Below are 115,343 nucleotides of genomic sequence, written 5' to 3' on the forward strand. Positions count from 1 at the left end.
GATATCGCCGCTGCCCAGCGAATCCGCATGGTCAGCCGTCAGCGTACCGCCGGTAATGGTGGTGCCGCCGGAGTAATCGTTGCCGCCGCTTAACGTCAGCTCGCCGGTACCGGTTTTCACCAGCGAACCGCTGCCGGAAAGCGTATTTTCCAGATCGCCTTCGCCCACCTTAAGCACGCCGCTGTTGTCGATATCGCCGCTGCCCAGCGAATCCGCATGGTCAGCCGTCAGCGTACCGCCGGTAATGGTGGTGCCGCCGGAGTAATTGTTATCGCCGGTCACGATCAGATCATCGCTACCGCTTTTGACAATTTGGCCCCCGCCGGTCACGTTGTTATCCAGCGTGCCCTGGCTCAGCGCAAGCGTTGCGCTTTCTGCAATCGTCACATCGCCAGTGCCGAGCGCGGCGGCGTCTTTGGCGGCCAGAATGCCGCCGTCAATTTCAGTGTCGCCGTAGTCGTTGCCGGTGTTGCTGAGGATCAGCGTGCCGTCGCCTTGTTTGGTTAGCTTGCTGCCGTTCCAGTTGGAGGTCGCCGTGGTTTCGTCCAGTTCGCTGGTGACGGTAAAGGTACTGCCTGCATCAACGGTAAAAGTGCCATGCGCAGCGCGCGCAGAATTTGCGCCCGCGTACCAACTCAAGCCCGTAGACAACTCGTAGTTGGTATTATCATTCGCATCAACGCCCGCGTTGATCGTCAGGTAATCCGGCATAGCGGAGGTGTCGGCATCCAGCGTTACGCTGTCAAAATCGGTAGTGATTGCGCTTTGCGAATCAATCAGCGTGATCGATCCAAAGTGTTCGTCGGTTTCGGGCGCGACAAAGGTGGCCGTTGAGCTAAGGTTCAGCGTCCCGCCCAGCGTGACGTTGGCGGCTTTGATAATTGGCGAGCTGTTGGCGGTATCCAGCGTCGCGTTTATCTGGCTGTCGTCCTGCAAAGTCAGGGTATTGTCCACCGTCAGCAGCGTACCTGTCGAACCGCTCGCGTTGCCCAGCGTAATATCGCCGTCGTTGGTCAGATTGCCGACGGTTGACGGGTCGGTCATGTTCCACTGGCTGGTGTCGTCGAGCGACAGCGTAGTAAACATCGCATCTACACTACCGGTTAACGTGGACCCCTGGCTTAAAGAGAGCGATGACGATGACATGTCACTCTGAGCAACGTCACCGATCAATGTCGTATTGTTGGCCTGAATTACCACCTTGCTGCCAAGCTTGATCACTTCCGGCGCTTCAAATGTGCTGTCGGTCAGCACGATAGGAGCGTTAATCGTCGTGCCAGTGTCCACATGCAGCGCAATCGTGTCTGAATTAACCTGTGCTTTGTTGACCGTCAGCGCGTTGAGATCCTCATACCCGTCGAGTTTTCTTTTGCTGGTTATAAAGATACCGTCGCCGTCGGCGTTGATGGTGGCGCCGTCGATCCTGGCGTCCGACGCCAGAATATACACGCCCGTACCGGCAGAGGTAATGTTGCCGCCTGTAATATCCAGGGTAGTGGCGTTATTGGCCTGTACCGCCGCGCCGCTGGCATTGGTATGTGTTATGGTCGCGTTGGTGAGATTAAGAGCGGCCTTATTGGTACCCTGGATGGTGCTCATCGTACCTGCAGAGCTGACCGAGCTATCAGACAGGTTCAGGGTGGAACCCTCGTCTGTCGCGGTGTTTCCGGCAACAACGTTTATCTGGCCTTGCGCCAGGGTGATTGTGCTACCGTCCAGCACGTTCAGCGTACTGCCTTGTTGCACCTGCGCGCTGCTGCTGTTAGCTGCCTCAACGATGGTACCGTCCAGCGTTGCTTCTGAACCCGTATACAACGTCATTACGCCGAAATTGCCGTCAATCGTTAGCGTACTGTCTGTTAACGTCAGTTTGCTGCCATCCGCTGCGGAAATACCCTGGGTATAAATACCCGTAGTGGTTATCTTCGCGTCGGTAAGCTCAAGGATAGCGTAATGATCCAGCGAAATGGCGTTGGAAACATACTTACCGCCATCCGGATCATCAGCCCCGCCTCCGCTTGTTTCAATGACGAGCCCCGTCCCTGTGACCGTGGTGGGCTGCCAGCCGACGGTGGCGACACCCGAGACATATAGCGCCGCGCCTTCATCGGTGCCCGAATAGCTCATCGGCGGCGTTGACGCATCCAGAACGTGGGTCTGCGCATCAGCATATGATACCTGATTGTCGGCCATGGCCAGCGGGCTGAAAAATCCGAGCGCTGCAGCCACGGCGCAAGCCAGCGCCGCGCGCGTTGCTTTTATTATTTGTCCATATTCGGACTTTTTGTTTAGGGAATGGATTTCACTCGCGCATACTTGCGCTTTAACTTTGCTGTGGCCTCGCGCCAGTTCTGAAGCCACGACATACATATTTCGCACGGCGCTCCAGACAATACTGTAAGTCCTGTTCAATTTTTAAATTTCCCTTTAATAACGTTCACGAAGCAAACTGGATTTTGATTGGGCTGCAAATAGCCTTTAAATGCTACATTATCAATGAGTTAAATAATAAATAACAAAAATACAGCTCTATGAATGGTTGCAATCACCTGAAACAATATATTATCCAAGCCAAATTATTAACTAATTTCAAGGCTTATTTCAATGCCAGGTCAATTTCTGGTTGATTTATAATTGATATAAATACATTCATCCATTTAATAAATATTTATGTTGTGAATAACATTTAATAACTTCATATATTAAAATAAATAAATGCGTGAAACAAAAAGGTGTGATTATCATGCGACACCTGGCGTTATTTTAAATATACTCGTCATACTTCAAGTTGCATGTGCTGCGGCTGCGTTCCCTCACCCCAGTCACTTACTTTAGTAAGCTCCTGGGGATTCGCTCGCTTGCCGCCTTCCTGCAACTCGAATTATTTAGAGTATATACGTAGCGCCAGATGCCGGGTTGCAGAAGGGAGACGGCGCTTTTACACACGCGCGGCAAACGGTGGTGGCGCCAATTAGCAGAACATATACTTTTCAATGAATGCTACTTTCACTTTTTCATGAAGCTCAATTGAACGTGAAAAGCAGATTATTTTCGTGCCAGACGCATAATACGTTACTCCACGCACGTCGCATAACCCGCTGAGCCTGCCGGCTTAATGGCGCAGTTTTGACTCTTAGTATTCTCATCTACGCCGCAATACATGCCGCCGCTCGAGGTTGATTTAGATAAATAGGGATAGCCCAGCGTCGGCCAGCCTAACGAGCTAATTGAATGATACAGCGTCAACAGGTCGTTATTATCCGGTGCTTTGCTAAGGCTACCGCACTGTTTGGCAATATCCCATTTCGTGTTGTCCACCGTATGCGCCATCGCCCAGTACTCGTTATTTGCATGCACTCCGTTGGTAAATACTGGCGTCACGCCTGACAGCATCTCAGCCTGAAGCCACGGACGATGCAGCGTTTTTCCGTTGACGGATGTCGTATCCGACATATTTCCCCAGAACAACGCTTTATCCGTATCCGGGCTGGTAAGTACCATAAAAATCACATCCAGCGATGCGTGAAGAGTCGTATTGTCCGTCACTTTCACCGTGAGTGGCGTTTTCAACCCCAGGCTTTTATCCTGATTAAGCGTAAACGTTGCCGTACCGTCGCTGCCGGTAGTGCCGGTAAAGACAATCCCGGTGGTGGTCATACTTTGGCTGGCGCTTGCGGGAGTCAGCTCTTTAAGCATGAGATCGTCTGCTCCGGCATCCGCTGCCACGTCGCCATCCGTTATCACCATACCTGCCCGATTTTTCGAATCGCCACGTGACAACGTAAAACCGACGTTGGCGACCGGGTTACCGCTGCTATCTTTTACCGTCACCGTTAACGGCATCGCGCTTCCCTTCGCCACTACCGCCGCATTTTTCGCGCTGTCCATCGCCGTCGAGGTCAGCGTAATACTGGCAGGAGTAGAAGTACGCGGCTCGACCAGACACACCTGAGCGCCGGTGGCAGTCGATGAACTGGCGGTGCCCTTACCGCCGCTATTCAGGTTTATAAATTGGTAATATCCGGTATTCGGCGCACGATCCGCCGCCCACCAGGATTTGTTCCCCGCCACCGGCCAGCCGTAATTTGTACCGATTGCGCCGTTAGGATTGTCGCTATACAACGTTTGCAGATCGCCCGACAACGGCTGGTATTCCGCATCACAGCCGGTTGCGCCCGCTTTTTCAGTGTTCGCTGCGGTGACTAAGGGCCATGTTTCATTGTTAACCAGGTAAGTACCGCTATTCGACGTCATCTCCGCCGCCAGCAGCGGACGCCGGAACTTCACGCCCGCGCTGTTGGTCACGGTTTCCGGCATGTGTCCCCAGTATTTGGCTTTATCGCTGTCCGGGCTGGTAATGACGGTGAAAATGACGTCCATATCGCTAACTGTCAGCGGATCGTCGACAAGCATCGCCTGTAGCGGTGTTCTCAGGCCACGGGAATCATCCTGCGTCACTTCGAGTTGCGCTTTACCATCCTCATCCGTAATGCCATACCAATAACTTGTGCACGAAGATACCGTGCAGTTAAACGTCATTGAGCCCGTAGACGGCGCAACCGATGTGAGTACCATGCCTCCGCCGGAACTGCCATCAACGACACCCGCCCGGTCTATCGAAAGCGTTCGTCCCAAACGGATAGCGGTATTGGGCTGCGGCGTGCCGGAACCATCCCTCACAGTGACGGTCAACGGCAGGCTCTCGCCCTTCTTCGCCACTGGAGCGCCTTTATCCGCATCCATGTCGCTGGAGGTGAGTTCTATCGACAAGTCCCGGCGCTTTGCCAGACAAAGCTGCGCCGTGGCGGTATTGGCTTTGGTTGTCAGCGTATTATTATCGCTGAGTCTGACATACTGAAACTGACTGTCTGAGTGCGTGGCATCCGGTACTGAGTTACCCGCCCCCCAATATTTTCCTGATGCCACCGGTAGGCCAAGCGTTGTCGTGAGTGCGCCATTGGGATAATCGGTATATAGCGTCTGTAAATCATTTACCGTCGGCAACCCCAGCCGATCGCACGGGCTGGCGGTGTCCTGATACATATTCGGATAACGGCTCCAGGTATACCAGGTCTCGTTATTTTCCGTATAACCCGACGTGTCCGCCGTTGAAGAAAGTTCAGCGCGCAGCAGCGGTCGCTTAAATTCAACCCCCTTACTGTTGATAAAGGTTTCCGGCATATGGCCCCAGTATTTGGCCTTATCGCTGTCCGGGCTGGTCACTACGGTAAAGATTGCGTCTTTGCTGTCTGTCAGGTTGCTGCCGTCCATCGTGGCGGCGCTGATAGTGGTTTTTAAACCGGCGGTACTGTCCTGCGCAAGGGTAAATGTCACCTGTCCCTGGGCATCAGTTTGCGCATACAGATATTTCGCCGACGTATCCAGCAGGTATGTCGCCAGGCCGGACGGCATCACATTACGCAGCGTAATATCGTCTGTGATGCTTGAGGACGATGTGGCGCTGTTGGCGCGATTGTACGAAGATCCGCGGCTGATTTTCACCATCACGTTTTTCATCGGCTGACCTGCGGCGTCTTTCACGTCGATGGTGGCGGCCATCTGCTCGCCCTTCTTCGCCTTTGCGCTTCCGGTGGTTTCATCCTGGCCTGCCAGCGTCAGCGTCAGGCTGGCGGCGGCGCTGCGCGGCGAGGCAAGACAGGTCTGCATGTAGTACATCGAGGTGCTGGTCGTCGTTTTGACATCATTGCCGTCGTTAAACAGGTTGACCGCCGCGTAGAGCGACTTCGTGCCGTCTGACGATATCACGTAATCCCCCGCCCACCAGTAGCGGCTGACGTTGTTGTTGCCTGAACTGGTCATCGGCCAGCCGTTACGGCTGCGCATGGCGTTATCCGGGTATGTCCCGTACAGCGTCTGGAGGTTGGCTACGGTCGGTAGCGTGTCGCGCCCACAGCCGCCACCGGTGCCGTTCCAGGCTTTATCGACGGTTATCATGCCCCAGGTTTCGCCTTTGTCGTAGTAGCCGTTGGCGATGGTCAGCGTTTTGCCGGGCGTAGCGCTAAACTCGCTGGCCAGCAGCGGACGCCTGTACGCCACGCCGCTGCTGTCGGTCAGCGTTTCCGCCATATGGCCCCAGTAGTTGGCCTTCGGCGTGTCCGGACTGGTGACCACGGTAAAGATGACTGGCAGCGGCGCGCTCGTTACGCCGTTGTGTTCTATCGCCGCCGTCAGCGGCGTTTTAAAGCCCGCGCCGCTGTCCTGGCTGATATTCAGCGTCAGCGTGCCGTCGGCGCCCGTGGCGGTGTAATAGTTAGCGCCGCTGCTACGCCCGTCGCTGTGGTTTATCTGTATATCCGCCGCCGCCGAGCTATTCACCTCCTGATTCGCGCGCCCGACGCTGTCGCCGCGCGTAAAGATAACCGGCGTGTCGGCGGCCGGGTTGCCCTGGGCATCCCGCGTGGTGATGATGACCGGGATGGTCTCGCCGACTTTCGCTTTGGCGAATCCGTCGCTGTCGTTATACACAGGCGAAGTGAGCGTTATCTGCGTCGCCGCCGGATGGGCGTTTTGCAGGCAGACAAAATAGAGTTGTTCATTCCACAATAGCGAACCGACGCCGCCGTCGCGCAGATTAATCGACTTAACGTAGCGGTTTTGCGTACTCCGGCTCAAATCGGCGGTGCTGTCCTGGTAGTTTTTACCATCCAGCGGCCAGCCCTGCTGGGTATTCATGGCGCCGCCGGGCCTGGCGTCGTACAGCGATTGCATATCGGCAAGGGTCGGCACGTATCCCGCGCCGCAGGCGTCGTTCGCCATTTCAAAATCGACGATTCCCCACGCTTCGTTGTTTTCCGTATTGTCGCCGTGGGTAACGCCGCTGGCGATTTCAGCCGATAACAGCGGGCGCTTAAACACCTCGCCGTTGGCCGCCGTCGTCGTTTCCGGCATATGGCCCCACATTTTGGCTTTGTCGCTGTCCGGGCTGGTGACCACGGTAAAAATAGTATCGATGCTGGCCGTCGCGCTGGCGTTATTGTACAGCGCCGCCGTAATCGCGACTTTCGTCCCGTGGGCATCCGGGCGGGTGACGTTGATGATTTTGCTGCCGTTTTCACCGGTCATACCGCCGATTTGGGTGGCGCTGTCGTTGAGCGAATCGCCGTCAATCACCACCGCCGAGACGATGCCGTCGCCGCTACCGGCGATATGTTTCTCCCCCTGGCGGGTATAGCCGTCGCCGCGGCTTAACACGAACGGCGCTTGCGGCAGCGGATTGCCGCTGGCGTCTTTTACCGTCACTTTAAGCTGGAGCGTATCGCCCTTTTTCACCTTCACCGCGTGTTCGCTGTTTGCGTTATACCACAATGCCGCATCCACCGGCTCAATGGTGATAGACGCCGCCGTCGGATTTTTGCTGACCAGACAGCTCACGTAGTCCGACGCATCGCCGGAAGCGGTATAGCCGCCCGCAGCCAGTGATACCGCCTGCCATGTAGCGGCGCTGGCGAAGGTGGAAGACCAGTAGTCATACGTCGTCGGCCAGCCGGATACGGTGTGGATTTTATTGCCGTCGCTGGAGGCATACAGTGCGGCAAGCTGATCGGCGCGCGGCAGATGGCCGGCCTCGCAGCCCCCGGCGTTGGGGTTATTCAGCGCGTCGGCGTGGCTGACGCGCGCCCAGGTTTCGTTATCCTGCTCCTGGGTACGGGTGGCGGCAGTCGCTTCCGCCGCCAGCTTTGGCCGCTGGAATTCCATATCACTTACGGTGAGCGTGTCCGCCATATGGCCCCACATCTGCGCCTCCGGCGTATCGGGGCTGGTGGGAACGGTAAATTTCACGCTGCGGTTGACGGGCGTGGTAATCAGTGAGTTGACCGGCAGTACGCTCAACGGCGTCAGCAAGCCCACGCCCTGCGGCTGTTCAATCACCAGCGTGGCGTTGCCCTCGGCATCGGTCATGCCCTGGTACGTCATCGACGCCTGGGAAGAGCCGAAAGGCGTTCCGCCCATCACCAGCGTTCCGTCGCTGGGATCGGTAAAGCCCGTGGTGGCGTTGTCGCGATTTTTGCCGTGCGACATGGTGACGGTAAAGCTGGCGTTGGGCACACTTAACCCGTTCAGCGCATTAACGGAATGGACGTTCATCGTGATTTGTTCGCCGACTTTGGCTACCGCATTACGTAACGACTCATCGCCATTAAAGTAAACGTCCAGACTGGTCACCAACTCATTGCCGGAGCAGGAGAGATAGTTCGGTTCGGCGCCGCTGAACATGCTGTCCGCGCCGGTCGCCAGGTTGACGTGCGCGGTGGTGGAACCATCAGTATCCGCCGCGATATAGCTGTGTTTCTGCGTCGGCCAGCCGTAGGTCGTTTCCATCGCGTTACCGGAATGGGCCTGATACAGCGTATCCAATAGCAGTTGCCCCGGCACCTGGCCGGTACCGCACTGGTTCGTCGCCGCCGTTACCGAGTTAAACGTCGCCCAGTATTCGTTATTCTCAAATTCGGAACCGGTATCCTGCGCGGCCTCTTCTGCCAGCAGCGGGCGTTTGTAGATATTGCCCGCTTCCACCACGCCCTGCATATGGCCCCACATGCGCGCCTGCGCCACGTCCGGGCTGGTGACGACGGTAAAAATCACGTTCTGCGTCGCTTCCGTGCCGTCGAACAGCACCACGCGCACCGGGGTTAATACGCCCGCACCCTTATCCTGAGTCAACACCAGCGAGAACTGACCGTTGGCGTCGGTGACGCCATGATAGTGGCCGTCGCTGCCTGCCAGATTGGTGATAATTACCGGATCATCCGTCCACTGATGCCCGCTATCAATATCGGCGTTCTTTTGATTCTGGCGATTTTGCTCGTCGCCCAGGTAGACGTTAAAGTAGCGATAAGGCAGCGGTTTATTGGTGGCGCTGTCGGTGACGGTGATCTTCATGTTGATCTCTTCGCCCACCTTCACTTTCGCCGCGTTGACCGTTGAATCAAAATTATCGGCGCTAATCACTAATTTCGGCGTGACCGCAGGCGGGGCTTTATCCACGCAGCTAACCAGCGATTGCGTGGCGTCCGGCATCTGCGTAAGGGCGCGGCTGCGCATATCAATGCTGATATGGTCAGTGGCAGTCGATCCCTGGGAGGAGGACCAGTACTCTTCGTCACCGGATGTCAGCCCTACCGGCCAGCCGAGGGTGGTGGCCAGATCGCCGCGCGCAATTTTTAACCCTTCCAGTTGGCGTGCATCCGGCAGAATATCGCAGTGCGCGTCGGCGTGGCCCCAGTTGAACTGCGCCCAGGTTTCATTGTTGATGCTGGCGGTGCGGTCTTCACCGTCGGTTTCCGCCGCCAGTTTGGGGCGGTAAAAGGTGTAGCTTGCGCCGTCCACCGTGGCGGTGGACGTCTCTGCCATATGACCGTACATGTTGGCGCTGCTGCTGTCCGGGCTGGTGAGGGTGGTAAAAATCACGTCCACGCTGGCTTTCAGCGCTGGCGCGCTCGACGGGTGCGCTATCAGCGGCGTTTTAACGCCCGGGCCGTTCGCCTGGGTGACGACCACGGTCGCCACGCCCTCGGCGTTGGTCGTACCGTGATATTCCGTGGCGGTGGTGGTCAGTTCGGTGTTGCCGACGCGCACCGGCGCGGCATTGTTTACCACGCCCTGGCGGTTTTGCGCGTCGCCGCGGGTAATCACGAAATCAACGTTGCCCTCCGGTTCGCCGCCGCAGTCTTTGGTCGTTACCGTCAGCATGATGCTTTCGCCCGCTTTGACCTTCGCGGCGTTGAGCGACTCATCCAGATGATCGGCGGCGAGCGTTACCGGGTCGCCCACGGCGGGCGCGATATCCACGGCAAACTTTTGATCAAGCACTTCGACCGCCGTGTTATAAGGCACGCCGGTGCGGGTAAGCAACCACAGCGGCGGTATGGCGGTTGAGGTATCCAGTTGCGACCAGACCACCAGATGGCGGCCCGCCAGATTCTGCGCGCAGAAACTTATATTGCTGACGGGTTGTGGATCAAGCGGCGTGTCCGGCGTGGCGGCGTCGGCCCACACCAGCGTGACGGTGGGCGCGCGTTCAGCCTGCCAGACCAGCGGCGGCACGGCGAAGATATCGCCTTCGGTGTCGTGCGGATTGGTTAAGGTCAGCGCGCTGCCAGCATCACTGGTGCTGAACTGGCTGGGCTTCGCGGAGTAGTCAACAGGATTCGCCGCATCAGAGCGCAACTGCACGCTGCCCTGATATACCGGGATCGTTACACTGTCGGCCTGAGGCGGAGTGCCATTAATAGCCGCAGTTTGCTCAGTGAGTTCCTGCCATGCGCCGCTGCTTCGCACGGCCTGCGCGAAGAAAGGCGTTAAACTGAGGGCGCATAGCAGCAGCCAGGGTAAAAAACCGACACACTTTTTCGATTTCACTGACGTACCTGAGAAAAGTCCATTTCGTTGCAGTTCATTCCATGAATACAAAAACGTAAAAATACATCGCTACCGGAACAGCGCCAGCTACAAGGGATACCCAGGTTGGGCGCCGCAAAGCGTCACCCAACATTCAAACCCGCTCCCGGCCCCATTCCCCATTCACTACGGCACCCGGCACGAGCCTAAGCCCGAGGTCGTCGCTTTTTCACGAGTACAGGTTGTCTGGCCGGTCGTTTCGTTAAATGAACAGTAGTACTTATTGCTTTGACCTTCATCTTGCGACACATAGTCCCAGGATGATGTCGTCGGCCATTGCAACGTGCCGATAACGCTCTGCAACGCTTTCAGATCGTCCAGCGAGGCTATATTTTCCTGCGATCCGCAAAGATGCGTCAACGACGTTTCCACGTGTTCGGACTGATAATAATAGTTCGTCCCCCAGATTTCATTATTAAACGGCCAGGTATCCCGGGGCGCGGCAGAGAGCTCGGCTTTCAGGTACGGGCGGCGCAGCGTAACGCCGTTTACCTGCACGGTATCCGGCATATGACCCCAGTAGGACGCATACGGCGTGTCCGGGCTGGTTTGCACCGTAAAGATCGCATCCACGCTCGCCGCCTCATCAAATTGATTCGCAAGCGCCGCCGTGACAGACGTTTTTAACCCCAGCGATTTATCCTGAGTTAACGTAAACCGCAACTTACCGTCATCGCCGGTGAAGCCAGACCATTTTGTGCTGAGGCCATTCTGGTTATTAAACGCCACTGCCGTACCCGCAGGTGCAATCGGCGTCAGCATCATATTCGCAGGCGAAGTTGTAAACGGAACCGGCTCGCCAATCACGCCTGGTTCAATGTATTGCTTATCCACCGCACCGCGCGAATAAGCGTAATCACGCGTCAACAGTACGGCCACCCCGGCCTGCGGCTGCCCGGCGTCGTTAGTCACCGTTACCGTCATCGGTATCGTTTCGCCTTTTTTCGCCATGGCCGCTGATTTATCGGCGTTCCATGCGTCGGAAGAGAGCGCGATATTCAGCCCGCTGCGCGATGTTGTCAGGCAGAGTTGTAAGTAGTAGTTACCCGGGTTTTCCGACATGCTGTAGTTTTTCCCCGTCTTGAGATCTTTATACTGCCAGTAAAGGGTTGAGCCTTTCAGCAGGCTATCCCCCGCCCACCACCGCTTCCCGACGGGCAATCCAATATCGGTCGCCACCTTGCCGCTTGGGTGATCGTTGTACAGCGCAGTGAAATCATCTATCGCAGCCATCTGGTTCATCGGACACCCGCCGTAATTGCCGGTATTAAAACTATTCACCATGATCCAGTTTTCATTGGTTTCGAAATAGGTATCCGTGTGCGCCTCCGATGAGGGCTCGCCTGCCACCAGCGGGCGCTTAAACTCCGCACCGTTGCTGGCGGTGAAGGTCTCCGGCATATGGCCGTACATGTTGGCCTTGTCGCTGTCCGGGCTGGTGAGGACGGTGAACACCACCGGCAGCGATGAGGTCGCCGTCGGCGTATCGTTCAGATTCGCGGTCAGCTGGTTTTTCAACCCTATGCCGCCGGGTTCGGCAAGCGTCAGGGCCAGCGTACCATCCGCGCCGGTGGCGCCGGTCAGAACCGATGTGGCATAGTAAAACTGTTGCTGCGCACCGGTGAGCGGCGTCACCGTCATGTTGGTGCCGTTAGTGGCTACAAATTTATTATAGTCAGGGTTGCGCGCCTTCCCGGCGTCGCGTTTAAGCGAAAAAGTCGCATAAGGCACCGGGTTGCCCATCGCATCGGTAGTGGTGATGAGTAGCGGGATCGACTCGCTGTTTTTCGCCTTCACCGCCTGAATAGCGTCATCCATCGCCTGCGGGGAGGTGAGGGTAATCTGCGTGGCCTGCGGCAGCGGCGTCGTGGCGCAAATTTGATACTGCCAGGCAGTGCTGGTCGCGCTGTTTTCTGACCGACGCGAACCATCAGCCAGATCGACTGCGTAATAGAAGTCAAGTTTTGCCCCGCTGGAAAATGACGTCGAGTTCGATCCGCTCCAGTAAGAATAGTAGACCGGCCAGCCCTGGGCGGTATTTATCGTTCGGCTCGGGTATTTGCTGTAGAGCGAATCCAGCGCCTCAACGGCAGGGTAATAGCCCGCCGCGCAACGGGCCGGATTGGCCCCTTCACTGGCTGGCCCATGAAAAACCGCCCAGGTTTCGTTGGTTTCTTGCTTAGACGCAGTATTGTCCGTACTGGACAGCTCAGCGTACAGCAGCGGGCGCTGGTACACCGCGCCATCCGCCGCCGTCAGCGATGGCGCCATATGCCCCCACATGCGGGCGACGCTGACATCCGGGCTGGTGACGACGGTAAAGATAGTGTCGATGCTGGCACTCACGGCGGCATTTTCATACAGCGTCGCGTTAATCGCGGTGCGGGTGCCGTGGGTGTCCGGGCGGGTGACGCTGATGATACGGGTGCCGTCAGTGCCGGTCTGCGACCCCATTTTGGTGGTGGTCCATGCCAGCGATTCGCCGTCGATCACCACGGGCGTCACGATGCCTTGCAGATCGTCACCGTCCTGAGCGGTATACTTTTCGCCCCGGCGATCGTAACCGTCGCCGCGGGTGAGCACAAACGGCGCTTCCGGGATCGGGTTGCCGCTGGCGTCCTTCACCGTCACCTTGAGCTGCATCGTCTCGCCCTTTTTCACTTTGACCGCGTGGACGTCGCTGCCGTCGTACCACTGCGACGGATTGACCGGTTCAATGGTGATGGACGCCGCCACCGGGTTATCGCTGGCCAGGCAGCTGGCGTAAATCGAGACGTTGCTGTTGGCAAATTCACTGCCGTTCGTCAGCGCGATCAGTTTCCAGGTGGTGGCGCTCTGGTAGGTGGACGACCAGTAGTTAAGATAGGTCGGCCAGCCCTGAATGCTGTGAATCTTGCCGCCGCTGTTGGCGTTATACAGCGCCTCAAGCTGGTCGATGCGCGGCAGGCGGTTCGCCGCGCAGCCGCCCGCATCCGGGTTGCCCACCGCGTCGCTATGGGCCACGCGCGCCCAGGTCTCATTGCTCTCGTCCTGGGTACGCAGCGGGTTGCTCACTTCACCCGCCAGTTTGGGCCGCTCAAAAGTCCAGTCGCCCACGGTAATCGTGTCGGCCATATGGCCCCACATTTTGGCCGCTGGCGTATCCGGGCTGGTGGCGACGGTAAACTTCACGCTGCGGGAAACCGGCGTGCTGATTAATGAATCGACGGGCGCAATATTTAACGGCGTCAGCAGCCCCACGCCCTTTTTCTGGGTGAGGATAATGGTCGCATCGCCGTTAGCGTCGGTGATCCCGTGATAAACCTGCCCGGCAACGTAGCCCACGTCGTCAAACTGCATCTCGCCGTTGCTGGTATCGGTAAAGCCGGTCGTCAGCCCGTCACGCCGCCTGCCGTTCGCCATGGTGATGGTGAAGTCGGTATTGCCGATCGCTATGCCGTTAAGGGCGTTGCGCGAATGGATGTTCATCTTAACCTGTTCACCCACTTTGGCGTCGGCGTTTTTGATCACCGGGTCGTCGTTGAAGTAGACGTCCAGCACCGCCACCATTTCATTGGCCGAGCAGGTCAGGTAGTTGGGCGTATCGGTAAATTTGCCGCTATCGCCGTTTTCGAGGTTGACGTGTACCGTCCCGGAGGCGTCGCTGTCGGCGGCGATGAAATAATCTTCAGTCGGCCAGCCGTGCTCGCTTTCCATCTGTCCGCCCGTATGTTCGCTGTACAAATGCGCCAGCGACGACTGATCCGGCACCTGGCCGACACCGCACTGCGCGGTGGCCGACGCCACGGAGTTAAACGTCGCCCACTCTTCGTTATTTTCGCTGAATTGGCCGTCTTTATGGCTGGCCTCCACCGCCAGCAGCGGACGTTTGTACAGGTTGCCCGCGTCCACCACGCCGCGCATATGGCCCCACATGTTGGCGCCGTCCACGTCCGGGCTGGTGACCACGGTGAAAATTACGCTAAAGGACAGCTCGACGTTGCCGCCTTCGTCGTCCGGCATCACGATGCGGATGGGCGTTTCGACGCCCAGGCCGCTGTTATGTTTTAACGTCAGGTGCGCCTGGCCGTTGACGTCAGTCACGCCGGTATAGTGCTCCGGCGACGAGGCGCTCATACCTTCGGAATCAACGGTGACCCGCAGGTTATCCCATGCGTCCTGATGTTCCCCTTTGCGGTTTTTCGCCGGGTCGATAAACAGCTCCATGTAGCGGTAAGGCAGCGGTTTTTGCGTGTCCCGGTCAACTACGGTCATCGTCAGATCAATCGACTCCCCCACCTGCGCTTTATACGGTCCTTGTGGGGAGAGAGTAATCTGCGGGTGCGCCGCAGGCTGGGCTTTATCCACACAGCTGACCAGCAGCGTGTCGCTGTCGGCGGCCCTGGCAACCGACGCGCTGTTCATATGTACGGCAGCGTGGTAGCCGCTCATCTGATCTTTGGTCGACGACCAGTATTCGGCATCGTCCGTCGCCGGCCAGCCGGTGTACGTTGCCAGCGTGCTGTGCTCATGTCGCATCTGCACCAGTTGTTCGGCGTCCGGCAGAATATTGCAATGGTTATCGGCGCCGTTCCAGTCGAACAGCGCCCAGGTTTCGTTGGTATCGACGACGCTTTTGTCAGCGCCGCTCGCTTCCGCCGCCAGCTTCGGGCGGGTAAAAGTGTAGGTTATACCGTTCAGCGTCGCGGTGGTGCTCTCTATCATGTGGCCGTACATACTGGCCTTATCGCTGTCCGGGCTGGTGATGGTGGTGAAAATGACGTCGACATTGTCGGTCAGCGTGGGATAGTTTTGCGAAGAGACGATAAGTCGCGTTTTTACCCCCGGACCGTTCTCTTGCGTTACCACCACCGTGGCGTTGCCCTGCCCGTCCGTTACACCATGATATTCTGTTTGCGCAGTCGTTAACTCGGTATTGCCAACGCGCACCGGGTTAGCGTTATTGACCACACCCTGGCGATTTATTGCATCCTCGCGACGGATCACAAACGGCGCATTGATCGCAGGTTCGCCATCACACGCTTTGGTGGTGACAGTAAGAGTAATACTTTCTCCGACCTTAACTTTCGATGCTTCAAAACTGGCATCGACATGATCGCCGCTCACAGAAACAGGGTCGCTCACCGCTGGTTTGATATTCAGCGCCACTTTCGGGCTTAACAGCGGAATGGTCGCATAATTCGGCACCCCGGTACGCGTAAAGAGCCACAGCGCGGGAACGTTGGTTTCATCTTCCACCTGCGCCCAGGCCACCAGCTGTCGCCCGGCGAGGTTTTGGGCGCAAAAGGTCAGGTTCGGAACCGGCTGCGGCGAGAGCGGCGTGTCGGGCGTGGCGGCATCGGCCCATACCAGGCCCATGGCGGGCGGCTGGCGGTTTTCCCAGGCGATGGTGGGCGGATCGCTAAAGAGATCGCCTTCGGTATCGGTGGAATTGACCGCCCGCATCGAGGTTGAGGTAGCATCCGCGCTAAAATCGCGCGGCATGGCGCTGAATTCAATATCGTGGGTTTTGCTCGGGTCAAGCAGCGTACTTCCCTGGTAAAGGGGGATAATAGCGCCGTCGGCCAGCGGCGCGGTGCCGTTAACCGCACCGGTGACTGAGTTCAGCTCTTGCCAGGTTCCGCCCTTTAATAGCGCCTGCGCAGGTGCGATCGACACTGCAAACATGATCAGTAATGTCAGTAAGAAATGTACAACTTTATTCACTTGCCGATTCCTGTCCATGAGCGATAGCCACCCGTTTTCATTCTCTGTCGTAATTCAACCCACTTTGCTTAGCGCGCGGCTAAGCAAAGTGCGCGGAAAATACCACTCCCCGCGGGGAGTGGTATGTTGAGGACAACTTATTTGCGTTTGTAGTCGATGGACAGACCAAAGCCCTGGACACCGTCGCTACCCACGGTAACGCCGCCTTCCGCACCCTCGAACGCCTCTTTCGCTTCGGCGTTGGTAAGCGGGATGACAAGGTCTTTATCGTTCCAGTTTTCGTTGACGATACCGCCGCTACCGGTACCTGCAATTTTACTGGTGCCGACGAATTTCCAGCGGTAGTCATACTGGCTGGTAACGTCTTCACCAGTATCATAGGTGCCGTTGCTGTTCTTATCGCTCCACAGCAGCACTTTATAGGTAGTGTCGGTTTTGAGCGGAGTAGAGGTACCCAGCAGGTTGGTGGTTGAGCCAGACTCATAGATAACCACATGGACGTTTTCATCCACCACCGGACCTTCCGGAATGTCGTCGCCATCCGCACCACCGCCCGCATCGGTCGACAGGTCTTTCAACAGCAGTTCGGTTGCCACGGCTGGGTCACCGGTGGTGGTGGTTGGGGTGATTTTGATACCGATATAATGGTCTGCGTCACCCGCCTGAATTTCATAGGTATCGCTGCCTTTGGTGCCAATCTCTTCGGGATTGCTACCATTCTGGTCGCTGTATCTCATCCACTGCACCGTCAGTTTCGTGGCGGCGTTGTCGACATCCAGGTCGCCTTCCGTATCGCCAATCGCCCAGTTGACCGTGACCTTATCGCCAACGTGGAACTGCTTATCGCCTTCGGTCACAATTTTACGATCGCCGCGATCGATAGTTACCGTTACGTGATCTTTGTCGGTATCCGCAGTTTTATCCGCCGCACGGGTAATCCACGGCACCGTACCCTGAATGGTGCCCGTCTGTTCAGAGACAATCTGCCACTGCCCCGATTTCAGATTACCGTTTGCCGCCACCGCTGGCGCGGCGCAATACCCGGCAACTACTAATGCTAAAGCGACCTTCGTCAGCCGCCGTTTTACTGTTGCTTGCATTCAGACTCTCCTTTTTCTCAAAATTCAGCGGCTGGCTGGTCAGCCACAACGCTGACGCTATTTCTGACTATACGTAACGCGTATGCCGTAACCCTGAACGCCATCTTCCACATTGGCGGCAAACTTCTGCGCCGCCTCTTTATTGGTTACTGGCAGGACAAGATCTTCATTCATGGTGTTGGCCAGCGCGCCGGTATGTCCGTTTGTACTCTGCCCGGTAAACTCCCACTGGTAGTCGTACAGCGCCATCTCTTCTTCCGTGAGCTGCTCGGACATCTGGAATACGCCGTCTTTATTTTTGTCGCGCCACAGCAGGAAACGGTAAGCATTATTGACCGTAGGGTGCCTATCTTCTTTGCCGATAAGGTTGACAGGGTTGGCGGCTTTGACCTGATAAATCACCGCATTCAGCGCGCTCAGGTTGTCGCCGATAAAAGTGACATCAACGTAGTTACTGTCGCCATAGGCGTCTGCTTTCGCCTTCCAGCGGAAAGTCCCCGGCAGGGTGCTGGAAAGCGTCACCGTCCCCGCTTCTTTGTCACGACTGGCAATAAACACGCAGGGGGTTTCCGTGGTGCAGGGCGTCTGGGCCAGGGTGACTTTTTTATCATTGCTGTCGTACAACACGGGCGTCATGGCATCGTCCACCAGTTCGTTACCATTGCGATCCGTGGAGTCGCCAAAGGAATCGGTGATCAGCAGATCCATCACCACGCCGTCTTCGCCATCGGCCAGCGCGCTGGCTTCATGGCTGTGATCGCTGCGATCGGTATCGGCAATGTTGTTGACGATCAGCTCAATTTTGCGATCCTGCTGGACGGTGATTTCCACCACGCCGGAGTTCTGCTTATTGCCCTTTTCATCTTCCAGCGTCATGCGTACTTTCCAGGTGTTCAGGGCGGTGCGCTGCTCTTCGGTATCGGCATTAACCCAGGCAGGAAGCACCAGATTCCAGCTGTTATTGTTGCCTTCGGTTAACGCATTAGCTTTTACCACCGGCATCACCAGCGTACGGGCGGCGTTGTTTTTCGCCTGCCAGGAGGCAGAAATAATTTTGTAATGGTGGTTAATCAGCGCGTTGACAGTCCACTTACATTTCTCCAGCCCCACCGCGGCCTCAGGCGTATCTTCAATCACGCATTCCGGGTGTTCATTGGTGGCGTCAGCCTTCAGCCACAACGTGACGTCCAGCGGATCTTTCTCGCGATATTCGAGAATGATGAAATTGTTACGATCGACAAAATCGGTGCGGCTGCCCATTAAGGAGTGCTGAATTTTAACGTTTTCCGGATCGAGCTGCGCCGCCAGCGGCGTGCCTATCTGGTAGTTCACGGTCGCGTTAACGCTAAAGTCGTTACTATCGCCAGTACCGGCTTTGTAATCCGTACCAACCGTGACCAGCGGTACCGGCGTATATTCCAGCCCCAAAGTGACGGCATGAGGATCTTTTTGCAGATTATCGGTGCCAAACAGCGCTACTTCATCGCCGTAGTACTGTTCGTAAACTAATTTAGCGCCAAGCTGCGGATAAAACGGCAGCCAGCTTTCCATGCGGATATCCCAGCCGCGCGCGGGTCGTTCTTCATAAAAGTCGAAATCTTCGGAGTCTTTCCAGTCAGAAAGAGGATGGTAATAGTTGCCGGAGAATTTCAGGTAATCCGTCCAGGCTTCGGTTCCCAGACCTAATCGACGGTGACCGCGCGTAAAATCGTAGTCATAGAATGCGTTGCCGCCAAGCAGCCAGTTGCCGACGTTCTGGCGAACGCCAAGCCCAAAGTTACCAATGGTGCGGTCTTCCTTACGCTGAGCCGAAATCTGGCTAAAGAAAAGCGTGCTCTGGTTGTCATACCAGGGAATAAAATAATCCAGCGAACTGCCGTCCAGATCGCCGCCTTCGCCCACGGACAGGCTGGTACGGATCTTGCCATAAGGTGACATTACACCTTCAAGATATGACTGTGCTGAGGAAGTGATTTGGTTTTGCAAATAGCTACGCGCCTGGGATTCCAGCGCTTCCGGGGTGAGATTATCAAAGCCCTGGGTGGCGGAATTAATAAAGTAGTCAGCGCCCTGTTCTTTAAAGGACTTTCCTTTATTTTCCTGTTCTTCTTTTTTCGCGGATTCGCTGGCTAAATCAGGCAGGGAGGAGTGGCTTTCATCATTTGCAGATGCAGAGTTATCTGCGCCAGAAGCCGCAACTGAGACTCCAGACACTAATAGCAAAACCAGAATGCGAATCCTTCGCACCATATGATATCCCTGTCGTTAAATAAACACGCCTCTATGAAAAGATATTATATGGATGATTCAGATGGAATCATAACTAACAGGCCTAAATATATTCCTAAAAAGAAAAGTTTAATATGAAACAGATTTATAATATTGATATAATAAATAAAAAGAAAGCTGTTATTTATTTCTAATATTAATTTTCGGGAATAATATTCCCTATAAATAGTTGAATCAATAAAAAGAATAAAATAACCGCCGGGCAGGATACTATGCTGATATTACGGGAGTATCGAATAACGCTTTTGCCCTTAGCCGGATAAGACGTCGGCGCCTCTGCTCTGCGGCGCAACGTCGACAGCGGTTTTATTGATCGGAAATGACGAAATTAACCCGTTTTTTTGAAATTAAACCATGACCGTTCTGGCAAAAATAGTCCACTGCGCCGCAGGCTTTCAAAACCTGTAACGGCTGGCGGCAGTCAGGACAAAGTGCCTGTAACGAGAAATCTTTAGCGCATGTCTCGCAATGCGCTGTATCGCCATTGCGCTCCAGCGCGTGATGGCAAACGGGGCAGGTTATTTCCATAACATTCTCCTCAGGCGCGTGACTCACTTTTACTTGAAAGGCCTGATAGCGCAGCGCTTGTCAGGCCTGGAATATTACTGAAAAAGCATTACTTGCTTTTCTTGATATGTTTCATCAGACGCTTACGTTTGCGCATTTGCGTTGGCGTCAGTGTGTTACGCTTGTTCGCATACGGGTTCTCCCCTTCTTTAAACTGAATGCGAATCGGCGTCCCCATCACTTCCAACGACTTGCGGAAGTAGTTCATCAGATAGCGCTTATAGGAGTCTGGCAGATCTTTTACCTGGTTGCCGTGAATCACCACAATCGGCGGGTTATAGCCGCCAGCGTGGGCATATTTCAGTTTTACACGGCGACCGCGCACCAGCGGCGGCTGATGATCTTCCACCGCCATCGTCATGATACGGGTCAGCATCGCAGTGCTCACCCGGCGAGTGGAACTGTCGTAAGCCTCGCGTACGGACTCAAACAGGTTGCCGACACCGCTGCCGTGTAGCGCAGAGATAAAATGAACGCGGGCAAAATCAATAAAGCCCAGACGGAAATCCAGCGTCTCTTTCACCTGCTCTTTGACTTCCTGGCTCAGGCCATCCCATTTGTTGACTACGATAACGAGTGAGCGCCCACTATTGAGGATAAAGCCCAGCAGAGACAAATCCTGGTCGGAGATCCCCTCGCGCGCATCGATAACCAACAGTACGACGTTAGCGTCTTCAATCGCCTGCAACGTTTTAATCACCGAGAACTTTTCTACCGCATCGGTGATTTTTCCGCGCTTACGCACCCCTGCCGTGTCAATCAGCACATATTCCCGTTCGTCGCGTTCCATCGGGATATAAATGCTGTCGCGAGTGGTGCCCGGCATGTCGTATACCACCACGCGCTCTTCGCCGAGAATACGGTTAGTGAGTGTGGACTTACCTACGTTCGGGCGACCGACAATCGCCAGCTTTATCGGCAGGCTTTGCGGGTCAAAATCATCTTCCGGCGCTTCTTCGCCATTTTGTTCCGCCTCGAACTGCGCCCAGTATTCCGCGTCTTCATCCACCTCTTCCTGCGGCGCGACATCATCCATCCACGGCAGAAGCACATGTTCCAGCAGGCTCAATACGCCGCGACCATGTGAGGCGGCGATAGGGTAAATTTCGCCTAATCCCAGCGAGTAGAAATCGACAACCGCCTGATCGGGGTCGAGACCATCCGTTTTATTCGCCACCAGGAAGGTCGGTTTTTCACGGGAACGTAGATGTTTGGCAATCGCTTCATCCGCCGGCATCAGGCCAGCGCGCGCATCTACCATGAATAACACCACATCCGCTTCTTCAATCGCCAGCAGCGACTGCTCCGCCATCCGCGTTTCGACGCCATCTTCGGTGCCGTCAATACCGCCGGTGTCGATACAGATAAACTCGCGGCCTTCAACTTCCGCACGACCGTACTTACGGTCACGAGTCAGACCCGGGAAATCCGCAACCAGCGCATCTCGGGTGCGGGTCAGACGGTTAAATAGCGTGGATTTTCCGACGTTAGGGCGCCCGACAAGCGCGACCACAGGTACCATGTTTAAAGCCTCATTAAAAAAATCATCAGACAACGCGCGTCATTTTTACGCCGTTGTTAAAAACAGGAAAACGGCCCCTACACCAGGAGCCGTTTTTTAAAACACACAACCGTGACGATTAACGCGTAATCGCGTAGACCGTACCGTCTTTGGCCTGGATGAGCAGTTTACCATCCGCCACCGTCGGTTCGGTCAGAAAACCGGAACTGTCTACTTTTTGTTGGGCCACAAAACGCCCGTCATCAACATTAATCCAGTGCAGATAACCTTCGCTATCGCCGACGACTAAATCACCATTATACAGCACCGGGGAGGTCAGCAAACGGTGCAGCAGATCGCTTTGCGTCCACAGCGTTACGCCGCCGTCAGTGGTCAGCGCCAGCACGCGATCGTTCTGATCGACCAGGTAGATACGGTCGCCGTCGACGATAAAGTCATTGACCGACCCCAGCTCGCGTTTCCACATAATCTGACCACTGCGCAGATCCAGCGCCGTTAAGTTACCATTATACGCCAACGCATAAACGACGCCGTTTACCACAACCGGCGTGGTATCGACGTCGCTCAGACGGTCAATTTCCGTTGGGCCAGTGGCCTGGGAGATACGCTGCTGCCAAATCATCTGGCCTTGTTGCATCAACACGGCGCTGACGCGGCCATTATCACCACCAACGATAGCCGCGCCGAACGCGGTTGCCGGCGCAGATTCGCCGCGCAGCGACAGCGAAGGCATATCCAGGTTCACCGTCCATTTAATGGCGCCATCCGCCTGATTTAGCGCCTGCAACTGACCGTTGCTGGTATGGATAAGGACGATTCCATCACTGACAACCGGGCGAGACAACGCTTCGCCTGCGACCTTCGTCTGCCATGCTGTGGTACCGTCGCTGGTATTCAGCGCATAAACCTCGGCCTTTTCACTGCCGATATAGACGTGACCGCCCGCAACAGTGACGCCGCCGGACAACAGCGCGGACGAACGAGAGAACCAGCCGTCTTTCTCGCCCAGATTCACAGACCAGATCTCTTTGCCATCATCCGCATTGAGCGCTTTTACCACGCCCGCGCGATCGGCTGCATAGACCACGTTATCTGCCATTACCGGATGAAGGTTAGAATAAAATTCGCCAATTCCGTTACCGACAGAGGTGCTCCAGACAGTGGTCGGGGTAAACTGGTTTTCAACCTGCGGTAATGGAGACATCTTGACGACATCTTCTTCGCCGCTAAACAGTGAACAGCCGCTGAGCAGGGTAACGGAAAGCAACCCTGGCAGAAGTAATTTACGCAATTGCATCGGGTCCCTCTCAGATGGACAAATTATTGATTTTCATCTGCATCATTTCGCTCAACGCCGGAGAGGCATCGCTATTGACGCCCGCTTCCCATGCGCTGCGCGCGCCTTTTTTATCACCCTTACTCAGCAACGCTTCGCCGCGCAAATCAGCGACAATGGCTGTCCATCCTTCGCCTTTAACGGCATCCAGAGTTTTCAGCGCGGCGTCGGCTTGCTTAAGCTGCAACTGAACGCGAGCGAGACGCAGATTAATCACCGCTTTGAGATTTTCATCGCTGGTGGCCGCCAACCCCTGCTGCAACTGGGCTTCGGCTTTTTTAAGTTCATTCTTATCCACAAACTGCTGCGCCAGTTCCATAGACGCCAGCGCACCATAGGTGTTTTTATTCTCAGCCGCGAATTTTTCAGCGGCGGGAATGCTATCCGGCTTATCGGCGCTTACCGCCGTCACCGCATTTTGATACGCCAGAGAAGCAGCACGCGCGGACTCCGTCTGATGGCTGCTCCAGTAACGCCAGCCAACCAGCGCGCCAACCCCTAAAATCACTCCGACAGCCAGCGCTTTGCCGTTTTCGGCAAAGAAGCGTTTAATCGCATCCACCTGGTCGTGTTCGTTCTCGTAAATTTCCACGCTGTCCTTCTCCTTAGCCCAATAAAGTGCGCAAATGCGCGGCAACGCTGTCCTGCGCCACTGCCGTTTGCTCACCGGAGCGCAAATCCTTCACTACAACAGTCCCATCGGCGACTTCAGATTCGCCAAGAACCAGTGCAATACGGGCGCCCCACTTATCGGCGCGGGCAAACTGTTTCTTAAAGTTGCCGCCGCCGTGGTTTGTCATTAGCTTCACGCCTGGCATTTCATCGCGCAGCCGCTCCGCCAGCGTCATTGCCGCAGACTGCGTTTGTGCGCCGGCAGCTACCAGGTATATATCGACAACAGGAGAGGCAATAAATTCCGGATTAACTGCCTGAACTAACAAAACAAGTCGTTCCAGGCCCATCGCAAAGCCCACTGCCGGGGTAGCGCGACCGCCCAATTGTTCCACCAGACCGTCATAACGACCACCCGCACAGACGGTGCCTTGTGACCCCAGACTGTTTGTTACCCATTCAAATACGGTGCGGTTGTAGTAGTCCAGACCGCGTACCAGCCGCTGGTTGACGGTGTAGGCAATTCCCGCCGCGTCCAGCAATTTACACAGGCCGGCAAAGTGCTCGCGTGAATCGTCATCGAGATAGTCGCCGAGAGCGGGCGCGTCGTTGAGCAGCGCCTGCACGTCCGGATTTTTTGAATCCAGCACGCGCAGCGGATTGGTATACATACGGCGTTTGCAGTCTTCGTCCAACGTCTCTTGATGCTGTTCGAGGAACGCGACCAGCGCATCGCGATAGTTCGCACGCGCCTCTAAGGAACCAATAGAGTTCAGCTCCAGGCTAACGTGTTCAGAGATGCCCAGCGCGCGCCACCAGCGTGCGGTCAGCATAATCAGTTCCGCGTCGATATCCGGGCCTTGTAAGCCAAAGACTTCGGCACCTAGCTGGTGGAACTGACGGTAGCGGCCTTTTTGCGGACGCTCATGACGGAACATCGGCCCGATATACCACAAACGCTGTTCCTGATTGTACAGGAGACCATGTTCGATGCCGGCGCGTACACAGCCCGCCGTACCTTCAGGGCGCAATGTCAGGCTATCGCCGTTGCGATCCTCAAAGGTGTACATCTCTTTTTCAACCACGTCAGTAACTTCACCGATCGCGCGTTTGAATAACGGGGTCTGCTCTACAATCGGCAAGCGGATTTCACTGTAACCGTAGCTGCCGAGCACGTTTTTGAGTGTGCCTTCAATGCGCTGCCAGATGGCGGTTTCGCCAGGCAGATAATCGTTCATGCCGCGAATGGCTTGAATGTTTTTTGCCACGTTTATTCTCTTTCTGAATATAAAAATGAACCCTCAGCGCTTCCCCGAACGAACCGGGAGCCATGCGGGTTCAATCATACACGGGAAGCGCGCCGCTTCCCATCACGTTCTTATTTTTCAACCTGCAACACGTCAATCCGACGCGCTTCATCAAGTTGACTTGCTTTCGCGCGAATACGGGATTCAAGCTGCGCGATCATATCGTCGTTATCGAGTCTGTCCTTACGCACGCCGTCTTCATACAGGCCACTTTTCTTATTGCCGCCCGTCACGCCCAGCGTCGATACCAGCGCTTCGCCCGGCCCGTTCACTACGCAACCGATGATCGAGACGTCCATCGGGGTGATGATATCTTCCAGACGCTGCTCCAGCGCGTTCACCGTGCCGATAACGTCGAACTCCTGACGAGAACAGGTCGGGCAGGCGATGAAATTGATGCCGCGCGCGCGAATGCGCAGCGACTTCAGGATATCAAAACCGACTTTGATCTCTTCCACCGGGTCGGCGGCCAACGATACGCGCAGCGTGTCGCCGATGCCTTCCGATAACAGCAGACCTAAACCGATCGCCGACTTGACCGCCCCGCTACGCGCGCCGCCCGCTTCGGTGATCCCCAGATGCAGCGGCTGATCGATCTGTTTAGCCAACAAACGATAAGACTCAACGGCAAGGAATACATCGGACGCTTTTACGCTCACTTTGAACTGATCAAAGTTGAGACGATCGAGATGATCGACATGGCGCATGGCTGATTCCAGCAACGCCTGCGGCGTCGGCTCACCGTATTTTTCCTGCAGATCTTTTTCCAGCGATCCGGCGTTTACGCCGATACGAATAGGGATGTTTTTGTCGCGCGCGCAGTCCACCACCATACGAATACGTTCTTCGTTACCGATATTGCCGGGGTTGATACGCAAGCAGTCAACGCCGTATTCCGCTACTTTCAGCGCAATGCGGTAGTCGAAGTGAATATCGGCAACCAGCGGGACGTTAACCTGCTGTTTGATAAGCTTGAACGCTTCGGCGGCGTCCATTGTCGGTACAGAAACACGAACAATATCTGCGCCAACGCGCTCCAGCGCTTTGATCTGATTAACCGTCGCTTCCACGTCAGTGGTACGCGTGTTAGTCATCGACTGGACGGCGATAGGGGCACCATCGCCAATCGGCACATTCCCAACGTAAATACGTGTCGATTTTCTACGTTGAATCGGAGCCTGGTTATGCATGAAAAACCTCCCGCGTTACCCGTCTGTTACTGCGCCGGTGTCGGTTCGGCATTAAGGGTCAGACGCGCAACCTGATTAGTTCTGATAAAGCGGCTCAGATCGACAGGTTTTCCTTGATACTGGATCTGCACCGCGGCCGGCGCGCCAATTTTAAGTTTATAAGGCGCCTGACCGGTTAGGTTTAAATTACCATCTTTACGCTGCATACCGCTAAACAGCTTCTTACCCGTGGCGTCAGTGACTTCGAGCCAACAGTCAGCGGTAAAATTCATCACCAGCGCGTTCGGATCGGCAGCAGGCGCCGCTACGCCAGCCTGACTGGTCGGCAGCGCGGACGGCGTCTCCGTTGCCGCTGGCGCGGCAGATGTCGCAGCCGTATCGACATTCGCCTGCGAAGGCGCGACTACCGTATTTTGCGTTGCCGCCGCCGTTGGCGCTGGCGTTTGCGTCGCCGCCGTCGAATCAACCGGCGTCGCAGGCGCCGGAGCCGTTTGCGCTGGCGTCGTATCCTGGCTTGTCGCGTCACGGGTGTCCAGCGGTACGCTTTGGCCGCTGTCTTTATCTGCGTTCAGTTCAGCCGTGCTTTGATCGGCCATTGTCGTGATCTCTTCCTGCTGCGCCTTGTGGTTCTGCCACCACCAGGCGCCGGTCAGCCCTACGACCACAAACAGTACCAGCCAGGTAAAAGACATTAACCAGCCGTCGCGTTTTTTACGACGCTTTCCTAATGAGAAACTCTGCATCGGGGCGACTTTAGCGGCGCGCAGCGGGGCCTGCTTTTCCAGCCCCGGCAGCAGTTCCTCTTCTGGAACATGCACCAGACGCGCATATGAGCGGATATATCCGCGCAGGAAGGTTGAAGCAAGATCGGACGGCGCCTTATCTTCTTCAATATCGCGTACCGTAGAAACCTTCAGGCAAAGTCGCTCAGCGACAGCCTGCTGGCTGAGTCCGAGTTGTTCACGGGCATTGCGCAGACGAACGCCGGTGGTTTGTGCTTCATTTTGGTCGTGCGTGGCTTCAGTATTCATTCGCTACAGCTACAGGTACGTGTAAATTAGGATTCAGGCGCCGACGAGCCGTAATGCCCGCCCACACCGCGAAACATCAGGTTAGTTAACCTTAGTCAGACAGTATAAGCCTGTCAGGCCGCAGATGACAAAACCGCTAAGACACAAGGCTAAACTCTTGTTGCACCATTACATACTGCCTTAAAGTCGACAAAAACGCACCGTTATTATTGACCAGACAAGTACAACGCCAGACATTATTCAACTGACATTGCGCCACGGTATAATGAATGCCCCGTGGCACAACTGCTATCAAATAGCCTTGATGTCAATCACCTCTCCCTGCATACGCTTACGCAGGGTACGTTTAGTACGGTCAATCACATCGCCTGCCAACTGTCCGCATGCCGCATCAATGTCATCGCCACGCGTCTTGCGTACGATGGTCGTGAAACCATAACTCATCAAAACTTTAGAAAAGCGATCGATACGGCTGTTAGAGCTGCGGCCATACGGCGCGCCAGGGAACGGGTTCCACGGAATCAGATTAATCTTACAAGGCGTCTCTTTTAGTAGCTCCGCCAGTTGATGCGCGTGTTCAGTGCCGTCGTTAACGTGGTCAAGCATTACGTATTCAATCGTCACGCGCCCCTGATTGGCGTTGGATTTCTCCAGATAGCGGCGAACCGCGCCCAGGAACGTTTCGATATTGTATTTTTTGTTGATCGGGACGATTTCGTCGCGAATAGTGTCATTCGGCGCATGTAAGGAGATAGCCAGCGCGACATCTATCATATCGCCCAGTTTATCCAGCGCAGGCACCACGCCTGACGTTGAGAGCGTGACACGACGTTTGGACAGGCCGAAACCAAAGTCATCGAGCATAATTTCCATCGCCGGTACGACATTGGTCAGGTTAAGCAATGGCTCGCCCATCCCCATCATGACCACGTTGGTGATCGGACGCTGGCCGGTGACTTTGGCCGCGCCGACGATTTTCGCCGCACGCCAGACCTGACCGATAATTTCCGATACGCGCAGGTTGCGGTTAAAGCCCTGCTGCGCAGTTGAACAAAACTTGCACTCCAGCGCGCATCCTACCTGTGAAGAGACACACAGCGTAGCGCGGTCGTCTTCCGGGATATAGACCGTTTCAACGCGCTGATCGCCGACAGCAATCGCCCACTTAATGGTGCCGTCTGAGGAACGCTGCTCTTCAACGACCTCCGGCGCGCGGATTTCCGCGACCTCTTTTAATTTGCCGCGCAACACTTTGTTGATGTCGGTCATCTCATCAAAATTATCGCAGCAATAGTGATACATCCATTTCATCACCTGATCGGCGCGGAAAGGCTTTTCACCTAAGTTTTTAAAAAACTCGCGCATCTGCTGACGGTTGAGATCCAGCAGGTTGATTTTTGTTTCGTTGTTAAGAACTACCGGGGTACTGCTTTCAGGTGTGACAATTTGTTCAGACATATGCTATTCCGGCCTCGTTATTACACGTTATGGCCCCTGGAGGGTTGAAAAAAGAAACGCCCCGGTAAGCTTACTGCTCGTCCGGGGGCGCTGCATTGTACAAATTCTGGCGTAAGGATGCCACGTCTGCACGCGGCATTAGCAAAAATAATATTTGAACCGATAATTTATCGCCAACGCATTTACAGCGTGAAAGACGAAGGAGATTAACGGGTGCGCGGGCACACTTCGCCTTCACCGAAGAAAAAGGCGATTTCGCGCTGCGCGGATTCCAGCGAATCCGAACCGTGGGTGCCGTTTTCAGTTAAGCTATCAGCGTAGTCGGCGCGCAGCGTACCCGCCAACGCGTTCGCCGGATTGGTGGCGCCAAGCAGATCGCGATGACGCTGTACCGCATTTTCACTTTCCAGCACGGATACCACGATAGGGCCAGAGGTCATGAACTCCACCAGACCGTCAAAGAACGGCTTGCCGTCGTGCTCAGCATAGAAGCCGCGCGCCTGCTCAACGGTCAGGTGCAGCATTTTAGTGCCAACAATTTTGAACCCTGCAGCTTCAAAGCGCGCAAAGATGCTGCCAATAACGTTTTTTGCCACCGCGTTGGGTTTAATGATGGAAAAAGTCCGTTCAATAGCCATGTTTACCTCTGAAATATGTTCTGTGGTTATGTCAGGCGCGGATTATAAAGAGCATCCCATCAATTGCCTATGGATGCAGGTAACATTTTTTTAAAATAAAATGAGCATTAGCAACAAAAGTTAAAGGCGCACAGCAAACTCAGGGGACTGACACAGCACGCAGTGCATGTGTTCAGGCGTGAGAGCATGGAAAGTACGTTTGCAGCTTTCGCAGGTGAGCGTATGCACCGCACTATGCCGCGTTGACGCGGGTTCCACGTCAAAACGCAGCCGCAGCGCCTGATGCGGACATACCGCCGCACAGCCGCCGCATCCCGTACAACGCGCCGCCGCTATCGTCAGGGTATTGTCGTCAAACTGGATAACGTTCTCCGGGCAGCTTCGCCAGCAGGCGCCGCACATCCTGCACTCTTGCGGACTGATTTCGGGTACGCATTCGCTGAACGCGGAAAACGCCTGTCTGAGACGCCGTTTCCCCGGCTCGACGGCGCACGGGGTAATGGCGTCGCGCGGAACATGAAACAGAGTGCGCCGCGAGGCGTTAATCTCCGCGCCGACAACGTGTTTGAAAGACCAGCCCGGCTCGCCGTAGCGGCGCAGCGCTAAATTTAGCCTCGCCAGCGCCATCAGCCACTGCGCCGATCGCTCCACCGCAATATCAATAAAGCGAATACCGTACTGGCTGTGCCAGAGAAGCAGTTCATCGACCGTTGGCGCCTGTAGCGAAAACGGCCCCACCAACGTATCCCCCTGCAAAAAGCGTTTAACCGGTTTGATACCGGTAATGGCGTCAACAGGACAGACAAACAGACAGTCGCCACAGGCTATGCAGCGCGTCGTATCTATGCTGACCTGCCCCTGCGCCAGCGAAAACGCCTGCGCCGGACAAACATCAGCGCAAGCGCGGCAGGAAGAAAAACGAAAGCGACGACGGACGCAGGCCTGCGTCACGTCTACCGCCGGATCGATCGTCAGGTTAACCATCAGCCAATACTAAAGAAGACGTAGCGCAGCATAATCTCGCCGAGAAGCAGCAATACGCTGCCCGCCACCAGAGTCCCTCTGGCGTTTCGCAGACCGCCTGCGGCAAAGCAGAGCATTCCCGCCGCTGAGACACACCAGCCGAGAAGATAGACGTCGCGCAACTGCGCCAGCGCCTGTAGCGGATGATGCGGGAAAGTGACGACCGTCGTATCCACCGCATTAATATCCGCCAGCCATAGCGGCTGCATGATCAGGCGAATCAGCACCATCAGTGCGACCACCACCACAGCGCAGCGCATTGCGGCGCCAGCGTTGCGCAGATAAGCCAGCGCAATGACTACCGAGCCGATAATGCCTGACGTGCCAAAGAACAGCGCCAGCGTGTTGCTATGCTGCCAGGTCGCCACCGAGGCATGGATATAAACCTGCGCCATGCAGAATACATCCACCAGCCCAAACGCTGCCGCCAGCGCCAGCAGCGGCTGCCAGCCTGGCTTTCGGAAAAACAGCAGCACAATCCCTAGCCCCAGCGCCGCCAGATAAAGGCTGGCAAAGACGATTTCGCGACTCAGCCACGAACTGGCGACATGACGTAACGCATTTAGCGCATTCAGGGGATAGCCCATGTGCAGCGCTGAAGCAAGCAGCCCTACGCAGGCCAGTACAAACGCCCCCGCCATCGCGGGAAGCGCGCCGTGTGCAGGCACCCGTCCCTCTACGGCGTACTGGCGGCCCAACGCCAGCCACAGAGTCACGCCCACGGACCCTTGCAAACAGAGCGTAAAAATCAGCAGCGGTAACTCATGCATGGCGTTTACCCTCTTTTTCTGCGCCCTGATGCGCTTTGACAACCAGATTAGGTTTGGTTATTGATGAATCTGGCAGCCCGTTAACGTCGCATACGCTACCGTACTTCGCGCGCAGTTCATCAATCGGGCCAAACTTGATGGCCTCAAGCGGACAGGTCGCGACACAGACGGGCGATTCACCTTTCGCCAGTAAATCAACGCACATGTCGCACTTAGACATTTGGCCGGTCTGCTCGTTAAGCTGTGGCGCGCCATAAGGGCAGGACCAGGCGCAATAGCCACAGCCGACGCATTTGTCGGTATCAACGCGCACAATGCCGTCGCCCGGGCGTTTATGCATAGCGGTAGTCGGGCAATTTTTGGTGCAGACAGGGTCCGCACAGTGGTTGCAGGAAATAGAAAGCGTATAAGCAAATACGTTATTGCTGACCCCGCCCTGCCCGGTCGGGATGAAACTTCCGCCCTTGACTTCATAGACGCGGCGGAAACGACGGCCTACTTCCAGATTGTTTTTGTCTTTGCAGGCCACCTGGCAGGCTTTACAACCGGAGCAGCGTGAGGAGTCGATGAAAAACCCCAGTTGTTTATCGCTCACCGGCGGGTAATGTGTAAACTGACTCATGCTTTAGCCACCTCCACCAGCATGGTTTGATGTGAATTTCCCTTCGCCAGGGCGGTAATACGGGCCGAGCTGAGGACGTTCGCACAGCCGCCTTTATCAATACCGTTCTCATCCGGCTGCCACCAGGCGCCGGCCTGCATCGCGACAACGCCGGGAATAATGCGCGGCGTCACTTCCGCCGGGATTTCGCAAATTCCGCGTGAGTTATGAATGCGCACCATATCGCCATGCGTAATGCCGCGCTTTTGCGCATCCTGCGGGTTGATCCACAATGTCTGCTGCTGCACTTCAATCAGCCACGGGTTAGCGTATTGCGTTGAGTTGGCGCGGTTTTTTCCTTTCCACGTAATTAACTGGAGCGGAAAATCTTTCGCCAGCGCATCCTCCGGGCCTTCATGCGCGGGAACGTAGTGCGACAACGCCGGGATTTCCGGATGCTGCATGTCGTACAGACGCTTCGAGAAGATCTCTATTTTCCCTGACGGCGTCGGGAACGGATGATTTTCCGGATCGCGAATATTGTCTTCAAAGGCGATAAATGGCGCGCTTTTGAACAGATGCTGACGGGTCTTTTGCAGCGTGGCGAAATCCGGCAGATTTTCGTCCGGCATCGCCAGGCGCGTCTGTTCCCAGATGTGTTCAATCCACGCTTTCTCATCGCGCCCCTGGCTAAATTCATTCTCAATGCCTAATTTCGCCGCCACCTCACGTAGCCAGTCGTAGTCGGAGCGACGCTCAAATTCAGGCTCGATCAGTTTTTCAGAGAGTATCAGGTAGCTTGCCGTGCCCCAGGTTTCACCGATGTTCCAGCGTTCCATAAAGCTGGTTTCCGGCAGCAGTAGATCAGCGTATTTCGCGCTCGGCGTCATAAACAGATCGCTGGCGACAATAAACTGGATCTTTGATTCATCCTCCAGTACGCGTACCGCCAGGTGCAGATCGGGGTTCTGATTCGCCAGATAGTTCCCGGCCAGCGAGAACAGAATACGGATGTTACTGTCCAGCTTATCGGCATCTTTCAGCCCCATATCCGGCGTCACTTTGCTGGCGTCGTCTGCGGCCTGCACCCAGTTCATCACCGAAATTTTGGCTTTTACCGGGTTATCCGGCATCTCCGGACCCGCGGCGAATTTACGGTTAGCGCAGCCGCCGTAACCCGCAGCCCAACCGCCTTTGATGCCGACATTACCGGTAATGGTCGCCAGTAGAGTCGAACCGCGCGCGGTGCGCTCGCCGCAGTTGTGGCGCTGTGGTCCCCACCCCTGAATCAACGCGGCGGGTTTGGTATTCGCGTAATCACGCGCTAACTGGCGAATGGTTTGCGCCGGCACATGGGTGATCTTTTCCGCCCACTCGGGGGACTTAACGACACCGTCTTTGGCGCCGGTCAGATACGCCACCAGCGATTCGTTAGCCGGTACGCCTTCCGGCATTGAGTCTTCATCAAAACCGATAGCGTAACGCGCAATAAATGCGCGATCGTGCAGATTCTCGCTGATGATGACGTACATCATCGCGTCCATCAGCGCATTGTCGGTGGTGGGCAGCAGCGGGATCCACTGATCCGCCAGCGACGAAACGGTGTCGGAATAGCGCGGATCAACCACGATAAACCGCGTACCGTTCTGCTTCATCTTCTGCAAGAAATAGTTGGTATGACCAAAAATGGTCTCCGTCGGGTTATGGCCCCACAGAATCACCAGTTTGGTGTCCAAAAGCGTATCCAGTGAACTGCCGCTGGCGGCAATGCCGTAAGTATAAGGCGTCGCGGCCGCCGTGTTGCCCATACTCACAGAATGGTAGCTTTCGAGATATCCGCCGGTCAGATTCAACAGGCGACGTGCCATTTTATCGCCGGAAAAGGTGCCGCCGGAAACGGCGGTACCAACATGAACATAGCGCGAAGCCGGGCCATATTTTTCAGTAATCGATTTTAAATTATCGGCGATTAAGGTTGTCGCTTCATCCCAGGAAATTCGCTCAAATTTTCCTTCACCGCGTTTTCCTACGCGCTTCATGGGATATTTAAGTCTGTCAGGATGATAAACAAATTTACGGTATGCGCGTCCACGAACACAGGCACGCATCACCGGCATTTGCGCATCCAGCGCATTATCCGGTCGCGTTGAAATTCGCGTCACGATACCGTCACTAACATGCGCCCGAATATCGCATTTGCCCCCGCAGTCAAAAGTGCTGCATGTCTGAACGACTTTTTCCGCAGGCCTGTTTTCAGTTGCCGTCACAGCGCGCGCCTGAGCGGTAGCTGGCGAGGAGACAAACGGTAACGCAATAAGCGCGGAGCTGGCCTGGATAAAGTGGCGGCGAGAAATAGCGGGCTGTTCGCCATTTCCCTGGCTTTTTATATTTTTCATGATCCGACTCGTCAAATAAAAACCCATTCTCACGTTTTTATGCGCTGGTTCTCTTGATATTTATCAAGCTCCCTCATTAAGGGTAATTCCGGAAAAATTAATAATTCTCATTAACTTTAAATTAAATGAAATTCATAATTTATTCTGAAGAGTTGTTAACGTATTAATTCAAAATTAACCGCTGCAACCTGACCGGACTCATCCATTACGACAAGTTGATAACGTCCAGCGATATTGAGTAATAAAGAAAGGCGATTATTTTCGCCATTAACAGGTTCGCCATTTAAAAACCACCAGCGACGCCCTTTACCGCCGGTAGTCGAGACGGGCAGCGTAACGTTTTCCTGGCCTGGCAATTGCCTGATCACCGCGCCATCCCTCACTCCTGACAGCATTAACGGCGCGGCATCATTGCCCTGTAGCGGCGGACAGTGGTCGGACGCCGCGGGCAAGCGGGCGCTACGTCTTTCCGCAGGCGGCAGCCACGGCTCCAGCGGCCGCGGCCAGACGATAAACGTATGCGCACGCGCCTGCGGACAGTCGGCAGCGACACGCCGCCCCGTATCATCCAGCCAGACCGGGAAACGAATACCGTTGATGTCTTCCTGCTCAGGTAACAGCAGCGTGGGCGGCTGGCTGTCATCGAGAAGCCATGTCGCCAGTCGGCGGCGACAGTTGCTGTCTCCGGCAGGCAGAGTCTGTCCGCCCGGCCAGCAAATGACGCCGCGGCTTACCGTCTGCGGACGCGGATCTTCCGGCAGGCGTCCCGTATGCGCCAGTAACAGATTATTGACTTGGTTAAGCAATGGCACCGCGCTGGCAAAACCAAATTGCCCCACCACAGGCGTGCCGTCGGGTCTGCCTGTCCAGATGCCGATGATATAGCGCGCGTTAACGCCAATAGCCCACGCATCGCGATAGCCGTAGCTGGTGCCGGTTTTCCACGCCAACGGCACAATGCGCGGCAGCGCGTTATCCGGCAAGGGTTGCGCTTCATCCGCCATAATCCGTCGAATGATCCACGCCGCTCCCGGCGACATTAATGGTCTTTCCGACAGCGGATCGTCCGGCTGTAACCGTAATTTCGCCGCTTTCCCATGACGAGCGAATGCGCTGTATGCCGCCGCCATCTCGTCAAGCCGCGCGCCCGCGCCGCCCAGAATCAGCGAAAGATTGGGCGCCGCGCCAGCAGGCAAATATAGCGGCAGGCCGACGTTACGCAGTTTTGCCGCAAATCGTTTCGGCCCATAGGCTTCAAGCACCTGAACGGCAGGCAGATTCAGCGAGCGTACCAGCGCGTCGCTCATGCTGACCGGGCCGTGAAATCCGCTGTCGAAGTTTCCCGGGCGGTAATCTCCGGTACGGCGCGGAACGTCCTGTAATAATGATGCGGGATGGATCAAGCCGTCATCCAGCGCCAGACCGTACACAAAGGGTTTGAGTACCGATCCCGGCGATCGGATCGCCGTTACCATGTCGACATGACCAAAACGGCTGTCGTCATTAAGGTCTACCGATCCTACCCAGCCGCGCACGCTCATATTGGTATGATCGACAACGATCATCGCCAACGAACTGCGTGCAGGCAGCCGCCCTTTCCATGCCCGCGCCAGATCTTCCAGTTGCCGCTGCAATCCGGCGTCCAGCGTGGTCACAATTTTGTCGTTCTGGCTTTTACTCAACATCATTCGGGCAAAAAGCGGCGCCAGTTGCGGCATTTGACGCGGCGCCAGCCAGACCGGCTCTTCACGCGACTCGCGTACCGTTTCGGCAGGCCAGACGCCCTGCTCCGCCATCCGATCCAGCACTTTATTCCGTGCCGCTTCGGCTCTCGCAGGCCATCGGTCGGGGCGTAACCGACTCGGCGCCTGCGGCAATACGGCCAGCAGCGCCGCGTCAGCGTAGCTCAGGCGCGCGGGCGGCTTGCCGAAGTAGGCCCAGCTTGCAGCGCCAATACCCTGTAGCGTGCCGCCGAACGGCGCGCGGTTCAGGTACAGCGTCAGGATATCGCGCTTGGACAAATGCCATTCAAGCTGGAGGGCGCGCCAAAGCTGGCGGATTTTACCGCCAAACGTGCGCGAATGCGGGTCCAGCAGTCTCGCCACCTGCATAGTCAGCGTACTGCCGCCGGAAATAACGCGCCCGGCGGTAAGATCCTGCCATGCCGCGCGCGCGACGGAGAAAGGGTTAACGCCAGGGTGCCGCCAGAACCAGCGATCTTCGTAATTGATTAAGGCCTCCAGGTAGCGGGGAGAGACCTCTTCAATCGTCACCGGATAACGCCAGATCCCCCCGGCGTCGGCAAAGCGCCACAGCGGCGTACCGTCATGGGCTACCACGACCCGCGCAGGATGGACCTCATTGAGCGGCAGCGGCCAAAGTTTATCCGCCGCCCATAACGCCAGAAGAATAAAAAGCGGCGCGCCCGCCAGCCACAGCCAGCGGCCACGTTTACCACGCCAACCGTTCATTTAAGGCGTCACAATCAGCAACCCCTCGCTCGCGCCGGTTGCCCGCCACTGAGGCGCGTACATCGATTCCACCTGCGGTTGCGCAAGCTGGTACGTCCCCGGCGTTACCGCGCGCGCCAGGTAGACCAGCGTCACGGGCTGGCCCTCATTGACAACGACGGCAGCCACAAACCGATCGTCGCGGAATTCCATATACTGAATATCCGCCTGCTGCATCTGATTAAGCAGATTTTGCACTTCGCTACCGCTCTCCGGCAGGCTGGCGCTGCTGTCAGCCAGATTCTGGTTTTCCAGCTCCAGCCCGGCCGGGAGCAGGTCCACCACCAGCGCATCCGGCACATTGCGATCGGCCACTACCGTTAACCAGACCAGCACCAGTTCGCCGCTACGCAACGAGGACAGCGATTTGCGCTGACCATCGGTCCCCAGTATTTGTCGTTCAATCTGCAAAACGTTGCTGGCAGGCTCAGGCGCAGATGAGGGATAGCCGCTGCTATCCAGACGCAGCCATAGCGGCTGGCTACCGGTGTTCGTCACCTCAAGGGCGGCTAGCTGGTCAGCATCCAGATTACGGGTCAACGCCTTGTCGCCCGACAGCGGCTGCGCCTCTAACGAGGTCTGCGCCTGCCAGGCGCCCGCGCTGGCCTGTCGCGAATGCGCGGCGAGGAACAAGGCATTGTTCTCCTGTGTAGAGAGCCAGCGCTGACCGAAGGCCTGCTCAGAAAGCGAGCTTAATAGCGCGTTTTGCGCGTCCGGTCTGAGGTTGTTCTCTTCCAGTAGCGACAACATCAGAGCGTTATCGCGCAGAGAACTGCCGTAATCCGCTATCCATTGCCGTTCGTCCTGACGCGGCGTATTCAGAGCCAGCGTAATGGCCTCTTCGCCGCGTCTGGCATCACCCATCGTGTTTAACGCGATGCCCAATTGCATCAGCGGCAGCCCTGAAGCCGCCTGACTACGGCGCTCCCAGATTTCGCGCAGCGCGCCGAGCGGCGCTTTCTGCTGACGCGCCAGTACCAGCGCGGCGTAAGCCTGAGCGGCAAAAGTACTGGCCTGGGTATTATCGCTATAACGAATCAGCATCGTGCCGGGATCCTGCAGATAGCGCAGCAGTCGCTCATTGCCCCGGTTAATGGCCTCCGGCGGGACGCTATATCCCTGCTCGCCCGCGCGAATGAGGAAATCCATTGCGTAGGCCGTTAGCCAGGGCTCTTCCGCCCCATTTTCATCCCATAGCGCAAAACCGCCGTTATCACGCTGCATCTGTAGTATCCGGGAGATGCCGATATCCACCGCGGCGCGCCGTTTTTCATCGCTATCGCCGGTAATACCGAGCGACTGCAATTGAGCGGCATTGGTATACAGCGCCGGGAATAACCCGCTGGTGGTTTGTTCCAGGCACCCGTACGGATATGCTTTCAGCTCGCGAATGTAGCGCGCCAGATTGAGCGGCGGTTTTCCGCTTAACAGCAGTTGTCCCTGTAACGTGGCTGGCGAGACGTTTGCCAGATGCTGCTCTGGTACATGCCAGCTCTCTCCCGGCGCCAGCGCAATGCCGCTATTTACCGTTTGGGCAGGCCAGGCCGGACGCACGCCGATTTGCCACTGCTTATGCTGCGCGTCGAGGGTTTCTCCCGGCAGATTCAGACCGCTAATGGTCGCCTGGATTTCGCCTTCGCCAAAACCTTCCAGCGCGCGTACCGGAACGAATAAGGTAGTGCGCACGCCCGGCGCCAGGTTGACCGGTTGCGGCTGCTGGCTAAGCAGTTCCAGTAACCCACTGGCGGCGAGCGCAATATTCAGCGTCTGCGGGCGGTCGGTCAGATTGGTGACGTCCAGCACCAGTCGCGAAACATCCCCTCCCGCCAGAAAACGCGGCATATTCAGCTCGGCAATCACTGGCGCGGCGACAACGACTTTGCTTTCGCCGCGACCAAAATCGTCCGCTGTCCATGCCTGCGCCATAACCCGCAGTTCGCCGTTAAAGTCGCCAATCGGCAGCGTTACGACCCCTTCGCCCTGCTCATTGAGCGTGATCGGCTGCGCCTGCTGCGCGATGATATTGACATGGTTTACCGGCGGTTTTCCGCCGCGCTTAAGGTCGTCGCCATCGCCGCCAAAACGCAACGCCGCCAGCCGCCCCTGCCCTTCAATGACCTGGCCGTAAATATCGTAGATATCCGCACCGTAGCGTTTTTGACCGAAGAACGCCTGCCACGGGTCCGGCGTCGCGTAATCGGTGATATTCAATACGCCGCTATCGACCGCGGAAACCAGCACGTTGATCTGTTTTGGCATTTCGCCGTGTTTAACGCTGGCTTTCACCCTGACGGTGAGCGGCTGATTCGGGCGCATTTTAGCCGGGCTTTCCAGCGCCAGATCGAGGCGGCGGTTTTCATCCCCCAGCGGTAGGTGTAGTAACCCCACGGCGCGTTTTGGCGTCGCGGAACGAGATTTATCGCCGGGACGCACCACCAGCGTACTGAGATAGAGATCGTGGCGATTCCAGGTTTTATCCACCGGAATCGTGAGCTCCAGACCTTGTGCCGGCACATCGATCGCCTGCCACCACAGCGGACCGTCGCTGGACTCCACCATCGCATAACCTTTACCAGCGACCGGCGCGGCGATATGCAATTTCATGGTATCGCCTGGACGATAACTCGCTTTATCCAGTTTGAGGGTGACGCGATCCGGACGCGCCGCGCCGCTACCGTCGCTGTTATCCTGCCAGCTATAGCCGGCCCAGAAACGAACGCTGCTGACCGTCTCATTCGGCGCTTTGACCTCCAGACGGTACGCGCCCCATTCCACCGGGAAGCTGACTTTTCCGGTTTCATCCGCGTTCAGATCCAGCGTCTGCTCGCCCTCCACCAGATCTTTTTGATCAAACTGCGACTGCCAGCCTTCGCTTTCCGACCAGTTCCAGTAATAGTCGCGACGCTCGCGAATGAGCCGCACCTGTAAACCGGACACCGCTTTTTTCTCGCCCTGCGCGTTGGCGTAAACAATATCGAATGCGGCGTTGCTGTCTTCGTCGACAATCGGTTGATTAACGGTGGTATCCGTACGGTAGTCGTATACCGCTTTGGCGGCGAACTGTGGACGAATTCCCGGTAACGTATCGGCAGGCCAAATCGCCTGCTCTACGCGACGAGTGACCGGACGACCGCCAGACTCCAGCAGGCTGGCCTGTAGAATTACCTGCAGCGGCGAATGCGCTTCTTGCCACTGGCTGGCAGCACTCACTTCACCACGTCCGCCTTTATCCAACGTCAGTTGAACTTCGTCCAGGCTGCGCGAAAGATTCTCTTCGGCAATATTGCCGAACTGGAAGCCAGGCAACGCCGCGACAGCGTCGCGCAGCGGACGCAGGAAAAGTTGCCCTTGCAGGGTATTGCCGTTAGCAGGCGCGCCATACAAGTAATAGCCGACAACGGAGAATTTCACCTCATCCGCAGGCGCCAGCGGTGTTTTTTGCGCCGTCAGGTTGAGCGCCATCCGCTCCGGCATAAAGTCTTCCACGTGGAAATCCCAACTCCGCAGCAAATTATCGCCGGTGTTGGCGCGGACATGCCACAAGCCGGTCGGCGCGTTGATATCCAGCGGATAATTCAAACGGTATAGCCCGTTTTCCGGCTGGCTGACGACGGTACGCATCACCTGTCCGTCTGGTTTTACCACTTCCAGCTTAACGGGTTGATCGGGCAGCGTTTTACCGTCGCTATCGCGCAGTAATCCGTTGAGGATAACCGTTTCGCCTGGTCGGTAGAGATCGCGCGGGCCGAACATAAAGAACTGCTTGCTGTAGCCGGGCGCGCCAGCGACATTAAATTCCGACAGATCCAGAGCCGGAAGCGTGAGATCGAGCAGCGTGGTCTGCTCCTCTTTACGCGCCAGTAATAGCGCCGCCGCTTTATCAGCTTCCAGTTGCACATGTCCCTGCGCGTCGCTCGTCGCCTGCGCCAGCGTCTGACCTTTATCATTCAGAAGAACGATCTCAATTCCCGACTGCGCCGCGCCGTTTTCCAGGCTTTGCGTAAAGATATCCAGCCGATTATGGTAACGGTGCGCGGACACGCCGATATCGCTAAGGGTAAACAACGTAGCGGCATTACTATAGTTGTAGTGTCCAGCCTGATTCATTACCGCCACATATACGCCCGCCTGTTGCAGCGGCTTAATATCGCTTAATGGCAGCAGCAGTTTCTCACGCGTATTGCGCGCCGGATTAAGATCAAAACGACCGGTATAAACCAGATCCGCCATTTTCAGCAGATGGTCGGACTCCCAGTTAGAGAGAGAACTACGGTACTCCCACTGGCTGACAAATGACGCCAACGATCCGGGCTTAACGCGGAAAAAGTTCACATCAACGTGGTTGACGTTAAGCGCCATGACCGGCAGTCCTTCCGCGATTTTCCCCGGTAGCAGCGATCCCCGGCTGGCAAAGCCGACGCTGGGCTGGACATCACGCGTGGTAATCGTTTTTTCATAAGACTTGCCGAAGGTGGCGTTATTCAGCGCTTTAACGGCGGGATCAACCGTGACCACCAGCACGCGCTCAGGTTCCAGATGACGTAACCTTAGCTCTTTTAAATTTGGCGCCAGCTCCCATGCGCCGTCAACGCTGCCGCTTTTCTTATCAACCACGTGAACCACACGGGAGAAATCCTGTTCAGGATCTAAAGGAATTGAAAACGTCAGCACCAGCGTCGCCGCGCCGTCAAGCTGCGCTTCGGAGGCGTCTAATAGCGTGAGCGCTTTGCCCTGGCTTTGCTGCGCCAGCTTTTGTAGCTGTGCCGGGTCTTGCGCGGGCGAGGGCTGCGCTACGGCTGGCGCTTCGCTTTTAGTCGTCGGGGCGGTTTTATCGTTGTTATCGCATCCCGCCAGCGCCAGCATGATCATGCAGGCCACCACGCGTAAATGTTTCATCTTTCATCCCTGGCCTTAACGGCCTGTCAGCAACGGTTGATGAGATATTATGCGCGAGAAATTTTATTGTGTAAGTCCGTATTACTGTGATGATGCGAAAATTTTACGCAGAAATGTGGTTTCGCCAGCCAAAACAGCCTCTTCTACTTGTCCCTTTTCGGGAAACGTCCGACAATTTGACCATAATCAGGTAACAATGGAGATGCCCATGACCACCGCCTTTTTTGTCGCCGCCGACTGGCTTGCCGAACATATTGATGATCCGGAAATACAGATTCTTGACGCCCGTATGGTGCCGCCAGGACAGGAACATCGTGATATGGCGGGCGAATATCGCGCCGGACATATTCCCGGCGCGCTGTTTTTTGATATTGAAGCGCTTTCCGATCGCGCATCGCCGTTGCCGCATATGATGCCGCGCCCGGAAGCGTTTGCGGTGGCCATGCGTGAACTGGGTGTTCGCCAGGATAAACACCTGGTCATATACGATGAAGGCAATCTGTTCTCCGCTCCGCGGGCGTGGTGGATGCTGCGCACGTTCGGTGCCGAGAAAGTGTCCATTCTGGCGGGCGGACTGGCGGGCTGGCAGCGCGACGAATGGCTATTGCGCGAAGGCGAGGAAGCGCATGAAGGAGGCGAGTTTGAGGCGAAATTCACGCCGCAAGCCGTGGTGCGTCTCACTGACGTATTGCTGGCAAGCCATGAAAAAACCGCGCAAATCGTTGACGCGCGTCCGGCGGCGCGTTTTAACGCTCAGGCTGATGAACCGCGTCCGGGACTGAGGCGCGGACACATTCCTGGCGCGCTAAACGTCCCGTGGACGGAACTGGTGTATGAGGGCGAATTAAAGACCACTGACGAACTGAATGAGGTTTTTTTCAGCCACGGCGTGAGTTTCGACAGACCGATTATCGCCAGTTGCGGTTCCGGTGTGACGGCCGCGGTCGTGGTGCTGGCGCTCGCCACGCTGGATGTGCCTGACGTCACGCTTTACGACGGCGCGTGGAGCGAATGGGGCGCGCGTACCGATTTACCGGTTGAACCCGCTTAATATCTGCCATGCCGGATGGCGCTCACGCTTATCCGGCCTACCGTTCAGGCTGATGTAAAACGATCTACAGACATTATTTTTATTCAGCTGTTTTCCACTGTCCTGCAAACGGGCATTATTTTCTCTTAATAAAATCCTATTTTTTATCGGTAAATACTTTACGCCGGGTATAAGGAGTATCATCACCGCTGTTTTGGTTTTCACCGGAAAATAACTCCTGTAAATATAATTTTTAAGGATGGAAAATGGATATTTCACTCGCTAATTTAATTGAGTTGGTTAAAAAGGTTAACCGTAATAAGGTACCTACTCCTATGTCTGCCGAGGAAATAAGTCGTCTGCGAGTGCGTAAGTATCGCGATCCGCAAAATACGGAAACCACTGAGTTACCAGAAAGCCTGAAGGCGCTACTGGCCTACGACCGCGATCTACTTAGCAATTATAATATGCCTGTGATTGAAACATTACAAAGATCTATTGATAAAGAGGGAGTAATACATTCTTACTCTCCTGATGAAGAGGCGTATTACGGCGCTGGCATGGATAGCTCAGGTATTGATATTGAAGATCTGATGCCTGTCTGGAGTAACGATCCCCGTCTTCCGGCATTAATTCGTATCGATCATGTCGGCGATCAGGCCATTTTTATCTATATCACAGAACGGGATGCCAACGGCGAATACCCTATTGCCCGCATGGAACGTAATGAATTCTGGCTGGCGGAGTCTTCTCTGGTGGAATATCTCTATAATATTATTTCGGGCGCTAAAGACATTGGCTTTACCGAAGAGGATTTACATCTTCCGCAATGGAAGGCACAGCAAAAAATGAATGAACAACGCGATGCCGCTTTACTTGACCTGGAGGATTATCATGAGGCGTTTTGGGCAAAACTGGACGCGCTCGTCGATTAATCGACATGATGTCGGGTGGCGCTCACGCTTATCCGGCCTACCGTTCAGGCTGATTTAAAACGAATCTACATAAATACTGTTTAAGCAGGCCACAAAAAAACCGCTCAGTTGAGCGGTTTTTTTGTGCTGGTCCGGTTCGCGGCCTTTCCAGCAGGCTTTGTTGCCATAGCAACGCAGGCACACCGTAGGGGATTAATACTCCCTTTTAAGGGAGCAAATGTCAATATAATTTATCAGGAAACTATTCAACATTTGAGGTATTATCTTTCCCGGCCCTTTCCGCCATCTCGCAAACGGGCGCTGGCTTCAGGAGAGGATAACCGATGGCCGTAAGCGCAGGCACACCGTAGTGCCTGCTATCACGGCATTATCGCCAGCGGTGCTGCCGTGATGCGGTCTTCGCAAGGACCGCAACATGAAGGTACGATACTTTTGTGTCGTGCTTCTTGTTTCTGGCACGTTGTGTCTTCACGCAGACAGAAGCCACCCAGGTAGCTCTGTTCCCGTAACGCTCAACGTCCAGAGCAGGTAAGCCAGGAGGCCGCCCTGTTGGGCGGCTTTCTTTTCTTCAGATGATGCGGTTCTGTTTAAAATCGCGCAGGAACCCGCCCCAGCGGCGCTCGTAGAACGGCGCGATATGCTCGGTGATAAAGTGGCTGATACCCTGCTCGCCCTTCCTCACCTGACAAATATCGATCGGTTCGTCACCCGGTAACGTGTCGGTCGCCACATTGCCCGCTGCGTGAATGATCTCTTCAATTTCGCCGTCAGCCTCAATGCCAATCAGCAGATTGGGTTGGGCGTCCGCATGTTCTTTAATCGCGCAGAGAAATGCGCGTTTCACCGGTTTGATGGTTTTAAACAGCGTAGTGAGGGAATCAATCATCTGCGACGGCGGCTCGGCCACTTCGGATAAAATAAGCGACTCGCCGCCTTCCAGCACTTCCTGCGTACTTAATGGGCTGCCTTCCTCAGCGAGAAGCAGGCTGATTTCACGCGGCATAAACTCTTTGCCGGTCGGCAATTTAGCGTTGAGGAATAGCGTTTCGCCAAGCGTCATTTCAAACAGCGTGCGCGCCGGCATCACCACAAATGCCTGTTCGTCTTCCACGGCCTGCTGCAGCGCCTCCAGAGAAGTAAAGAAGGGAATGACGGTCGTGCCGTCTTCTTTTTCCCAGTGCTGCAAATCCAGAGCGCTGTCTTCCACAATCGCCTCGCCTTCGGCAGCGCTGCCCGGCACCCAGACGGTGGACTCCAGTAAGGTACGGAAAAATGCCGGACGATGCGCGGGCTCAGTCGCCGCTTTCTCCAGCAAGATTTCTAATTCATTTTTAGTTTCGGACATAGGAATCACAAATTATGTATATGGGTTGTAGGCCTGATAAGACGCACGGCGTCGCCATCAGGCAAAATGCCGGGTGGCGCTTCGCTTACCCGGCCTACAAAAACACCGTTCAGGCGGTCAGCAGATTCGCGATGGTGCGCACACCCAGACCGGTTGCCCCGGCAGCCCACTGCTCAACCGGCGCTTTGCGATAAGTGGCGGAACAGTCAATGTGCAGCCAGCCTTCGCGGTAATTTTCAACAAAGTGCGACAGAAAACCTGCGGCGGTGCTTGCCCCGGCGGGATAAGCCGCGCTGCCGGTGTTGTTCAGTTCCGCAAAGTTAGACGGCAGCTGGTTACGGTGGAACTCCGCCAGCGGCAGACGCCAGAACGGTTCATTTTCTTGCGCCGCGCTGGTCAACAAGCGCCCCGCCAGCGTATCGTCAAAACTGAATAGCGCATGGTAGTCGTTACCCAGCGCTGTTTTCGCCGCGCCGGTTAACGTCGCCATATCAATGATTAGCTGCGGGTGTTGCGCGCTGGCGTCAATCAGGCCATCCGCCAGTACCAGTCGCCCCTCCGCATCGGTATTCATGACTTCGACATTCTTACCATTACGGTAGCGAATAATATCGCCCAGTTTAAACGCATTGCCGCTGATCAGATTATCGGCGCAGCACAGGAACAGTTTTACGCGTTTATTCAACCCACGGGTAATGGCGAACGCCAGCGCGCCCGTTACTGTCGCCGCGCCGCCCATATCGGATTTCATTGAGTCCATAAAAGCGCTTTGTTTGATACTGTAGCCGCCGGAGTCAAAGGTGATACCTTTACCGACCAGGCAGGCATAAACCGGCGCATCTTTGTCTCCCGTCGGGTTGTAATCCAGCGCCAGCAGCACCGGCGGACGCTCAGAACCACGGCCTACGGTATGCAACCCCATATAGTTCTGCTCGCGCAGATCTTCGCCTTTGGTGATACGGTAAGTGACGCTATCGCACGCGACGCTGCACAGCAGATCCACTGCGCGCTGCGCCAGTTGCTCCGGCCCAAGCTCTTCCGCCGGAGCATTAATGGTGTCGCGCACCCAGTCAATAATGGTCAGGCGGTTATCCAGTTCCTGACGTTGGGCATCGTCTAAATCCGGCCACATTACGGTACGGACGCCTTTTGGTCCTTTGTAACCCGCCCAGAATGCCCAACAACGCTCGATATCCCATCCCTCGCCTGTCAGCGCGACCTGTTTTATTCCCAGGCCGTCGATTTTACGCGCCGCACGCTGGATCAATCCCAGATCGTCTTTACCGTTAAGATGCAAGGTAATACCGTCGTTATTAATACTGTAAGTGGCTTTATCGCCCCAGCGCGCATCGGCAGGCTGCGTGGAAAGCGTAATTTTCATGGCTTCTGTCATTGTTATTTTCCTTATTAGCAAACGGGCCGCCGTAGGGCAGCCCGTTAGATCTTTTGCTAAATGATTCGCGTTGCAGGAAGGCGGCAAGTGAGCGAATCCCCGGGAGCATAGCAAACTATGTGACTGGGGTGAGCGAACGTAGCCAACGCACCTGCGGCGAGGATCATGACGCAAAAATTACTCTGCTTCATCCAACCAGACTAGCAGAATCGCCTCCAGAATTTTTTCATTGGATGCGTTAGGGTCGTCGTCAAAATCGTCCAGTTCGCAGATCCACTGATGCAGATCGGTGAAACGAACGGTTTTAGGATCGACATCAGGATATGCGTCGTATAACGCTTCGCCGATCTCGCGGCTATCGGTCCACTTGAGTCCCATACTACCCTCTGTTAATGCTCACGCGCATGGTTGATTGTGTAACGTGGAATTTCGATAACCAGATCGTCGTCGGTAACGCGGGCCTGGCAGCTCAGTCGACTTTCCGGCTCCAGCCCCCACGCTTTATCCAGCATATCGTCTTCTTCTTCCGAACTTTCCGGCAAGGAGTCGAAGCCTTCACGTACAATACAGTGACAGGTGGTGCAGGCGCACGATTTCTCACAGGCGTGTTCAATCTCGATGCCGTTGCGCAGCGCTACGTCAAGAATGGTTTCACCGGTCTCAGCTTCCAGAACTGCGCCATCCGGACAAAGATCCTGATGAGGCAGAATAACAATCTTCGGCATGTTAAACCTCGTCTACGGAATGGCCTTTCAACGCGCGACGAACCGACTGGTCCATGCGGCGAGCGGCAAATTCCTGGGTTTGTTTATCTACGTTTTTAATGGCTTGTTCTATGGCGTCAACATCATCGCCTTGTGCGACCGCGCTTAAATGTGCGGCGGCATCATCAATGCATTGACGTTCTGCGGCGCTTAACAGCGCGGCGTCGGCAGTTAGCGCGCCGGTCAAACTTTCCAGCACGCGCGCGGCTTCGACTTTTTGCTCCGCCAGCATACGCGCTTTCACGTCCTGCTCGGCAAAACTCATGGAATCCTTGATCATCGAGGCGATTTCGCCATCGGTCAGGCCATAGGAAGGTTTGACCTGAATGGAGGCCTCGACGCCGGTGGATTTTTCCATTGCGGTGACGCTCAACAGGCCATCGGCGTCTACCTGGAAGGTCACGCGAATATGCGCCCCGCCCGCCGGCAGCGGCGGAATCCCGCGCAGCGCAAAGCGCGCCAGCGAACGGCAGTCCTGCACCAGTTCGCGTTCGCCCTGCATCACATGGATAGACATCGCGGTCTGGCCGTCTTTGAAGGTGGTGAAATCCTGCGCGCGCGCCACCGGGATAGTGGTGTTGCGCGGAATGACTTTTTCCACCAGGCCGCCCATCGTCTCCAACCCAAGAGAGAGTGGAATCACGTCCAGCAGCAGCATTTCGCTGTCCGGCTTGTTGCCGACCAGAATATCGGCCTGAATCGCTGCGCCGATAGCGACCACTTTATCCGGGTCGATAGCGGTTAACGGCGTGCGGCCAAAAAATTCGCCCACCCGCTCACGCACCAGCGGTACACGGGTCGAACCGCCGACCATGACCACTTCCAGAACGTCCTGGGGCTCAACGCCGGCATCTTTCAATGCGCGACGGCAGGCCAATAGCGTGCGCTTAACCAGCGCGGAAATGAGATCGTTAAATTGCTCGCGAGTGATCTCCCCCTGCCAGCCCGCAACGTTAACGCGAACGGTATCGGCATCGCTTAAGGCGATTTTCGCCGCAATCGCGGCATCCAGCAGTTCGCGCTGAACGCGATTGTCGCTACGATCGGCAATTCCCGCCTGCTCACGAATATAGTCCGCCAGCAGATGGTCAAAGTCGTCGCCGCCGAGCGCAGAATCACCGCCCGTCGCCAGCACTTCAAACACCCCGCGGCTCAGGCGTAAAATAGAGATATCGAAGGTACCGCCGCCGAGATCGTAAACAGCAATAACGCCTTCTTTGCCTGAGTCCAGACCGTAGGCAATCGCCGCCGCCGTCGGTTCGTTGAGCAGGCGCAGCACATGCAGGCCTGCCAGCCGCGCGGCGTCTTTCGTTCCCTGACGTTGGGCATCATCGAAATAGGCGGGAACGGTAATCACCACGCCATCCAGCTCGCCGGAGAGCGATTCGCTAGCCCGCGCGGCCAGCGCTTTGAGAATATCAGCCGATACGCGCACCGGATTGAGCAATCCAGCCGCCGTGTCAATCATCGGCAGCCCATTAACGCTTGCCTTAAACCGGTAAGGCAGATGCGGATAGCGCGTCTGGATATCCGCCAGCGAGCGTCCCATCATGCGTTTCACAGAGCTGATAGTGTTGGCCGTATCCTGCGCGGCATTGTCACGCGCAGCGTAACCGACCGTATGGCCCTGCTGCTGATAGTGAACCACTGAAGGCAACAGGTGGCGCCCTTCGTGGTCAGGCAGAGTTTCCGCCTGGCCGCTGCGAACCGTCGCAACCAGAGAGTTGGTAGTGCCTAAGTCGATGCCCGCCGCCAGACGACGCTGATGCGGCGCGGCGCTCAGACCAGGCTCACTAATTTGTAATAAGGCCATGTTAGATTCCAGTTAAAAATCGAGCAGCTTTTCTTCGAGTTGTTCTGCGCTGCTTCGCAGTTTATCGAGAAACCGCAGTTTGCGCACCGTATCCGCCGCCGCGTCCCACGCGGCGTTGTCCAACTGTTCCACCATTTGCTGAAGACGAGCATCAAACATCTTTTGTACGCGTTTGATGAAGCTTTCCAGCCGCACGTCGTCTTTTGATTGTTCGATATCGTCCAGCTCTTCGCGAAGCGTGAGTTGTTCCATCAGAAACGCGGTGTCGCGTACCGTATGTTGCTCGCTGGCCAGATCGAACCCGTGTAAGGAAAGCAGATACTCCGCGCGCGTCAAAGGGTGACGCAGCGTTTGCCAGGCCTGGTTGATCGTGGCGGATTGCTGGACGGCGGCAAGCTGCTGCGCCTGAGTGCCGTTGGCAAATTTGTCAGGGTGATACTGGCGTTGCAGATCCTGAAAACGAAGGCTCAGCGCCTGGGTGTCAATCTGATAACGGGCTGGTAAGCCAAAGAGGGTGAAGTAATCCATAACATTCTCAGGGATAGCCTGTCAGAACAAACCCCACACGCAGGCGACCACGGTGGGGTTATACCTTCTTACTTCGCGCCGCAGATGCGTTGTCTGCGCGGGTTCCCCCAGTCATTTACTCAAGTAAGCGCCTGGGGATTCACTCGCTTGCCGCTTTTCTACAGCACGAATGCTCGGTATAACAGCGGAACACGGTTACACGTGGAAGCTTTCGCCGCAACCACACTCATCTTTCACATTCGGGTTGGAGAATTTAAACCCTTCGTTCAGACCTTCTTTTACGAAGTCCAGCTGTGTACCGTCCAGAAATTGCAGGCTCTTGCCGTCAACCACTACCTTAACGCCTTTGTCTTCAAACACGGTGTCTTCCGCCGTTGGCTCGTCAACAGATTCCAGTACATAAGCCATACCTGAGCAGCCGGAGGTTCTCACGCCCAGACGCAGACCAAACCCTTTACCACGGTTGGCCAGGAAGGTATTAACTCGCGCTGCTGCACTGTCGCTAAGTGTAATCGACATAACAAAACCTCAATGTTAACGTTCTATTTTATTTCGCTTCGCGTTTGCTTTTGTAATCCGCAATAGCGGCTTTAATCGCGTCTTCCGCCAGAATAGAGCAGTGAATTTTCACCGGCGGCAGTTCCAGTTCGTCTGCAATGTCGGTGTTTTTAATCGCCTGCGCTTCGTCCAGGGATTTCCCTTTCACCCACTCCGTTACCAGAGAACTGGAGGCGATAGCGGAACCGCAGCCGTAAGTCTTGAAGCGCGCGTCTTCAATGATACCTTCATCGTTAACTTTAATCTGCAACTTCATGACGTCGCCGCAGGCCGGCGCGCCAACCATGCCGCTTCCCACGTTATCGTCGTTGTTGTCAAACGACCCTACGTTACGCGGGTTCTCATAGTGATCGATTACTTTTTCGCTGTAAGCCATTATAAATTCTCCTGATTCCGATACCGATTAATGATGTGCCCATTCGATGCTGTTCAGATCCACACCCTGCTTGTACATTTCCCACAGTGGAGAAAGGTCACGCAGACGGCCAATGGATTTACGAACCAGATCAATGGTGTAGTCGATCTCTTCTTCAGTGGTAAAACGACCTAAAGAGAAACGGATAGAGCTATGCGCCAGCTCGTCATTCATGCCCAACGCGCGCAGCACGTAGGACGGTTCCAGACTGGCGGAGGTGCAGGCGGAACCGGAAGAGACCGCCAGGTCTTTCAGCGCCATGATCAGCGACTCGCCTTCAACGTAGTTAAAGCTCACGTTGAGAATGTTTGGCGCGCCCTGCTCAAGGTCGCCGTTCAGGTAAACTTCTTCAATATCTTTGATGCCGTTCCACAGGCGGTTACGCAGACCGCGCAGACGGGCCATTTCGGTCTCCATCTCTTCTTTCGCGATACGGTAAGCTTCGCCCATACCGACGATCTGGTGGACAGGCAGAGTACCAGAGCGCATACCGCGCTCGTGCCCGCCGCCATGCATCTGCGCTTCAATGCGAATACGCGGCTTACGACGCACATACAGCGCGCCAATGCCTTTCGGACCATAAATTTTATGACCGGAGAAGGACATCAGATCCACTTTCAGTTGGCTCAGGTCGATAGGCAGTTTGCCCACGCTCTGGGTGGCGTCAACGTGGTAGATGATACCGCGCGCGCGGCACATTTCGCCGATGGTCGCGATATCCTGCACCACGCCGATTTCGTTGTTCACGTGCATGATGGAAACCAGAATGGTGTCGTCACGCATCGCTGCTTCGAGCTCGTTGAGATCGATGATGCCGTTGCGCTGGGGCGCCAGGTAGGTCACTTCAAACCCTTCGCGCTCAAGCTGACGGCAGGTGTCCAGCACCGCTTTGTGCTCGGTCTTGCTGGTGATGATGTGCTTGCCTTTTTTCTGATAAAAGTTGGCAGCGCCTTTGATCGCCAGGTTATCGGACTCCGTCGCCCCTGAGGTAAAGACGATTTCACGCGGGTCGGCGCCGACCAGTTCAGCAATCTGGTTGCGGGCGATATCTACCGCCTCTTCAGCCTGCCAGCCGAAACGGTGTGAACGAGACGCCGGGTTCCCAAAGGTTCCGTCCAGGGTCAGAAACTGCATCATTTTCTCGGCAACACGCGGGTCCACCGGCGTGGTTGCGGAGTAGTCGAGATAAATCGGTAATTTCATTGCTCTTAAACTCCGTACATCACTCAATGCAAGGAATCAGGCAACCGGCTGGATGTACGACCGTGTTGACGGGACGTCCGCGTCCCGGCCTGATTCTGAATTCTTTTTTACGCTTCATCCTTCAGACGACCGCGGCGTTCACCGCATGAGGCCGCCAGAAGAGATGGCGTAATATTTTAATTAAGCGCGTAATTTAACGTCGATAGCGTCCTGCGCACGACCGCTGGCGCGCGGCGCGTCATGCGTGTGCTGGCGACCAGACACATCCAGAACTTCCTGGTTATTCACCAGCTCGCCTAAGGTAATATTGTTGAGAAAGCCGGTCAGGCGATCGCTTAAATCACGCCACAGCGCATGGGTCAGGCATTTATCGCCGCCCTGACAGCCGCCTTTCCCCTGGCAACGGGTCGCGTCAACGGATTCATCAACCGCGCTGATCACTTCGCCGACCGCGATACTGCCAGCATCTTTACCCAACAGATAACCGCCGCCCGGCCCGCGTACGCTGGAAACCAGACCGTTTTTACGTAAACGGGAAAATAGCTGTTCCAGATAAGAAAGGGAAATCCCCTGACGTTCAGAAATATCAGCCAACGGTACCGGGCCCGCTTCGGAGTTGAGCGCAACGTCTAACATTGCGGTCACGGCATAACGCCCTTTAGATGTCAGTCTCATGTCTTACTTAACCTCAAACTCGCCCCTGCCCGGGGTTTTTTATTGTAAAATGGAGGTATTGCATAGCAGGGACAAGTCTGACATTCCCGAGTAATTTGGTCAACTATTTACTTGAGTAAATTAGTCAGGTATTTAGCGTTCCGTGCGATATTGACGCGGTTACTTGCCTTTATTCTGCTGCTCAATAGACGCCAGAATCCCACGCAGAATATTCAACTCCTGGCTTTCCGGGCGGGCGCGGGTAAACAGACGGCGCAATTTATTCATCACCTGCCCCGGATGGTTTTCGCGAATAAAGCCAGTGGAGAGCAACGTCTGCTCCAGATGGCCGTAGAAACGTTCAAGATCGTCCACCAGCGGATACGGCGCCTCTTCATGATCTGCCGCGTCGCCGTTTTCCTGCGTCGCCAGCCAGGCCATGCGGACTTCATACGCGATGACCTGTACCGCCATCGCCAGATTCAACGAGCTGTACTCCGGGTTAGCGGCAATAGCGACGTGATAATGGCATTTTTGCAACTCATCGTTAGTCAGCCCGACACGCTCACGACCAAAAACCAGCGCAACCGGCGTATTTGCCGCTTCCGCCACGCTTTTTAAGCCGCACTCGCGCGGATCAAGCATCGGCCACGGCAGAGTGCGGGAACGGGCGCTGGTGCCGACCACCAGGCTACAGCCAGCCAACGCTTCGTCCAGCGTATCGACGATCTGCGCATTACCGATCACATCGCTGGCGCCTGCCGCCAGGGCGATGGCCTGGGAGTCCGGTTTCACCAACGGGTTTACCAGCCACAGGTTAGTTAAGCCCATGGTTTTCATAGCGCGAGCCACAGAGCCCATATTGCCGGTGTGGGAGGTTTCCACCAGCACAATTCGAATGTTTTGCAGCATTGTCTTTCTTCAGCTAAAGATTATTCTGACATCTTACCATAAAACCAAGACAGATTCCGATCTCGCTGCTATACTCTGCGCCGTTTTCCCGTTCTTTAACATCCAGTGAGAGAGACCGATGCATCCGATGCTGACCATCGCCGTGCGCGCAGCGCGCAAGGCGGGTAATGTAATTGCCAAAAACTATGAAACTCCGGACGCTGTAGAAGCGAGCCAAAAAGGCAGTAACGATTTTGTGACCAATGTAGATAAGGCCGCTGAAGCGGTGATTATCGACACCATTCGCAAATCTTACCCGCAACACACTATTATCACCGAAGAAAGCGGTGAGCACGTTGGCACAGATCAGGATGTTCAATGGGTTATCGATCCGCTGGATGGCACCACCAACTTCATCAAACGTCTGCCACACTTCGCTGTTTCCATTGCTGTACGCATTAAAGGCCGTACTGAAGTGGCTGTCGTGTACGATCCGATGCGTAACGAACTGTTCACCGCCACCCGCGGTCAGGGCGCGCAGCTGAACGGCTACCGTCTGCGCGGCAGTACCGCTCGCGATCTGGACGGCACTATCCTCGCTACTGGCTTCCCGTTCAAAGCCAAACAATACGCGACCACCTACATTAATATTATCGGCAAGCTGTTCACCGAATGCGCCGATTTCCGCCGCACCGGTTCCGCCGCGCTGGATCTGGCCTATGTGGCTGCAGGTCGTGTCGATGGTTTCTTTGAAATTGGCCTTCGTCCGTGGGATTTCGCCGCGGGCGAACTGCTGGTTCGTGAAGCGGGCGGTATCGTCAGCGATTTCACCGGCGGTCATAACTACATGATGACCGGTAATATCGTGGCGGGGAATCCGCGCGTCGTTAAAGCCATGCTGGCGAATATGCGCGACGAACTGAGCGATGCGCTGAAGCGCTAAGTCTCTTCGGCGGATGGGGCCACTCATCCGCCGTGCCTTTTCAGGCGTTTTTCCTAAACACAGCCTCATCGCTTTACTTGCCTGCATGTTTTTGTACGATCGCTCCCTGCTCCGCTATTGGCATAAAGCGGCAAGGAAGCGAACATGACCCTTCAACATACCCGACGCATCGTCAAATCCCTTTTTATTCTGTTTATCATTGTGGTCTGTATTTATCTGCTACCCCGCGTAGCGATCAATGCCTTTTATTACCCGGACAATAAAGTCTATGGGCCAACCCCTGCCGAAGCTGAATCCATTACCTTTACCGCCAAAGATGGCACGCATCTGCACGGCTGGTTTATTCCCACTGCTTTCGGCAGGCCGGAAAACGCCGTCGCGACGGTGATTCATGTCCATGGCAACGCCGGAAATATGTCGGCGCACTGGCCGTTAGTCAGTTGGCTGCCAGAACGCAACGTAAACCTGTTTATGTTTGATTACCGTGGTTTTGGCGAATCTGAGGGTACCCCATCACAAGAGGGGCTACTGGACGATACGAAAAGCGCGATAGATTATGTGCGGCATCGCGCCGACGTTAACCCCGAGCGCCTGGTACTGCTGGGGCAGAGCCTGGGCGGCAATAATGTACTGGCCGCCGTAGGCCACTGCGTAGGCTGCGCAAATATGCGCTACGCCGACCAGGCGGGCATACGTGCGATTATCCTTGACTCAACGTTTTTATCCTATTCCTCCATCGCCAACCAGATGATCCCGGGCAGCGGCTATTTGCTTGATGACCGCTATAGCGCGGATCGCAATATTGCCAGCGTCAGCCCCATTCCGGTATTGATTCTTCATGGCACGGCAGACCATGTTATTCCCTGGCAGGACAGTGAGAAATTGTATGCCCTCGCCCGGGAGCCCAAACAAAAAATCTTCATTCCTGACGGCGATCACATTGATGCTTTTTCCGGACGTTATGCAAACCTTTACCGTGATGCAATGATTAAATTTATTCAGACCGCGCTATCCGCTAAATAGCGCGACGCTGTATATATGCATATTTTATGATTAAGAATATATTTATTATACCGATAGTAAAAACCATTTTTTCCCGTTAGCGAAGGCGGTGGATTAGCGCTAGCGTAACAGCAATATTCAACTGATTTTTATAACAATTTATTTTCATTTGTTTTTCCTGAATATTACTGTGGAGTATGTGATGGCTATCAAAATTACGCCTGACGAGTTTAGTCTGCTTATCCAGCGATTAAACAAAAAATGGCGCGTGTTTGCCCCGTCCGCAGAGTTTCGCGGCGGGCGTTTTTCCGACACTGACAACATTATTTATCAACGGATTAGCGGCTGGCGCGATCTCATCTGGCACGAGAAATCGCACATGTCGCCGAATACCATTATCGCCCCTATCACCGAAACGCTCTTTTATTTCGATAAAGACACCATTCAAATTGCCGAGACAGACACCTCCCCGATAATCATCTTTGCCCGCGCCTGCGACATTAACGCCATGTCGCGGCTGGATTATATGTATTTATCAAATGGGAATAATTCCGATTACAGTTATCAACTGCTACGGGAGCATATTCGTTTCGTCCTTATTGAGTGTGAAGAAAGCTTCGAAAATTGTTTCTGCGTCTCAATGGGTACTAATAAAACTGACTGTTATAGCGCCGCCATGCGTTTTAGCGATGAGGGCGCGCTTGTCAGCATCCGCGATCCCTTTATCGAGGCGGCGATACAAGGGCTGGGGCAGGAGGCTGACTATACCCCCTCTTTCGTCAGCGAAAACCGGGAAACCGTCGTCACGCCGGACAGCGTTTGCCGCGATCCGCAAAAAATTCGCGACATTCTCACCCGCCATCCGCTATGGGACGCTTACGACAGCCGCTGCATCAGTTGTGGCCGCTGCACTACCGGGTGCCCAACCTGTACCTGCTATAGCGTCTTTGACGTCGCCTATGATGAAAATCCGCAGCGCGGCGAACGCCGTCGCCAGTGGGCAAGCTGCATGGTGCCGGGCTTTAGCGACATGGCCGGCGGTCATGGTTTTCGCGAAAAACCCGGCGAGCGTCTGCGCTACCGCGCCCTGCATAAGGTCAATGACTACAAAGCGCGCAACGGCATTGAACATATGTGCGTCGGCTGCGGCCGCTGCGACGATCGCTGCCCGCAATACATCAAATTTTCTTTGATTATCAACAAAATGACCGCTGCCGTTCGGCAGGCGCTGGCAGAGGAGGCATAACGCATGTCACATTGTTCCTGTCATGATAAACCGCAGCACAGTTTGCTGCCTGCGGCGTACCGCATCCTCAGTATTACTCGCCACACGCCGCTGGAGTGGAATTTCCGCGTGGCCGTCGATTTTCCCGCGCACTGGGGGCAATTTGTTGAGGTGTCGCTGCCGCGCGTCGGCGAAGCGCCCATCTCCGTTTCCGACTACGGCGACGGCTGGATAGATCTGCTGATTCGTAATGTCGGAAAAGTGACCAGCGCCCTCTTTACGCTGAAAGAAGGCGACAACGTGTGGCTACGCGGCTGCTATGGCAATGGCTATCCGGTCGATACGCTGCGCCATAAGCCCTTACTGGTTGTCGCAGGCGGTACGGGCGTCGCGCCGGTGAAAGGCTTAATGCGCTATTTCGTTGAGAATCCCCAGGAAATTGGTCAACTGGATATGATTCTCGGCTATAAAAATCGCGATTGCGTGCTGTACAAAGAAGAAATGGCGACGTGGCGCGGCAAACATAATCTGGTGCTCACGCTGGATGAAGGCGAGGCTGATGACCGTTACCAGATTGGCCGGGTGACCGATCGGCTTGCCGACATGACGCTTAGCGATATCGACACTATGCAGGCCATCGTCGTTGGGCCGCCAATAATGATTACCTTTACCGTAAAAATGCTGCTGCAAAAAGGGCTCAAGCCGGAGCAAATCTGGGTGGACTACGAACGCCGGATGGCCTGCTCCGTCGGGAAGTGCGGCCACTGCCGTATGGGCGAAGTGTATGTCTGCACCGACGGCCCGATATTTAACTACGCCGTCGCGCAACGTTTTGCCGATTAAGGAGAACATCATGAGCATTGATATTGATATCATTAAAGCCCGTGCGAAAAACGAATATCGCCTGTCAAAAGTGCGCGGCGAAGCCATGATCAGCGTCCGCATTCCCGGCGGTATTTTGCCCGCGCATTTGCTAACAGTGGCGCGTGACATCGCCGAAACCTGGGGCAACGGACAAATTCACCTCACTACCCGCCAGAAGCTGGCGATGCCGGGTATCCGTTACGAAGATATCGACAACGTGAACGCCGCGCTGGAGCCGTTTCTTCGCGAGATTGAAATAGAACTGTGCGACGTCCAGGTTGAGGATACCAAAGCGGGCTATCTCGCTATTGGCGGGCGAAATATTGTCGCCTGTCAGGGGAACCGCATTTGCCAGAAAGCCAACACTGACACGACCGGTCTGTCCCGTCGTCTTGAAAAACTGGTCTATCCCAGCCCTTATCATCTCAAAACGGTCATCGTCGGCTGCCCGAATGATTGCGCGAAGGCGTCAATGGCCGATCTGGGAATTATTGGCGTGGCGAAAATGCGCTTCACTGCCGATCGCTGTATCGGTTGCGGCGCCTGCGTGAAGGCCTGTAGTCACCACGCGGTAGGCTGCCTGGCGCTGAAGAACGGCAAAGCGGTCAAAGAAGAGTCCGCCTGTATCGGCTGCGGCGAGTGCGTGCTGGCCTGTCCGACGCTGGCCTGGCAACGTAAGCCGGATCAGCTCTGGCAAGTCCGTCTGGGCGGACGCACCAGTAAAAAGACGCCGCGCGTCGGCAAGCTCTTCCTCAACTGGGTGACTGAAGATGTGATAAAGCAGGTGATCGTTAACCTGTATGAATTTGAAAAAGAGATGCTCGGCGGAAAACCGATCTATCTACATATGGGCCATCTGATCGACAAAGGCGGCTATCTGCGTTTTAAAGAACGGGTACTGCGCGGCGTTCAGCTCAATCCGGAAGCGATGGTCGCCGAACGCATTTACTGGGCCGAAGACGAATCCGTCGCGCGGATGCATCTCAAACCCGCCGGACACTAATCAACCACGCCATGGCCGCAGCCCGCCCACAGGCTGCGGCACGCTAAACCACATGACCAGCGCCGCGACAAGCAGTATGACCCCTCCGGCCAGCGCCAGCGTTGACCAGCCTACCTGCCGCCATAACGCTGGCGCTTTGTTTCCACTGAGCTTCACCGCCAGAGCACGAAAAGTGTGTACCAGCAACGCCAGCGAGGTAATCGTTAGCGAGGTTCCCGCCGCCATCGCCAGTACCGACGCCATTCCCCAGCTAAAAACGCCAATCACTTTACTGAATAACAGCACCATTATCGCGCCGGAACAGGGCCGCATCCCCATAGACAGTACGATCATGAATCGCGCGCGCCAGTCATCGCCGCTATGCAATTGTTCCTGCGTCGGTAGATGCTGATGTCCGCAGCCGCATTTTTCATGGTGAACATGGCGCGGCGTAAAAGCGATAAAGACAGGTTTACGTAGCAGCGCGCGTAACCTTTTTATGGCCCGCCAGCACAGCAAAATGCCCAGCCCGCCAACTAACGCATAGCTCCCCTTTTCCAGCCAGAAGCCGCTCAGATGGAGCTGCCTGGCCGGAAGTTGCAATACGGTCAGCACGCCCACCACCAACCCGATAGCCACGAACCCCTGTAATAAGGCGGCGGCGAGGGTTAACACGATACTTGATTTCAGCTTTGAAGGATGCGTCGCCAGCCATGTCGCGATCACCACTTTGCCGTGTCCCGGCCCCAGCGCATGAAGCACGCCATACATAAAACTCAGCAGAAGCAAAGATCCGCCCGCCCGCTCAGGATGCGTCGCCACCGCATTAAGCAGCGCGCTCAACTGCTGATTTACGTCCCGCTGCCAAAGAGCGCTTTTCAACATCACCTGCGGCCAGGCCTGCCATATCCACAGACCGCCAACCAGCATCAGCAGCAGGAATAACGCCAATGGCCACAGCGAGAGCCAGCGCCGCCCCGGAGTGCGTTGAGAAAAAATTACTGACATTGCAAGGTCACCGTTTGGGCAAACTGTTTACCTAAATCCATATCCTCCGGCGGCGCGTCCTCTTTATCCAGCGACTGGGCGAAACGTAGCGTCTCTTCGCCGGGCGCAGGAGTATAAACCTGAATCCGACACTTTTCGCGCAGCGGTTCCGGCATCGTGATATCGCTGTCCTGGTCATAATGCATATCGACATAATAAGAGGGATCAAACGTTGAAAAGGTATAACTCTGTCCGCTTAACGGCTGCGGTTCAGCCAGCGGTAGCGTAAAGGTCAATACCGCCTGATGCGCGTCACGCGTCATACCGTATTCTGTCGGCCTGTTTTTAAACTTCACTTTCGCGCCATTGCGCCACACTTCTGTAAAGTAGTGCTGCCCAAGTACGTTAGCCATCACTTCCGCCGCCAACTTTTTCCATATTTCTGACCCCGGTGCCGCGTTTCCGGCGTCATACAGCAGATCTGCGGACGTCAGCGCGTCCATTGTCCAGCGCATTTTTAACGCCACAAATTGCTCATTTTCACTGACCACCTGCGTTTGCAGACGGATGAAGCTGTGCGGATGCGCCGCCGCCACGAAAGATAAAACGGCAAGAAATAGTGTTAAGGCGCTGCGTTTCACTGGCTTCATCTGTTCCTCGCGATAAAAATTCTGTGACGTTCCTCAGCATTCCTGGCCTAAAAGCACGCTTATCACATTTTTCACACGCAAACTTTAGCTATCCTTACCAGACAAACTAACGGGAGACCTGACAGATGATGCCGACAATTGCCCCACCATCTGTACTTTCCGCTCCCCAGCGCCGCTGTCAGGTATTGCTGACGCTTTTCCAGCCGGAGCCAATTGCCACGGTGGAAATCTTCAGCGCGCTTAATGGCGTTGATAATGATACTGCCCGTGAGGATATCACTGAGACAAGCCTGGAGATCCAGCGCTATCATCGCCTTGCCATCACAACATGCCAGAACGGTTGCTATCGGATCGAAGGTACAGCACTCGATCAGCGCCTTTGCCTTTTACACTGGCTCAGGCGCGGCCTGCGTTTATGCCCGACCTTCGTCACGCAACAGTTTACCCCGGCCTTAAAAAACGCGCTAAAGCAGCGCGGTATCGCGCGTCCGCTGTATGATGATATTAATCTTCACGCGCTCATCAATCTGTGCGCCCGCCGGTTGCAAAAACCATTTGAACATCGCGACGTGCAGTTCCTGCGTCTCTTTTTACAGTATTGTCTGCTACAACACCATGCCGGCATCACCCCGGAGTTCAACCCTGTACAGCAGATTTGGGCGCAGTCGTGCGCGGAATATCCACTCGCCCAGGAAATTGGTCGTCACTGGCAGCGCCACGTGATGCAGGCCGCACCGCTCAATGAAGCGCTGTTTATGGCGTTACTGTTTTCAATGATTCGCCTCCCCGACCCGATTCGCGACACGCATCAACGGGCGCAGCAACTGCGACTGGAAGTGGCGCGGCTGGTGCTGCGCTTTCGAGAAAAAGGGAACGTACGCTTCAGCGACGAACAAGGGCTTAACGATCAGCTGTATGTCCATCTCGCCCAGGCGCTGAACCGAAGTTTATTCACGATTGGCATCGATAATACGCTTCCGGAAGAGTTTAACCGTCTTTATCCGCGTCTGGTTCGCACCACACGTGAGGCGCTCGCCGGGTTTGAAGCCGAATATGGTATCCACTTTTCCGAGGAAGAGACGGGGCTGGTGGCAGTGATTTTCGGCGCCTGGCTAATGCAGGATAACGATTTGCATGAGAGACAGATCGTATTGTTAGCGGATAAAAATGATGCGCTGGAGACGCATATTGAGCAGCAACTGCGTGAACTGACCCTGTTGCCGCTGAATATCAGACGGCTATCGCTCCAGGCATTTCAAAAAGAGGGATGCCCGCGCGGCGTAGCGCTGATTGTTACCCCTTACGCCACGCCGCTACCGCTCTTCTCACCGCCATTAATTCATGCGGATCGCACCCTCACAGAGCACCAACAGCAGCAGATCCGCAAGATCCTGGAATCATGACGCGGCAACCACTTTGGGCCGAAGGAAGATAGCGGGCAATGCCACCAGCGCCATAATCCAGAACACGCCGCCGCCCAGATGTTGATACAGAAAACCGGCAAATACCGTCATAATCGCGATGCTGCCGCCCATCGCCACAGCGGAATAGACGGCCTGCAAACGAATCACCTCGCTTCCCTGACGCGCAGCGATATAGCGCATGGCGGCCAGATGGCAAACGGTAAACGTGCCACAGTGCAGGATTTGTATCACAATCAGCCACGGCAACGCCGTACTCCAGCCCATCAGTCCCCAGCGTACCACGCCGCACACAGCGGAAAGCAACAGCAAGTCGCGGGCGCTAAACCGGCGAAATAGCTTTTTACTCAGGGCGAAAATGATCACTTCCGCCACCACGCCCAACGACCATAAATAGCCGACCGCCGATGCTGAATAGCCAGCCCCCTGCCAGTAGATGGCGCTAAAACCGTAGTAGGCGGCGTGCGCCCCTTGCAGCAAACAGACGCAGGCGAGAAAACGCCAACTTTGTGCCACCAGCGTACGCCAGGCGGGCCAGCCTGCGCTCTCCTGCTGACGGCTTTCCCCTTGCGGCGGCACGCTGGGACGTAACAACATACCCAGCAACATCGAGGCGACGCCGAGCGTCAGTAGCGCCAGAATCGCCTGGTAATCGTATAAACTCACCAGCTTACCGGTCAGCGCCGACCCTATCACGAAGGCGATGGACCCCCACAGCCGCACCCGACCATAGTCCAGGGTAATTTGCTTTTGCCAGGTATTGGCCAGCGCATCGGTCAGCGGCACCAGTGGTGAAAAGAAGAGGTTAAACCCAACCATCACCACCATTAGCCACGCGACATGCGTTCCTGCCCAAAATGCCAGCGCAAATACCAGCGTCAGCAATGCCAGTACGCGCAGCGCGGAGATCAACCGCGAAGGATCGCTTACGCGAGGCGCAATGAGCAGACTACCGAGAAAACGCGCGACCAGACCCACGCCCAGCAGAAGACCGATGGTTTCCGGCGTTAGCCCAAGACCTTTGAGCCAGACGCTCCAGAAGGGCAGAAAAATACCGTAACTAAAGAAGTAGGTGAAATAACTGAGCGCCAGCCAGCGCGTGGAATGCAATGCCATGATTCCCTCCCGTTTGGAGGCGATAGTCTGGCGGTAAACGGTTGCGCTGGCAAGGGTAACATAAGATTAACAAGCGGAGGGAGAAGTTCAAACGGCAACGCCGCCGGATAATGACTTCCGGCGGCGTCACGTTATGGCGCATAAGTAATGCCCGACAGACGCAGCGCCATCGGGCCATTTTCACAGCATAAGCGCTTACGCGTAAACCGGGAAGCGGGCGCAGATATCCAGTACTTTCGCTTTCACGCGTTCAATGGTGGCTTCATCATTGATGTTGTCCAGCACGTCACACATCCAGCCAGCCAGCTCTTTCACTTCCGCTTCTTTGAAGCCGCGACGAGTGACCGCTGGAGAACCGATGCGGATACCGGAAGTCACGAACGGGCTCTTAGGATCGTTCGGCACGCTGTTTTTGTTCACCGTGATGTTAGCACGGCCCAGCGCGGCGTCAGCTTCTTTACCGGTCAGGTTTTTATCCACCAGGTCCAGCAGGAACAGGTGGTTCTCAGTGCCGCCAGACACCACTTTGTAGCCGCGGTTCAGGAACACTTCTACCATCGCTTTGGCGTTTTTCGCCACCTGCTGCTGGTAAACTTTGAACTCCGGCTCCATCGCTTCTTTCAGTGCTACCGCTTTACCCGCGATCACGTGCATCAGCGGGCCGCCCTGCGCGCTTGGGAACACGGCGGAGTTCAGTTTTTTGTACAGCTCTTCATCGCCGCCCTTCGCCAGGATCAGGCCGCCGCGCGGACCCGCCAGGGTTTTGTGGGTGGTGGTGGTGACAACGTGAGCGTGCGGAACCGGGTTCGGGTAAACGCCTGCGGCAATCAGGCCCGCCACGTGCGCCATGTCGACAAACAGGTATGCGCCGATGCTGTCAGCGATTTCACGCATTTTTGCCCAGTCAACCACGCCGGAGTAGGCAGAGAAGCCACCGATAATCATCTTCGGCTTGTGCTCTTTGGCCAGCTTCGCCATCTCGTCATAGTCAATTTTACCGGACTCATCGATACCGTAAGGTACGATGTTGTACAGTTTACCGGAGAAGTTAACCGGGGAGCCGTGAGTCAGGTGGCCGCCCTGCGCCAGGTTCATACCCAGAACGGTGTCGCCCGGCTGCAGCAGCGCGGTGTAAACAGCGAAGTTAGCCTGAGAACCGGAGTGCGGCTGCACGTTAGCGTAGTCGGCGCCGAACAGTTCTTTCGCGCGGTCGATAGCCAGCTGCTCAACGACATCAACGTATTCGCAACCGCCGTAGTAGCGCTTGCCCGGATAACCTTCAGCGTATTTGTTGGTCAGCTGAGACCCCTGCGCCTGCATCACGCGCGGGCTGGTGTAGTTTTCGGAGGCGATCAGTTCGATGTGCTCTTCCTGACGTACTTTTTCCTGCTCCATAGCCTGCCACAATTCGGCATCATAATCGGCAATGTTCATTTCACGCTTTAACATCCGCATCTCCTGACTCAGCTAACAATAAAATTTGTGCCTGAAAAGGCAGTCCGTGGGACTTCGGCCAACAGTATAACCGAATCATTCTTCGATAACAGGTCTTGACAAAGGTTTTTACGCAAACGATTACCTATGCGTCAGATAAGGGTTTCCTGAACGAGAGCCTGACGAATTTCAACGGATTTCTTTTCAGCTTTGTGATGCAGATTTTTCACGTTGTTACCTCCATAACGTAAAGCAGAGAAGATCCATTTACAATGCAAGGGTATTTTTATAAGATGCATTTGATATACATCATTAGATTTTCACATAAAGGAAGCACGTATGCTTGACGCACAAACCATCGCTACAGTAAAGGCCACCATTCCCCTGCTGGTTGAAACAGGACCGAAACTGACCGCCCACTTCTACGACCGTATGTTTACGCATAACCCGGAGCTCAAAGAAATCTTCAATATGAGCAACCAGCGTAACGGCGATCAGCGTGAAGCCCTGTTTAATGCTATCGCGGCCTACGCCAGCAATATCGAAAATTTACCGGCGTTGCTGCCGGCGGTAGAAAAAATCGCGCAGAAGCACACCAGCTTCCAGATTAAGCCGGAGCAGTACAACATCGTCGGGACGCATCTGCTGGCGACGCTGGACGAAATGTTCAACCCGGGCCAGGAAGTGCTGGACGCGTGGGGCAAAGCCTATGGCGTACTGGCTAACGTCTTTATTCATCGGGAAGCCGAGATTTATCACGAGAACGCCAGCAAAGACGGCGGCTGGGAAGGCACGCGCCCCTTCCGCATCGTTGCGAAAACCCCGCGTAGCGCACTGATCACCAGCTTTGAGTTTGAACCGGTCGACGGCGGTACGGTGGCGGAATACCGTCCCGGGCAGTATCTGGGCGTCTGGCTGAAGCCGGAAGGTTTTGCGCATCAGGAGATCCGCCAATATTCACTGACCCGTAAACCCGATGGCAAAGGGTACCGTATTGCCGTGAAGCGTGAAGACGGCGGCCAGGTATCAAACTGGTTACACCATCACGCCAGCGTAGGCGATGTGGTACATCTGGCTGCGCCGGCAGGTGACTTCTTTATGAATGTCGCCGCTGATACCCCCGTTTCGCTGATTTCCGCTGGCGTCGGCCAGACGCCGATGTTAGCGATGCTCGATACGCTGGCGAAAGAACAGCATACCGCGCAGGTGAACTGGTTCCACGCGGCGGAGAACGGCGACGTCCATGCGTTTGCCGACGAAGTGAGCGAGCTGGGCCGTACACTGCCGCGTTTCACTGCCCATACCTGGTACCGCGAGCCGACTGAGGCCGATCGCGCCCAACGCCTCTTCGACAGCGAAGGGCTGATGGATTTAAGCAAACTGGAAGCCGCGATCAGCGATCCGGCAATGCAGTTCTATCTTTGCGGCCCGGTAGGCTTTATGCAGTTTGCCGCAAAACAACTGGTTTCACTTGGCGTGAATAACGAAAACATTCATTACGAATGCTTCGGCCCGCATAAGGTGCTGTAATTGCAAGAAATCCTCTGAAAAAACGGGCGTTATCGTTAAGGCGAACGCCCGTTTTCCTCCCCGTTCCCCTGCTTATTGCGCTGCTTTTTATGCCTTTCTTTTACAAAAAAGGGGAATAAAAAAAGTCTGTGCAAATCGTGTTATTATTAACGTTTGACTTAGCTCGTTAGGGCATCTTTTTATGCAGCAACCTGTTGTACGCATTGGAGAGTGGCTGGTTACACCTTCTGTTAATCAGATCAGTCGTCAGGGACGCCAGATTACTCTTGAACCACGGCTGATCGATCTTCTGATGTATTTTGCGCATCATCCGGATGAAGTGTTAAGCCGGGATAACATTATTGATCATGTCTGGATGCGCACCATCGTGACCAACCATGTTGTCACCCAAAGCATTTCTGAACTACGCAAATCATTAAGAGATGGCGGAGACAGCAATGCTGAATACATCGTTACCGTACCTAAACGCGGCTATAAGCTGACGGCGCCGGTTATCTGGTGCGAAGAAAATAGCGATGAGATCGATAATTCATCAACGTCGCCGCCGCCGCCGATCGCAGCGACGAATGCAGAACCGACGGAGGGGGTTACTGCCGCTACGCCTGTGCCGCCCGCCTCTTTGCAAACGCCGACTAAAAAGGCGAAAAAGCCGCGTATTGCCGCTTTCTGGACGTGGGTGATGTTCCTGCTCTCGCTGGCGACGCTGGTGGTGTTTATCGTGATGTCGGTGGTAGATCATAATGCCGCGGTAACAAAAACGCGGTTATTACTTAACCCACGAGATATAGATGTTCGTTTTGAAGGCGGCAATTCCTGTAATAACTGGGTCTCGCAGGAGTCCTACGCCATCGGTCTGGGTGGCTTAATCACCGACCTGCTGAACACCTACTCGACTTTTATGGTGCACGATAAAACCAATTACCGGGTCAATGAGCCAAGCAGCTCCGGTAAGACGTTAACCATTCAGTTTGTCAATCAGCGCCACTATCGGGCGCAGCAGTGCTTTATGTCTGTAGTGCTCATTGATAACGCCGATGGTTCAACCATGCTGGATAAGCGTTATTTCGTCACCAATACTAACCAGTTGTCCATCCAGGATGATCTGTTTAATAGCCTGTCTTTCGTTTTAACACAGCCCTGGCCTAATCGTATGCGAGAACAACTGGCCCTGTTCAGAACGCCGCAAAATACCGCGCTGATGCGTTTTTATGAGGCGCGCCAGCTTATTCTGAGCGGCGATGCGCAGGCGCTAGGTAAAGCCAGCGATATTCTGAATGGCATTATTAAGGAAACGCCTGATTTCAACTATGCCTATGAATATAAAGTGCTGGTAGATGTATTACGGCAATCACAGCAGCCGTTTGATAAAGAACAAGTGGCCGCACTGAACGAAGAGTTTAAAAAAATAGATCAAATTCCGGGCGTTGAGAAAACGTCTGTTTATTATAAAATCAAGACCGTTGATCTTTTGGGCAAAGGTGATATCGATGCAGCGTATGAGGAAATCAATAAAAGCATCGAGCTTGAAATGTCGTGGTTTAACTATGTCCTGTTGGGGAAAGTTTACGAAATGAAAGGTGAGAATCGTCTGGCCGCTGATGCCTATCTGACCGCCTTTAATTTACGTCCAGGTGAAAACACGCTGTACTGGATCGAAAATGGCGTATTTCAGACATCCGTTCAGAAAATTGTCCCTTATCTGAATAGTTTTCTGGCAGAAGATTAAATTTAACGCTGAACCATGACAAATAAAAGCGAAAAGATATTAAATTTTTCGCTTTTATTTTGTGAAAAACATGTTGCCAAAAATAGCTTATGTTAATTTTGGCAACATATTCATTGCAAAGATATGTAAATATAACTCTTTGTAATTAAACGATGTTTATCCTTTCATGATATTTTTCATGATATTTATATGTTAATTCAAAAAAATCAATCTATCAGTTTTTTCATGTTTGTGTTTATTTCACTTTTTCTTTAGGACTTATCTCAACCCAATCGTTAATCTTATCGACAGTTGAACGGGCACGCAGCATATATGAAGCATAAGCCCGGTTCTTAAAAATACAGCTCAGGAGAAATGAACATGAGTTCTGTCAAAAAGATCGGGCTATTTGCCTGTACTGGCGTCGTTGCCGGTAATATGATGGGGAGCGGGATTGCATTATTACCCGCCAACCTTGCCAGTATTGGTGGCATTGCCATCTGGGGCTGGGTAATTTCTATTATTGGGGCAATGTCGCTGGCTTATGTTTATGCGAGGCTGGCAACCAAAAACCCTCAACAGGGTGGCCCTATCGCTTATGCTGGGGAAATATCTCCGGCGTTTGGTTTCCAGACCGGCGTTCTTTATTATCACGCAAACTGGATTGGTAACTTAGCCATCGGTATTACCGCGGTTTCTTATCTTTCTACGTTCTTCCCGGCGTTAAATAATCCAATACCGGCAGGTATTGCCTGTATTGCTATCGTCTGGCTGTTCACCTTTATTAATATGCTGGGCGGGGCCTGGGTCAGCCGTTTGACAACGATTGGCCTATTCCTGGTGCTGATCCCGGTAGTCTTGACCGCAGTCGCCGGCTGGCATTGGTTCGATATCGCGACCTATCACGCGAACTGGAACACGTCTACGACGACCGACTCTCACGCCATTGTTAAAAGTATTCTGCTCTGCCTGTGGGCGTTCGTTGGCGTTGAGTCTGCCGCCGTCAGCACCGGCATGGTGAAAAACCCGAAACGCACCGTACCGCTGGCAACCATGCTGGGTACCGCGCTGGCAGGCATCATCTATATCGCCGCGACTCAGGTTATCGCCGGGATGTTCCCAGCTTCCGTTATGGCCTCTTCCGGCGCGCCGTTCGCTATCAGTACCTCCACGATTCTGGGTGGCTGGGCTGCGCCGCTGGTTTCCGCCTTTACCGCTTTCGCCTGCCTGACGTCTCTGGGCTCCTGGATGATGCTGGTCGGCCAGGCTGGGGTTCGCGCCGCCAACGACGGCAACTTCCCGAAAATTTACGGTGAAATGGATAAAAACGGTATTCCGAAAAAAGGTCTGCTGTTGGCTGCGGTGAAAATGACGGCGCTGATGATTCTGATCACCATCATGAACTCCAGCGGCGGTAAAGCGTCCGACCTGTTCGGCGAACTGACCGGGATTGCCGTACTGCTTACCATGCTGCCGTACTTCTACTCCTGTGTTGACCTGATTCGCTTCGAAGGGTTCAACATCCGTAACTCGGTAAGCCTGATTTGTTCTGTACTGGGCTGCGCATTTTGCTTCATCGCACTGATGGGCGCCAGCTCCTTCGAACTCTCCGGCACCTTTATCGTCAGTCTGATCATCCTGATGTTCTACGGTCGCAAAATGCACCAGCGCCAGAACAACGACAGCGACAACAATACGGCTGAAGCGCTTTAACCGCTAACTCCTTTTTCTCAAAGCCCCTTTCGTCACCTGCTATAGCGTAGCGGGAGGGGCCCACTTTACCAGGAACAAGACTATGAACGTTATTGCTATCATGAACCACATGGGCGTCTACTTTAAAGAAGAGCCTATTCGTGAACTGCATCGTGCACTGGAAGGTTTAAATTTCCGTATCGTCTATCCAAACGACCGAGAAGACCTGCTGAAGCTGATTGAAAATAACTCCCGCCTTTGCGGCGTCATTTTCGACTGGGATAAATATAACCTTGAGCTTTGCGAAGAGATTAGCAAGCTGAACGAGTATATGCCGCTGTACGCCTTCGCCAACAGCTACTCTACGCTGGACGTCAGCCTCAACGATCTGAGAATGCAGGTTCGCTTCTTTGAATATGCTTTAGGCGCCGCAGCCGATATCGCGGCGAAAATTCGCCAGAATACCGATGAATACATCGACAATATTCTGCCGCCGCTGACAAAAGCGTTGTTCAAATATGTGCGCGAAGGGAAATATACTTTCTGTACGCCTGGCCACATGGGCGGGACCGCTTTCCAGAAAAGCCCCGTCGGCAGCATCTTTTATGATTTCTTCGGCCCGAACACGATGAAATCCGATATTTCGATTTCCGTTTCCGAACTGGGTTCGCTGCTGGACCACTCCGGCCCGCATAAAGAAGCGGAAGAGTATATCGCCCGCGTCTTTAACGCCGAACGTAGCTACATGGTGACGAACGGCACCTCTACGGCGAACAAAATCGTCGGTATGTACTCCGCGCCGGCAGGCAGCACGGTACTGATTGACCGTAACTGCCATAAATCGCTGACCCATCTGATGATGATGAGCGACATTACGCCGATTTATTTCCGCCCAACCCGTAACGCCTACGGTATTCTTGGCGGTATTCCGCAAAGCGAGTTCCAGCACGCCACTATCGCTAAACGGGTAAAAGAGACGCCTAACGCAACCTGGCCGGTCCATGCTGTTATTACTAACTCAACCTATGACGGTCTGTTGTATAACACTGACTACATCAAGAAAACTCTGGATGTGAAGTCCATTCATTTTGACTCCGCCTGGGTGCCTTATACCAATTTCTCCCCTATTTATCAGGGTAAATGCGGTATGAGCGGCGACCGTGTGGAAGGCAAAATCATTTATGAAACCCAGTCCACGCATAAACTGCTGGCGGCGTTTTCACAGGCATCCATGATTCATGTTAAAGGCGACATTAACGAAGAAACCTTTAACGAAGCCTACATGATGCATACCACCACTTCTCCGCACTACGGTATCGTAGCGTCTACTGAAACCGCAGCGGCGATGATGAAAGGTAATGCGGGTAAACGCCTGATTAACGGCTCTATTGAACGTGCGATTAAATTCCGTAAAGAAATTAAACGCCTGAAAAGCGAATCTGACGGCTGGTTCTTTGACGTATGGCAGCCGGAACATATCGATGGAGCTGAGTGCTGGCCGCTGCGTTCAGATAGCGCATGGCATGGCTTCAAAAATATCGATAACGAACACATGTACCTCGACCCGATCAAAGTCACTATCCTGACGCCGGGGATGAAGAAAGACGGTACGATGGATGAGTTCGGTATTCCGGCAAGTCTGGTCGCCAAATATCTCGATGAACGCGGCATCATCGTAGAAAAAACCGGTCCATACAACCTGCTGTTCCTGTTCAGCATTGGTATCGACAAAACCAAAGCTCTGAGCCTGCTGCGCGCGCTCACTGAATTTAAACGCGCCTTTGACCTGAACCTGCGCGTCAAAAACATTCTGCCGGCACTGTACCGCGAAGCGCCTGAGTTTTATGAAAATATGCGCATCCAGGAACTGGCGCAGAATATTCATAAACTGGTCGAACATCATAATCTGCCGGACTTAATGTACCGTGCGTTTGAAGTGCTGCCGAAAATGGTGATGACGCCGTATACTGCGTTCCAGAAAGAGCTGCATGGCGAAACGGAAGAGGTGTATCTTGAAGAGATGGTTGGACGCGTCAACGCCAACATGATCCTTCCTTACCCTCCGGGAGTGCCGCTGGTGATGCCTGGTGAAATGATCACCGAGGAAAGCCGTCCGGTACTGGAATTCCTGCAAATGCTGTGCGAAATCGGCGCCCACTATCCGGGCTTCGAAACCGATATCCACGGCGCCTATCGTCAGGCAGACGGACGTTACACCGTTAAGGTGCTGAAAGAAAATACGAAATAAGTACCAAAGGGAAGTGGCTTGCCACTTCCCTTTTTTCACGCAGCAAGGAGACTTTATGAAAACACCCTCACAACCGCGCGCGATTTTTTACATCGTGGCGATTCAAATTTGGGAATACTTCAGCTTTTACGGCATGCGTGCCTTACTCATCCTTTATCTTACCCACCAGCTTGGTTTTAATGACAGCCACGCGATCAACCTCTTCAGCGCCTACGCCTCTTTAGTTTACGTTACCCCTATTCTTGGCGGCTGGCTTGCCGACCGCCTGCTTGGCAACCGCGTGGCGGTTATCACCGGCGCCTTATTGATGACGCTGGGTCATGTGGTATTGGGCTTAGAATCTGATTCAACGCTGAGTTTATATGCGGCGCTCGCCATTATTATCTGCGGCTACGGCTTGTTTAAATCCAATATTAGCTGTCTGCTGGGCGAACTTTACGCCCCTGATGACAACCGCCGCGACGGGGGATTCTCGCTGCTCTACGCCGCCGGGAATATTGGATCGATAGCCGCGCCGATCGCCTGTGGTCTGGCGGCGCAGTGGTATGGCTGGCATGTCGGCTTTGCGCTGGCGGGCGTGGGAATGTTCATCGGCCTGCTCATCTTTTTAAGCGGTCATCGCCACTTTCAGCAGACGCGCGGTGTTAATCGCCCCGCGCTGCGGGCGGTTAAATTCGCCCTTCCAACCTGGGGTTGGCTGGTATTAATGCTGTGTATCGCACCGGTATTCTTCACCCTCCTGCTGGAAAATAACTGGTCTGGCTATGTGCTGGCCATTGTCTGCGTCTTCGCGGCGCAACTTATCGCCCGTATTATGGTTAAATTTCCCGAACACCGTCGCGCCTTGTGGCAAATCGTTCTGTTAATGATCACCGGCACTCTCTTCTGGGTTCTGGCGCAGCAGGGCGGAAGTTCGATCAGTTTATTCATCGACCGTTTTGTCAACCGCCACTGGCTAAACATGACCGTCCCCACCGCATTGTTCCAGTCGGTCAATGCGATTGCGGTGATGGCGGCGGGCGTGGTGCTGGCGTGGCTGAGCAGCCCGAAAGAGAGCGCCCGCTCGGTGCTGCGCGTCTGGCTTAAATTTGCCGTGGGGCTGGTATTGATGGGCGGCGGTTTTATGCTGCTGGCGCTAAACGCGCATCAGGCCCGGTTAGACGGGCAGGCATCAATGGGAATGATGATCGCAGGGCTGGCGCTGATGGGCTTTGCGGAACTGTTTATTGATCCGGTCGCGATGGCGCAAATTACCCGCCTCAACCTGCCTGGCGTCACGGGCGTACTGACCGGTATTTATATGCTGGCGACCGGCGCGGTCGCTAACTGGCTGGCTGGCGTGGTCGCGCAACAAACCACGGAATCGCAAATTAGTGATACGGCGGTAGCCGCCTACGGACACTTTTTCTCGCAAATGGGCGAGTGGACGCTAAGTTGCGTGGCGCTGATCGTCGCCATTGTCGGCCTGAGATGGGTTTGCACCCGGACTACATCGGCGCTACCGCAGGGCGATTAAACGGTGGTTCGCTGCCCACAAGGAGGAGACGGGCAGCGAATCGGCACATCAGATAGCCGCGTCGTCTTCTTCGCCAGTACGGATACGAATAACGCGGGCGACATCAAAGACAAAGATCTTACCGTCGCCGATTTTCCCCGTCTGCGCGGTACGAATGATGGTATCAACACAGGTATCCACGATGTCGTCAGGCACAACGATTTCAATTTTTACCTTCGGCAGAAAATCCACCATATATTCCGCGCCGCGATACAGCTCGGTGTGGCCTTTTTGACGGCCAAAACCTTTGACTTCAGTGACCGTCATGCCGGTAATACCTACCTCGGCCAGCGCTTCACGGACATCGTCCAGCTTGAAGGGTTTAATAATCGCATCAATCTTTTTCATGCTATTCCTTGAAAAGGTCGCCTGTGTTTTGATCGGTTAAACGTAACATATTTCGCGCTACTTTACGGCATGAAAACTACTCTTTGAAATCATTCGCATCCAGTTCGTGACGGGAGAGTAGCTTATAGAATTCCGTGCGGTTGCGCCCCGCCATCCTTGCCGCGTGCGTCACGTTACCTTTGGTAATTTGCAGTAACTTGCGCAGATAGTTCAGTTCAAATTGGTTTCGCGCTTCGGCAAAAGTTGGCAGCGCGGTGTTTTCGCCTTCCAGCGCCTGCTCGACCAACGCATCGCTGATCACCGGCGAAGAAGTTAACGCCACGCATTGTTCAATGACGTTGACCAGTTGGCGCACGTTGCCCGGCCAGCTTGCCGTCATCAGCCGTTTCATTGCATCAGTAGAAAAGGCGCGAACAAACGGTTTATGCCGCTGTGCCGACTGTCTGAGCAGATGATTAGCCAGCAGCGGAATATCCTCGGTACGCTCCGCCAGCGCCGGAATTTTCAGGCTCACGACATTCAGCCGGTAGTACAAATCTTCACGAAATTCGCCCCGCGCCATCGCCTTCGGCAGATCGCGGTGCGTCGCGGAAATAATTCGCACGTCGATATCAATATCGCGATTGCTGCCCAGCGGCCTGACTTTGCGCTCCTGTAACACCCGCAGCAGCTTCACCTGTAACGGCGCGGGCATATCGCCAATTTCATCCAGAAACAGCGTGCCGCCTTCCGCCGCCTGGAACAACCCTTCACGATTGCTCACTGCGCCGGTAAAGGCGCCGCGCGCATGGCCGAATAATTCGGACTCCAGCAACTGTTCCGGTAACGCGCCGCAGTTAATGGCGACAAACGGCTTGTTACTGCGCGGGCTGGCATTATGAATCGCCTGTGCGAAAATCTCTTTCCCGGTGCCGCTTTGTCCGTTAATCAATACGCTGACATCCGACTGCGCGACCATGCGCGCCTGTTCAAGCAGTCGCAGCATCAGCGGGCTACGGGTAACGATAGCGTTGCGCCAGCTATCGTCCGTCGCGGGAGCGGACTGCTCCAGCGCTTCATCTATCGCTTTATATAACGCGTCTCTGTCGATCGGCTTCGTCAAAAAGCTGAATACGCCTTTCTGGGTAGCGGCCACCGCATCCGGAATAGAACCATGCGCCGTCAGAATGATAACCGGCATTCCCGGCTGTACTTTCTGAATTTCTGTGAACAGTTGCATACCATCCATTTCGTCCATGCGCAGGTCGCTTATTACCAGATCCACTTTTTCCCGATGTAGTACCCGTAGTCCTTCCTGGCCGCTCTCTGCGGTCACGACGCTGTATCCTTCACTGGTCAGGCGCATACCGAGCAATTTCAGTAATCCGGGATCGTCATCGACCAGCAGCAGGTGCGCCGGTTTACGGCTTATCATGGCGTTACCTCATCTTGTGACGGCGACGGCGCCGCGCCATCTTCAGACGTCGCGGGTTTGTCATTCGTATGCGGCGTATCGGCGTTGTAATTCCCTGCCGGTTTTCGTGTCGAAAGCTGGCGCTCAATATCGGTTAAACTCTCCAGCTTACGGGTGGTAAGATCGAGCTGCGTTTGCAAGGCCTGTTGCTGCTGGCGCAGCGCATCCAGCTCACTATCTGACGTTTGCTGGAGTTTGCTATAACGCTGACGTTCGGCAGAAAGTGCTAATTGCAGCGCCTGACCGTCATGCCAGATTTGGTAGACGGGCCGTACCTGAGCCGGTATTTGCGCGCTTAACGCCTCCAGACGGGTCACTATGGCGCGCCGCTCCGGCGGCGTAATTTTTGCATCCGCCAGTAAGATCCCGCGCCTGAAGGCATTTTGCCAGTTATCATCCGTCAACGCGCGCGCCTCTGCGCGCGACTGAACCGGCATCAGACGATCGGCGCAGTCAATCGTGCGTAGCCAGTACAGCGGATTCGTCTCCACCGCCTGCCCGCGTAGCGACCAGATATCCGCGCACGCCGTCGGGAGATAATCCGCCAGTTGATAATGGGGGAGCGTGTCCTGCGCTGCGCTACCGGGCAGTTGCTGTGAAGCATGGGGAACACATGCGGTCAGCGCCAGACACGATATGCCCACCGGTATTCCCCACCGCAAAAGGCATCGTTTAATAGTTTGGACGAAAACGTGTGACATACGCACCAGGCTTAAATTCATATTAGTGTTTGTCAGATGCAGGCAATGGCAGCGAGATGCGAAAACAAACTTCCTGCGCGTTGTCATCCACCAGTTGGATCTCTCCCTGCATTCGACGAATACAATCTCTGGCGATACTCAGCCCTAACCCACTGCCTTTTACCGCCCCTTTTCGCTGGTGGCTTCCCTGGAAAAAAGGCTCAAAAATCATTTCTCTTTCGGTTTGCGGAATCGGTTCGCCGCTATTAACCACATCGATATAAACCGTGGAGCCCTGAGAGCGACTACGGATACAAATGTTACCGGATTCAGCGCCATAGTGCACCGCGTTGGAATAGAGATTATCCAGCACGCTCATCAGCAACATGGGCTCTGCTATGCAGCGTTCGGCCTCCAGGTCGACATCGGTATGCATCATTTTAGCGCGGGCAGGCAAACTGTGGGCGGAAACCACCATATCCACAAGCGGCGCGATATCGACCGCTTCCAGCTCTGTGGCACTGTCTACCAGTTTCCGGTTGTAATCAAGCAATTGCTCAATCAATTTTTGTAAATTACGACTGCTGTCATCCAGAATATCGACCACCTCTTTTTGCTCCGGCGTCAGCGGCCCAACCACCTGATCGGCCAGCAGCTCTGTCCCCTCGCGCATACTGGCCAGCGGAGTTTTCAGCTCATGGGACAAGTGACGTAGAAACTGATGGCGTTGGGATTCCAGCCACGCCAGACGCTCACTCAGCCAGATAATGCGCTGCCCCACCGATCGTAATTCACGCGGACCGGTAAAGGTGACGGTATTCCCCAAAGAACGGCCTTCGCCCAGGCGATTAATCATCCGTTCAATTCCTTTCACCGGCCCGATAATCATGCGGGTAAAAAGTAGCACCATCGCCAGACTCACCAGAAATAGCACCAGCGCCTGCCAGCCGAAAAATTGTCCGCGCTCGGCGATTTCTTGTTGTAACTGCTGCCCGCGCGAGTAAACCACAGTACGCGTCGCCTGCACCATTTCCGTATTAGCGTTGGCAAAGGCCTCCAGACGCGCGGCCGCTGCCGCTTCCGGGCCGCTATCTTTACACTGCAATTGCGCCAGCGCGTTTAAATCCTGGCGTAACGCCTGATACAACTTATCATCCGGCAATACGCCGGCATGGGCATCCAGCATATCGCTATAGCGCTTACGCTGGCTTTGATACACTTTTGCCAGCGTCGGATCGTCAAGCACGCAATACTGTCGGTAGCTTCGCTCCATCTCCAGCGCGACGTTGGTCATCGCCTCGCTGCGCCGGGCGTCAATAAGCGTGCTGCGGTTAGTCACCGCAGCCTGATCGCTTAACGCGTTAAGGCTTTGCCACGCCTGCCAGGCCAGAACCAGCAACGGCAGCAGGATCAGCAAAAAGGCCAGCATGACCAATTGTCGTAAAGAACGGGGGAAAACAGACCAGCGCTTCAACGTGTCGCTCACATAAAAGAAGAATAAAAAAGATGCTAACCGAGGGAAGCGCCAGATACAACAAAGCCGGGCTAAACCCGGCTTTGTTATGGAATAAGGCGGTGCCTAACTCGACGTTTCGCCCGGAGGTTGATAAAGCTACGCTATTATCAGAAGTTGGACGGCAGGCACCTTGTTGTGCGTCATTCGAAGTTTATGTAGCGCGTCCCTAAGGGGCTGACATAAGAAGGTGAATGAGCCACTGGTTATCATTATGCAGTAATTGTGCCAACATTCAAAAGACTTTGTTAACACAATGATAGATATGAAAAATATCGTTATTCATGCTAAAAATGGCTCTGTCTGTTTTTTGCCCTTTCTGTCGCCAATCAGCAACACCTGCAACACCTAAAAATAAAACAATTTAAAATCAAATAGTTAAATGTCTCTTTTTGGCGACAACCTATCCCCCACTCATGTCGGGATTTCCCGACACTTTAATCTTGCGGCATAAGCACTAGTTTATTGCCGGATGGCGGCGTAAACGCCTTATCCGGCCTACCGCTTGACGTTCAAGACGGTAGCTACAACCACGCTTCCCCGTGGGCCTGATAAGCGCCGTCTACAAAAAAGCCCCTCGTGAAGAGGGGCTTAATGGCTATCGGGCTAATTAACCAAGCTGCTTACGCGCATTACGGAAGATACGCATCCACGGGCTATCCTCGCCCCAGTTTTCCGGGTGCCAGGAGTTGGCGACGGTGCGGAATACGCGCTCCGGATGCGGCATCATAATCGTCACCCGACCATTTTCGGTCGTCACCGCCGTGATGCCGTTCGGCGAACCGTTCGGGTTAGCCGGATAGGTTTCGGTCACCTTACCAAAGTTATCAACGTAGCGCAGGGCGACCAGGCCTTTGCTCTCAAGCGCGGCAAGATGCGCATCGTCACGCACCTCAACGCGCCCTTCCCCATGGGAAACCGCAATCGGCATCTGTGAGCCTACCATTCCTTGCAGCAGCAGCGATGGGCTTTGCGTCACTTCCACCAGGCTGAAGCGGGCTTCGAAGCGGTCAGAATGGTTACGTACAAACCGCGGCCACAGTTCGCTGCCCGGGATCAGCTCGCGCAGATTCGACATCATCTGGCAACCGTTGCACACGCCCAGCGCCAGTGTCTGCGGACGATGGAAGAAGGTTTCGAATTCGTCGCGCACCCGATGGTTAAACAGAATGGATTTCGCCCAGCCTTCGCCCGCCCCCAGCACGTCGCCGTAGGAAAAGCCGCCGCAAGCCACCAGCGCATGGAAGTTGCCCAGACCGATACGACCGCCCAGCAGGTCGCTCATATGGACGTCAATCGCGTCAAAGCCCGCACGATGGAACGCCGCCGCCATCTCCACGTGAGAGTTCACCCCCTGCTCGCGCAGTACAGCGACTTTCGGTCGTGCGCCTGTCGCAATGTACGGCGCGGCGATATCTTCATTAATATCAAACGACAGCTTCACGTTGAGGCCCGGATCGGCATCATTCGCTTTCGCCTCATGTTCCTGATCAGCACATTGCGGATTGTCGCGCAGACGCTGCATCTGCCAGGTGGTTTCCGCCCACCAGACACGCAGCGTAGTGCGGCTTTCGCTGAATACCGTCTGGTCATTAGCGGTAATCACAAAGCGATCGCCAGCCAGGGCCTGACCAAGGTAGTGGACGCAGTCAGCAAGACCGTACTGCGCCAACAGCGCTTCGACCGCGTCTCTGTCTTCAGCGCGTACCTGAATCACGCCGCCCAGCTCCTCGTTGAACAGTGCGGCCAGATGGTCATCGCCCAGCGCGGCGATATCGACCTGCACGCCGCAGTGGCCGGCAAAGGCCATCTCGGCCAGCGTCACCAGCAGACCGCCGTCGGAACGGTCGTGCCAGGCCAGTAATTTACGCGCAGCGACCAGCGCCTGCATGGCGTCATAGAAGCCTTTCAGTTGCGCGACGTCACGCACGTCCGCGGGTTTGTCGCCAAGCTGACGATAGACCTGCGCCAGCGCCGTTGCGCCCAGCGCGTTGTGGCCCTTGCCAAGATCGATCAGCAACAAGGCGTTATCTTCCGTTGACAGCTGCGGCGTAAGGGTGTGACGCACGTCTTCCACGCGGGCAAACGCGGAAATCACCAGCGACAGCGGCGAGGTCATTTCGCGCTGTTCGTTGCCTTCCTGCCAGCGGGTTTTCATCGACATCGAATCTTTGCCCACCGGAATCGTCAGGCCAAGCTGCGGACAGAGTTCCTCTCCCACCGCTTTAACCGCGTCATATAAACCGGCATCTTCGCCAGGATGACCGGCTGCCGCCATCCAGTTAGCGGAAAGCTTAATGCGCTTGATATCGCCAATCTGCGTCGCGGCAATGTTAGTCAACGCTTCACCGACGGCCAGACGGGCGGAGGCGGCAAAGTCCAGCAGCGCCACCGGCGCGCGCTCGCCAATCGACATCGCTTCGCCGTAGTAGCTGTCGAGGCTGGCGGTAGTGACCGCGCAGTCAGCCACCGGGACCTGCCACGGGCCAACCATCTGGTCACGCGCCACCATACCGGTGACGGTACGGTCGCCAATAGTGACAAGGAAGGTTTTTTCCGCCACGGTCGGCAGATGCAGAACACGATTTACCGCGTCGGCAATCGTGATATCCGCGCGGTTCAGCGCATCGCCTTTCGCCTTCAATGTTTGCACATCGCGGGTCATTTTCGGCGTTTTGCCCAGCAGGACATCCAGCGGCAGGTCGATCGGCTGATTGTCGAAATGGTTATCATGCAACGAAAGATGCTGTTCTTCGGTAGCGTCGCCAATGACCGCATACGGCGCGCGTTCGCGCTTACACAGTTCATCGAACAGCGGCAACTGGTCAGCCGCGACCGCCAGCACATAGCGCTCCTGGGATTCGTTACACCAGATTTCCAGCGGGCTCATGCCCGGCTCGTCGCTAAGAATGTCGCGCAGTTCGAATTTCCCGCCGCGCCCGCCGTCGCTTACCAGCTCCGGCATCGCATTGGAGAGACCGCCCGCGCCCACATCATGGATAAACAGGATTGGGTTGGCGTCGCCCAACTGCCAGCAGCGGTCGATCACCTCCTGGCAACGACGCTCCATTTCCGGGTTATCGCGCTGAACAGAGGCAAAATCGAGATCCGCATCAGACTGGCCGGAAGCCATTGACGATGCCGCGCCGCCGCCGAGGCCGATATTCATCGCCGGGCCGCCAAGGACGATCAGCTTCGCGCCGACGACGATCTCGCCTTTCTGCACGTGATCGGCGCGGATATTACCGATCCCGCCCGCCAGCATGATCGGCTTATGATAGCCGCGCAGCTCTTCGCCATTGTGGCTGTTCACTTTCTCTTCATAAGTACGGAAGTAGCCGGTCAGCGCCGGGCGACCAAATTCGTTGTTAAACGCCGCGCCGCCCAGCGGACCTTCGGTCATGATATCCAGCGCGGTGACAATACGTTCCGGCTTGCCAAAATCCTCTTCCCACGGCTGTTCAAAGCCCGGAATACGCAGGTTGGAAACGGAGAAGCCCACCAGCCCGGCTTTTGGTTTCGCGCCACGCCCGGTGGCGCCTTCATCACGAATTTCGCCGCCGGAACCGGTCGCCGCCCCCGGCCACGGAGAGATGGCGGTTGGGTGGTTATGCGTTTCGACCTTCATCAGAATGTGCGCGGGCTCCTGATGAAAATCGTAACGGCCGGTATTGTGGTCGGCGAAGTAGCGCCCCACCGCAGATCCTTCCATCACCGCGGCATTGTCTTTATAGGCAGAGAGCACATAGTCCGGCGTGGTTTCGAAGGTGTTTTTAATCATTTTAAACAGCGACTTCGGCTGCGGTTTACCGTCGATAATCCAGTCGGCGTTAAAAATCTTGTGGCGGCAGTGCTCGGAGTTCGCCTGGGCGAACATGTACAGTTCAATATCGTTCGGGTTGCGCCCCAGTTTGGTAAACGCCTCCTGCAAATAGTCGATTTCATCTTCCGCCAGCGCCAGACCGAGACGCAGGTTGGCGTCAATTAACGCCTGACGGCCTTCTCCCAGCAGATCGACACTGGAAACCGGCGCAGGCTGATGGTGGATAAACAGTTTTTCCGCATCGGTTAAAGAAGGGAACACCGTCTCCATCATACGGTCGTGCAGCTCTGCGGCCACTTGTCGCCACTGTTCCGCCGTCAACGTCGAAGCCTCGATATAGTACGCTACGCCGCGCTCCAGCCGATCAACCTGTTGCAGGCCGCAGTTGTGGGCGATATCCGTTGCTTTTGAAGACCAGGGGGAGATGGTACCAGGACGCGGTGTGACCAACAGGAGTTTACCCGCCGGCGTATGGCTGCTAAGCGCCGGGCCGTATTGCAGCAGACGGGTAAGCTGCGCCTGCTCGCTATCATTTAACGGGGCGTTCAGGTCAGCAAAATGGACATACTCAGCGTATAAATTGTGGACCTGGAGGTTGGCAGCCTGAAAGCGCGCCAGCAGTTTATTGATACGGAATGCAGACAGTGCAGGCGAACCACGCAGAATTTCCATCATAAGTCTCTCGTCTTCTAAGCTTCGGTGTGCGCAAGGGGGGAAACGGCCGTCATTATAAAGAATCTGACGCGCCGACGAAACCGTTTGCGTAGAAATAAAATCACCGCTTTTTCTTGTCATACGGTGCGGCTATCGTTGCGAATAAGTTGCCAACTGGCGCATTGTTACGCAAAATGCCGCTCATTAATGACTTATCTATTGCAGCAAAACATCTTTTTCAGCCCGAGGCAACGCACGATCCAGAGAATTAACTAATTGAAAAAATTAAAGATTAATTATCTGTTCATCGGCATATTGACGCTGCTGCTGGCAGCAGCCCTTTGGCCCTCAATCCCCTGGTTCGGTAAAACCGAAAACCATATCGCCGCGATTCAAGCCCGGGGGGTACTGCGCGTCAGTACGATCGACTCGCCATTAACCTATTCCGTTATCAACGGTAAAAAATATGGTCTGGACTATGAACTGGCGCAGCAGTTCGCCAACTATCTCGGCGTGAAGCTGAAAGTGACGGTGCGCCAGAATATCAGCCAGTTGTTTGACGATCTCGATAACGGCAATGCCGACCTGCTCGCGGCAGGGCTGGTCTACGACAGCGCGCGCGTTAAAAACTATCAGCCTGGTCCCATGTATTATTCGGTTTCGCAACAGCTCGTCTACCGGGTCGGACAATATCGCCCACGTTCGCTGGCGACCGTTAACGAGAATCAGCTTACCATTGCGCCAGGGCACGTCGTGGTCAATGACTTACAGCGTTTAAAAGAGACAAAGTTTCCCGACCTGAGCTGGAAAGTGGATGATAAAAAAGGCTCGACGACGCTGCTGGAAGAGGTCATCAGCGGCAAACTGGATTACACCATTGCCGATTCAGTGGCGATCAGTCTGTTTCAGCGCGTTCATCCCGAGCTGGCCGTGGCGCTGGATGTCACGGATGAACAGCCCGTGACCTGGTTTAGCCGACTGGACGACGATAATACGCTCTCCGCCGCGCTGCTCGATTTTTTCAATTCGATCAATGAAGACGGGTCGTTGGCGCGGATCGAAGAGAAATATCTGGGACATGGCGATGATTTCGACTACGTTGATACCCGCTCTTTCCTGCGAGCGGTAGATAACGTCCTGCCGGAGCTGGAACCGTTATTTAAAAAATATGCCAAAGAGATAGACTGGCGCCTGCTGGCGGCGATTTCTTATCAAGAATCACACTGGGACCCGCTGGCGACCTCGCCAACCGGCGTGCGCGGCCTGATGATGCTGACTAAAAATACCGCCCAAAGTCTGGGGCTGACCGACCGTACCGATGCGGAGCAAAGCATCAGCGGCGGCGCTCGCTATCTTGAAGATATGATGGCTAAAGTTCCCGAAACCGTTCCGGAAGACGAGCGTATCTGGTTTGCCTTAGCTGCCTACAATATGGGTTATGCGCACATGCTCGATGCCAGATCGCTGACGGTAAAAACCAAAGGCAATCCGGATAGCTGGACCGATGTGAAGCAGCGTTTGCCTCTGTTAAGCCAAAAACCGTATTACAGTAAGCTAACCTACGGTTACGCGCGTGGACATGAGGCTTATGCTTATGTGGAAAATATCCGTAAATACCAGATAAGTTTGGTGGGGTATTTGCAGGAAAAAGAAAAGCAGGAAGCGGAAGCTATGAAACTGGCGCAGGATTACCCGGCGGTGTCGCCGGAGGAGCTGAATAAAGCCCCCTTCCCCTTCCTGTCGTTTTTATCGCAGTCATCAGGCTACCTGACGCATTCGCCGTCTTTACTGTTTACGCCGCAGAAGAAAGAAGAAAAATAGCGCGATGGTCTTATCGGATGGCGACGCGCAACGTCTTATCCGGCATTGCGCTATACTGCCGGCCCCGCGCCTTCCGCACGGTCGGCTTTCTTCAGAGCTTTAATTTCCTGACGACGCATACGGAAAAAATCACTGAGCAGCGTCGCACATTCATCGCGCAGCACCCCTTCAATAATCTCGACCCGGTGATTCATTCCCGGATGGTGCAGCACGTCAATTAGCGATCCGGCCGCGCCGGTTTTTGCATCGCGCGCGCCAAAGACAACGCGTCCAATGCGGCTATGCACCATAGCGCCTGCGCACATCACACAGGGTTCCAGCGTGACATACAGCGTGGTATCCAGTAACCGATAATTCTGCAATACCAGACCGCCCTGACGCAGCGCCATTATTTCAGCGTGCGCAGTAGGATCGTGGCGGCCAATGGGTCGGTTCCAGCCTTCGCCAATGACGCGATGGTTATGCACCAATACCGCGCCAACCGGAACCTCGCGTTCGTCCCAGGCGCGTTTCGCCAGCGTCAGCGCGTGGCGCATCCAGTATTCGTGATCTAATTCGACATCAGACAAAGAGGTAACTCCGGTAATGAAAGCGGGCGGCATTATACACAGACGCTATGCGTTTCACTATTCGAGCTGCTGCAACTCGCCGTGCGGCGTCACCCGCCAGCGATGCTGGCAAAAATAAAGCAGCGGGTTATCCTGTTTGCTGTCGCTGTAGCCGCTATAAAGACGCAGCGGCGTACCGATTTTACGTTCCAGTTGCGCGACTTTTTCATGGCCCAGACAGCGCACGGTTAATACCCAGCCGCCATACCGCCGCGCCATCTGGCTGGCGATGAGGTTAACGCGCGGCAGCCACGGCGTATCAAAATAGACTTGCTCTACCAATGATTGCGGAGAACCGGTAATAAGCCAGATATCCGCGTCAGAGCTCAATAGATAGGTGGTCAGACGCTCCTGTACTACCGGAAACGCCGTGACGTTAGCGCGAAACCAACGGACAAAATCCGCCTGATGCGCCTGCAAACGCGTTTCGCTATGGCCAAAAGTACAGCCCCACAATAACAGACTCATCGGCCAGCGGGCCGCACGCCCTTTTACCAGTAAACCGATACCGATAATGGGCAACAGCGGCAGTACGAGCAGCGCATTTAGCGGCTGACGGCGCAGCAAATAACGCAGAAAACTGCCGAACATATCCTGTTGATGTAACGTTCCATCCAAATCAAAAAAGACGACACGACGCTCGTGGCTGACCAAACCTTACTCCTCTGGATCATTGAACCCCAGCAGCCAGGTAAAAATAAACCCGGCAATTACCGCTATTAAATAGCCTAACAGATAGAACAGGACTTTTCCGGCAACAATTGTTAATGCCAGCGGCAAACCGGAAATACCAAAGGTAATTACCGTCGCCACTTTCCAGTAGCTGATCAACGCCCCGCCTACCGCGCCGCCGAGGCAAGCGCCAATAAATGGCTTACCCAATGGCAGCGTGACGCCAAAAATCAGCGGCTCGCCAATCCCCAGCAGTCCGACCGGAAGCGCGCCTTTAATCACCTTTTTGAGCCGCGCATTGCGGGTTTTCATCAGTACGGCAATGGCCGCGCCTATCTGACCAACGCCCGCCATCGCCAGGATGGGAAACAGCGCGTTATAGCCGTGCGCTTGCACCAGCTCCACATGAATAGGCACCAGCCCCTGATGCAGCCCGGTCAGTACCAACGGCAGGAAGGTTCCGGCTAACACCGCGCCCACCAGAAAACCGCCGCGATCGATAGCCCAGGACGCGCCGTGAGCGATAGCGTCTGAAATCCAGCCGCCAAGCGGTTGCAGAGCGACAATCGCTACCGCGCCGGTGATAACAGTCGTCAATAAAGGGTTAAGAATTAACTCCAGCGACCCCGGCAGCAGCTTACGGAACTGGCGCTCAATCCAGCACATTAACGCCACCACCAGCAGGACGGCGATAACGCCGCCCCGTCCCGGCTGAAGCACCTCGCCAAAGAGCGTAATCTGCGCCAGTTGCGGGCTGGAAAGGATCCCCGCCATCACGCCGCCTAACGCCTGCGATCCGCCAAAGACTTTCGCGGTATTGACGCCAACAAGAATGTTCATGATAGCGAATACCGCGCTACCAAATATCCCCATCAGGCCCAGCAGGTTAGGATAGTGGACGGCAACATCGCCGACGATATCCGGACGTTTAAGAATGTTGATAATGCCGGTAATCAAGCCGGATGCGATAAAGGCGGGGATAAGCGGTATAAAAACATTCGCCAGCTTACGCAACGCATCGCTCATCGGCGCTTTATACTTCGCTTTCGCCTCGGATTTGGTACGCGCCATAGCATCGTCCGGCTTTACACCACCTGCGGCAATCTGCACGCGCATCGCATCAACCACCTGCGCAGCCTTCCCCGGCCCAACGATCAGCTGATGTTGCTCCCCTTGCTTTACGTATCCACTGACGCCAGGCAACGCTTTTAAGCGCGGAATATCCAGTTGGCTGTCGTCCTGTACCTCCACCCTGACTCGCGTCATACAGTTTTCCAGGCGCAGAATATTTTGCTCTCCGCCGATACCACGTAAAATGTCGCTGGCGAGCGCTGCCGTCTTATCCATACACACCTCTTTAGTGTTCTAACGCCGCCCTTAAAAAGCCCTGATGAGCGGCGAGTTTTTCCCTGGCGGCTGCAGCATCCAGCCCCGTAAGCGCCATCAAAATGGCGGGCTTAACCTCAAAATCGGTCTGTTTCAGCAACGCTTCTGCTTCTTCACGACCTATCCCGGTCGCTTCAACGACCATCCGACACGCGCGATCGACCAGTTTGACGTTGGTGGCTTTCATATCCACCATCAGGTTTTGATAGACCTTGCCGAATTTCACCATCGCGCCGGTAGAAATCATATTGAGCACCATTTTCTGCGCGGTGCCGGATTTCAGCCGCGTGGAGCCGGTAAGCGCTTCCGGCCCGACAACGGGCGAAATAGCGATATTAGCCTCCCGCGCAATAGGCGAATCTGGATTACAGGAGACGGCAACAGTGGTACAACCGGACTGTCGCGCATAGCGCAGGCCGCCAATCACATAGGGTGTACGACCCGACGCCGCGAGCCCCACGACCAGATCCTGTTCTTGCAGATTTAGTGCGACAAGATCGTCTTCGCCTGCCTGTTGGCTGTCTTCCGCGCCTTCGACCGCTTTCAACAACGCGCCCGGCCCGCCGGCAATCAGCCCGACGACCAGACCGTGCGGAACGCCAAACGTCGGGGGGCATTCTGAGGCATCCAGTACGCCAAGCCGACCACTGGTGCCCGCGCCCATATAGATGATACGTCCGCCAGACTTCAGCGCCGCCGCCGCGGCATCAACCGCACGCGCAACGTCAGGCAGAGTGGCTTTTACTGCTTCCGCTACCAGCGTATCCTGTTCATTAAAACGCTTAACTAATTCAGGAGTAGGCAACGCATCCAGATCCATCGTTTGCGGGTTACGGGTTTCAGACACTAAGGTACCAAGATTCATTTTTGTCCCTCTGGAATTTTTAATTCATAATAAGCGTCCATGATGGAATAGAATATTCCCCCAGGCGAGTGAAATTTCGTTTTGTCGTCGCCATCACGTTTCGCAGGAGCTGCTCATGAACTGTTTGATTCGTATTCGCCAGCGTTATCCGGATCTCGCGCAAAGCGACAGGAAACTGGCGGATTATCTGCTCGCGCAACCGGATACGGCGCGGCATCTGAGCTCGCAGCAACTGGCGGCCGAAGCGGGCGTCAGCCAATCCAGCGTAGTCAAGTTCGCGCAAAAACTGGGGTTTAAAGGGTTTCCGGCATTGAAACTGGCTATCAGCGAAGCGTTGGCCAGCAATCCTAATCCGCATTCCGTTCCCGTTCATAACCAGATTCGCGGCGACGATCCGATGCGCCTGGTCGGGGAAAAATTAATTAAAGAGAATGTGGCGGCAATGCACGCCACGCTGGACGTTAACAGTGAAGAAAAGCTGTTAGAAAGCGTCACGATGCTGCGCCACGCCCGACGTATTGTGATCACCGGGATTGGCGCCTCTGGGCTGGTGGCGCAAAATTTTGCCTGGAAGCTACTGAAGATTGGCATTAACGCGGTGGTTGAGCGCGATATGCACGCCCTGCTGGCGACGGTGCAGGCGCTGGCGCCGGAGGATCTGCTGCTGGCGATCTCTTATTCCGGGGAGCGGCGCGAGCTGAACCTGGCGGCGGACGAAACATTACGCGCAGGCGCGAAGATCCTGGCCATTACCGGTTTTTCTCCCAACGCCTTGCAGCAGCGCGCCACCCGCTGTCTGTATACGATTGCTGAAGAGCAGGCGACGCGCAGCGCCGCTATCTCCTCAACACATGCGCAAATGATGTTGACCGACTTACTGTTTATGGCGCTGGTACAACAGGATTTAGAGCGGGCGCCGGAGCGTATTCGCCATAGCGAGGCGCTGGTAAAAAAACTGGTTTGAAAATGGCTCTTCCGCCTCATGCAGAAGAGCCATCAAGTTTATTGCGCTTCTTTAGCGTGAATCAATTGCGTCAGGAGTGTGTTAACCGGTACAGCAATATTGTTCTGAGCGCCGATTCGCGCAATCGCACCATTTAAATAATCGATTTCAGTTAGTCGGCCTTTATGTAAATCCTGATGCATAGAAGGATAGTGGTGGCCGCTCTCACGCGGATCGAACACTTTCTTCACCGTATTCATCACCATTTGCTCAGTCAACGGAATATTCTGGCTGGCAGCAACTAACACAAACTCATCAACTACCGCTTGCGCTAAATCTAAAGCACCAGGCCGCTGACCAAATCCGCCGACATTACAATCCAGTAGCGCGCAATAGGTGTTCATTACGCTATTAAAGGCTGCTTTCTTCCAGATCGATAATAATACGTCAGGGCTTATTTCAGCATTCAATCCAGCGCTATTAAGGGTGGCAATGACCTTAGCCTCTTGAGCCGAATCCTGGCTGGCTATCGGCTGCAGTTCAATCGTTCCGGTACCGGTGGCCATAATATGCCCAGCCCCCTCCAGTTCGCTGGACCATAACGTCACACCCGCATAGATTTTCTGCCGATCGACATATTTCTCCAGGGTTTCGATATTTCCCAGGCCGTTAGATAAAATCATCACGACCTTCGCGGCTGGCAGCAGCGGCTTAATACGCTGTAACATGCTATCCAACTGCATGGCTTTGGTAAACAGAATAACCAGCTCAAACTCCCCCTGGGATTCATCAGCCAACATAGCAGGGATGGGGTAATACTTCTGAGTCGTTTCCGTTTCGACAAACAACCCCTTGCTACGAATAGCGTCGACATGCTCCTGCCAACCATCGATAAGCGTCACGTCGTGCCCGGCCTCCAGCAGCATATAGCCAAAACGACATCCCATAGCGCCTGCACCTGCGATTGCAATTTTCATTTTTATTTCCTTATTATCTGATTAATGAATTTTGGCTAAAACCGTTGCGACATATTTTTTCGTTATCAGGGTCAACACGACTCCAATAAGCAACAGCACCGTTGTCAAAATAAATACTGTATTGTAGCTTCCGGTATATTTTGCAATAGCGGACGTGACGTAAGGAGCAATAACCGCACCGACGGCAAAACCAAAATACATAAAGCCGTAGTTTAGCCCCTGGTTACGCATACCAAAATTCTGGCTGGTCAAACCAGGGAAGATAACTAATATACCGGCATAAGCAAAGCCCACGCCCAGAGCGCTGAAATAAAATACCGAAGTATTGCCATTGAAGAAAAATAACAGCAGCATACACAAGCAGGTAAAGAGGTAAACAATAACCAGCGTATTATAGCCGCCTAATTTATCGGTTAACCCTCCCCAGAACAGGCGACCGATCGAGTTAAATATCGAGACCAGGCTAACGACTAATGCACCGGACAGTAAACCGTACTGCGTCATACCAATTTGCGCAGAGCTTGAGCTAATTACCATCCCAGAGAACACGCCCAGCGCCAGAATCATAAACAGCAGCCAGAAGCGCAGATCTTTCAGCATGTGCCGATAGTCTTTATCCAGTGGCGACGCTTTAATTCCTCCGCTATCTTTTGCTGGCGCGCTACGAATAAAGAACTGGACGATAAAAATAACCACCAGATAAACAATACCAAGATATAACAACGCCCGACTAACATCGTGAGTTTGCGCCATAAAATATTCGGCCAGGCGGGTGCAAAGTAGCGTCCCGACGCCAACACCCGCCAGTACGATACCGCTGGCAAGACCGCGACGGTCAGGGAAAAATTTCAGAATATTATTAAGATTACCCGTAAAAGCCAGGCCCGATCCCAACCCGGCAATGACGCCGTAGGTTAAAAACAGCATGGGCAAATTATCCACAAACCCGGACAAGATAAAACCTAAAGAAAACAGGATACCGCCGATAACTATCGCCTGCTTTCCTTTACCATTGTCGATCATTCTCCCGCCCCAAATCATCGGTAAAGGAATGATCCCCATGTTGATAGAGAATGCTAACGCCAGCGTAGCCGGATCCCAGTGATATTGCGCCATGAGTGGTGTTTTGAAATAGCTAAATGCGTAGACGCCCCCGAGCACAAAATTGATGCACACGTGAGCGGCAAGCATTCCCCAGCGGTTGATTGATGCCGACATAATTTTCCCTTTTTAAAATGCACTGATCACAGTTTAAAAAAAGCAAAATAGGCAAACAATTTGGTATTTTTTATAATCGTTATAACAAAACCCAATCGATTGGCATTAAATTTTAATGAATATCAAACAACTACACTCCTTCCTGATATTGTGTGATGAATTACATTATGGTCGGGCAGCCAGTCGCCTGTTTATCACTCAGCCATCATTAAGTCAGCAAATCAAACAACTTGAGTCATCACTTAAAACAATATTATTTAAGCGAAAAGGTAGAGGAATTAAATTAACAAAAGCAGGCATTATTTTGCAACGACACGCTAACAAAATAATGCTGGATTTAAAAAATGCCGAAAATGAACTTCTTCCCTATCAGGATCAACAGCGCGATACTATTTCAATCGGGGTGTCAGGCAGCTACCTGGTTCTGCCTGCTTTTCGCAGCTTTATGGCGCACCATCCGGAAATATCTTTAAATGTTAAAGAGTTCTCAACTGAGCAAACCATTAAAAAGCTGACGGATAGCGCCGTTGATATTGGCATTGTTTATCGAACAGCGCTCCCTGCCCAGCTAAGCTCGACCATGCTGTTTGAAGATGAAATTATCGCTGCAATCCCACTTTCTCATCCTCTGGCGACACGCGAACGTCTGCATTTAAAAGATTTAAACGACCAGCCCATTATCGTGCTTAATGACTCTCTGCTATTAAGAGGGATCATCACCACAGAATTTAATAACCGCAAAGTCGTTCCTAACGTCATCTGCGAACTGGATAACCACTACTCATGCCTTGAGTATGCCGAAGCGCAGATTGGCATCGCATTTATTACCCGCTCGCTAACCCATTTATCGACACCCAAAAATGTTCGCCTGGTTTCACTGGGCATCCCCGCATTCTTTATTCCTGTCATGCTGGTGCACAGTAATGACCTTTCACTGGATAACGCAACCATCTGCCTGCTCAAGCAGATCAAAAATTTTTACACTGTAGATAACAAATCAGCGCCAGAAAAGAGCTGGCCCGAGCAGAAAATAGGCGTATAATGCCCGCCCGATTTGTGTTGTTTCTGAGAATTTCCTGATGGCGCTGTTAATCACCAAAAAATGTATCAATTGCGATATGTGCGAGCCGGAGTGCCCGAATGAGGCGATTTCAATGGGCGACAGCATTTATGAGATTAACAGCGACAAATGCACCGAGTGTGTAGGCCATTACGAAACGCCGACCTGTCAGAAAGTCTGCCCGATCCCCAATACGATTTTGCAGGATCCCGCCCATGTCGAAACCGAAGAACAGTTGTGGGATAAGTTTGTTCTGATGCATCACGCAGATAAACTGTAAGCGGGTTAACGCACTTCCAACGCAACAATGCCTGATGGCGCTATGCTTATCAGGCCGACAATATATCGGCCTGTAGGTCAGATAACGTGTTTACGCCGCCATCCGGCAAATCTAACTCTCCAGAATGACCGTAGCGCAGGCGTAATGGCGTTCATCGGCCAACGTGACATGCATGTGCGCCACACCGAGTTTTTCCGCCAGAATTAACGCCTCGCCCCACAGCCGCAAACGTGGTTTTCCCAGCTCATCGTTAAACACTTCGAACTGATTGAACGCCAGACCGTTGCGGATGCCGGTGCCAAAAGCTTTCGCTGCCGCCTCTTTGACCGCAAAACGCTTGGCGAGAAAACGCACCGGCTGCTGATGCGTCTCCCAGATAGCCCACTCGTTGTCACTGAGCACACGCCTTGCCAGACGTTCGCCGGAACGGGAGATCACTGCCTCAATGCGGGCAATCTCTACAATATCCGTTCCCAGGCCGAGAATCGCCATTAGCCGCGCGCTTCCAGCATCAAACGTTTCATTTCAGCCACCGCCTCTTTCAGCCCCGTCATCACTGCCCGACCAATAATGGCATGACCGATATTGAGCTCGTGCATTTCCGGCAGTGCGGCAATAGCTTTGACGTTATGGTAAGTCAGGCCATGACCCGCATTTACTTTTAGCCCCAGACGGGCCGCCAGGGTCGCGGCGCTGGCAATACGCGCCAGCTCTTTTGCCTGTTCCGCATCGGTTTCTGCGTTGGCGTAGCAGCCGGTATGGATTTCGATAAACGGCGCGCCGACTTCCGCCGCCGCGTTGATTTGCGTTTCATCGGCATCGATAAAGAGCGAAACCTGGATGCCAGCCGCCGCCAGGCGCGCACAGGCATCACGCATTTTATCGCGCTGTCCGGCCACATCCAGACCGCCTTCGGTGGTGACTTCCTGGCGTTTTTCCGGCACCAGACAACAGAAATGCGGCCTGGTTTCTACGGCGATCGCCAGCATCTCTTCGGTCACCGCCATCTCCAGATTCATACGCGTATGCAGCGTCTGACGCAGAATGCGCACATCGCGATCGGTAATGTGGCGACGATCTTCGCGCAGGTGTACGGTAATGCCGTCCGCGCCTGCCTGTTCAGCAATAAACGCCGCCTGTACCGGATCCGGATAGTCGGTGCCGCGCGCATTACGTAACGTGGCAATGTGGTCAATATTGACGCCTAACAGTAATTCAGCCATGACAATCCTCGTTAATCTTTCTTCGTTTTTACTGTGCGTTTGGGCATAAATTGCCGGAACAGCTCCCGGCTTTTTAACGGTTTTCCCCCAAGATACGGCTTTAATGCCATACGGGTAAAGCGTTTAGCGGCACGCAGGGTATCTACATCCGGAAATTCCCGCGCCTCCAGCGCTTTCAGGTGCCGTCCGGTAAAGGTGTTGTTATCGATGACGACGCTGGCGAAAAAGCCTTTTTCTTCGCGGTAACGGTAGGTCATGGTGTCATCCACCCGTTCGCCGCTGCCTGCACAGTGGGTGAAATTGACGCCATACCCCAGATGACCCAGCAACGCCAGTTCGAAACGTCGCAACGCCGGTTCAGGCGAGCCGGTGGTTCCCGCCAGCGCCTGAATACAGTTCAGATAATCAAAAAAGAGTTCGGAGAAGCGCGTTTCATATTCCAGTACGCGAGAGAGGAGTTCGTTGATATACAGGCCGCTATAGAGCGTAATACCGCTTAACGGCAGCGCCAGAGAAACTGCCTCGGCGCTGCGCAGGGTTTTCACCTCGCCGCGTCCGCTGTAGCGTAACAATAACGGTGTAAAAGGCTGTAACGCGCCTTTCAAATTGGAACGTTTAGATCGCGCGCCTTTGGCGACAAGGCGCACTCGCCCCGATTCTTCCGTGAAGACGTCCAGCATCAGGCTGGTTTCGCTCCAGGGGCGACTGTGCAGGACAAATGCGCGCTGCCACCCTTCCACGCTGTGTTAACTCACAGATCGTCTACGTAACCGAGACTGCGCAGAGCGCGTTCGTCATCGGCCCAGCCGGATTTCACTTTCACCCACAGTTCCAGGTGTACCGGCGCTTCAAACATCTCCTGCATGTCTTTACGCGCTTCAATACCAATGGTTTTGATTTTGGCGCCTTTGTTGCCAATCACCATCTTCTTCTGCCCTTCGCGCTCGACGAGGATCAGCCCATTGATATCATAGCCGCCGCGTTCGTTGGTAACAAAACGTTCAATCTCAACGGTAACGGAATACGGCAGCTCGGCGCCGAGAAAACGCATCAGCTTTTCACGGATGATTTCAGACGCCATAAAGCGCTGAGAGCGATCGGTGATGTAATCTTCCGGGAAGTGGTGAATCGCTTCCGGTAAATGTTTACGCACGATACCGGCAATGGTATCGACGTTCATACCCGTTTCAGCAGAGATCGGTACGATATCAAGAAAGTTCATCTGGCTTGCCAGGAACTGGAGGTGCGGCAGCAAATCGACTTTTTCCTGCACGTTATCCACCTTGTTAACGGCGAGAATAACCGGTGCTTTGCCATCGCGCAGTTTGTTCAGGACCATTTCGTCGTCCGGCGTCCAACGGGTGCCTTCCACAACGAAAATCACCAGCTCAACGTCGCCAATCGAACTGCTCGCCGCCTTATTCATCAAACGGTTAATGGCGCGCTTTTCTTCCATATGCAGACCCGGGGTATCGACATAGATTGCCTGATACGGGCCTTCGGTATGAATACCGACAATGCGGTGGCGCGTGGTCTGCGCTTTACGGGAAGTGATCGAAATCTTCTGCCCAAGCAGTTTGTTCAGCAAGGTGGATTTGCCAACGTTCGGACGTCCGACGATGGCAATAAATCCGCAGTAAGTTTTGTCAGTGCTCATTCCAACTCCAGTTTTTTCAGCGCCTGTTCGGCGGCAGCCTGCTCCGCCTTACGACGGCTGGAACCCGTGCCAACCACCGGTTCGCTCAGGCCGCTGACCTGGCAGTGGATAGTAAATTCCTGATCGTGCGCCTCGCCGCGTACCTGCACAACCAGGTAAGATGGCAGCGGCAGATGGCGACCCTGCAAATACTCCTGCAAGCGCGTTTTCGGATCTTTTTGTTTATCGCCCGGACTTATCTCATCCAGACGGGTTTTATACCAGTTAAGGATTAACTGCTCGACGGTCTGGATATTACTATCGAGAAATACTCCGCCGATTAACGCTTCAACGGTGTCCGCCAGAATGGACTCCCGACGGAATCCGCCGCTTTTTAATTCGCCCGGCCCTAAACGCAGGCACTCGCCTAAATCAAATTCACGGGCTAATTCCGCCAGCGTATTACCACGTACCAACGTGGCGCGCATACGGCTCATATCTCCCTCATCCACCCGTGGAAAACGGTGATAAAGCGCGTTAGCGATAACGAAGCTCAGGATTGAATCGCCTAAAAATTCCAGGCGTTCGTTATGTTTACTGCTGGCGCTGCGGTGAGTTAATGCCTGCTGCAACAGCTCCTGATGATTAAAAGTGTAGCCCAGCTTCCGTTGAAGCCGATTAATTACGATGGGGTTCATGCGATACCAATAAATGAATGCGTCAACAATCCAGCACACGAAACAGACCTGATACACGTCATCTGTCCTGCCGCATCGCTGCAGCGGAAAGAAGGTTGTCTATAACCAACGCTGTTTCGTGTGCCGTGGCGACCAAACGGCGCCAACCTAAAACTTCGGGGGAATATTCTATACACAACGACAGGGGATGTCGTTAGTCTTAGGGAATTTATCCAGGAAATAATTCACGCTGCCGCTAAAAAGACGGCAGCGTGAACGATCATTTCATCACAGTTAGTGAATACCGCCGATACGACTCAGGCGTACGCCTGTCGGCCACTCCCCTTCCTGCTTGTCAAAGCTCATCCAGATAGCGACCGCTTTACCGACCAGATTCGCTTCCGGAACAAATCCCCAGTAACGGCTATCCGCGCTGTTATCGCGGTTGTCGCCCATCATGAAATATTGTCCCGGCGGTACAACCCAGGTCGCCAGCGGTTGTCCTGGCTGTTGGTAATACATGCCCAACTGATCCTGAGCTATCGGCACCATCAGGATGCGGTGCGTCACATCGCCCAACGTCTCTTTACGTTCGGTCAGGCGAATGCCGTTTTCTTTCGTCTCGTTTAGCGGAACTTCAAAGAAACCGCTGGTCGCTTCTCCGCCGTTACGGCGGGCAAAAGTCTGTACAAAATCGCTCGGCTCAACGTTAGAGTAGGTAACCGGCAGCGCATTTTCGCACGCCTGACCGGAGCTACAGCCAGGCTGAATCGTCACCTCTTTTGCAACCGGATCATAAGTGATTTTATCGCCCGGCAAACCGACGGCGCGTTTGATGTAATCTAACTTAGGATCTTCCGGATATTTAAATACCACAATATCCCCGCGCTTTGGATGACCGGTTTCAATCAGGGTTTTCTGGTAGATCGGATCTTTAATGCCGTAGGCAAATTTTTCCACCAGAATAAAATCGCCGATAAGCAGTGTCGGCATCATTGAGCCTGACGGGATCTGAAAGGGTTCATAAAGAAATGAACGAACGATCAGAACGATCGCCAGAACCGGGAAAACCGATGCCCCGGTCTCCAGCCAGCCCGGCTTAGGCGCCACTTTATTGAGCGTAGCGTTATCCAGCGCATCTCCCGACGCCGTTTGCGCGGCAGCCTGGCGCGCCCGACGTTTTGGCGCGAAAACAAACTTATCAACGCACCATAAAATGCCCGTCACCAGTGTGGCTATCACCAGAATCAGGGCAAACATGTTCGCCATGCCAACTCCTTAGGGATTATTTATTGTCTTTACCGACATGCAGAATGGCGAGGAACGCCTCCTGAGGCAGCTCGACGTTACCGATCTGCTTCATGCGTTTCTTACCTTCTTTCTGTTTCTGCAGCAGTTTTTTCTTACGACTGATATCGCCGCCGTAGCACTTCGCCAGCACGTTTTTACGTAACTGTTTTACCGTCGAACGGGCAATAATATGCGTACCAATCGCCGCCTGAATCGCGATATCAAACTGCTGGCGTGGAATCAAATCTTTCATCTTCTCCACCAGCTCGCGACCACGGCTTTGCGAGTTATCACGGTGCGTGATCAGCGCCAGCGCATCGACACGCTCGTTGTTGATTAACACATCAACACGCACCATATCGGAAGCCTGGAAGCGCTTGAAGTTATAATCCAGAGACGCATAGCCGCGCGACGTTGATTTCAGACGGTCAAAGAAGTCGAGCACCACTTCCGCCATCGGGATTTCATAGGTCAACGCGACCTGGTTACCGTGATACACCATGTTAGTTTGTACGCCGCGTTTCTCAATACACAGCGTAATAACGTTACCTAAATAGGCTTGTGGTAACAGCATATGACACTCGGCGATAGGCTCGCGCAGTTCATAAATGTTATTCAACGGCGGCAGCTTGGAGGGGCTATCAACATAGATAGTCTCTTTCGCCGTTGTTTCTACTTCATAAACCACGGTCGGCGCAGTGGTGATCAGATCCAGATCGTATTCGCGTTCCAGACGCTCCTGAATGATCTCCATGTGCAACAGGCCGAGGAAGCCGCAGCGGAAACCAAAGCCCAGCGCCGAGGAGCTTTCCGGTTCATAAAACAGTGAGGCATCGTTCAGGCTCAGCTTGCCGAGCGCGTCGCGGAAACTTTCATAATCGTCGGAGCTGACCGGGAACAGACCTGCATAGACCTGCGGTTTCACCTTCTTAAAGCCCGGCAACGCTTTTTCCGCTGGGTTACGCGCTGAGGTTAAGGTATCGCCAACCGGCGCGCCGAGGATATCTTTAATGGCGCAGACCAGCCAGCCTACTTCGCCGCACTTCAGCTCGGTACGATCAACCTGTTTTGGCGTGAAGATCCCCAGGCGGTCAGCGTTGTAGGTCTGCCCGGTGCTCATCACTTTAATTTTGTCGCCTTTACGCATGGTGCCGTTTTTAATACGCACCAGCGATACCACGCCCAGGTAGTTATCGAACCAGGAGTCAATAATCAGCGCCTGCAGCGGGCCGTCCGGATCGCCTTGCGGCGGCGGGATATCGCGCACCAGGCGTTCCAGAACATCCGTCACGCCGACACCCGTTTTGGCGGAGCAGCGTACCGCGTCCGTCGCATCGATACCGACAATGTCTTCGATTTCTTCCGCCACACGCTCCGGATCGGCGGCCGGCAGGTCAATCTTGTTAAGCACCGGCACCACTTCAAGATCCATTTCCATCGCGGTGTAGCAGTTCGCCAACGTTTGCGCTTCTACGCCCTGGCCGGCATCCACCACCAGCAGCGCGCCCTCGCAGGCGGCTAACGAACGGGAAACTTCATAGGAAAAGTCAACGTGTCCCGGCGTGTCGATAAAGTTCAGTTGATAAGTTTCACCATCAGACGCTTTAAAATCCAGCGTCACACTCTGGGCTTTAATAGTAATACCGCGCTCACGCTCAAGATCCATCGAATCAAGTACCTGAGCTTCCATTTCACGGTCAGACAGGCCACCGCAGATTTGGATAATACGGTCAGACAGCGTCGATTTACCGTGGTCAATGTGAGCAATGATCGAAAAGTTACGTATGTTCTTCATAGAGATAAATTATTATGCCTTACGCCTGGTTGACCAGACTTTAGAGGTCGCTGTTCTGAGCTTAACGTCTGTTTTAACTGAAACGCCGCATTCTACACTACAACGCTAAGGCGAGGAAATGTTCATAGTGTAAGGAGAGCGGGAACTGGAAAACGCCTCGCTTTTTTCCTGTAAAACACCGCAACGCAGGAAAAGCGCATGCTTATCGGGACAACAACCCAACGCGGCAGGTGCACCGTTGGGCAAAACGTTTACTGGCGCGTTTCGATTGAGGTAGTTTCGACGCGGACAAGGTTCGGCGGGAGGGCAACGTTTAAAATCACCGGCTGCCAGGCGTCGCGCTCCGCCAGTTTTCGGGAATAACCGCGGGCAACCAGAAAACCGCCCACGCCGCCCAGCACGGCCCCGCTTAATGCGGCAAGGTCAGATCCAAACAGCATCTGAAAAAGCGCCGCACAAAGAAATAGCCCTGCTAAAGGCGACATATAGACCAGCAACGCCGAACCTAAAAGGCTTTTTTCGGCGATGCCCAACTCGACTTTCTGCCCCGGCGCCAGCGGCTCCGCGCTTGGCACAACAATGGTATGCGTGGTTTGCGGCCCTAATTTATTCAGCACGCGACTGCCGCATCCCGCACGGGAGGCGCAGCTGCTGCATGACGCTTTAACGTCGCAGCTCACCACCGCCTGACCATTCTGCCAGGAGATAACGGTTGCCCACTCTTTAATCATTGTACTGCCCTGAATTTGATACTGTCGGCAATGCGCTTCGCCGTTTGCGGCGGAAGCTCGCCGACAATGGTGATTTCCGCGTTGTCGCGAACGCTGCTATAAACCGTTCGGCGCCCGGTGCGCAGCATCTGATCGCTGCTGTTTTGCGTCGCCCGGTTCACATTGACGGAAAAGCTAAACAGACCGTCAGAATAAAGCCGCGATTCGATAGGCAGGTTATCCATCGTCGGCAACGGACGACGGCTGCTGGAAACTTCGCTAAAGCCTTGCGGCACCCAGGATGGACTCCAGTTAAATTTCGTTTTTTCGCCACCGGGAACAGAAAGCAGCGGCGGCAGATTCGCCTTCGCCAGCGCCTGCATGTTGCTGCCGATATCCTGACTCACCGTGAACGCAATAACGCGGAACTGCTCCAGCGTCTCGCCATCGCGATCCAGCAGATCAACACGCATCGGCAGTTTGGTGTCCATGTCCATCCAGACGATATAGCTGTAACGCGTACCATCGCGCGCCACAACGCGGATAACTTCGCACAATCTGTCTGCGATACGGGTGCGTCCGACAGAAATAAAGTCGTAGTAAGGCGCCAGGCGCTTAAAGTCGGTGTAAATCAGGGAAGGCAGAGAATCGACAATATAATCACCGTTCAGGGTGAACGGCTCAAGGCCCGGTTCAAAATAACTGATTTCATTACCACGCTGTACGACCTCCCGGCGGGGACCGTCCAACTGTAGCAATTGCGCAAGCGGGCGACCATCCAGGCGTGCGTGTCGATAACGTAGAGATTCAACGCCTTGTTTCGTGATGCTGACGAATGACAGCTCGTAATTCAGTGACTGACTGGCGATGTTCATCTGCTGCAATAACGCCCCGGACGCAGGGTCGGCCGAGGCGTTTGCTGAGAAGAACAGGCTAGCCGCCACAAGGGACATGGCAAACCAAAGTTGCTTCATTACTGCGATTGCGTTCCTAAAGTTTGGATTCCTGGCACCTGTACCGCGGCTTGCTGGGTTTGCGCCTGCTCAAACTGAAGCTGTTCGGAGTGCAGTCGGCGCTGCAGTTCATAGTCCTGCAACATGGCATTAATGCGACGACGCTGCTCCTGTACCTGCTGTTGCTGACTGCCGACAGGCGCTGCTTCAGAAGGCACTCCCAGACTTACCGGGCTGGCTTTCCCCATCATAGGCAGGGTATTGAAAACCGGCGTTTCAGGTTGTTGGGATGTTTCAGATTGCCCATTATAGTGCTGGACACCGACGATAACTGCAAGTGAAACGCACGCCGCCACGCCCATTTGGGTAAGCTGCGCCGCCCACGGACGCACTTTTTTCCAGAACGGCATTTTCTGCCATTGCTGCGGAGCGGGTTGGGCCTCAGGGATTAATGGCGACACCTGACGTACTGGCTCGTTTTCAATAGCGGCCATCACGCGAGCGGATATATCGAAATGGAGAACGTCAGGCGTATCCCCCCGCATTGAATCGCGGATCAGGTGATAACTCTCCCAGGTTTTCTGCATTTCCGGGTCGTGCGTAAGCGCTTTGAGCAGCTCACTATCCAACGTTTCGCCATCCATCAAAGCGGAAAGTTTTTCTTTCTGCATGCCTAATACCTTTTCCAGTATCCCGCTATCGTCAACGCCTGATAAGCGGTTGAACTTTATTATCAATAGCTTCCCGCGCCCGGAAGATACGTGAACGCACCGTCCCCACCGGACAATCCATGATAGCCGCTATCTCTTCATAGCTCAGGCCATCCAGCTCCCGTAAGGTGATTGCCATACGTAAATCTTCCGGGAGGGACTCAATAGTTCGGAAAACTATCTGTCTCAGTTCTTCTGACAACATTAAGTTCTCAGGGTTCGAAATTTCTTTCAGCGCGCCGCCGCTTTCAAAGTTTTCTGCTTCAATCGCGTCTACATCACTGGAAGGCGGACGACGCCCCTGCGCAACCAGGTAGTTCTTCGCGGTATTGACCGCAATGCGATACAACCAGGTATAAAAAGCACTATCCCCCCGGAAAGAATCCAGCGCGCGATAGGCCTTAATAAATGATTCCTGTACGACATCGGGAACGTCGCCCGATGGCACATAGCGGGAAACCAGACTCGCCACTTTATGCTGGTAGCGCACTACCAGTAAGTTAAAGGCTTTCTGATCTCCCTTCTGGACCCGTTCAACCAGGACCTGGTCCGTTAACTGCTCGCTCATCCGAGGTAATGTCTCCCCAAACCAAATTTCCACGCGCTTTCGAAACGCCACTCCATAAGCCGCACTATGAGCAAGCAACAGGTTAGAGTGTCTATGTTTCGTAAAGTTCCGTTACGCATTTGTTTTTGTTTGTCATGTTGTAGACAGGTCTTATCTTCCATTATAAGTCTACAGATGCTGAACAACGCACTATCTGTACAGAAATGCCCATTTCGTCGTTTGCAGAGTAACCTAACAGCATCTTTATTTCACTACAAAATCCGACGCTAACACCCTGCCCTATAAAATATTTTTTGCCGTTTATCTCTCGCCGTATTTTTATTTTATGTTTAATAAGCACAACACCAGAGAAATCATTATGTGCTTTTTAGCGCCATATAGTGCTAATCTGCCGCAACCATGTTTAGTAAATTAAACAAGAACCATGATGACAACTCCTGAACTGTCCTGTGATGTGTTAATTATCGGCAGCGGCGCGGCCGGACTCTCGCTGGCGCTGCGTCTGGCTGAAAAACATAAGGTTATCGTCCTGAGTAAAGGGCTGGTGAGCGAGGGCTCCACGTTTTATGCGCAGGGCGGTATTGCCGCCGTGTTTGATGAAACCGACAGTATTGCGTCGCATGTCGAAGATACGCTGATTGCCGGCGCCGGAATTTGTGATCGCCACGCGGTGGAGTTTGTCGCCAGCAACGCCCGTACCTGCGTGCAGTGGCTTATCGATCAGGGCGTGCTGTTTGATACGCATGTCCAGCCAAACGGCAAGGAGAGCTATCATCTCACGCGTGAAGGCGGCCATAGTCATCGCCGTATCCTTCATGCCGCCGACGCTACCGGAAAGGAAGTCGAAACCACATTGGTCAGTCGGGCGCAAAATCATCCTAATATTCAGGTGCTGGAGCGCAGCAACGCCGTTGATTTAATTATCTCCGATAAAATGGGTCTGCCGGGGCCTCGCCGGGTCGTCGGCGCCTGGATCTGGAATCGCAATAAAGAATGGGTTGAAACCTGTCATGCGAAGTCGGTGGTGCTGGCGACCGGCGGCGCCTCAAAGGTGTATCAATATACCACTAACCCGGATATTTCCTCCGGTGACGGTATCGCGATGGCCTGGCGCGCGGGCTGTCGGGTCGCTAATCTGGAATTTAACCAGTTTCATCCCACCGCCCTTTATCACCCGCAGGCGCGTAATTTTCTCCTTACCGAAGCGCTGCGCGGCGAAGGCGCATACCTTAAACGTCCGGACGGTTCACGGTTTATGCCGGACGTTGACGAACGCGGCGAACTGGCGCCGCGCGATATTGTCGCCCGCGCTATTGATCATGAGATGAAACGACTCGGCGCAGACTGTATGTTTCTCGATATCAGCCACAAGCCTGACGATTTTGTCCGCCAGCACTTCCCGATGATCTATGCGAAACTGCTCGATTTGGGTATGGATTTAACCAAAGAACCGATTCCCGTTGTTCCTGCCGCACACTATACCTGCGGCGGCGTGGTCGTCGATGATTATGGTCGTACCGATGTAGACGGCTTATATGCCATTGGCGAAGTCAGTTACACCGGCCTGCACGGCGCTAACCGTATGGCGTCCAACTCGTTGCTGGAATGCTTAGTGTACGGCTGGTCCGCAGCAATGGATATCGACAGGCGAATGCCTTCTGTCCACAGCGTTGACGTCCTTCCCGCCTGGGATGAAAGCCGCGTGGAGAACGCCGATGAGCGGGTGGTGATTCAGCATAACTGGCATGAACTGCGCCTGCTGATGTGGGACTATGTGGGGATTGTGCGCACGACGAAACGGCTGGAGCGCGCCCTACGGCGTATTACCATGTTGCAACAAGAGATTGACGAGTATTACGCCAACTTTCGCGTCTCGAATAATTTACTGGAGCTGCGCAATCTGGTGCAAGTGGCCGAACTGATTGTGCGTTGCGCGATGATGCGTAAAGAGAGCCGGGGGCTGCACTTTACGCTGGATTATCCGCAACAACTGGCTGAATCAGGCCCATCGATCCTTTCGCCGTTAACGCCTCACATAAACAGATAAAATGCCTGGGTCAGCGCCGTATAACTTTCAGAATAATGCTGGTCTGACCCGCGAATTACTAATCTGTCGCTAAAGCACTCCCCGGCTTGCGGGGAGAATGCGAGCAAAACCCGGTGCGGCAAGCGCGCTTCGTTTTCCGCAACGTCAGTACGTAGCCGCAAATGCCATCCCATGTTGAGCGCTTGCTGCGTAAAAGCGTTACCTATTTGTTCCGGCAAGACTACGCAAAAAAAGCCGTCTTCGGTAATACAATCCGCCGCAATAGCCAATAACGTCTGGTGATCCAGCGTAGCGGTGTAACGCGCCTGCTCCCGCTGCGGCGAGGCGCATTCCACTCCGGGTTCGTAATAAGGCGGGTTGCTGATAATAAGATCAAAGCGTACCGTCTGGCGAGGCGCCCAACGCTGAATATCGTCAGTATGCACCGTTATTCGATGCGGCCAGGGAGAGTGAGCCACGTTTTCCTGCGCTTGCATGGCAGCCCCGGCATCCAGTTCCACGGCGTCAATAGGCACATTGTCATCCGTCCGCTGCGCCAGCATTAACGCCAGCAGACCGCTTCCAGTACCGATATCCAGAATTCGCTTTACATCCGCGACCGGCGCCCACGCCCCGAGTAAAATACCGTCAGTTCCCACTTTCATCGCACACCGATCGTGTGCGACAAAAAACTGTTTAAACGTAAATCCGTTACGACGAAGAACGGAGCCAGACTGAGACATGTAAAAACAACCTTGCAAAAAACGGCGACAGCGCCGGGTGAAAACAATACCTGAGAAGGGATATCCATACAAACAGATGAAGATTGCGGCCGTAACGTCTATAATCAGCGCCCCACACAGAGGTAGAACATGACTGTAACGACTTTTTCCGAACTTGAACTCGACGAAAGCCTGCTGGATGCCCTCCAGGATAAAGGTTTCACTCGCCCGACCGCCATTCAGGCTGCCGCCATTCCGCCTGCGCTCGATGGCCGTGATGTACTCGGTTCTGCGCCGACAGGCACCGGTAAAACGGCGGCATATCTGCTGCCGGCGTTGCAGCACCTGCTCGACTTTCCGCGTAAAAAATCGGGGCCGCCGCGCATTCTGATCCTGACGCCAACCCGCGAACTGGCTATGCAGGTTGCCGATCACGCTCGTGAACTGGCTAAGCATACTCACCTGGATATCGCCACGATTACCGGCGGCGTGGCCTATATGAACCATGCTGAAGTGTTTAGCGAAAACCAGGATATCGTGGTCGCCACGACGGGCCGTCTGCTGCAATATATAAAAGAAGAGAACTTTGACTGCCGGGCGGTTGAAACACTGATCCTTGACGAAGCTGACCGGATGCTCGACATGGGCTTCGCTCAGGACATTGAACATATCGCTGGTGAGACCCGCTGGCGTAAACAAACGATGCTGTTCTCCGCCACGCTGGAAGGCGATGCGATTAAAGATTTTGCCGAGCGCCTGCTGGAAGACCCGGTTGAGGTTTCTGCCAATCCGTCAACCCGCGAGCGTAAGAAAATTCACCAGTGGTACTACCGTGCCGACAATTTCGAACATAAAGTTGCGCTGTTGAAGCACCTGCTAAAACAAGACGATGCAACCCGTTCTATCGTGTTTGTACGTAAACGTGAACGCGTCCATGAACTGGCTGAAACGCTGCGTCTGGCAGGGATCAACAATTGCTATCTTGAAGGTGAGATGGCGCAGATCAAACGTAACGAAGGTATTAAGCGTCTCACCGACGGTCGCGTTAACGTCCTGGTCGCGACCGACGTCGCGGCACGCGGGATTGATATTCCTGACGTCAGCCACGTCATTAACTTCGACATGCCGCGCAGTGGCGATACCTATCTGCATCGCATTGGTCGTACAGGCCGTGCGGGTCGCAAAGGCACTGCAATCTCGCTGGTAGAAGCCCACGACCATCTGTTGCTGCTGAAAATCGGTCGCTACATCGAAGAGCCGCTAAAAGCGCGCGTCATTGATGAGCTTCGCCCGACCACGCGTGCGCCCAGCGAAAAGCTGACCGGCAAACCGTCGAAAAAAGTGCTGGCGAAGCGCGCCGAGAAGAAAAAAGAGAAAGAAAAAGAGAAGCCGCGCGTGAAGAAACGTCACCGCGATACAAAAAATATCGGTAAGCGCCGCAAGCCAAGCGGTACGAAGATGCAGGAGCAATCCAGCGAAGAGTGATGATAATGCCGGGTTCGTTAACCCGGCATTTTTTTATCTTCCACGGTAAAACACGCCTCCATACACTGCATAAATATCTGCATTGCCGGGCTGACCGCTTTCCCGGCATGATGGGCGCACAGCGCCATAATCGATAGCGACGGCGCGCCAAACGGCAGCTCTTTCAACTGACCGGTACTAAGTTCTCGTTCAACGGCAAAACGTGGTAAAAAGCTGATGCCCAGGTTAGCAGCCACACACTGTTTAATGCTTTCAATACTCCACAGTTCAATGGTGTTTTCCAGCGTAATCCGCCTCTGCCGTAGCGTACTTTCAAACAGCTGGCGGAAGACACATTGCGGTTCATTGATGATGAAGCTACAGGGGATATGCTGATCTGGCTGCGTAAAATCAGCATCCTGTAGCAGTGGAGAGGCCACCAGCGCCAGCGACTGCTCCCCCAGTTGCTGCATCGTGAGCGCGTCATCATTGCCTACGCGATAAAAAACGCCCAGATCGACCTCGTCATTCAGCAACGCATCACGTATCACATAGCAATTCAGCGACTGTAGCGACAATCTGACATTCGGCGCTCGCAGCTTAAAACGTTGTAAAACCTGCGGCATTTTGTACGCCAGTAAGGTTTCACCTGTCGCCACGCGCAGCTCTCCGCCGGGTTCCGCATCCTGCCTTGCGGCTTCACGAATCGACTCCATCACACGCGTCAGTTCATGGATATGCGGCATCAGCTTTTTCCCCTCAGTGGTCAGGCACATTCGGCGCCCTATTTTCTCGAACAGTTGCAGGGAAAACTCACGTTCAAGCTGTTGAATATGAAAAGTTACCGTCGACTGAGTGCAGCACAGCTTTTGCGAAGCCCGCAGAAACGAGCCCTCTTCCACTACCGTTTTCAGCGTAATAAACCGACGCAGATCCATAACCACCAACCTATCGAAAATCTCGAATTCAGAATTAAAAAACATTCATTTTTTTAAATATTTCATATCGGGTACTGTCTGCTAAAACAGAGGAGATGACAAGTGACACCGATGCTTTTAAGCGCTTTCTGGACTTATACATTAATCACCGCCCTTACCCCCGGCCCTAACAATATTCTCGCGCTTAGCGCAGCAACTGCACATGGTTTTCGGCAGAGTATTCGTGTACTGGCAGGTATGAGTCTGGGATTTTTGGTCGTCATGCTGCTGTGCGCCGGGATCGCGTTTTCCCTTGCGGTTATCGATCCGGCAATCATTCATTTGCTCAGTTGGGTGGGGGCTGCGTATATCCTGTGGCTGGCCTGGAAAATTGCTACCAGTCCAGCGGCGGATGAGAACGCCAGACCAAAACCGGTTGGCTTTTGGGTAAGCTTTGGCCTGCAGTTTGTGAACGTCAAAATTATTCTGTACGGCATTACCGCTCTGTCTACATTTGTTTTACCGCAAACGCAGGCGCTGAATTGGGTCATCGGCGTCAGTATATTGCTGGCATTGATCGGCACGTTCGGTAATGTGTGCTGGGCGCTGGCGGGACATCTGTTTCAGCGGGCGTTTCGCCATTATGGTCGCCAGTTAAATATCATTCTGGCGTTACTGCTGGTGTACTGCGCGGTGCGGATTTTTTACTGACCCAAATAAAACAAAAGCGGAAAAGGCCCGGCCTCTTCCGCTTGTTATTACCGGATAAGCCTTACAGGCTTTCGGTAAAGGTACGAGCGATAACGTCGCGCTGCTGTTCCGGCGTCAGGGAGTTAAAACGCACCGCATAACCAGAAACACGAATAGTCAGCTGCGGGTATTTTTCCGGATGCTTAACCGCGTCTTCCAGAGTTTCACGACGCAGAACGTTAACGTTCAGATGCTGACCGCCTTCAACGCGTACTTCCGGTTTAACTTCCATCGGAATTTCACGGTATTCAATCTCGCCCAGTTTGCTGACAGCCACAACTTCATCTTCAGCAAAGCCGGATTTTGCAACGATGCAGCGCGCTTCGCCTTTTTCGCTGTCCAGCAGCCAGAAGGAATTCAGCAGGTCGTCGTTAGCGGCTTTAGTAATCTGGATACCTGTAATCATGTGATGCCTCCCCAGGCAAAATTATTTGATTTCGGTCGGCCTAATCCCGGCCAATTGGTAAAACCATTGTTGCTTGAGTGTATATATACCCTTCGATCACCCTTCATTCTTTGATTTAAATCAATAAAAACCACACCATAAAAAGGGTGATGAATGGAATTTATTGTTTTACATCAACTTACACCATTCAGACCTATAAAATTTTTACATAAATTTTCAACTATCTTTTGTAGGTAACCGTTTTTGTAGCACGCAGGATTTTGCACTGCAGAAAGAAGCAGTTAAGCTAAGGGAACTGGAAATTCGCAGGAGAGCGAGATGGCGACTGAGTTAACCTGGCACGATGTGCTGGCTGATGAGAAACAGCAACCTTACTTTATCAATACGCTTCACACTGTTGCTGGCGAGCGTCAGTCGGGTATCACGGTCTACCCGCCGCAAAAAGATGTGTTTAACGCCTTTCGCTTCACGGAACTGGGCGACGTTAAGGTGGTGATCCTGGGACAAGATCCTTACCACGGCCCCGGCCAGGCACATGGTCTGGCGTTTTCCGTGCGTCCTGGGATCGCTCCCCCGCCGTCATTAGTGAATATGTACAAAGAGCTGGAAGCCTCCATTCCCGGCTTTGTCCGCCCCGCGCACGGTTATCTGGAAAGCTGGGCACGCCAGGGCGTACTGTTACTGAATACGGTGCTCACGGTACGGGCAGGCCAGGCGCATTCTCATGCCAGCCTGGGGTGGGAAACCTTTACGGATAAAGTGATAAGCCTGATTAACCAACACCGCGAAGGGGTCGTCTTCCTGCTGTGGGGCTCGCACGCCCAGAAGAAAGGCGCGATTATTGATCCACAGCGCCACCATATTCTGAAAGCTCCGCATCCCTCGCCACTCTCTGCTCACCGCGGATTTTTTGGCTGTAACCATTTTGCGCTAACGAACCAATGGCTGGAACAACACGGCGAGAAAACTATCGACTGGACGCCAGTATTACCGGCTGAGAGTGAATAACGTTGGCGACTCGCCGTTTTATCGCCCGGATAACGGCGCGAAAGCGCCTTGTCTGACCGGGCGGTAGAAAGTACATCATTGGCCCGGCGCGCGTTGCGTCACCGGGCTGCAGCCCTTACGCTTTATTCTGTCGCCACCACTCGGCGAGCAGTACGCCTGTCGCAACCGACACATTCAGGCTTTCCACGTTCCCGGTGCCGTTAATTTTCACGCACAGATCGTCGGGTTCGCGCGCCGCTTCCGGCAGGTAGTCATATTCACGGCCTAAGACCAGCACCATCTTTTCCGGCAGGGTCGTACTAAAGAGCGCCTGACCGCGATCGCTGGACGTCGTCACCACGGTGTACCCCGCCTGACGAAAATCATCCAGTACGTCAACAATGCTTTCACCAGTGATCGGCTGGACATGCTCCGCCCCGCCTTCCGCGGTACGAATCGCCGCGCCGGACTCCAGCAACGCCGCATCCTGTACCACCACGCCTTTCACGCCGAAGTGCGCGCAGCTACGCATCATGCCGCCCAGATTATGCGGGTTAGCGACATCTTCCAACGCCAGCACGCAGTCTTGATCCGCCGCCTGCTTTACCCATTGCTTAACGGTCGTACCGTTACGCTTTTTAATCAGGAAACACACGCCACCGTGGTGCTCAGTCCCGGAAGCTTTTGCCAGTTCGGCTTCATCCACCACATGGTAGGCTTTACGATTCGCCGCCATCCAGCGCAGCGCCTCTTTAAAACGCGGCGTTACGCTTTGGATAAACCATGCGCGCACGATGGCGTCAGGACGGCTCTGGAATAGCGCCTGGCAGGCGTTTTCACCGTAGACGCGCGTCTCTTCCGCACGCTGGCGACGCAAAACTTCAGGGTCAATAAAACTTTTACCGCTAATACCACCATGATCGACTTTCTCAGGCGTTTCATCGCCTGGCGCGCGGGACACGGTGCGCCACGGCGAAGTTTCATGTTTACGGTCACGGCTCTGATTATTTCGCTCATCACGGGCGGGGCGACGTCCACCGTCAGTGCGAGACTTTGCTGGGCGGCCTCCCCCTTTCCCGGTACGCGGGTTATGGGTGCGTTTATCAGAGTCATCATCACTACGGACATACATCACTTTGACTTTGCCGCTTTTGTTTTTTAATTCATCGTTCATGCTTTTCTCCACCAGCGCTGCGCGAAGCGCGAAGATTACCCGATGTGCATCCGGTTAGCCATGATTTCGTTTAAAAGCTTGCGACTATTGTACTCATTGAATAAAACACATTGTTGTTTAGCACAGACTCCTCGATAATATGTAACATTATAGAAACATCCCGCGCGTAGCGGGACGTCTTCCGACGTATTCAGAGGTTAGCTATGAACACCGTTTGTACCCATTGTCAGGCCATTAACCGCATCCCCGACGATCGGCTTCAGGATGCGGCAAAATGTGGACGCTGCGGTCATGAGTTGTTTGACGGAGAAGTCATTAATGCGACCGGCGAAACGCTGGACAAACTGTTGAAGGACGATCTTCCAGTGGTGATCGACTTTTGGGCCCCCTGGTGCGGCCCTTGCCGTAACTTTGCGCCAATCTTCGAGGATGTCGCAGAAGAGCGCAGCGGTAAAGTCCGTTTCGTCAAAGTGAATACCGAGGCGGAACGGGAACTCAGCGCCCGTTTCGGTATTCGCAGCATCCCGACGATTATGATTTTTAAACATGGACAAGTGGTCGATATGCTTAATGGCGCAGTGCCTAAAGCGCCTTTCGACAGCTGGCTGAACGACGCGCTGTAAACGCCACGGGGCGCATCTTGTGCCCCGTTTTCACCTCTGCCACAATAGCGTTTTTCTCCGCAAACGCTTTCTATGACCAATAACGCTGTCCTTCAGTTACGCGCCGAACGGCTTGCGCGCGCTACACGCCCTTTTCTTGCCAGAGGCAATCGGGTTCGCCGCTGTCAACGCTGCCTGCTGCCGCTAAAATCTTGCCTGTGTGATACGTTAACGCCTTCTCAGGCGAAAAGCCGTTTTTGTCTGGTCATGTTTGACACTGAACCGATGAAACCCAGCAATACCGGCCGGCTGATAGCCGATATTTTGCCGGATACCGCGGCGTTTCAGTGGTCGCGTACCGAGCCGCCGCAGGCGTTGCTGGAGCTGGTACAGCATCCGGATTATCAGCCGATAGTGGTCTTTCCTGCGTCCTACGCCGGCGAAGCGCGCGAGGTCATTTCCACCCCGCCCGCCGGGAAACCGCCGCTGTTTATCATGCTGGACGGCACCTGGCCCGAAGCACGTAAAATGTTTCGTAAAAGCCCTTATCTGGATCATCTGCCGGTCATTTCCGTCGATTTATCGCGTCTTTCCGCTTATCGTCTGCGTGAAATCCATGCCGAAGGGCAATATTGCACCGCCGAAGTCGCCATAGCGTTGTTAGATCTGGCGGGAGATACCGAGGCGGCAACCAGTTTAGGTGAACATTTTTCCCGTTTTAAAACGCGCTATCTGGCAGGAAAAACGCAACATCCGGGAAACGTCACAGCATAAAATAGCGAAAGCGTTTAAAATTATCCGGTCACTTCTGTGTAAGGGAAACCGGTATGAGCCAGCAAGGACTGGAAGCGCTACTGCGACCAAAATCGATCGCGGTGATTGGCGCATCAATGAAGCCCCACCGCGCGGGTTACCTGATGATGCGTAACTTGTTGGCGGGCGGATTCAATGGCCCCGTCCTTCCCGTAACGCCCGCCTGGAAAGCCGTTTTAGGCGTCATGGCCTGGCCGGATATCGCCAGTCTTCCTTTCACCCCCGATCTGGCTATTTTATGCACTAACGCCAGCCGTAACCTGGCGTTACTGGACGCGCTTGGCGCGAAAGGGTGTAAAACGTGCATTATCCTTTCTGCTCCCACGTCACAACATGAAGAACTTCTTGCCTGTGCCCGGCATTATAAAATGCGTCTGCTGGGTCCAAACAGTCTTGGGCTCCTCGCGCCGTGGCAAGGGCTGAATGCCAGCTTTTCTCCCGTCCCGATTAAACAGGGCAAGCTCGCTTTTATTTCCCAGTCTGCCGCCGTTTCCAATACTATTCTTGACTGGGCGCAACAGCGTGAAATGGGCTTTTCCTACTTTATCGCACTGGGCGATAGCCTGGATATTGATGTCGATGAACTACTGGACTATCTGGCGCGCGATAGCAAGACCAGCGCAATTTTGCTCTATCTGGAACAGTTAAGCGACGCCCGCCGTTTTGTTTCCGCCGCCCGTAGCGCTTCACGTAACAAACCGATTCTGGTGATTAAAAGCGGCCGAAGCCCGGCAGCCCAGCGTTTACTTAATACCAGCGCGGGAATGGACCCTGCGTGGGATGCGGCCATCCAGCGCGCAGGCCTGCTGCGAGTCCAGGATACGCACGAGCTTTTTTCCGCCGTCGAAACACTGAGCCATATGCGTCCGCTACGCGGCGATAGACTGATGATCATCAGCAATGGCGCCGCGCCTGCCGCGCTGGCGTTAGATGAGTTGTGGTCGCGTAACGGCAAGCTGGCGACGTTGAGCGAAGAGACCTGCCTGCAACTACGGCAGGCGCTTCCCGCGCACATTGATATTGCCAATCCGCTGGATCTGTGTGATGACGCCAGCAGCGAACATTACGTCAAAACGCTGGATATCCTGCTCGCCAGTCAGGATTTTGACGCGCTTATGGTTATCCACTCTCCCAGCGCTGCCGCGCCGGGTACGGAAAGCGCCCATGCTCTGATCGAGACGATTAAGCGCCACCCCAGAGGCAAGTTTGTTACGCTGCTGACAAACTGGTGCGGCGAGTTCTCGTCTCAGGAGGCAAGACGGCTATTCAGCGAAGCCGGATTACCAACCTACCGCACGCCGGAAGGCACGATTACCGCGTTTATGCATATGGTGGAATACCGGCGTAACCAGAAGCAACTGCGGGAAACGCCAGCGTTGCCGAGTAACCTGACGTCCAATACCACTGAGGCGCATAATCTGTTACAGCGGGCGATTGCGGAAGGTGCCACCTCACTGGATACCCATGAAGTACAGCCGATTTTACACGCCTATGGGCTGCACACGCTCCCAACCTGGATTGCCAGCGATAGCGCTGAAGCGGTGCATATCGCCGAACAGATAGGCTATCCGGTAGCTCTCAAGCTGCGCTCGCCCGACATTCCGCATAAATCTGAAGTTCAGGGGGTCATGCTTTACCTGCGGACCGCAAGCGAGGTACAACAGGCCGCGAACGCCATTTTCGATCGTGTAAAGATGGCCTGGCCGCAGGCGCGGATTCACGGTTTGCTGGTACAAAGCATGGCTAACCGCGCCGGCGCGCAGGAGCTTCGTGTGGTGGTCGAGCACGATCCGGTGTTTGGTCCTTTGATTATGTTGGGTGAAGGCGGCGTAGAGTGGCGTCCGGAAGAGCAGGCGGTCGTCGCGCTGCCGCCGCTCAACATGAATCTGGCGCGCTATCTGGTGATTCAGGGCATTAAACAGCGGAAAATTCGCGCCCGTAGCGCGCTGCGTCCGCTGGATATTGTCGGTTTAAGCCAGCTGCTGGTCCAGGTTTCAAACCTGATTGTCGATTGCCCGGAAATTCAGCGTCTGGATATCCATCCGTTGCTGGCTTCCGCCAGTGAGTTTACCGCGCTGGATGTGACGCTGGATATTGCCCCGTTTGATGGCGATAACGAAAGTCGACTTGCGGTACGCCCCTATCCCCACCAGCTTGAAGAGTGGGTGGAGATGAAAAACGGCGATCGCTGCCTGTTCCGTCCGATCCTGCCGGAAGATGAGCCCCAGCTGCGACAATTCATCGCACAGGTCACCAAAGAGGATCTTTACTACCGTTATTTCAGCGAGATCAACGAATTCACCCATGAAGATTTAGCCAACATGACGCAGATCGACTACGATCGAGAAATGGCCTTTGTGGCCGTGAGGCGGATGGACAACGCTGAAGAGATCCTCGGCGTAACGCGCGCGATCTCCGATCCTGACAACGTAGATGCCGAATTTGCCGTATTGGTGCGTTCAGATCTTAAAGGGTTGGGTTTAGGACGCCGTTTAATGGAGAAATTGATTGCCTATACTCGCGATCACGGATTGAAGCGGCTAAACGGTATTACGATGCCAAACAATCGCGGCATGGTCGCGCTGGCCAGAAAACTGGGATTTCAGGTCGATATTCAGCTCGAAGAGGGCATCGTGGGATTGACGCTGAATCTGGCCAAATGTGATGAATCGTGAGTAATGTACTGGAAATGTTGACCACTTTAACGGGTACTGATGTTATTATTGCTCGCTTATGTCGTCTGCATAGCACAGAGGACCCTTCAATGAACAGAGAAGAAATGCACTGTGATGTTGTCAAAATTTAAGCGTAATAAACATCAACAACACCTTGCCCAACTCCCTAAGATTTCTCAGTCAGTTGATGATGTAGATTTCTTTTATACTCCTGCTACTTTTCGGGAGACACTGCTGGAGAAAATCGCCAGCGCGACGCAGCGTATTTGTATCGTTGCCCTGTATCTGGAACAGGACGATGGGGGTAAAGGTATACTCGACGCGCTCTATGCGGCTAAACGGCAGCGTCCTGAACTGGACGTGAGGGTGCTGGTCGACTGGCATCGCGCGCAACGCGGGCGCATTGGCGCAGCGGCCTCGAATACCAATGCAGACTGGTATTGCCGACTGGCGCAGGAAAACCCCGGCATTGATGTCCCGGTTTACGGCGTACCGATTAATACGCGAGAAGCGCTTGGCGTACTGCATTTTAAAGGCTTTATCATTGATGATAGCGTCCTGTACAGCGGCGCCAGCCTGAACGATGTCTATCTCCATCAGCATGACAAATATCGCTACGATCGCTACCAGCTGATTCGCAATCGGCAAATGGCAGACATCATGTTTGACTGGGTGACGCAAAATCTGATGAATGGTCGTGGTGTGAATCGTCTGGATAATACCCAGCGGCCGAAAAGCCCGGAGATTAAAAACGATATCCGCTTATACCGTCAGGAGCTGCGTGATGCGTCATATCATTTTCAGGGTGACGCTAATGACGAGCAGCTCTCCGTTACGCCGCTGGTCGGGCTTGGAAAATCTAGTCTGCTGAACAAAACCATTTTCCATCTCATGCCCTGTGCGGAGCATAAGCTCACCATTTGTACCCCTTACTTCAATCTACCAGCGGTACTGGTGCGGAATATTATTCAGCTACTGCGCGACGGAAAGAAAGTCGAAATCATTGTTGGCGATAAAACCGCGAATGATTTTTACATTCCGGAAGATGAACCGTTCAAGATCATTGGCGCGTTGCCCTATCTCTATGAGATTAACCTGCGCCGCTTCCTGAGCCGTTTACAGTATTACGTCAATACCGATCAGCTTGTGGTGCGTCTGTGGAAAGATGACGACAATACCTATCATCTGAAAGGGATGTGGGTAGATGATAAATGGATGCTACTCACCGGCAACAATCTGAATCCCCGCGCCTGGCGTCTGGATCTGGAAAACGCCATTCTGATCCACGATCCTAAGCAGGAGCTTGCCCCTCAGCGGGAAAAAGAGCTGGAACTTATCCGAACGCACACAACCATCGTAAAACATTATCGTGACCTGCAGAGCATTGCCGACTATCCGATAAAAGTGCGTAAATTGATTCGCCGCCTGCGCCGGATCCGCATCGACAGATTAATTAGCCGTATCCTGTAATCGAAGCCCCGTCCTGTACGGGGTTTTCTCTTAGGAGTGAACTGGTGCGCGTGTTGATTCCTTTTACGGTGTTGTTTCTCTCCGGGTGCAGCCATCTGGCTAACGACCGCTGGAGCGGTCAGGATAAAGCCCAACATTTTATGGCATCAGCGATGCTATCGGCAGCCGGTAATGAGTATGCGCGTCACCAGGGAGTAAGCCCTGACCGCAGCGCAGCGATAGGGCTGATGTTTTCTTTGAGTCTCGGAGCCTCAAAAGAACTCTGGGACAGCCGCCCGGAAGGCAGCGGCTGGAGCTGGAAAGATTTTGTCTGGGATGTCGCTGGCGCGACAACCGGTTACGCTATCTGGCAAATGGCGCGATACTAAAGGCGCAAGCCCTTTCCTTTACGGTGCAACATCAGCGAAACCAGGAAAGCCAGAACGGCCATCGCGGTAACATACCAGAAGAACGAACTCTCCATACCGACAGATTTTAGCGACAGCGCGACATATTCCGCAGAGCCGCCAAATAACGCGTTTGCTACCGCATAGGATAAACCGACGCCCAGGGCGCGAACCTGCGCCGGAAACATCTCCGCTTTCAGGATCCCGCTAATCGAGGTATAGAAACTCACAATCAATAGCGCGCACATCACTAAAGCAAATGCGGCATAAGGCGACGTCACATTCTGCAACGCGGAGAGAATTGGAACGGTGAAAAGCGTCGCGAGCGCGCCAAAACATAGCATAGAAGTGCGCCTGCCAATCTTATCGGATAACGCGCCGAATAACGGCTGCACCAACATGAAAACACACAGCGCGACCGTCATAATGCCGCTGGCGACATTGGCATGCATACCTGCTGTATTTACCAGATATTTCTGCATATAGGTGGTGAAGGTATAAAAGCACAGCGAGCCTGCCGCGGTGAAACCAAGCACCATCAAAAAGGCTTTGCGATTACGCCACAAACCTTTCAACGAACCGGCTTCTTTTAATGCGCGAGTCTCATGCTTCGAGGTTTCATCCAGCTGGCGACGTAGCCATAACGCCACAACCGCCAGCACGGCGCCCAGCGCAAAGGGAATACGCCATCCCCAGGCACGAAGCTCAGCATCCTCCAGAACCTGCTGCAAAATCACAACGACCAGCAATGCCAGTAGTTGGCCACCGATAAGCGTAACGTACTGAAACGACGCGAAAAATCCCTTACGACCTTCAAGCGCAACTTCACTCATA

Annotated in this window: 92 protein-coding genes and 1 pseudogene (1 of these 93 running past the window's edge); 28 read left to right on the forward strand and 65 right to left on the reverse strand. The window is 54.4% G+C overall.

Features of this window, described 5'->3' with window-relative positions; genetic code table 11:
• From ACLJRS_RS21110 to ACLJRS_RS21210, 21 genes and pseudogenes are all read right to left on the reverse strand, one after another.
• A partial coding sequence (locus ACLJRS_RS21110) for an autotransporter-associated beta strand repeat-containing protein (protein WP_410957896.1) occupies nucleotides 1–2,412 on the reverse strand: 2,412 nt, incomplete at its 3' end.
• A gap of 559 nt (nucleotides 2,413–2,971) precedes the next feature.
• Nucleotides 2,972–3,058 (reverse strand): annotated as a pseudogene (locus ACLJRS_RS21115) (IS1 family transposase); the annotation flags it as partial.
• A gap of 14 nt (nucleotides 3,059–3,072) precedes the next feature.
• Nucleotides 3,073–10,380 carry a DUF823/DUF824 repeat adhesin RatB gene (gene ratB / locus ACLJRS_RS21120; protein WP_000837129.1) on the reverse strand — a complete coding sequence of 2,436 codons (7,308 nt, stop codon included), beginning with the start codon at nucleotides 10,378–10,380 and terminating at the stop codon, nucleotides 3,073–3,075.
• 165 nt (nucleotides 10,381–10,545) lie between these two features.
• Complete coding sequence (ratA, locus tag ACLJRS_RS21125; RefSeq protein ID WP_000375796.1) at nucleotides 10,546–16,143, reverse strand: DUF823/DUF824 repeat adhesin RatA; 5,598 nt, start codon at nucleotides 16,141–16,143, stop codon at nucleotides 10,546–10,548.
• A gap of 119 nt (nucleotides 16,144–16,262) precedes the next feature.
• The gene (locus ACLJRS_RS21130) at nucleotides 16,263–17,225 is read right to left on the reverse strand and encodes a SinI family autotransporter-associated protein (RefSeq protein WP_001149074.1); all 963 of its coding nucleotides are present in this window, start codon (nucleotides 17,223–17,225) and stop codon (nucleotides 16,263–16,265) included.
• A 57-nt stretch (nucleotides 17,226–17,282) separates the two neighbouring features.
• Nucleotides 17,283–19,475, reverse strand: coding sequence for an intimin-like inverse autotransporter SinH (gene sinH, locus ACLJRS_RS21135; protein ID WP_000252221.1), 2,193 nt, complete (start codon nucleotides 19,473–19,475; stop codon nucleotides 17,283–17,285).
• Nucleotides 19,476–19,820: 345 nt separating this feature from the next.
• Entirely contained in the window at nucleotides 19,821–20,042 is a 222-nt protein-coding gene (locus ACLJRS_RS21140) for a zinc ribbon domain-containing protein (protein WP_000406466.1), read from the reverse strand.
• 88 nt (nucleotides 20,043–20,130) lie between these two features.
• Complete coding sequence (der, locus tag ACLJRS_RS21145) at nucleotides 20,131–21,603, reverse strand: ribosome biogenesis GTPase Der (protein ID WP_000249411.1); 1,473 nt, start codon at nucleotides 21,601–21,603, stop codon at nucleotides 20,131–20,133.
• Between the two features lie 118 nt (nucleotides 21,604–21,721).
• Nucleotides 21,722–22,900, reverse strand: coding sequence for an outer membrane protein assembly factor BamB (gene bamB / locus ACLJRS_RS21150; protein WP_001177072.1), 1,179 nt, complete (start codon nucleotides 22,898–22,900; stop codon nucleotides 21,722–21,724).
• Nucleotides 22,901–22,910: 10 nt separating this feature from the next.
• Complete coding sequence (locus ACLJRS_RS21155) at nucleotides 22,911–23,531, reverse strand: YfgM family protein (protein WP_000409190.1); 621 nt, start codon at nucleotides 23,529–23,531, stop codon at nucleotides 22,911–22,913.
• Nucleotides 23,532–23,544: 13 nt separating this feature from the next.
• Nucleotides 23,545–24,819: a histidine--tRNA ligase gene (gene hisS, locus ACLJRS_RS21160; protein WP_001107146.1), complete on the reverse strand. Its 1,275-nt coding sequence runs from the start codon at nucleotides 24,817–24,819 to the stop codon at nucleotides 23,545–23,547.
• A gap of 110 nt (nucleotides 24,820–24,929) precedes the next feature.
• Entirely contained in the window at nucleotides 24,930–26,048 is a 1,119-nt protein-coding gene (ispG, locus tag ACLJRS_RS21165) for a flavodoxin-dependent (E)-4-hydroxy-3-methylbut-2-enyl-diphosphate synthase (RefSeq protein ID WP_000551804.1), read from the reverse strand.
• 26 nt (nucleotides 26,049–26,074) lie between these two features.
• The gene (gene rodZ, locus ACLJRS_RS21170) at nucleotides 26,075–27,079 is read right to left on the reverse strand and encodes a cytoskeleton protein RodZ (RefSeq protein WP_001090898.1); all 1,005 of its coding nucleotides are present in this window, start codon (nucleotides 27,077–27,079) and stop codon (nucleotides 26,075–26,077) included.
• 291 nt (nucleotides 27,080–27,370) lie between these two features.
• A complete protein-coding gene (locus tag ACLJRS_RS21175; protein WP_000003206.1) occupies nucleotides 27,371–28,537 on the reverse strand; it encodes a bifunctional tRNA (adenosine(37)-C2)-methyltransferase TrmG/ribosomal RNA large subunit methyltransferase RlmN in 1,167 nt (388 codons plus the stop codon).
• Between the two features lie 206 nt (nucleotides 28,538–28,743).
• Nucleotides 28,744–29,175 carry a nucleoside-diphosphate kinase gene (ndk, locus tag ACLJRS_RS21180; RefSeq protein ID WP_000963846.1) on the reverse strand — a complete coding sequence of 144 codons (432 nt, stop codon included), beginning with the start codon at nucleotides 29,173–29,175 and terminating at the stop codon, nucleotides 28,744–28,746.
• Nucleotides 29,176–29,295: 120 nt separating this feature from the next.
• Nucleotides 29,296–30,159, reverse strand: coding sequence for a 4Fe-4S dicluster domain-containing protein (locus ACLJRS_RS21185; RefSeq protein WP_410957897.1), 864 nt, complete (start codon nucleotides 30,157–30,159; stop codon nucleotides 29,296–29,298).
• Nucleotides 30,159–30,968 carry a dimethyl sulfoxide reductase anchor subunit family protein gene (locus ACLJRS_RS21190; protein WP_000544874.1) on the reverse strand — a complete coding sequence of 270 codons (810 nt, stop codon included), beginning with the start codon at nucleotides 30,966–30,968 and terminating at the stop codon, nucleotides 30,159–30,161. The genes ACLJRS_RS21185 and ACLJRS_RS21190 overlap by 1 nt, the downstream gene beginning before the upstream one ends.
• Nucleotides 30,961–31,590, reverse strand: a complete 630-nt coding sequence (locus ACLJRS_RS21195; RefSeq protein ID WP_000077440.1) for a DMSO/selenate family reductase complex B subunit — start codon at nucleotides 31,588–31,590, stop codon at nucleotides 30,961–30,963. The genes ACLJRS_RS21190 and ACLJRS_RS21195 overlap by 8 nt, the downstream gene beginning before the upstream one ends.
• A complete protein-coding gene (locus ACLJRS_RS21200; RefSeq protein WP_001670153.1) occupies nucleotides 31,587–33,965 on the reverse strand; it encodes a DmsA/YnfE/YnfF family dimethyl sulfoxide reductase in 2,379 nt (792 codons plus the stop codon). Before ACLJRS_RS21200 ends, ACLJRS_RS21195 begins: the two co-directional genes overlap by 4 nt.
• A 155-nt stretch (nucleotides 33,966–34,120) precedes the next feature.
• A complete protein-coding gene (gene pbpC / locus ACLJRS_RS21205; protein WP_001014774.1) occupies nucleotides 34,121–36,436 on the reverse strand; it encodes a peptidoglycan glycosyltransferase PbpC in 2,316 nt (771 codons plus the stop codon).
• Nucleotides 36,437–41,371, reverse strand: a complete 4,935-nt coding sequence (locus tag ACLJRS_RS21210) for an alpha-2-macroglobulin family protein (protein WP_000681853.1) — start codon at nucleotides 41,369–41,371, stop codon at nucleotides 36,437–36,439.
• 208 nt (nucleotides 41,372–41,579) lie between these two features.
• Between ACLJRS_RS21210 and sseA the strand changes: the two genes are divergently transcribed.
• Nucleotides 41,580–42,422: a 3-mercaptopyruvate sulfurtransferase gene (gene sseA / locus ACLJRS_RS21215; protein WP_000205255.1), complete on the forward strand. Its 843-nt coding sequence runs from the start codon at nucleotides 41,580–41,582 to the stop codon at nucleotides 42,420–42,422.
• On the opposite strand, the gene ACLJRS_RS21220 is transcribed toward sseA, so the two are convergent.
• Nucleotides 42,402–42,626, reverse strand: a complete 225-nt coding sequence (locus ACLJRS_RS21220) for a hypothetical protein (RefSeq protein WP_024131533.1) — start codon at nucleotides 42,624–42,626, stop codon at nucleotides 42,402–42,404. The two genes, sseA and ACLJRS_RS21220, sit on opposite strands and share 21 nt — an antisense overlap.
• Nucleotides 42,627–42,667: 41 nt before the next feature.
• Here ACLJRS_RS21220 and ACLJRS_RS21225 point away from each other — a divergent pair, with 41 nt between their 5' ends.
• Nucleotides 42,668–43,336, forward strand: coding sequence for a DUF5066 family protein (locus tag ACLJRS_RS21225; RefSeq protein ID WP_000355302.1), 669 nt, complete (start codon nucleotides 42,668–42,670; stop codon nucleotides 43,334–43,336).
• A gap of 415 nt (nucleotides 43,337–43,751) precedes the next feature.
• Complete coding sequence (gene timP / locus ACLJRS_RS21230; protein WP_350028759.1) at nucleotides 43,752–43,868, forward strand: small toxic inner membrane protein TimP; 117 nt, start codon at nucleotides 43,752–43,754, stop codon at nucleotides 43,866–43,868.
• A 36-nt stretch (nucleotides 43,869–43,904) separates the two neighbouring features.
• Here the strand turns inward: timP and sseB are convergent, their stop codons facing one another.
• From sseB to trmJ, 11 genes are all read right to left on the reverse strand, one after another.
• On the reverse strand, nucleotides 43,905–44,681 hold the full coding sequence (gene sseB, locus ACLJRS_RS21235) for an enhanced serine sensitivity protein SseB (RefSeq protein WP_001533245.1): 777 nt from the start codon (nucleotides 44,679–44,681) through the stop codon (nucleotides 43,905–43,907).
• 109 nt (nucleotides 44,682–44,790) lie between these two features.
• Nucleotides 44,791–46,074, reverse strand: coding sequence for an aminopeptidase PepB (pepB, locus tag ACLJRS_RS21240; protein ID WP_000133536.1), 1,284 nt, complete (start codon nucleotides 46,072–46,074; stop codon nucleotides 44,791–44,793).
• 177 nt (nucleotides 46,075–46,251) lie between these two features.
• Entirely contained in the window at nucleotides 46,252–46,452 is a 201-nt protein-coding gene (gene iscX, locus ACLJRS_RS21245) for a Fe-S cluster assembly protein IscX (RefSeq protein WP_000523621.1), read from the reverse strand.
• Between the two features lie 11 nt (nucleotides 46,453–46,463).
• Complete coding sequence (fdx, locus tag ACLJRS_RS21250) at nucleotides 46,464–46,799, reverse strand: ISC system 2Fe-2S type ferredoxin (RefSeq protein WP_001124466.1); 336 nt, start codon at nucleotides 46,797–46,799, stop codon at nucleotides 46,464–46,466.
• A 1-nt stretch (nucleotide 46,800) separates the two neighbouring features.
• Complete coding sequence (hscA, locus tag ACLJRS_RS21255; protein WP_001196669.1) at nucleotides 46,801–48,651, reverse strand: Fe-S protein assembly chaperone HscA; 1,851 nt, start codon at nucleotides 48,649–48,651, stop codon at nucleotides 46,801–46,803.
• A gap of 12 nt (nucleotides 48,652–48,663) precedes the next feature.
• Nucleotides 48,664–49,179: a co-chaperone HscB gene (gene hscB / locus ACLJRS_RS21260; protein WP_000384398.1), complete on the reverse strand. Its 516-nt coding sequence runs from the start codon at nucleotides 49,177–49,179 to the stop codon at nucleotides 48,664–48,666.
• A gap of 195 nt (nucleotides 49,180–49,374) precedes the next feature.
• On the reverse strand, nucleotides 49,375–49,698 hold the full coding sequence (gene iscA, locus ACLJRS_RS21265) for an iron-sulfur cluster assembly protein IscA (protein ID WP_410957898.1): 324 nt from the start codon (nucleotides 49,696–49,698) through the stop codon (nucleotides 49,375–49,377).
• 28 nt (nucleotides 49,699–49,726) lie between these two features.
• Entirely contained in the window at nucleotides 49,727–50,113 is a 387-nt protein-coding gene (iscU, locus tag ACLJRS_RS21270; protein WP_000331704.1) for a Fe-S cluster assembly scaffold IscU, read from the reverse strand.
• A 27-nt stretch (nucleotides 50,114–50,140) separates the two neighbouring features.
• Nucleotides 50,141–51,355: a cysteine desulfurase gene (iscS, locus tag ACLJRS_RS21275; RefSeq protein ID WP_000775263.1), complete on the reverse strand. Its 1,215-nt coding sequence runs from the start codon at nucleotides 51,353–51,355 to the stop codon at nucleotides 50,141–50,143.
• A gap of 180 nt (nucleotides 51,356–51,535) precedes the next feature.
• A complete protein-coding gene (gene iscR / locus ACLJRS_RS21280) occupies nucleotides 51,536–52,030 on the reverse strand; it encodes a Fe-S cluster assembly transcriptional regulator IscR (protein WP_001241346.1) in 495 nt (164 codons plus the stop codon).
• A 159-nt stretch (nucleotides 52,031–52,189) separates the two neighbouring features.
• Nucleotides 52,190–52,921, reverse strand: a complete 732-nt coding sequence (trmJ, locus tag ACLJRS_RS21285) for a tRNA (cytosine(32)/uridine(32)-2'-O)-methyltransferase TrmJ (RefSeq protein ID WP_000940030.1) — start codon at nucleotides 52,919–52,921, stop codon at nucleotides 52,190–52,192.
• Between the two features lie 118 nt (nucleotides 52,922–53,039).
• Between trmJ and suhB the strand changes: the two genes are divergently transcribed.
• The 5 genes from suhB to asrC all read left to right on the forward strand — a co-directional run bounded on the left by suhB (nucleotide 53,040) and on the right by asrC (nucleotide 57,937).
• Complete coding sequence (gene suhB, locus ACLJRS_RS21290) at nucleotides 53,040–53,843, forward strand: inositol-1-monophosphatase (RefSeq protein ID WP_000553467.1); 804 nt, start codon at nucleotides 53,040–53,042, stop codon at nucleotides 53,841–53,843.
• A 144-nt stretch (nucleotides 53,844–53,987) separates the two neighbouring features.
• Nucleotides 53,988–54,866: an alpha/beta hydrolase gene (locus ACLJRS_RS21295; RefSeq protein ID WP_000174944.1), complete on the forward strand. Its 879-nt coding sequence runs from the start codon at nucleotides 53,988–53,990 to the stop codon at nucleotides 54,864–54,866.
• 181 nt (nucleotides 54,867–55,047) lie between these two features.
• On the forward strand, nucleotides 55,048–56,091 hold the full coding sequence (asrA, locus tag ACLJRS_RS21300; protein ID WP_000985209.1) for an anaerobic sulfite reductase subunit AsrA: 1,044 nt from the start codon (nucleotides 55,048–55,050) through the stop codon (nucleotides 56,089–56,091).
• A gap of 3 nt (nucleotides 56,092–56,094) precedes the next feature.
• Nucleotides 56,095–56,913 (forward strand): anaerobic sulfite reductase subunit AsrB, encoded by an 819-nt coding sequence (asrB, locus tag ACLJRS_RS21305; protein ID WP_000017587.1) that lies wholly within the window; start codon nucleotides 56,095–56,097, stop codon nucleotides 56,911–56,913.
• Nucleotides 56,914–56,923: 10 nt separating this feature from the next.
• The gene (asrC, locus tag ACLJRS_RS21310) at nucleotides 56,924–57,937 is read left to right on the forward strand and encodes a sulfite reductase subunit C (RefSeq protein WP_000020685.1); all 1,014 of its coding nucleotides are present in this window, start codon (nucleotides 56,924–56,926) and stop codon (nucleotides 57,935–57,937) included.
• Here asrC and ACLJRS_RS21315 read toward each other — a convergent pair whose 3' ends face one another.
• Nucleotides 57,938–58,924 (reverse strand): nickel/cobalt transporter, encoded by a 987-nt coding sequence (locus ACLJRS_RS21315; RefSeq protein WP_000111011.1) that lies wholly within the window; start codon nucleotides 58,922–58,924, stop codon nucleotides 57,938–57,940.
• Nucleotides 58,915–59,553 (reverse strand): DUF1007 family protein, encoded by a 639-nt coding sequence (locus ACLJRS_RS21320; RefSeq protein WP_000805725.1) that lies wholly within the window; start codon nucleotides 59,551–59,553, stop codon nucleotides 58,915–58,917. Before ACLJRS_RS21320 ends, ACLJRS_RS21315 begins: the two co-directional genes overlap by 10 nt.
• 125 nt (nucleotides 59,554–59,678) lie before the next feature.
• Here ACLJRS_RS21320 and csiE point away from each other — a divergent pair, with 125 nt between their 5' ends.
• Nucleotides 59,679–60,956 (forward strand): stationary phase inducible protein CsiE, encoded by a 1,278-nt coding sequence (gene csiE / locus ACLJRS_RS21325; protein WP_410957899.1) that lies wholly within the window; start codon nucleotides 59,679–59,681, stop codon nucleotides 60,954–60,956.
• On the opposite strand, the gene ACLJRS_RS21330 is transcribed toward csiE, so the two are convergent.
• The gene (locus tag ACLJRS_RS21330; RefSeq protein ID WP_001173729.1) at nucleotides 60,951–62,090 is read right to left on the reverse strand and encodes a 3-phenylpropionate MFS transporter; all 1,140 of its coding nucleotides are present in this window, start codon (nucleotides 62,088–62,090) and stop codon (nucleotides 60,951–60,953) included. The two genes, csiE and ACLJRS_RS21330, sit on opposite strands and share 6 nt — an antisense overlap.
• A gap of 195 nt (nucleotides 62,091–62,285) precedes the next feature.
• Nucleotides 62,286–63,539, reverse strand: a complete 1,254-nt coding sequence (glyA, locus tag ACLJRS_RS21335; protein ID WP_000919178.1) for a serine hydroxymethyltransferase — start codon at nucleotides 63,537–63,539, stop codon at nucleotides 62,286–62,288.
• Nucleotides 63,540–63,863: 324 nt separating this feature from the next.
• Between glyA and hmpA the strand changes: the two genes are divergently transcribed.
• The 5 genes from hmpA to dtpD all read left to right on the forward strand — a co-directional run bounded on the left by hmpA (nucleotide 63,864) and on the right by dtpD (nucleotide 72,215).
• Nucleotides 63,864–65,054: an NO-inducible flavohemoprotein gene (gene hmpA, locus ACLJRS_RS21340; RefSeq protein ID WP_000883146.1), complete on the forward strand. Its 1,191-nt coding sequence runs from the start codon at nucleotides 63,864–63,866 to the stop codon at nucleotides 65,052–65,054.
• 181 nt (nucleotides 65,055–65,235) lie between these two features.
• Nucleotides 65,236–66,780 carry a lysine decarboxylation/transport transcriptional activator CadC gene (cadC, locus tag ACLJRS_RS21345; RefSeq protein WP_001187150.1) on the forward strand — a complete coding sequence of 515 codons (1,545 nt, stop codon included), beginning with the start codon at nucleotides 65,236–65,238 and terminating at the stop codon, nucleotides 66,778–66,780.
• 360 nt (nucleotides 66,781–67,140) lie between these two features.
• Nucleotides 67,141–68,472: a cadaverine/lysine antiporter gene (gene cadB / locus ACLJRS_RS21350; protein WP_000100008.1), complete on the forward strand. Its 1,332-nt coding sequence runs from the start codon at nucleotides 67,141–67,143 to the stop codon at nucleotides 68,470–68,472.
• A gap of 82 nt (nucleotides 68,473–68,554) precedes the next feature.
• Nucleotides 68,555–70,699: a lysine decarboxylase CadA gene (cadA, locus tag ACLJRS_RS21355; protein ID WP_001100652.1), complete on the forward strand. Its 2,145-nt coding sequence runs from the start codon at nucleotides 68,555–68,557 to the stop codon at nucleotides 70,697–70,699.
• Nucleotides 70,700–70,754: 55 nt separating this feature from the next.
• Complete coding sequence (gene dtpD, locus ACLJRS_RS21360; RefSeq protein ID WP_000856793.1) at nucleotides 70,755–72,215, forward strand: dipeptide permease DtpD; 1,461 nt, start codon at nucleotides 70,755–70,757, stop codon at nucleotides 72,213–72,215.
• Between the two features lie 48 nt (nucleotides 72,216–72,263).
• Here the strand turns inward: dtpD and glnB are convergent, their stop codons facing one another.
• The 5 genes from glnB to purL all read right to left on the reverse strand — a co-directional run bounded on the left by glnB (nucleotide 72,264) and on the right by purL (nucleotide 80,746).
• Nucleotides 72,264–72,602 (reverse strand): nitrogen regulatory protein P-II, encoded by a 339-nt coding sequence (gene glnB, locus ACLJRS_RS21365; RefSeq protein WP_000717694.1) that lies wholly within the window; start codon nucleotides 72,600–72,602, stop codon nucleotides 72,264–72,266.
• A 76-nt stretch (nucleotides 72,603–72,678) separates the two neighbouring features.
• Nucleotides 72,679–74,013 carry a two-component system response regulator GlrR gene (gene glrR / locus ACLJRS_RS21370; protein WP_024131115.1) on the reverse strand — a complete coding sequence of 445 codons (1,335 nt, stop codon included), beginning with the start codon at nucleotides 74,011–74,013 and terminating at the stop codon, nucleotides 72,679–72,681.
• Entirely contained in the window at nucleotides 74,013–74,777 is a 765-nt protein-coding gene (gene qseG / locus ACLJRS_RS21375; RefSeq protein WP_001054239.1) for a two-component system QseEF-associated lipoprotein QseG, read from the reverse strand. Before qseG ends, glrR begins: the two co-directional genes overlap by 1 nt.
• A 1-nt stretch (nucleotide 74,778) precedes the next feature.
• Nucleotides 74,779–76,209, reverse strand: a complete 1,431-nt coding sequence (qseE, locus tag ACLJRS_RS21380; RefSeq protein WP_001670672.1) for a two component system sensor histidine kinase QseE/GlrK — start codon at nucleotides 76,207–76,209, stop codon at nucleotides 74,779–74,781.
• 649 nt (nucleotides 76,210–76,858) lie between these two features.
• The gene (purL, locus tag ACLJRS_RS21385; RefSeq protein WP_000970062.1) at nucleotides 76,859–80,746 is read right to left on the reverse strand and encodes a phosphoribosylformylglycinamidine synthase; all 3,888 of its coding nucleotides are present in this window, start codon (nucleotides 80,744–80,746) and stop codon (nucleotides 76,859–76,861) included.
• 24 nt (nucleotides 80,747–80,770) lie between these two features.
• Between purL and ACLJRS_RS21390 the strand changes: the two genes are divergently transcribed.
• Both ACLJRS_RS21390 and mltF read left to right on the forward strand, forming a co-directional pair.
• Nucleotides 80,771–81,001 carry a hypothetical protein gene (locus ACLJRS_RS21390; RefSeq protein ID WP_001667158.1) on the forward strand — a complete coding sequence of 77 codons (231 nt, stop codon included), beginning with the start codon at nucleotides 80,771–80,773 and terminating at the stop codon, nucleotides 80,999–81,001.
• Nucleotides 81,002–82,546, forward strand: coding sequence for a membrane-bound lytic murein transglycosylase MltF (gene mltF, locus ACLJRS_RS21395; RefSeq protein WP_000734248.1), 1,545 nt, complete (start codon nucleotides 81,002–81,004; stop codon nucleotides 82,544–82,546). It abuts the gene before it with no gap.
• A gap of 50 nt (nucleotides 82,547–82,596) precedes the next feature.
• Here mltF and tadA read toward each other — a convergent pair whose 3' ends face one another.
• From tadA to murQ, 4 genes are read right to left on the reverse strand one after another with little or no spacing between them, the layout of a single operon-like run.
• Nucleotides 82,597–83,148: a tRNA adenosine(34) deaminase TadA gene (gene tadA, locus ACLJRS_RS21400; RefSeq protein WP_001134566.1), complete on the reverse strand. Its 552-nt coding sequence runs from the start codon at nucleotides 83,146–83,148 to the stop codon at nucleotides 82,597–82,599.
• Nucleotides 83,149–83,172: 24 nt separating this feature from the next.
• Nucleotides 83,173–83,808 carry a phosphatidylglycerophosphatase C gene (yfhb, locus tag ACLJRS_RS21405; protein WP_000253558.1) on the reverse strand — a complete coding sequence of 212 codons (636 nt, stop codon included), beginning with the start codon at nucleotides 83,806–83,808 and terminating at the stop codon, nucleotides 83,173–83,175.
• Between the two features lie 3 nt (nucleotides 83,809–83,811).
• Complete coding sequence (locus ACLJRS_RS21410) at nucleotides 83,812–85,173, reverse strand: PTS transporter subunit EIIC (RefSeq protein WP_000361663.1); 1,362 nt, start codon at nucleotides 85,171–85,173, stop codon at nucleotides 83,812–83,814.
• 10 nt (nucleotides 85,174–85,183) lie between these two features.
• Nucleotides 85,184–86,077 (reverse strand): N-acetylmuramic acid 6-phosphate etherase, encoded by an 894-nt coding sequence (gene murQ, locus ACLJRS_RS21415; RefSeq protein ID WP_001048530.1) that lies wholly within the window; start codon nucleotides 86,075–86,077, stop codon nucleotides 85,184–85,186.
• Nucleotides 86,078–86,192: 115 nt separating this feature from the next.
• Here murQ and ACLJRS_RS21420 point away from each other — a divergent pair, with 115 nt between their 5' ends.
• Nucleotides 86,193–87,041 carry a MurR/RpiR family transcriptional regulator gene (locus tag ACLJRS_RS21420; protein WP_000995694.1) on the forward strand — a complete coding sequence of 283 codons (849 nt, stop codon included), beginning with the start codon at nucleotides 86,193–86,195 and terminating at the stop codon, nucleotides 87,039–87,041.
• A gap of 38 nt (nucleotides 87,042–87,079) precedes the next feature.
• Here ACLJRS_RS21420 and ACLJRS_RS21425 read toward each other — a convergent pair whose 3' ends face one another.
• Both ACLJRS_RS21425 and ACLJRS_RS21430 read right to left on the reverse strand, forming a co-directional pair.
• On the reverse strand, nucleotides 87,080–87,997 hold the full coding sequence (locus tag ACLJRS_RS21425) for an oxidoreductase (protein ID WP_000684023.1): 918 nt from the start codon (nucleotides 87,995–87,997) through the stop codon (nucleotides 87,080–87,082).
• 21 nt (nucleotides 87,998–88,018) lie between these two features.
• The gene (locus ACLJRS_RS21430; RefSeq protein WP_001276364.1) at nucleotides 88,019–89,215 is read right to left on the reverse strand and encodes an OFA family MFS transporter; all 1,197 of its coding nucleotides are present in this window, start codon (nucleotides 89,213–89,215) and stop codon (nucleotides 88,019–88,021) included.
• A 115-nt stretch (nucleotides 89,216–89,330) separates the two neighbouring features.
• Here ACLJRS_RS21430 and ACLJRS_RS21435 point away from each other — a divergent pair, with 115 nt between their 5' ends.
• Together ACLJRS_RS21435 and ACLJRS_RS21440 are read left to right on the forward strand one after the other, a co-directional pair.
• A complete protein-coding gene (locus ACLJRS_RS21435; protein ID WP_001022472.1) occupies nucleotides 89,331–90,257 on the forward strand; it encodes a LysR family transcriptional regulator in 927 nt (308 codons plus the stop codon).
• Between the two features lie 37 nt (nucleotides 90,258–90,294).
• Nucleotides 90,295–90,555, forward strand: a complete 261-nt coding sequence (locus ACLJRS_RS21440; protein WP_001196291.1) for a YfhL family 4Fe-4S dicluster ferredoxin — start codon at nucleotides 90,295–90,297, stop codon at nucleotides 90,553–90,555.
• A gap of 111 nt (nucleotides 90,556–90,666) precedes the next feature.
• On the opposite strand, the gene acpS is transcribed toward ACLJRS_RS21440, so the two are convergent.
• The 12 genes from acpS to rseD all read right to left on the reverse strand — a co-directional run bounded on the left by acpS (nucleotide 90,667) and on the right by rseD (nucleotide 100,278).
• Nucleotides 90,667–91,047: a holo-ACP synthase gene (gene acpS, locus ACLJRS_RS21445; protein WP_000986042.1), complete on the reverse strand. Its 381-nt coding sequence runs from the start codon at nucleotides 91,045–91,047 to the stop codon at nucleotides 90,667–90,669.
• Entirely contained in the window at nucleotides 91,047–91,778 is a 732-nt protein-coding gene (gene pdxJ / locus ACLJRS_RS21450; RefSeq protein WP_000818972.1) for a pyridoxine 5'-phosphate synthase, read from the reverse strand. Before pdxJ ends, acpS begins: the two co-directional genes overlap by 1 nt.
• 11 nt (nucleotides 91,779–91,789) lie before the next feature.
• Entirely contained in the window at nucleotides 91,790–92,518 is a 729-nt protein-coding gene (recO, locus tag ACLJRS_RS21455) for a DNA repair protein RecO (RefSeq protein WP_000399380.1), read from the reverse strand.
• An 11-nt stretch (nucleotides 92,519–92,529) separates the two neighbouring features.
• Entirely contained in the window at nucleotides 92,530–93,435 is a 906-nt protein-coding gene (era, locus tag ACLJRS_RS21460; RefSeq protein WP_000102232.1) for a GTPase Era, read from the reverse strand.
• A complete protein-coding gene (gene rnc / locus ACLJRS_RS21465; RefSeq protein WP_001068341.1) occupies nucleotides 93,432–94,112 on the reverse strand; it encodes a ribonuclease III in 681 nt (226 codons plus the stop codon). Before rnc ends, era begins: the two co-directional genes overlap by 4 nt.
• 273 nt (nucleotides 94,113–94,385) lie before the next feature.
• The gene (lepB, locus tag ACLJRS_RS21470) at nucleotides 94,386–95,360 is read right to left on the reverse strand and encodes a signal peptidase I (RefSeq protein ID WP_000002559.1); all 975 of its coding nucleotides are present in this window, start codon (nucleotides 95,358–95,360) and stop codon (nucleotides 94,386–94,388) included.
• 16 nt (nucleotides 95,361–95,376) lie between these two features.
• Nucleotides 95,377–97,176 carry a translation elongation factor 4 gene (lepA, locus tag ACLJRS_RS21475; protein WP_000790154.1) on the reverse strand — a complete coding sequence of 600 codons (1,800 nt, stop codon included), beginning with the start codon at nucleotides 97,174–97,176 and terminating at the stop codon, nucleotides 95,377–95,379.
• Nucleotides 97,177–97,427: 251 nt separating this feature from the next.
• Nucleotides 97,428–97,907: a SoxR-reducing system protein RseC gene (gene rseC, locus ACLJRS_RS21480; protein WP_000589050.1), complete on the reverse strand. Its 480-nt coding sequence runs from the start codon at nucleotides 97,905–97,907 to the stop codon at nucleotides 97,428–97,430.
• A complete protein-coding gene (gene rseB, locus ACLJRS_RS21485; RefSeq protein WP_000812017.1) occupies nucleotides 97,904–98,860 on the reverse strand; it encodes a sigma-E factor regulatory protein RseB in 957 nt (318 codons plus the stop codon). Before rseB ends, rseC begins: the two co-directional genes overlap by 4 nt.
• A complete protein-coding gene (rseA, locus tag ACLJRS_RS21490) occupies nucleotides 98,860–99,510 on the reverse strand; it encodes an anti-sigma-E factor RseA (RefSeq protein WP_001168374.1) in 651 nt (216 codons plus the stop codon). Before rseA ends, rseB begins: the two co-directional genes overlap by 1 nt.
• 31 nt (nucleotides 99,511–99,541) lie before the next feature.
• Nucleotides 99,542–100,117: an RNA polymerase sigma factor RpoE gene (gene rpoE / locus ACLJRS_RS21495; protein ID WP_000003307.1), complete on the reverse strand. Its 576-nt coding sequence runs from the start codon at nucleotides 100,115–100,117 to the stop codon at nucleotides 99,542–99,544.
• A complete protein-coding gene (gene rseD, locus ACLJRS_RS21500; RefSeq protein WP_014344135.1) occupies nucleotides 100,114–100,278 on the reverse strand; it encodes a rpoE leader peptide RseD in 165 nt (54 codons plus the stop codon). Before rseD ends, rpoE begins: the two co-directional genes overlap by 4 nt.
• 263 nt (nucleotides 100,279–100,541) lie before the next feature.
• Here rseD and nadB point away from each other — a divergent pair, with 263 nt between their 5' ends.
• A complete protein-coding gene (nadB, locus tag ACLJRS_RS21505) occupies nucleotides 100,542–102,164 on the forward strand; it encodes an L-aspartate oxidase (RefSeq protein ID WP_000989165.1) in 1,623 nt (540 codons plus the stop codon).
• Here the strand turns inward: nadB and trmN are convergent.
• Nucleotides 102,149–102,886: a tRNA(1)(Val) (adenine(37)-N(6))-methyltransferase TrmN gene (gene trmN, locus ACLJRS_RS21510; RefSeq protein ID WP_000083342.1), complete on the reverse strand. Its 738-nt coding sequence runs from the start codon at nucleotides 102,884–102,886 to the stop codon at nucleotides 102,149–102,151. The two genes, nadB and trmN, sit on opposite strands and share 16 nt — an antisense overlap.
• Nucleotides 102,887–103,015: 129 nt before the next feature.
• On the opposite strand from trmN, the gene srmB reads away from it, so the two are divergent.
• A complete protein-coding gene (srmB, locus tag ACLJRS_RS21515; protein ID WP_000219174.1) occupies nucleotides 103,016–104,350 on the forward strand; it encodes an ATP-dependent RNA helicase SrmB in 1,335 nt (444 codons plus the stop codon).
• A gap of 17 nt (nucleotides 104,351–104,367) precedes the next feature.
• Here srmB and ACLJRS_RS21520 read toward each other — a convergent pair whose 3' ends face one another.
• Nucleotides 104,368–105,267 (reverse strand): LysR family transcriptional regulator, encoded by a 900-nt coding sequence (locus ACLJRS_RS21520; protein ID WP_001670786.1) that lies wholly within the window; start codon nucleotides 105,265–105,267, stop codon nucleotides 104,368–104,370.
• Nucleotides 105,268–105,369: 102 nt separating this feature from the next.
• On the opposite strand from ACLJRS_RS21520, the gene eamB reads away from it, so the two are divergent.
• Nucleotides 105,370–105,957, forward strand: coding sequence for a cysteine/O-acetylserine transporter (gene eamB / locus ACLJRS_RS21525; RefSeq protein ID WP_000188414.1), 588 nt, complete (start codon nucleotides 105,370–105,372; stop codon nucleotides 105,955–105,957).
• A gap of 61 nt (nucleotides 105,958–106,018) precedes the next feature.
• On the opposite strand, the gene grcA is transcribed toward eamB, so the two are convergent.
• Nucleotides 106,019–106,402 carry an autonomous glycyl radical cofactor GrcA gene (grcA, locus tag ACLJRS_RS21530; RefSeq protein ID WP_000627811.1) on the reverse strand — a complete coding sequence of 128 codons (384 nt, stop codon included), beginning with the start codon at nucleotides 106,400–106,402 and terminating at the stop codon, nucleotides 106,019–106,021.
• 318 nt (nucleotides 106,403–106,720) lie between these two features.
• Between grcA and ung the strand changes: the two genes are divergently transcribed.
• Nucleotides 106,721–107,410, forward strand: a complete 690-nt coding sequence (ung, locus tag ACLJRS_RS21535; protein WP_000179978.1) for a uracil-DNA glycosylase — start codon at nucleotides 106,721–106,723, stop codon at nucleotides 107,408–107,410.
• A gap of 115 nt (nucleotides 107,411–107,525) precedes the next feature.
• On the opposite strand, the gene ACLJRS_RS21540 is transcribed toward ung, so the two are convergent.
• Nucleotides 107,526–108,563 carry a tRNA/rRNA methyltransferase gene (locus ACLJRS_RS21540; protein WP_000997368.1) on the reverse strand — a complete coding sequence of 346 codons (1,038 nt, stop codon included), beginning with the start codon at nucleotides 108,561–108,563 and terminating at the stop codon, nucleotides 107,526–107,528.
• Between the two features lie 203 nt (nucleotides 108,564–108,766).
• Here ACLJRS_RS21540 and trxC point away from each other — a divergent pair, with 203 nt between their 5' ends.
• From trxC to ACLJRS_RS21565, 5 genes are all read left to right on the forward strand, one after another.
• Complete coding sequence (trxC, locus tag ACLJRS_RS21545; RefSeq protein ID WP_410957900.1) at nucleotides 108,767–109,186, forward strand: thioredoxin TrxC; 420 nt, start codon at nucleotides 108,767–108,769, stop codon at nucleotides 109,184–109,186.
• Nucleotides 109,187–109,258: 72 nt separating this feature from the next.
• On the forward strand, nucleotides 109,259–109,939 hold the full coding sequence (tapT, locus tag ACLJRS_RS21550) for a tRNA-uridine aminocarboxypropyltransferase (RefSeq protein ID WP_000183641.1): 681 nt from the start codon (nucleotides 109,259–109,261) through the stop codon (nucleotides 109,937–109,939).
• Nucleotides 109,940–109,992: 53 nt separating this feature from the next.
• Complete coding sequence (gene pat, locus ACLJRS_RS21555) at nucleotides 109,993–112,653, forward strand: protein lysine acetyltransferase (protein WP_000082646.1); 2,661 nt, start codon at nucleotides 109,993–109,995, stop codon at nucleotides 112,651–112,653.
• A gap of 114 nt (nucleotides 112,654–112,767) precedes the next feature.
• A complete protein-coding gene (gene pssA / locus ACLJRS_RS21560; protein WP_000949286.1) occupies nucleotides 112,768–114,123 on the forward strand; it encodes a CDP-diacylglycerol--serine O-phosphatidyltransferase in 1,356 nt (451 codons plus the stop codon).
• Between the two features lie 44 nt (nucleotides 114,124–114,167).
• A complete protein-coding gene (locus tag ACLJRS_RS21565) occupies nucleotides 114,168–114,491 on the forward strand; it encodes a YfiM family lipoprotein (RefSeq protein ID WP_001264478.1) in 324 nt (107 codons plus the stop codon).
• Here ACLJRS_RS21565 and ACLJRS_RS21570 read toward each other — a convergent pair.
• On the reverse strand, nucleotides 114,488–115,343 hold the 3' portion of the coding sequence (locus ACLJRS_RS21570; protein ID WP_000807818.1) for an MFS transporter. 446 nt of this gene lie beyond the right edge of the window; only the last 856 of its 1,302 coding nucleotides appear in the window; its start codon lies beyond the right edge, outside the window; its stop codon occupies nucleotides 114,488–114,490. The genes ACLJRS_RS21565 and ACLJRS_RS21570 overlap by 4 nt on opposite strands.

Origin of the sequence: Salmonella sp. SAL00670 (assembly GCF_046552235.1) — a bacterium.
Taxonomy (GTDB): domain Bacteria; phylum Pseudomonadota; class Gammaproteobacteria; order Enterobacterales; family Enterobacteriaceae; genus Salmonella; species Salmonella enterica.

Excerpts from the sequence above, each read along its gene's own strand:
- ratA (WP_000375796.1), bottom strand. The coding sequence starts at position 16,143 with ATGGACAGGAATCGGCAAGTGAATAAAGTTGTACATTTCTTACTGACA.
- ACLJRS_RS21130 (WP_001149074.1), bottom strand. The coding sequence starts at position 17,225 with ATGCAAGCAACAGTAAAACGGCGGCTGACGAAGGTCGCTTTAGCATTA.
- sinH (WP_000252221.1), bottom strand. The coding sequence starts at position 19,475 with ATGGTGCGAAGGATTCGCATTCTGGTTTTGCTATTAGTGTCTGGAGTC.
- ACLJRS_RS21140 (WP_000406466.1), bottom strand. The coding sequence starts at position 20,042 with ATGGAAATAACCTGCCCCGTTTGCCATCACGCGCTGGAGCGCAATGGC.
- der (WP_000249411.1), bottom strand. The coding sequence starts at position 21,603 with ATGGTACCTGTGGTCGCGCTTGTCGGGCGCCCTAACGTCGGAAAATCC.
- bamB (WP_001177072.1), bottom strand. The coding sequence starts at position 22,900 with ATGCAATTGCGTAAATTACTTCTGCCAGGGTTGCTTTCCGTTACCCTG.
- ispG (WP_000551804.1), bottom strand. The coding sequence starts at position 26,048 with ATGCATAACCAGGCTCCGATTCAACGTAGAAAATCGACACGTATTTAC.
- rodZ (WP_001090898.1), bottom strand. The coding sequence starts at position 27,079 with ATGAATACTGAAGCCACGCACGACCAAAATGAAGCACAAACCACCGGC.
- ACLJRS_RS21175 (WP_000003206.1), bottom strand. The coding sequence starts at position 28,537 with ATGTCTGAACAAATTGTCACACCTGAAAGCAGTACCCCGGTAGTTCTT.
- ndk (WP_000963846.1), bottom strand. The coding sequence starts at position 29,175 with ATGGCTATTGAACGGACTTTTTCCATCATTAAACCCAACGCGGTGGCA.
- ACLJRS_RS21185 (WP_410957897.1), bottom strand. The coding sequence starts at position 30,159 with ATGGTTAACCTGACGATCGATCCGGCGGTAGACGTGACGCAGGCCTGC.
- ACLJRS_RS21190 (WP_000544874.1), bottom strand. The coding sequence starts at position 30,968 with ATGCATGAGTTACCGCTGCTGATTTTTACGCTCTGTTTGCAAGGGTCC.
- ACLJRS_RS21195 (WP_000077440.1), bottom strand. The coding sequence starts at position 31,590 with ATGAGTCAGTTTACACATTACCCGCCGGTGAGCGATAAACAACTGGGG.
- ACLJRS_RS21200 (WP_001670153.1), bottom strand. The coding sequence starts at position 33,965 with ATGAAAAATATAAAAAGCCAGGGAAATGGCGAACAGCCCGCTATTTCT.
- pbpC (WP_001014774.1), bottom strand. The coding sequence starts at position 36,436 with ATGAACGGTTGGCGTGGTAAACGTGGCCGCTGGCTGTGGCTGGCGGGC.
- ACLJRS_RS21210 (WP_000681853.1), bottom strand. The coding sequence starts at position 41,371 with ATGAAACATTTACGCGTGGTGGCCTGCATGATCATGCTGGCGCTGGCG.
- sseA (WP_000205255.1), top strand. The coding sequence starts at position 41,580 with ATGACCACCGCCTTTTTTGTCGCCGCCGACTGGCTTGCCGAACATATT.
- ACLJRS_RS21225 (WP_000355302.1), top strand. The coding sequence starts at position 42,668 with ATGGATATTTCACTCGCTAATTTAATTGAGTTGGTTAAAAAGGTTAAC.
- timP (WP_350028759.1), top strand. The coding sequence starts at position 43,752 with ATGAAGGTACGATACTTTTGTGTCGTGCTTCTTGTTTCTGGCACGTTG.
- sseB (WP_001533245.1), bottom strand. The coding sequence starts at position 44,681 with ATGTCCGAAACTAAAAATGAATTAGAAATCTTGCTGGAGAAAGCGGCG.
- pepB (WP_000133536.1), bottom strand. The coding sequence starts at position 46,074 with ATGACAGAAGCCATGAAAATTACGCTTTCCACGCAGCCTGCCGATGCG.
- iscX (WP_000523621.1), bottom strand. The coding sequence starts at position 46,452 with ATGGGACTCAAGTGGACCGATAGCCGCGAGATCGGCGAAGCGTTATAC.
- fdx (WP_001124466.1), bottom strand. The coding sequence starts at position 46,799 with ATGCCGAAGATTGTTATTCTGCCTCATCAGGATCTTTGTCCGGATGGC.
- hscA (WP_001196669.1), bottom strand. The coding sequence starts at position 48,651 with ATGGCCTTATTACAAATTAGTGAGCCTGGTCTGAGCGCCGCGCCGCAT.
- hscB (WP_000384398.1), bottom strand. The coding sequence starts at position 49,179 with ATGGATTACTTCACCCTCTTTGGCTTACCAGCCCGTTATCAGATTGAC.
- iscA (WP_410957898.1), bottom strand. The coding sequence starts at position 49,698 with ATGTCGATTACACTTAGCGACAGTGCAGCAGCGCGAGTTAATACCTTC.
- iscU (WP_000331704.1), bottom strand. The coding sequence starts at position 50,113 with ATGGCTTACAGCGAAAAAGTAATCGATCACTATGAGAACCCGCGTAAC.
- iscS (WP_000775263.1), bottom strand. The coding sequence starts at position 51,355 with ATGAAATTACCGATTTATCTCGACTACTCCGCAACCACGCCGGTGGAC.
- iscR (WP_001241346.1), bottom strand. The coding sequence starts at position 52,030 with ATGAGACTGACATCTAAAGGGCGTTATGCCGTGACCGCAATGTTAGAC.
- trmJ (WP_000940030.1), bottom strand. The coding sequence starts at position 52,921 with ATGCTGCAAAACATTCGAATTGTGCTGGTGGAAACCTCCCACACCGGC.
- suhB (WP_000553467.1), top strand. The coding sequence starts at position 53,040 with ATGCATCCGATGCTGACCATCGCCGTGCGCGCAGCGCGCAAGGCGGGT.
- ACLJRS_RS21295 (WP_000174944.1), top strand. The coding sequence starts at position 53,988 with ATGACCCTTCAACATACCCGACGCATCGTCAAATCCCTTTTTATTCTG.
- asrA (WP_000985209.1), top strand. The coding sequence starts at position 55,048 with ATGGCTATCAAAATTACGCCTGACGAGTTTAGTCTGCTTATCCAGCGA.
- asrB (WP_000017587.1), top strand. The coding sequence starts at position 56,095 with ATGTCACATTGTTCCTGTCATGATAAACCGCAGCACAGTTTGCTGCCT.
- asrC (WP_000020685.1), top strand. The coding sequence starts at position 56,924 with ATGAGCATTGATATTGATATCATTAAAGCCCGTGCGAAAAACGAATAT.
- ACLJRS_RS21315 (WP_000111011.1), bottom strand. The coding sequence starts at position 58,924 with ATGTCAGTAATTTTTTCTCAACGCACTCCGGGGCGGCGCTGGCTCTCG.
- ACLJRS_RS21320 (WP_000805725.1), bottom strand. The coding sequence starts at position 59,553 with ATGAAGCCAGTGAAACGCAGCGCCTTAACACTATTTCTTGCCGTTTTA.
- csiE (WP_410957899.1), top strand. The coding sequence starts at position 59,679 with ATGATGCCGACAATTGCCCCACCATCTGTACTTTCCGCTCCCCAGCGC.
- ACLJRS_RS21330 (WP_001173729.1), bottom strand. The coding sequence starts at position 62,090 with ATGGCATTGCATTCCACGCGCTGGCTGGCGCTCAGTTATTTCACCTAC.
- glyA (WP_000919178.1), bottom strand. The coding sequence starts at position 63,539 with ATGTTAAAGCGTGAAATGAACATTGCCGATTATGATGCCGAATTGTGG.
- hmpA (WP_000883146.1), top strand. The coding sequence starts at position 63,864 with ATGCTTGACGCACAAACCATCGCTACAGTAAAGGCCACCATTCCCCTG.
- cadC (WP_001187150.1), top strand. The coding sequence starts at position 65,236 with ATGCAGCAACCTGTTGTACGCATTGGAGAGTGGCTGGTTACACCTTCT.
- cadB (WP_000100008.1), top strand. The coding sequence starts at position 67,141 with ATGAGTTCTGTCAAAAAGATCGGGCTATTTGCCTGTACTGGCGTCGTT.
- cadA (WP_001100652.1), top strand. The coding sequence starts at position 68,555 with ATGAACGTTATTGCTATCATGAACCACATGGGCGTCTACTTTAAAGAA.
- dtpD (WP_000856793.1), top strand. The coding sequence starts at position 70,755 with ATGAAAACACCCTCACAACCGCGCGCGATTTTTTACATCGTGGCGATT.
- glnB (WP_000717694.1), bottom strand. The coding sequence starts at position 72,602 with ATGAAAAAGATTGATGCGATTATTAAACCCTTCAAGCTGGACGATGTC.
- qseG (WP_001054239.1), bottom strand. The coding sequence starts at position 74,777 with ATGAATTTAAGCCTGGTGCGTATGTCACACGTTTTCGTCCAAACTATT.
- purL (WP_000970062.1), bottom strand. The coding sequence starts at position 80,746 with ATGATGGAAATTCTGCGTGGTTCGCCTGCACTGTCTGCATTCCGTATC.
- tadA (WP_001134566.1), bottom strand. The coding sequence starts at position 83,148 with ATGCCGCCCGCTTTCATTACCGGAGTTACCTCTTTGTCTGATGTCGAA.
- ACLJRS_RS21410 (WP_000361663.1), bottom strand. The coding sequence starts at position 85,173 with ATGGATAAGACGGCAGCGCTCGCCAGCGACATTTTACGTGGTATCGGC.
- murQ (WP_001048530.1), bottom strand. The coding sequence starts at position 86,077 with ATGAATCTTGGTACCTTAGTGTCTGAAACCCGTAACCCGCAAACGATG.
- ACLJRS_RS21420 (WP_000995694.1), top strand. The coding sequence starts at position 86,193 with ATGAACTGTTTGATTCGTATTCGCCAGCGTTATCCGGATCTCGCGCAA.
- ACLJRS_RS21425 (WP_000684023.1), bottom strand. The coding sequence starts at position 87,997 with ATGAAAATTGCAATCGCAGGTGCAGGCGCTATGGGATGTCGTTTTGGC.
- ACLJRS_RS21430 (WP_001276364.1), bottom strand. The coding sequence starts at position 89,215 with ATGTCGGCATCAATCAACCGCTGGGGAATGCTTGCCGCTCACGTGTGC.
- ACLJRS_RS21435 (WP_001022472.1), top strand. The coding sequence starts at position 89,331 with ATGAATATCAAACAACTACACTCCTTCCTGATATTGTGTGATGAATTA.
- ACLJRS_RS21440 (WP_001196291.1), top strand. The coding sequence starts at position 90,295 with ATGGCGCTGTTAATCACCAAAAAATGTATCAATTGCGATATGTGCGAG.
- acpS (WP_000986042.1), bottom strand. The coding sequence starts at position 91,047 with ATGGCGATTCTCGGCCTGGGAACGGATATTGTAGAGATTGCCCGCATT.
- pdxJ (WP_000818972.1), bottom strand. The coding sequence starts at position 91,778 with ATGGCTGAATTACTGTTAGGCGTCAATATTGACCACATTGCCACGTTA.
- era (WP_000102232.1), bottom strand. The coding sequence starts at position 93,435 with ATGAGCACTGACAAAACTTACTGCGGATTTATTGCCATCGTCGGACGT.
- rnc (WP_001068341.1), bottom strand. The coding sequence starts at position 94,112 with ATGAACCCCATCGTAATTAATCGGCTTCAACGGAAGCTGGGCTACACT.
- lepB (WP_000002559.1), bottom strand. The coding sequence starts at position 95,360 with ATGGCGAACATGTTTGCCCTGATTCTGGTGATAGCCACACTGGTGACG.
- lepA (WP_000790154.1), bottom strand. The coding sequence starts at position 97,176 with ATGAAGAACATACGTAACTTTTCGATCATTGCTCACATTGACCACGGT.
- rseC (WP_000589050.1), bottom strand. The coding sequence starts at position 97,907 with ATGATTAAAGAGTGGGCAACCGTTATCTCCTGGCAGAATGGTCAGGCG.
- rseB (WP_000812017.1), bottom strand. The coding sequence starts at position 98,860 with ATGAAGCAACTTTGGTTTGCCATGTCCCTTGTGGCGGCTAGCCTGTTC.
- rseA (WP_001168374.1), bottom strand. The coding sequence starts at position 99,510 with ATGCAGAAAGAAAAACTTTCCGCTTTGATGGATGGCGAAACGTTGGAT.
- rpoE (WP_000003307.1), bottom strand. The coding sequence starts at position 100,117 with ATGAGCGAGCAGTTAACGGACCAGGTCCTGGTTGAACGGGTCCAGAAG.
- rseD (WP_014344135.1), bottom strand. The coding sequence starts at position 100,278 with ATGGAAGATAAGACCTGTCTACAACATGACAAACAAAAACAAATGCGT.
- nadB (WP_000989165.1), top strand. The coding sequence starts at position 100,542 with ATGATGACAACTCCTGAACTGTCCTGTGATGTGTTAATTATCGGCAGC.
- trmN (WP_000083342.1), bottom strand. The coding sequence starts at position 102,886 with ATGTCTCAGTCTGGCTCCGTTCTTCGTCGTAACGGATTTACGTTTAAA.
- srmB (WP_000219174.1), top strand. The coding sequence starts at position 103,016 with ATGACTGTAACGACTTTTTCCGAACTTGAACTCGACGAAAGCCTGCTG.
- ACLJRS_RS21520 (WP_001670786.1), bottom strand. The coding sequence starts at position 105,267 with ATGGATCTGCGTCGGTTTATTACGCTGAAAACGGTAGTGGAAGAGGGC.
- grcA (WP_000627811.1), bottom strand. The coding sequence starts at position 106,402 with ATGATTACAGGTATCCAGATTACTAAAGCCGCTAACGACGACCTGCTG.
- ung (WP_000179978.1), top strand. The coding sequence starts at position 106,721 with ATGGCGACTGAGTTAACCTGGCACGATGTGCTGGCTGATGAGAAACAG.
- ACLJRS_RS21540 (WP_000997368.1), bottom strand. The coding sequence starts at position 108,563 with ATGAACGATGAATTAAAAAACAAAAGCGGCAAAGTCAAAGTGATGTAT.
- trxC (WP_410957900.1), top strand. The coding sequence starts at position 108,767 with ATGAACACCGTTTGTACCCATTGTCAGGCCATTAACCGCATCCCCGAC.
- tapT (WP_000183641.1), top strand. The coding sequence starts at position 109,259 with ATGACCAATAACGCTGTCCTTCAGTTACGCGCCGAACGGCTTGCGCGC.
- pat (WP_000082646.1), top strand. The coding sequence starts at position 109,993 with ATGAGCCAGCAAGGACTGGAAGCGCTACTGCGACCAAAATCGATCGCG.
- pssA (WP_000949286.1), top strand. The coding sequence starts at position 112,768 with ATGTTGTCAAAATTTAAGCGTAATAAACATCAACAACACCTTGCCCAA.